The organism is Allobosea sp. RAF48, from assembly GCF_052114025.1.
Taxonomy (GTDB): Bacteria; Pseudomonadota; Alphaproteobacteria; order Rhizobiales; family Beijerinckiaceae; genus Allobosea.
In genome coordinates, this window is the sequence record NZ_JBFRDZ010000006.1 from 1 (window position 1) to 113,991 (window position 113,991).

A 113,991-nucleotide genomic window follows, 5' to 3' on the forward strand; every position below is an offset into this window, starting at 1 on the left:
ATCCGCGATGAGTTGGCCGGCCGACCCTACGAGCTCGTTTCTGTCGCCGGCGGCTGGCAGCACCGGACGAAGAAGGGATTCGCGGTCGCGATCCGGACGGCGACCGGGCTTGGCGAGCGCTGCGACAAGGCCTTGTCGCAGTCCGAGAGTTTGGTGCTGTTGTGTATCGGCTATTTCCAGCCGATCACCCGCGCCGAGCTTGGCCAGGTTTTTGGTAAGGAGGTCAGCCGCGACACGATCGGCCATTTGCGCAAGCTCGGCTTCATCGCCGCAGGACCGCGCAGCCCGCAGCCCGGCGCGCCCTATACCTATGTGACGACGCCAGCGTTCCTGTCGCAGTTCGGTTTCGAGACCCTGCGCGATCTGCCGGATTTCGAGAGGCTCGAGGATGCCGGACTGCTTAGCAAGGATAGGTTGCTTGCTGGCGGGATTCCGCTCGCCGCCATCGGTGAGAAGGACGATCCGCAGTCCCCGGATGAGCCCGACGGCGATGCGTAGCCTTCGAGCCGTTTCTACAGGGCTTGCAGTTGCTCGGCTGAGGTCCGACCGGAGCGCTTGTCTTGAGCAGGCTCGTAGGAAACCTTCTGACCGTCGCGCAGCTCGCGCAAACCAGCCCGTTCCACGGCGCTGATATGGACGAAGACATCCTGGCCGCCATCGTCAGGCTGGATGAAGCCAAAACCCTTCGTCGCGTTGAACCACTTCACGGTACCGATCGCCATAGTCGCGTCTCCTGAAAACAGCGCATCATTTCCCCCGGCTGTCGAGTTGGCAACCTGCAGCGTGGAAGGGCGCTTCGTCGAGCTCTTGTCAGCAGCCACCAACGGGCAAAGCTGGCCCAATCCCGACGCTACAATCGTCCGCTTTCGGGGAGAAATGCTTAGAGCCGCATCTCGGAAGCGGAGCGTGATGCGAGAAAGGTGTCGATGCTGGCGCGGGTCCCTGATCGCCAGATGCGCTGCAGCGCTTGAGAGAACGCCTCCCGGAAGCGCGGATCATCCGCCAGATGTCCATAGATGTCCCGCATCTGCAGCCAAGTCTCCGGCGCGGATCGGGCCTGTTGCGCCTGCGCGGTAAGCCGCGACCAACTCGGATCGTTCGGCGCGATCGGCTGCCCGCTTTCCGTCTCGCCGTAGCAGTACCGGCACCAGAGCGCACTCACGAGCGCGAGCCCGTCGACTGGCAGCCCGGCCTGCAAGGCATCCCGCAGAGTCGGCAGGATGAATTTCGGCTGGCGGTTCGAGCCGTCGAGGCAGAGCCGGCGAATGGTGTCGCCGATCTTCGGATTGGCGAAGCGCCGCTCGATCGTGCGCTTGTAGTCTGCCAGATCGGTATCAGGCACCGGCGGGACGACAGGGATGACCTCGTCGTCGAGCAGGGCCGAGAGGAAGCGAGCGATCTGAGTGTCCTGCATCGCCTCATGGACGAAGTGGATGTCGAGAAGACCGGCGGGGTAGGCGATCGCCGCGTGGCCGCCATTGAGGATGCGGATCTTCATCAGCTCGAACGGCGCGACATCGGCGACGAACTGCACACCGACCTCTTCGAGGCGCGGGCGGCCGGCAGGGAAATGATCCTCCAGCACCCATTGCCGGAAACCCTCGCAGAAGACCGGGCGGCTGTCCGCGATGCAGAAATCGTCGCGCAGCGCCTGGCGCTCGCGCTCGGATGTCGCCGGCGTGATGCGATCGACCATGCCGTTGGGAAAGGCGACGCACTCGCGAATCCAGCGCGCGTCCGCGGAGGTGATCAGGTCCACGAGCCCCGCAACCGCATCCGCCGTGACATGGCCGTTGCCCGGCAGGTTGTCGCAGGACATCACCGTGAAGGGTCGCAGGCCGGCTGCGCGCCGCCTGAGAAGCCCGGCGGCGATCAGGCCGAAGGCGGTCTTCGGAGATGCCAGGCGATCGGCGGCATCGGCCACGATATCGGGATGGCCGGGATCGAAGGCCTGCGTTGCCGGATCGATGTAATAGCCGCCTTCGGTGACGGTCAGCGAGACGATCCGCGTGCGGGGATCGGCGAGCCGTTCGAGGATCGCGGCCCCATTGCCCGGAGCGACGAAATCGATCATCGCGCCGGTGACGCGAGCCTGCGATCTCTCTGCCTCCTGCGTCACGACCGTCGTCAGGAAATCCTGCGCGGCGAGATCCTGGCCCATTTCGGCGTCGCTCTCGCGCACGCCGGTGCCGATGATCGCCCAGTCATGATCGCGCCCGCGCTCGAATAATTCGTCGAGATAAGCGGCCTGATGCGCGCGGTGGAAATTGCCGACGCCGATATGGACGATGCCGGGGCTCAGTTCTTCCGCGCGATAACTGGGAACGCTGACCGCCGGGCCGAGCTGTCCGAGCGTCGCGCGGGAGAGGCGCACTGCCATGGCTCAGGCCTGCCTAGCCTTGCGCAGCATCAAGGCGAGGTCCGGGCGGTCGCTGGTGATCTGCGCGATCGGCTGGCTGAGCCAGAAATCGAGATCGCGTACCGTATTGGGCACCCAGGCGCCGAGCTTGTCGCGCCCGACGATGCCGACGGCGCGGTCGACGCAGAGCCGCAGCAGCGACTGTTCGACGGCGATGATGCAGCCGAGATCGACGAAGCGTTGCAAGGTCCGATCGACGCCCCCGAAGGCCTCGCAGGAGCGACGGTCGACCGAGGCGAGCCGGCGCATATGCGGCGCCTTCGCCCGGATTTCCTCGATGACCTCCGGGACGAAGCAGGTCAGCACGACGCGCGAGGCCATCTTGCGCGCTTCGACCAGCGCGATGACCTTGTCGAGCAGGCCGGGATAGGGATTGCCGAAGGCATCCATCTTCATCTCGATTTCGAGCTCGATCCCGGTCGGGCCGAAGACGTCGAGCACCTCCGGCAAGGTCGGGATCGTCTCTCCCAGCGTGTCGTCGAGCGTGACCTTGGCGAGCGCCGCGCGCGACAGATGCGCGACCGGCCCCTTGTGATCGGTGGTGCGTTCCAGCAGCGGATCGTGAATCACCATGATCTCGCCGTCGCTGGAGAGATGCACGTCGAGCTCCACGGCGTCGACGCCGAGGGCGCAGACGTTGCGGAAGCCGCTCAGGCTGTTCTCCGCCCAGATGTTGCGCGCGCCGCGATGACCGATGATCCGCATGTCGATGAGCCTTGCTTGCCGGGTGAGCGGTTATTTGCCGCTATCCACCAGCCCCTTCACGAACCAGCGCTGGAGGATGAGGATGACGATGGTCGGCGGCAGCATTGTCAGGAAGGCCGCGTTCATCAGGAGATGCCAGGTCGGCAGCGAGTCGCTCTGCGGCATCAGCTTCTTCAGGCCGATCACGGCATTGGCCATGGCCGGCTCGGTCGTGAGCAGGAGCGGCCAGAGATACTGGTTCCAGCCCATCAGGAAGAGAATGATCGCCAGCGCCACGATGTTCGAGCGCGAGAGCGGCAGCAGGATCAGGCGGAAGAACTGCCAGGGCGTGGCGCCGTCGATGCGCGCGGCCTCGCAGAGCTCGTCAGGGATGGTGAGGAAGAACTGGCGGAACAGGAAGGTCGCGGTCGCCGAGGCGATCAGCGGCAGGATCAGGCCGGAATAGGTGTTGACCAGGTTCCAGTCGAGATCGACCAGCGCCTGGATGCCGAGCCAGGAACCGAGGATGTTGAGCGGCAGCGCGACATTCGCGGCGGATTCATAGGTCGGCACGATGCGCACCTCGATCGGCAGCATCAGCGACATGAAGATCAGCCAGAAGGCCGTCATCCGGAAGGGGAAGCGGAAATAGGTGACGGCGAAGGCCGCGATCACCGAGACCGCGAGCTTCCCGATGGTGATGCCGGTTGCGATAATGAAGGAGTTGAGCAGGAGCCGGCCGAAATTGGCGCTGCTGAGCACCGTCTGCGTATTCGCGAAGAACTGGCTGCCGGGCAGCCAGGACATCGGCACACGCATGATCTCCTGCTGCGTCAGCGATCCGGTGACGAAGACGAAATAGATCGGCAGGCAGACGAGTGCCGCGCCCACCAGCAGGATGAGGTGACAGAGAGCGTCGATGACGGGGGTGCGCTCGTTCATCGCGGGCCTAGACGCTGTAGTTCACGCGGCGCTCCACGAAGCGGAACTGCGCAAAGGTCAGGAGCAGCGCGAGTGCCATCAGCACGACGGATTGCACGGCCGAGGAGCCGAGATCGAGTGTGACGAAGCCGTCCTGATAGACCTTGTAGACGAGGATCGAGGTGGCGCCGGCCGGGCCGCCGCGCGTGGTCGCGTCGACGATGGCGAAGGTCTCGAACAGCCCGTAGACGAAGTTGATGACGATCAGGAAGAACAGCGTCGGCGCGATCATCGGCAGCGAGATGCGCAGGAAGCGCTGGATCGGCCCCGCGCCATCGAGATAGGCGGATTCGAGGATCGACTGGGGCACCGACATCAGGGCCGCGACGAGGAAGATGTAGTTGTAGCAGATGTGCTTCCACGAGGCGGCCATCACGACCAGCGCGAGCGCATGCCAGGAATTGCGGTTAGGGTCCCAGTCCAGCCCCATCCCCTGCAGCATATGGGCGACGGGGCCGACGCGGGGATTGAACAGGAAGGCGAGCATGATGCCGGCGATCGCGGGCGCGATGGCATAGGGCAGCAGCAGCACGGTGCGATAGGCACCGCGGCCGCGCAGGATGTGGTTCGAGGCGAAGGCCAGCAGCAGCGCCAGCGACAGGGTCAGCACGTTCTGCGCGATCGTGAAGATCAGCGTGACCTGCGCCGAGGACCAGTAGACGTTGCTGCGAAAGAGCCGTTCGAAATTCTGGAAGCCGACCCATTGGGTCGTGGCGCCGAACGGGTCGGTCAACTGGAAAGCCTGGATCAGCGCCCTGATCGAGGGGATGAAGAAGAACAGCAGCAGGATGAAGAGCTGCGGTGCGAGCAGCCAGAAGGGCAGACGCCATTCCTTGAAATGCGCGCGCTTGAGCCCGCTTTCCGCCTGACCATCCTCGGCACCCTTCAGGAAAAGGCGCCGCAGCGGCGAGCGGAGGCGTGGACCGCCTCCACCAGCCGCCGCGGGAAGGCCAGCCGACTTATTTCTTGCCAGCATTGAGCTGCTCGTAGCGACGCAGCGCCTCGTTGCCGCGCGACACGGCATCGTCGAGCGCCTGCTGCACCGGCTTCTTGCCGAGGAAGGCGGCCGAGACCTCTTCCATGATCGCGACATTGATCTGGTTGCTGTTGCCGATGCGGAAGCCGAGCGAATTGTCGCTGGGCGTGCCGCGCATCAGCTGGAGCACCGCGATCTCGCGGGTCGGGTTCTTCTCGTAATAGCCCTGCGCCTTGGCGGCATCATAGGCGGCGGTCGTGACCGGGACATAGCCCGTCGCCTGGTGCCACCAGACCTGGGTGTCGGTCTTGGCGAGGAAGTCGTAGAAGGCGGCGACGGCCTTGTACTTCTCCGGCGTATGGCCCTTCAGGGTCCAGAGCGCGGCGCCGCCGATGACGCTATTGCGCGGCGTGACGCCCTGCTCATAGGGGATTTCCCTCGCGCTCCAGTCGAACTTGGCGGCCGCAACGACGGCGGCGTGCGAAGCGGTGGAGGCGATGATCGTCGAGCACTCGCCGGAGGTGAAGAGCTGGATCGGGATGATGCCCTGGCCGGCGAGCTGCATCACGCCCGACGAGACGAGGCGCTTCATCCGCTCGACCTGGCCGACGAGCTTGCCCTTGTTGAAGACGAAATTGGTGTCGAGCCCGTCCATGCCGTTGCGCTTGGTCGCATACGGGATGTCGTTCACGGCGCTGTAGTTCTCGAGGAAGCTCCACTCGTAGTCGCCGGGGAGCACCATCGCGCATTTCGAGACGCCCTTGGCCTTGATCGCGTCGAGCTGCGGCTCCAGCTCCTGCCAGGTCGCGCCGGGCTTGTCGAAGCCGGCGGCTTTGAAATGGTCGCGGTTGTAGAACAGGATCGGCGTCGAGGAGTTGAAGGGCATCGCCTGCAGCTTGCCGTTGATGGCGAAGTAGCTGACCACCGGAGCGATGAATTTCGAGGTGTCGAGCGGCATGCCCTGCTCGGCCATCAATTCGTTCGTCGGAACGATGGCGCCGGAATTGACCATGGTCAGGAAGGAGCGCTCGTTCGACTGCACGATCTCGGGCTGGCGCTTGGCGCGATAGGCCGCGATCGTGCCGTTCAGGACCTCGTCATAGGTGCCCTTGGCGATCGATTTGACGACGTAGTCCTTCTGCGAGTCGTTGAACTTTTTCACGACCTCGTCGACGCGCTCGCCGAGCGCGCCGCTCATCGCGTGCCAGAGTTCGATTTCGGTTGCCGCCTGCACGGCGGATATCCCCGTCAGCAGCAGGGCGCCTGCGCCCGCCAAAGCACCATAGAAAGGTCGCATGTCAAAGCCTCCCTCATTCGTCTTCTGCGAGCATATGCTCTTTGTTGAAGCATATGCTCGCACACTGGCCTGTTATGTCAACCGTTGGTGACGGGCGGATGACAGCCGCGTGCAATCGCTCGCGCGCGGGGCGGATGAATGAGGTGATGGGTGGGGGTCAGTCCGCGAGCAGGGCGCGGGCGGTGTCCTCGTCGGTGACGAGGCCGTTGATGATCTTGCCGGTCAGGGCGGCGCGCAGCGGCAGGGCCTTGGCCGGGCCCTGGCCGATGCAGATGCGCAGGCGGCTGCTGCCCGGTTCCGGCGGGACGCTGGTGACGCGCAGGTTGGTGCCGCGGTCGAGGAAGCGGCCTTCCGCGTCGAAGACCCAGCCGGTGACTTCGCCGACGGCGCCGTGGCGGACCATGTCGAGCAATTCGCTGCGATTCATGAACCCGTCGCGATAGAGCACGGCGTCCTCGCCGATCTGGCTGATGCCCATGACCCAGAGATCGGCCTCGCCGGCGATGGCGCGGATGCGGCGGATCGACTCGATCTCGACCAGCTGGGCGCGCTCCTCGGGGCTCGACACATAAAGTGGCAGCGGCATCGGGAAATGCTGTGCCTTGGTGATCTCGGCGAGCTTGACCAGCGTGTCGAACGGGCTGGCCGATCCGTCCGGCGAGATCGTTCCGACCAGCGAAACCAGCCGGTGCAGCGGGCAGGACATCGAGGGCACGCGCTCAATGCTGGCGCGCATCGAGCGGCCGGTGCCGAGCGCCATGACCAGGGATTTGCGCGAGCGCAGCCAGCGTTCGATCAGCACGCCGCCCAGCGCGGCGATGCCAGCTGCGCCCGTTTCCGGCGAGCCGTCGGAGGGGGCAACATCGCAATGCAGCAGCTCGAAGCGGTCGCGCAGTCTGGCCGCGAGGTCCATGCAGGTGCTGATCGGATGGTTCATCCGGAAGCTGATCAGGCCCTCGCTGCGGCAGAGCGAGACGAGGCGTTGCGCTGCCGGGCGCGAGATGTTCAGGATCTGCGCGATGTCGTCCTGCGTGCGCCCGGCGATGTAGTAGAGCCAGCCGGCGCGGGCGGCGTCTTCGAGGCGGGTGCTGTCGTTGTCGGCCATCGCGGTCTCAGTGGGGTGCCGGTGCGAGGGCAAGCTCCCGCCAGGATTCGAAGAGGCGGTCGGCTCCGGCTGCCAGCAAGGCCTGGCGCTGGTCGAGCACGGCGAAATGGCTGCCGGCGGCGAGGCCATAGGCCGTCATGCCCGCCGCCTTCGCCGCGGTCACGCCGCTGACGCTGTCCTCGATCACCAGGCAGCGCTCGGGCGCGACGCCGCGCTCGCTTGCCGCCAGCAGGAAGAGGTCGGGCGCGGGCTTGCCGCGCTTCACGCGCGTCGTGCTGAAGATCCGTCCGGCGAACAGGTCCCAGAGTTCGGTCTTGCGCAGGCAAAGCTCGATGCGCTCCTCGTCGCTGGACGAAGCCACGCAATAGTCACTGCTCAGGCCTTCGACGGCATCGCGGACGCCATCGACCGGCTGGAGGTCGCGTCTGAACGCCGCGAAGAGCTGCGCCCTCCAGTCCTGCGTGAAATCAGCCGAGGCCGGGCGCCCGGTCATTCTCTCGTAATCCTCGATGACTGCGCTGGCCGGCCGGCCGAGATAGCGGCGCATGACCGCCTCGAGATCATAGCTCTCGTCGAAAGGCGAGAGAAGATCGACCAGGGTCCGGCAGCTGATGGTTTCGCTGTCGACGAGCACGCCGTCGCAATCGAGGATGACGAGGTCGAAGGGCGGGTGCGGTGAGGGCATCGGACAACAGTTGATTTGAACGGATGCTCACATGAAGAGCATTCGCCCGACAATCTGTCAAACTTCATCTCGGTCAGCGCAGCGTGCGACAGACCTCCGCGGCACGACGCCAGAGGGCGTGGCGCTCGGCATAGGCCGCTACCCTGTCGGGGTGCGGCGTGAAGATATCGGCCTCGCCGGATGGCGGCGTGCAGACCGCCTCCGGACTTTCGTCGGTGCAAGCGAGACGCGCGAGACGCGCCGCCCCGAAAGCCGCGCCGGCTTCGGTTTGCCGGTAGCGCCTCAGCGGTAGGTTCAAGACGTCGGCAAGGATCGCTAGCCACCTATCCGAACGTGCCCCGCCACCGATGGCCATGGCCTCGCTGATCGACGATGCCTCGGCTTCAAGCGCTTCCTTGCCATCCCGAAATGCGAAGGCGACGCCCTCCAGAACGGCCTGGGTCATGGCTTTGCGATCGGTCTCGTGGCCGAGGCCGGCAAAGAGGCCGCGTATCTGCGGATCGTTGTGAGGGGTGCGTTCACCCGACAGATAGGGCGTGAACAGCACCGGTGACGGTTGCTCGACCTGCGCACGAAGCTCGCTCAGCAACACGGCTTCGGACTGTCCGCAGACCGCGGCCCACCAGTTCAGGCTCGCGGCAGCCGAGAGATGGACCGACATCTGGTGCCAGCGATCGGGCAGGGCATGGCAGAAGGCATGGACGGCGCTGCCGGCGCGCGGTTCGAAGCCGGCGGTGGTGCGCCAGAGCACGCCGGATGTGCCGAGCGACAGGAAGCAGCTATCCGGCGCGACGGCGCCCAGCCCGACCGCTCCTGCGGCATTGTCGCCTGCGCCGCCGGCAAAGAGAGGCGGGGCGTCGAAGCCGAGTTCGTGGCTGAGTTCGGGGCGCATGCGGCCGGCAGGTTGCGAGCCCTCGACGAGGGCGGGCATGTGGCTGCGATCGAGCCCGGTCGCAGCCAGCATCCGGTCAGACCAGACGCGACGGCCGGTATCGAGCCAAAGCGTGCCGGAGGCGTCGGACATCTCCTCGATCGCCTCGCCGGTCAATGCCAGCCTCAGATAGGCCTTCGGCAGCAACACCTTGCGGGTGCGCCGGAAGATGTCCTGTTCGTGCCGGCGAACCCAGAGCAGCTTGGGCGCCGTGAAGCCGGGCATGGCGATGTTGCCGGTGATCGCACGGGAATCCGGCTCGCTCGCTTCGATCCCGGCGCATTCGGCGGCGGCGCGGCCGTCGTTCCAGAGCATGCACGGGCGTAGCGGTTGATCGCATTCGTCCAGCAGAACCGCGCCATGCATCTGCCCGGAGAGGCCGATGCCAGCGCAACGGCGAAAAGCCTCGGGGGCTGCGCTCTTGAGGCCGTGCAAGACATCCAGCGTCGCGGCGATCCAGTCGGCGGGGGCCTGCTCGGACCAGAGCGGGAAGGGGCGGGCGATGGCCAGCTCTCGCGCCACTGAGCCGAGCACATGCTGCCGGTCATCGACAAGCACGGCCTTGACCGACGACGTCCCGAGATCGATGCCGATATAGGTCACATCAGGGCCTGTGGCGCGGGTTCAGCGGAGTCGGGCTTCAGCGATGGTCCGCTGGCAAGTCGCCCGGATAGATCATGCTCTTGACCATACCGTCTTCATTCGACGCATGACGGCGGAAGGCGGCCGGCCCTTCTGCAAGAGGGAAACGATGGCTGACCACGGCCTCGACATCGACCTTGCCGAGCGCCACCAGTTCGATCGCGCGCGGATAGACATGGCCCATCCGGCGCGAGAACTTGATGTTGAGCCCGCGCCTACGGGCTTCCGCGGCCGGGATCACATAGCTGTCGCCGTCAGGGATGCCGACAAGCACGACGCGGCCGCCGATGCGGGCGGCGCGAATGGCGTCGCGGAAACCTTCGGGGGCGTTGGTCGCCTCGATGACGAGGGGCATTCCTTCGCCCTTCGTCCATTCGGCGATGTCGGCGACGCTGGCGCCGGCCTTGTTCGCGCCGAGCTTCAGCGCCAGCTCGCGGCGATGCGGCTGCGGATCGCAGGCCAGGATCTCGCCGACGCCGGCCGTGCGCAGCACCTGCAGGATCAGCAGGCCGATCGGGCCGCAGCCGATCAGCGCCACGCGTTCGAGCAGGCGCGGCTTGGCGAGATCAACGGCATGGATCGCGACGCCGAGAGGTTCGAGCATCACCGCCTCGCTCGGCGAGAAGGTCTCGGGCACCGGCACGATCTGCGATTTCGGCACCCAGATCCGCTCCGTCATCGCCCCGTCATGCGGGGGAGCCCCGATGAAGACGACGTCGGGACAGAGATTGGGATGGCCATTTCGGCAATGCTCGCAACGGCCGCAGGCCTGGTTGGGATCGACGGCGACGAGGGCGCCGCGCGTCAAGCCGAGCTCCGGCAGGTCCTCGGTCAGCCAGCCGCTGAACTCGTGGCCGGGCACGAAGGGCGTCGCGATCACCGCCGAGCCGATGCCGCCATCCTTGTAATAATGCAGGTCGCTGCCACAGAGGCCGACGGCGGCGACATCGAGCAGGGTTTCCCCCGCCGCTCCCTCGCGAAGGTTGAACGGGGCGACGCGGGCATCGCCTGCGGCGTGGAGGAAGATGGCATTGGACATGGAAGTCTGCGCTCGTTTCGCGGAAGGCCTTCGACAAATGTATTTTCTGATTTACATTGGTTTGCGTCAAGCGCGAAACCGCCGCGGCTCTGCGCGTTGTGGGGTGGCCTGAAAGCGATGTAAGCCAGCTTCGAAGACCATGCCGACCGCCTCGCAGGCGGAGCCCATCGCATCAGGATACCGCCATGCCGGAGGAACCGCAGACGCAAGTTCGAGCCGCCTGGCTCTATTACATGGAAGGTTTGACCCAGGCGGAGATTGCGGACCGGCTGAAGATGACCCGCCTGCGCGTCAACCGGCTTCTGGTCGAGGCTCGCAGCAGCGGGCTCGTCAACATCACCATCAATTCCCGGCTGGAGAGCTGCGTCCGGCTGGAGCGCGCGCTGATGGCGCAGTTCGGCCTGAAAGACGCGATCGTCGTGCCCAGCCCCGCCGATCCCGATCAGATCGCAGCGCAGATCGGCAAGGCGGCCGGCGAGTTCGTCTCGCGGGTCATCGAGGAGAACCCCACCGGCGTCTTTGGTGTCGGCTGGGGCGGGACGCTGCGAGAAACCATTCGCCATATCCGCCCCGGGCAGTATCGCGACCTCGCGGTCACCTCGATGATGGGCGGGCTGACCTATGGCATCGAGATCAACACATTCGAGATCGCCAGCCATTTCGCCCGGCTCTGGCAGGCGCAATGCCATTACCTGGCGGCGCCCATCTATGCCGGGGCGCCGCAATCGCGCGACACCATTCTGGCGCAGGACGTGTTCGAGGCAGCCTTCGCCCGGATCAGGGCGACCGATGTCGCGATCCTCAGCGCCGGCGACCTGAGCGAGCGCTCGCTGCTGGTGCGTTATGGCTTGCCGGGCGATGTCCGTGTCGCCGAGCTCACGGAAGCAGGCGCGGTTGGCGATATGCTCGGCCAGTTCATCGACCGCCACGGGCAGGCCATCGCGCATCCGATCAATCGCCGCGCCATCGCGCTCCCGCTCGACGCCCTGCGCCGGATCCCGACCGTGATCCTCGCCTCCGGCGGGATGAACAAGGCGGAGGTCATCGCGGCCACCTTGCGCGGGAAGCTCGCCTCGGTGCTGATCACGGACGAGGATGCGGCGGCGGCCGTGCTGGAGAGCCCGGCGCCGGCCTGACGGGCCGCCGCGTCAGGCGCTGCGGATCGCCTGTAACAGCTCGTCGTGGATCAGGCCGTTCGTCACGACCTTCTCCAGGTCCTCGTCGAGCGAATCCCGGCCGTCGACCGTCGTCACCTTGCCACCGGCTGCCCTTACCAGCGGCATTGCTGCTGCATGCGAGACGATATCGGCCTTGAGGCCGATGAAGGCGTCGAGCCGCCCCGCCGCGACCAGCGACATTTCCAGCCCGCCGGAGACGATGACCCGCACGCCGCGGCACAGGCCGGCGAGACGGCGGATAACATCGCTCGTCCGGTTCGCGTCCTCGGTGCTGTAATGCGAGGTCAGGCAGATCGAGACGACGGCGTCGCTGAGGCGTGTCGTGGCCGAGACGCGCGCCGGTCGGCCATCGACGGTCGCGATACCGCCTTCGGCGAAGCGAGCGGAAAGCCCGAGGAGCGGGGCATGGGTGAGGCCGAGCACGGTGCGGCCCTGCTCTTGATAGGCCAGCGTGACGGAGAACCAGGGCAGGCCAGAGGCGTAGTTCACCGTGCCGTCGAGCGGGTCGATGATCCAGCACGGCGCCTGCTCTGAGCCGGAGAAGCCGGCCTCTTCCGAGAGGATCGCGGCTTCCGGTGTCAGCACGCGCAGGCCGTCGATCACGAGGCGCTCGGAGGCGAGGTCGGCCGCCGTGACCACGTCGTTCAGCTCCTTGCGGGTGACGCCRAGCTCGGCGCCCTGCATCTGCACGAGCACGTCGCCAGCGCGGCGGGCGAGGGCATCGGCCTGGTCGAGCAGGGCGAGAAGGCGTGGTTCGGTCATCGAGCAGGCACCATTTGCGGCTTTCCGGGATAGGCGGGATCGAGCACGAAATCCCGGCGCGGTCCATAGTCGCCGATCGGCTGGAGATGGCTGATCATGCCGAGGCCGGGCTTCCAGACATGGAGCGCGAGCGCCGGCGGCTCCATCACGAAGCGGTTCTCGGTGCCGGGCCTGAGATCGAGGGCGACCTGATGAGCCGTTCCCGGCACGACATAGCCGATGGTGCCGGCGAAGCGCAGCTGGATAGGCCGGTGGTAATGGCCGCAGAGCACACGCTCGATCTCGGGATGGCGAGCGATCAGTTTGGCAAAGCCCGGCGAGACCTTGCAGGGCATGATGTCCATGCCGTCCACGCCGACAGGGAAGGGCGGATGGTGCATGAAGACAAGGGTGGGCTTGCCCTGTCCTTGTGCGAGCTGCTCAGCCAGCCAGGCCTCGCGCGCGGCGCAGATCTCGCCGCCATCCTCGCCCGCGACGACGGTATCGAGCCCGATCAGCCGGACCGGGAAATCGTCGACGACGTAGTGCAGGAAGCCGGTTTGCGGCAGGTAAGGATGGGCCGGGCCTAGTTCCGCTGCGAAGGTGTCGCGGCGGTCGTGATTGCCGGGAATGACATAGACCGGCATCGGCAGGCGCTGCAGCGCCGCGCGAACGATGCCGTATTCCTCCGGAAGGCCGCAATCAGAGAGATCCCCCGTAACCAGAACGCAGTCCGGCCGCGGTTCCAGCTTCAGGATCTCGTCGACGGCCCGCTCGATCGCCGGATTGGTCTCGACGATGCCATAGGCTGGGTTGCCGTGCGGGCGGGCATGGAAGTCGCTGAGCTGGGCGATGATCATTGGGAACGTGTCCGGCAATCGGGAACAGGAGAGCCGCCCGGCCGGGTGAGGACCGGGCGGCATTGAGCGGGCGACGAAGCGCCGCCGCTTACTTCATCAGGGCTTCGGTCTCGGAGACGATGCGCTCGATGCCGGCCTTGGGCTGGATCTCGCCGCGCATCACGCCGGAGACGACCTCGCGCTGCTGGCGCCAGATGCGCACCGAGTTGCCGCCCGGGTAGCCTTCCCACGGCGCGGCGCGGGAGACCTGGCCGTTGATCGTGCGGAAATTGGCGTTCTCCTTGTAGAACGGGCCGAGGAAGGCATCTTCGCCGGCGCGCAGATTGGTCGGCATGTAGCCGGCGGTCTCGACGACGATCTTCTGGGCTTCCGGGCCGGTCACGAACTTGATGAACTCCCAGGCGGCCTTCTGCTTGGCGGTGTCCTTGGCGGTAATCAGCGCGGCGTTGCCGCCGGTCGGCAGCTTGCCCTTGGCCTTGTCGTCAACCGGGAAGAGGGCAGTCTTCAGTGTGAAGCGGTCGCCGATCAGGTCGGTGACCTGGCGCAGGCGGGCCGGGGTGTCGAAGAAGATGCCGATCTTGCCGGCGATGAACTGCTGGCGCGACTGATCCCAGTCGATCAGCGGCATGCCGCCTTCAGTGACGAGGCTGCGCAGCGTCGCGAGCGTCTTTTCGCCAACCTCGCCGCCGAAGGCGACCTTCTTGCCATCGGGAGCGAGCATGGAATGGCCGCCTTGCAGGATCATGCCGCGCCAGAGCCAGTCGTCCGGCCAGTCATGGATGTTGTAGGCCACGCCGGCGGTGTCGCCGCTGCGGATCTTCTTGGCGAGCGCGACCGTGTCGGCCCAGTTATCGGGCATCTTGTCGGGGTCGCCGCCGGCCTTTTTCACCAGTTCGGCATTGAAATACATCAGCGGCGTCGAGGCGTTGAAGGCGAGGCCCGCCTGCTTGCCGGCGACCTGGCCGAGCGAGAGCAGAGCATCGGAGTAATTGGCCTTGCGCCAGGCTTCCGGCTCGGCCTTCAGCAGCGGACCGAGATCGACGACCTGCTTGCGCTTGTCGAGGGTCTCGACGAGTTCGGTGAGCAGGTGGAAGCCGGAATAATAGACATCCGGCAGCTGGTTGGTCACCGAAGACCGCAGCATCGCCTGATGGCCTTCGTCATAGCTCGCGGCCGGCGCCCGGAAATTGATCTTGATATCCGGGTGCTTCTTCATGAATTCCGCGGCGATCGGCTCGTGGAACTTGGCGAAGGCCGGGAAGGCGTAGAGCACGTCGAGCGTGACCTGGGCCTTCGCCGCCGTCGAGGCGAGAAGGGTCAATGCCGCCGCGGCAAGGGCTTTGCCGAGAGGTTTCATGCGTGATCTCCTTGGCATGGACAGCGGAGGGCTGCCGGGTTTCAGTTGCTTCAGGCCTGAACTTTGGGCGGGGGTGCGGCAGTGCTGCCGGCTACTTCACCCCGGTCATGGTGATGCCGTCGATGAAGCGGCGCCTCGCGACGAGGAAGGCGATGACGAGCGGTGCGGTCAGGATCGTCGCGGCGGCGGTCAGCGCGCCGTAATTCGATCCGGTTTCGGCATCGGCGAAGAACATCATTCCGAGCGGCGGTGGCGCGAGCTTGGCGTCGGAGATGACGATCAGCGGCCAGTAAAGATCGTTCCAATGCGCTACCGCCGAGAACACCGAGAAGGCGGCGATGGCCGGCCAGGCGCTCGGCGTGACGATGCGCCAGACGATCTCGAACTCGCTCATGCCGTCGAGCCGGGCGGCGTTGATGATGTCGTCGGGAAAGCTGCGGAAGAACTGGCGGAACAGGAAGATGGCGAAGACCGAGAGGAAAAACGGCACCATCATCGAGAAATAGGTGTTGAGCAGCCCAAGCTGGGCGAGCGCGATATAGAGCGGCATCGCCGGCACCTGCACCGGGATGCACAGCCCGAGCAGGACCAGCACGAAGAGCGCGTTGCGGCCGGGAAAATCGAGCTTCGCCAGCGCATAAGCGCAGGGGATGGCGACGAGAAGCTGCACGATCAGGATTCCCCCACAGAGGATGACGCCGTTCAGCGCGAAGCGCAGCAGGGGAGCCTTCTCCATCGCGAAGCCGTAGTTCTCGAGGCCGTAGAACCGCTTCGGCCAGAGCGAGATCTCGGCGTTGAAGATCTCGGCCGGCGGCTTGATCGAGGTCACCAGCATCCAGATGAACGGCGCCAGCATGAAGATGGCGCCGGCGATCAGCACGCCATGAACCAGAGCCATGGTCACGAAACGGCGCAGCACCGAATGAGTGGGCGTGACCGGAGCGGCAGGGAGCGCGAGATCGGCCATCAGTAGTGCACCTTCTTGTCGAGGGCGAAGGTCTGCACGGCCGAGAAGACGAGGATGAAGGCGAGGAAGATGAAGGTCAGCGCTGCGGCATAGCCGGTGTGGAAGTACTGAAAGCCTTCGAGATAGATGTTGTGGAGCAGCACCTCGGTCGACCCGACCGGGCCGCCGCGCGTCATCACCGCCACCGTGTCGAAGATCTTGAAGGCGGTGATCATCGTGGTGACCAGGACGAACATCGTCGTCGGCCCGAGCAGCGGCCAGGTGATGGTCAGGAAACGGTCGATGCCGCTGGAACAGCCGTCGATATCGGCGGCCTCGTAGAGATCGCGCGGGATCGCGGTCAGCCCGGCCAGGAACAGGATCATGTTGAAGCCGATCAGCTGCCAGATGCCGATCACGGCGAGCGTCGCCAGCGCGGTCGAGGGCTCGCTGAGGAAGGCGATTGGCGCGAAACCGAGCCATTTCAGCAGGCCGTTGACCGGGCCGAGCGAGGGATGGAGCAGGAATTGCCAAACCGTCGCCATGGCGATCAGCGTCGAGGTCACCGGCAGGAAATAGACGACCTCGTAGAAGGAGCGGGTGCGCTTGCGCCGATGCACCAGCACGGCGATCAGCAAGGCGCCGAACACACCGCCGGGCACGACGATGGCGACATAGAGCAGCGTGTTGACGAGCGAGCGCCGGATGATCGGATCGGCCAGCGCCTTCTGGAAATTCGCGAGGCCGACCCAGTCCATGTCGGTGCCGCCGAACTCGTAGTTCGTCAGGCTGAGCCATAGCAGGACGGCGAGCGGCAGCAGGATCGTCAGCAGGAGCAGGATGAAGGCGGGCAGCGCGAAGCCGAGTCCGGTGACGCGCTCGATCCAGAGCCTGCGGCGCGCGGCGGAGGCAAAGCCGGCGGGCGAGGCGAGGGCGAGCGTCATGCGCCGGCCCTCAGCGGCACGACGGAACCGGTCGCAGCACCGGGGCTGCGTGGCTCGATGCGCTCGCCATCGGCGGCGAAAACATGGGCTGCGGCCTCGTCGAAGCAGAGCGTGACCTCGGCAGCCTCGTTGACACCGGCGGCTACGGTCGGCGTCGCGCGCATCGTCACGCCGGCCGCGTCGCGCCCGGCGAGATCGAAATGCAGGATGTACTCGGAGCCGAGATTCTCTTTCCGCCGCAGGCGGGCCGAGAACCAGGCCCGGCCCTGGCCGCCGGGCTCGCCCGAGACGAGGGTGAGCGCCTCGGAACGGATGCCGAGCGTCACCGCCTGTCCCGCGGCGAGCGGAACCGCGAGCGCCAGCGGCCGGCCGAAGAGTTCGAGGCGCCCACCCTGCGCGACCGTCGCCGGCAGCAGGTTGATCGTGGGGCTACCGATGAATTGCGCGACCTTGAGCGACGCCGGCTTCTCGTAGAGCTGGGAGGGCGTGCCCAGCTGCAGCACGGAGCCTGAATCCATCATCGCGACGCGGTCGGACATCGTCATCGCCTCGACCTGGTCGTGCGTGACATAGATGAAGGTCGCGCCGAGGCGCTTGTGCAGCTCGGCCAGCTCCGTGCGCATATGGACGCGCAGCTTGGCGTCGAGATTCGAGAGCGGCTCGTCCATCAGGAAGACGTCGGGGTTGCGCACCATCGCGCGACCGAGCGCGACGCGCTGGCGCTGCCCGCCGGAAAGCTGGGCCGGTTTGCGGGCGAGCAGATGGTCGAGCTGGAGCTGTGTCGCCACTGCCGCGACATCGGCCTCGATGCCGCGCATCACGGTCCTGCGCTGGGCTGAGATCTGCCGCAGTAGCGGCAGGCGCTGCCAGAGCTTGAGCCGCGACATCGTCAGGGGCAGGGCGATGTTCGCGCCGACGCTCATATGCGGATAGAGCGCATAGGACTGGAAGACCATGGCGACGCGGCGCTCATGCGGGCGCAGATGGTCGACGCCATTGCCGCCGATCGCGACGCTGCCGCCGTCCTGATGCTCCAGTCCGGCGATGATCCGGATCAGCGTCGATTTCCCGCAGCCGGACGGGCCGACCAGCGTCAGGAACTCGCCATCGGCGATATCGAGATCGACGCCGCCCAGGACCTTCGTCGGTCCGAACGATTTGGCGATCGAGGAGAGTGTGACCTTGGCCATGGCTTCGCCTTTCTGCGGCCCTGCGGGCTCATCGTTGGGCGTGTTTCGGCCCGGCGCCCGCTGGCGGCCGGGAGGCGTTTCAGGCAGCGCGCGGCGGGTAGACCTCGTGGATCACGTCGTCGATCCAGAGCGTCTTCAGCGCGGATATTTCGTGGATCTCGGCGGAGAAGTCCCGTCCGTCGAAGACATAGGAGACGGCACCGAGCGTCGTCGTACCGGCCATGCCCGGCTGCAATTCGGGACCCACGACGAAGCCGGATGAGGGCCCCCAGATGTAGCGCGTGCTGGCGATCGTGAAGTCATGCGCGCGGTGCAGGTGGCCGCTGGCGACGAAGGCGACCTCGTGGCGACTGATGAGATCGAGCAGATGCGCGCGTGGCCGCGGCGGAACACTCCAGTAGCCCATGTCGCCCTCGTCGGGCGCCTGGACGAAAAGCGGGCGGTGCAGGAACCAGCCGAGCCGGCGTCCTTGCGCCCCTGCGATCTGACGGTCGAGCCAGTCGAGTTGGCGCTTTTCCTCGGCCTCGTCGCTGCCGAACAGCATCGAGTTGAGGCCGATCAGTCGCCAGTCTTCGAGATCGCGGACCCAGAAGTCTTCGCCGAGATGCTGGCGCCAGCGCCCGAGGCGGGCGTCGTTCACCGGCTGATGCGGATGATAGGCCTCGCCGACGTCGTGATTACCGGGGATGCTGAGCACCGGCACGCCCAGCGTATCGAGCAGGGCGCGGCAATGACGCATGTCCTCGTCGATATCCGCGCCATCGACCGTGACGTCGCCGGTATGGATGACGAGGTCCGGCGCCTGTGCGGCGAGCCAGTCCGTCAGCGGAGCCCAATTATCGGCGAAATGCCGCTTGGTCGGACTCAGATGCGTGTCGGAAATCTGCACGATACGCTGCATGTTCCCTCCGGAATTCGCCACTTCATCGGGCGACCGTCTCATCCCGGTGCGAGCGCCGGGCAGCGGCTTTGCCTTGGATCATACAAATGAATGTTTGATGACACAATTGTATTTTAAAGGTTCATTCACCTCGCTGCGGCCGAAGACCGTTGCCGGCTAGAGATCCGTGCTCTGCGGCAGGATCACGAGGTCGCGGATCGTGACGTTGCGCGGGCGGGTCAGCATGAAATGCACGGCCTCAGCCACCTCTTCGGCCTCGATCAGGCCGCCGCGGGCGCGTTCGGCATCGAGCTTTTCCTTTGGCCAGTCGGCGATCAGCGCTGTCACCACCGGGCCGGGCAGGACGGCGCCGACACGCAGGCCGTGCGGAATGACCTGGCGGCGCAGCGTGTGGACGAAGGCCTGCACCGCATGTTTCGAGGCGGTGTAGATCGGCTCCCAGACCACCGGGACGACGCCGGCGACCGAGCTGGTCACGAGGATGTCGCCGGTCTTGCGGGCGATCATATGCGGCAGCACGGCGTGGATACTGCGGAAGACGGCGTTGACGTTGAGATTGAGCATGCGGTCCCAGGCATCTGGATCACCTTCGCTGACCGGCCCCCCGACATAGGCGCCGGCATTGGCATGGAAGATGTCGAGCGGCCCGGCCTTGTCGAGAATCTCAGGCAGCATGCCGGCGACGGAAGCGGGATCGGTCAGGTCGACGACGAGCGGAATGGCATGGGGGCCGAGAGGCGCGCAGACCTTCGCGAGGGCCTTACTGTCACGGTCGATGAGGACGACGCGCAATCCGGCGGCAAGCAGCCGTTTCGCGCAGGCGAGGCCGATTCCCGAGGCCGCTCCGGTGATCGCGGCGGTCTTTCCGGTCAGGTCCTGGGTCACGTTGAGGTCTCCGGTCGAGCTTGATGACGCACGGGCCGCATGAGGTCGCGGGCCGTATGGGCCGCCGTCTGCAATGTTTCGAAAGCGGCGAGGCGGCCTGCGTGCAGGTCGGCGATGTCGCCTGCTGCCGGTGTGAAGATGGCGGCGCCCGACGCCATCCCGGTCATGGCCTCGCCAAGGCCGGGAAATGCCTTCGCGGCTGTAGCCGCGAGCATGGCGGAGCCCAGCAGGACGGGGTCGACATCATCCGGCGCCAACAGCGGCAGCCCGGCGCAATCCGCTAGCAATTGCCGGATCAGGGGCTGGCGTCCCGCGCCGCCGCTCAGCACGATCGCCTCGATCATCGCGCCCTTGGCCCGGCTGGCCTCGATGATCTGGCGCAGGCCATAGCCGATGCCGGTGAGGCCGGCGACATAGAGCGCGACGAGATTGTCGAGGTCGCGCTCCATGCCGAGCCCAACGATCACGGCCCGTGCCTGCGGATCGGCATGGGGCGAGCGATTGCCGAGGAAGTCGGGCACGACGATGATCTCGGCGGCGAGGCGGGCTGCCTCCGAAGGCGAGGCGGCATGCCGAGCCGCCTGTGCCGCGAGCCAGTCCGGTAGCGAAAGGCCCTCGGCTTCGGCAAGGCGCTGCGCCTCCGGCGCCGCGGGATGAAAGCCGATGAGCTGCTCGATTGCGGCGCCGGCGCCGGATTGTCCGCCTTCGCTGAGCCAGAGGCCCGGCGCCATCGCCGAGAAATAGGGTCCCCAGATGCCGGGGATGAAGATCGGCTCTGCGCTGCTCGCCATGGTGCAGGCCGAGGTGCCGAAGACATAGGCCATGCGGGTCAGCGCCGTGCCGTGTGGCGAGCGCACGCCGACCGAGCCGACCCCGCCGGCATGGGCGTCGATCAGCCCGGCGGCGACGGCGGTGCCGGTGTTCAGGCCGAGTTCGTTGGCGGCCTGTTCGGTCAACCCTTGTGCGAGAGCGCTGCCGCCCGGAACGATCTCGGTGCCGATCCGTGAGAAGCCGTCATCGGCGAGATCGCCGAGGCCGATCTGCCGGAAATAGCTCGCATCCCAGCGCCCTTCATGAGCGAGATAGGTCCATTTGCAGGTGACCGTGCAGATCGAGCGCGCCAGCGAGCCGGTCGCGCGCCATGTCAGGAAATCCGGCAGGTCGAAGAATTGCCAGGCGGCGTCGTAGGTCGTCGGAAGATTCTCGCGCAGCCAGAGCAGCTTGGGCGTTTCCATCTCCGGCGAGATCGTGCCGCCGACATAGGCGAGGACCGGATGGCGCGTCGCGTTGATGCGTTCGGCCTGCTCGATGGCGCGGTGATCCATCCAAACGATGACATCGCGGTTCGCGTCGCCATGCGGGCCAACCGGGAGGGGCTTCCCGCCCGGCCCGAGCACGACCAGCGAACAGGTCGCGTCGAAGCCGATGCCGGTGATGTCGTCCGGCGCGAGCCCGGCTTCCGCCATCGCTTCGCGCACACTGGCGCAGACTGCCTGCCAGATATCCGCGCTTGACTGCTCGGCGATATCGGGCCCGTCACGATAGAGCGCGATGTCGCGCTTCGCTGTCGCGAGCATGCGCCCTTGCTCGTCGAAGATGCCGGCCCGGGCGCTGCCGGTGCCGACATCGATGCCGATGAAATGCCCGGGCATATCAGGCGGCGGCGCGGTTCGGCGGCCCGGCGCGCGTGCCGTCGGGATTGCGCAGATAGACGCCACGCTCAAGCTGCTGGCGGCGCAGTTCTCCGACATCGATATCGGCCGGCGGGCGGTTGCCGCGCACGGAGATCTTGGCGGCGCGGCCGGCAGCTTCTCCCATCGCCATGCAGGTTGCCATGACGCGGATCGCGCCCATCGCTTCGTGCGTCGCTGAGATGCTGCGGCCGGCCACCAGCAGGTTGCCGATCTTCTGCGGCACCAGCGAGCGATAGGGGATGTCGTAACAGTCGCCGCACCAGATCAGGGTGCAGCCATCGTCCGACGGGCGGTGGATGTCGATCGGATAGCTCGCGACCGCGATCGCGTCGTCGAAATGCGTGCAGGCGAGCACGTCCTCCTGCGTCATCACATATTGGCCGCGGATGCGGCGCGTCTCGCGGATGCCGAGGAAGGGGGCGGTCTTGGTGAAATAGGCCTTCTCGAAACCCGGCACATAGCCGATGAGATAGGCGACGATGTCGTCGATCTGGGCGCGGCCCTCGATCTCGCCCTTGGTCAGGCTGCGGGCGTCCGTGCCATCCGTGCCCTTGACGCGGGTCATGTTGATCCAGACCTCGCCCTTCTTCAGCCCTGTGATGATGATCGTGCGCTCGTTCGGGATCTGCAGATTGCGCTCGGCCTTGGCCTTCGCCATCAATTCGCGCATGCCGACGACGATGAATTGGTGGTTCTGGCCGAAATACTCGGCCGGGATGAAATCGGTGAGATAGGTTCGCGCGGCCGGCGGGGCATTGGCGATGGAAAGTCTCAAGGCATCGGTATCGACACCGGCGAGGCAGAACATCAGCGTCGGCGGCTGCATGCCGCCCTCGGCATTGCCCTTCTCGGTCGGCACGCCGGCGCTGTAGGCGACGTCGGCATCGCCGCTGCAATCGATCACGACCTTGGCGAGGATGGCGGTGCGGCCGCTCTTGCTCTCGGTGATAACGCCGCGGATCGTGTCGTTCTCGACCAGGGCGCCGGCGAAGAAGGTGTAGAACAGCACGTCGACGCCGGCCTCCGTCAGCATCTCCAGCGCCACCGTCTTCACCGCCTCGGGCTCGACCAGCGTAATGCCCATATGGAGCGGGCAGGGCCGGTGCTCGCTCGCGCCCTGGCGTTCCCGGCGTAGCCGCTCGATGAATTTCTGCGGCAGGCCGTCGATGATCTGGTTGCCCTTCTGGCCGAGGAAACCGAGCACCGGCAGGCCGATCGTCATGTTGCCGCCGACGAAGCTGCGGCTCTCGATCAGCCCGACCTGCAGGCCGTCCTCGGCTGCCGCGAGCGCAGCGGTGAGGCCCGATGGGCCGCCGCCGACGACGAGCACGTCATATTCGGCGGAGACGGGGATGGGGCGGGCCGGCTCTTCGATGAAGCGGGTCGCGGCGGTCGACATGGCTAGGTTCCTTCAGGGTGCAACGAATGAAGCGAGCGCCTGCGGGGCGGAAGCCCCGCAGGTCGAAAGGGTGATCAGGCCGGCATCATCGGCTTGACGCGCTCGATGATCGCGGAGACGGCATCCTTGACCGGCTTGCGGCCGAGCACGGCGAGTTGGACCTCCTCGAGGAAGGTCGCCTGGGCGCGGGCGGCTTCCGGGAAGGGCGGGAAGGCGCCGCGCGCCGTCGCCAGAACCTTGGCCTCGACGGCAGCCAGCGCATTGCCGGCCTTCAGCTTCTCGTCGGCATAGGTCGAGACGCGCACCGGGCCGTTGCCGTTCAGCGCCATGCCCAAGGTCACGCGCTTGCTGGAGACCTCTTTGATGAAGCTCCAGGCCAGAGCCTTGTCCTTCGCGTTCTTCGGGATCGACATCGCCCAGGCCTCGACGACCGAGGCCATCGGCATCTTGCCCTGGATCGCCTTTGAGCCGGGGAAGGGGACCGCCTTGATCTTGCCGGGAAACTTGCTCTGCTCGGCATTGTTGAGCTGCGCGCCCCGCGCGAAGGGCAGCACGGTGAAGGCGGCGCGGCCCTGCTGCAGCCAGGTGACCTGGTCGTCATTCTTGGTCGTGGCGTAGCTGCGCGGCAGGCTGCCGCTTTCGAACATAGCGCGCAGAGCGCCCAGCCCCTGCTCCAGCGCCTCGCGGTTCGGCACCAGCTTGAGATCGGGGCTGATGAAATCGCCGCCATAGGCGCGGGCGAACATCACGGGAAAGACGGCGAGATCGCTGGCCAGCACCATGCCGGTGACCGGCGTGCCGGCCTTGGAGGTGAAGGTCGTCTTCTTCGCCTGCTCGATCAGCTCTTCCAGAGTCGTCGGCGGGGCGGAGATGCCGGCCTCCTCCAACAGCGCTTCGTTGTAGAACAGGCCTTGCGTCGCATGGCGGACCGGGATGCCGATCAGCTTGCCGTCGACCGTCATGCCCTGCACGAGGCCTGACGCGATGTCGCCGAAATCCTCGATCGCGTCCTTGTCCTGATAGGGGCCGAGCGGTTCGAACAGCGCGGCGATCTGCGATGTCGGCCGGTTGTCGATGAGATAGCCGACACCGTACTCGGTCTCCTTCAGGCTGGCCTCGCGGAAGAGCCGATCCTGCAGCGGGTTCGAGTCGAAGGTGGTGAAGGCGCTCTCGGCATCGTTGGCCTTGCGCCAGGCGGCCATCAGGTCGCCGTCGCCGCTTCCGAGCACGGTCTGGTGGACCTTGTGGCTGAGCACGTTCAGCGTCTTGCCCGCGGCGAGCGCTGGTCCGACCGCGAGCGCGGCGGCTGCGCCTGTGGCTCCGGCGACGAAAGCGCGGCGGGTGAGCTTGGTTTCCGGCTTATTCGACATGGCTTCCTCCCTCTTTCTAGTTGGCTACCCCTTCGTCGAACCGGCGGTGAGGCCGGCCACGAGGTAGCGGTTCATGAAGACGACGAAGATGAGGACGGGCACGAGCTGCACCGTCGCGGCGGCGAAGAGGATCCCCCAGTCGACGCCGTCGATGGAGCCGATCATCTCGGAGATCACGAGCGGGGCGGTCTTGGCCTTGGTCGCGGTGAAGATGAAGGCGAAGAGAAACTCGTTCCACGAGAACACGATCACGAAGACCGCGACGGCGAGCACGCCGGGCATCGCCAGCGGCGCGATGACCTTCCGCAGGATGGTCATGCGGCTGGCGCCGTCCATCGCGGCGGCCTCGTCCAGCTCGCGCGGGATTTGGTCCATGAAGGTGCGCATCAGCACCGTGCCCAGCGAGACGAAGAATGTCGCGTAGAGCAGGATCAGCACGAGATGGGTGTCGCTGAGCCCGAGCCAGTTGACGATCGGGAAGAGCGGCAGCGTCACCACGATCGGCGGGATCAGCCGGACGATGATGAGCCCGAGCAGGCTCGCGCCGAGCCAGCGCCCGGAATTGCGCGAATAGACATAGCCGGCACAGGCGCTGGCGACGATGGCGAGCAGCGTCGCGCCGACCGTGATCAGCAGGCTGTTGAGCAGCCCTTCGAAGAATACGCCCCACGAGCGCCAGAGCTCGGCATAGTGCTTGAACGTCGGGGTGAACAGCCATTTCGGCGGCACCGCGAAGATGTCCTGGCCGGGCTTCAGCGAGGACATCGCGATGAACAGGATCGGGAACAGCGACCAGAACAGGATCGCGGCGACGGCGAGTGCCTTTCCGGCGCCAATGAGAAGTCGCTCAGTGCGCATGGGCGACGCCTCCGCGCTTGAGCAGGAAGACATAGGCGCCGGCGAGCAGCAGCGAGGCCAGCACCATGATCCAGGCGGTTGCTGCGGCCGGGCCGAAGGCGTTGAAGCTGAAGGCCTCCTGATAGAGATAGATCGCCACGACCTCGGTCGAGCGGGCCGGGCCGCCCTTGGTCAGAAGCCAGGCCTCCGAGAACAGGCGAAAAGCGAAGATGTAGCGGAAGAGCAGGGCGATCAGCATCGCCGGGGCTAGCAGCGGCAGTGTGACCTGTCGGAACGCCTGCCAGCGCGATGCGCCGTCGATCCGTGAGGCTTCGTAGAGCTCAGCTGGAATGGCGAGGCGTGCCGCGTAGACGATCACGAAGGTAAAGGGCAGGTGCAGCCAGATCGTCAAAAGGCCGATCAGGACCATCGCGTGCGAGGGCTCGAAGGACCAGTCGAGTGAGGGCAGGCCGAGTGCGTGCAGGGCGAGCGTGATCGGCCCGGCATCGGGATCGAACAGGAAGCGCCACATCACCACGGCGGTGACCTCGCTGACCGCATAGGGCGCGAGCACGGCGACGAGCAGGAAACGGCGGAAGGGCAGGCCGCTGGCAAAGAGCAGGGCCATGCCAAGGCCGACGGCGAGTTCCAGATGGACGGCGACGACGACGAGGACGACGGTGTTCCAGAGCGCGCTGTGGAAGGCGGGATCGGTGAGGACACGCCAGTAGTTCTGCAGGCCGACGAAGCGCGGCGCCTGGCCGAAGCTCGACGTGTTCAGGCTCAGCCAGACGACATAGAGCGACGGCAGTACGATCACGCTCAGGATGAGCAGATGCACCGGCGCAAGCAGCGGCAATAGTCGTGCCGTTCGTTGAAGCTGCACGCGTTTCCTCCAAGAATTCTTTGCTCCAGGCTCTATCGGCCCGGTGGCTCGGACGCAGGGCGCCCGTCGTCGGTCTTCGTCAGTGCACCGCCTTGGCGGTGCCGCTCGGCCTCTCCGGATTTGGAAGCGGATCGGGATCGCGGCTGCCGCCGCGTTCAGCGGTGGCGGCCAGATCCCTCACGGAATCGCGGGCCTGCAGGCTGGTCTGCAGCACGGAATGCGTCGGCGGCGCCATGTCGCCGGCCATGCGGGCGCGCAAGCGGTTCCAGGCGGCTTCCGCGATTTCGGCAATCGGCTGACGGATCGCGGTGACACCAGTCTTGCGGGCGCTCATCCAGGGATAATCGTCGAAGCCGACGACCGAGACCGGGTCAGGAATGTCCATGCGCATTCGGGCCAGCGCCGAAAGCGTACTCAGCGTCGTGACGTTGGTGAGCGCGATCACCGCGCTCGGCTGCGGGTGGCGTTCGAGCCAGTGCAGAAAGGCTGCGGCGCCGCGATCGGCATTGGAGCCGAGTTCGATCACGGTCGGCTCGCGGCCGAGTGTGCTGCGGATCAATTCGCAGGCGCCGCGGACGCGCTCGCGGATCGGCGAGATGGCGAGGCTGGAGGCCGCGACGAGGATGTCGCGATGACCCTTGGCGAGGAGGTGCCGGGCAGCGATCTCGCCGGCCTCGCGGTTGTCGATCGCGACGGTATCGACGAGCGAGCCCTCGGGCGGCACGCGGTCGGCGAACACGATCGGCAACCGCCCGATCTTGTTGCGCAAGGCGTCCGGAACCGCATCGGAACAGGGCACGGCGATCAGCCCGGACGGGCGCCAGGCCAGCAAGGTGCGCAGCCGCGACTGCTCCAGCCCGAGATCGTCGCGGGAACTGGCGACGAGGATATCGTAGCCGTCCTTCTGCGCGAGCACTTCGAGCTGCGAGACCAGGGAGGTGAAGAAGACGTCGTCGAGATCGGGCACGAGGACGCCGACGACGCGGGCCTGGCCCGAGCGCAGTTGCGATGCGGCGCGGTCGACCTGATAGGCCAGCTCGTCGGCGGCCTTGAGCACGCGCGCGCGCAAGTCGGCATTCACCGGCTTGTTGCCGCTGAAGACGTTCGAGACGGTCGCGATCGAGACGCCTGCGCGGGCGGCGACATCCCGGATCGTGACGCGGCCATTGTCCATCGGAAAGCCTGTTAAACGTTTTACAGAAAAACGTTTAACAGGGGTGAGCGCGCAAGACAAGCGCGCTTCGAGTCAATGTCGCTATGGCGGCGGCTAGAGCCCGTTACTGGCCCTAAGCGGCCCCTTGAGACGTCCGCCTCGGAGCAGATCAACTTTCGATCCCGTCTGCTGGCCGAGGCCGGTCAAGGGTATCGCTCAATCCCTTGCCGGATCGATCGGCGCGATCCGCCCAATACCGCGCTCCAGCACAGCGCCAGCCTCCAACAGAAGCTGATCGCCGAAGCGTGGAGCGAGCAGTTGCACGCCCATGGGCTTGCCCGGCACGGTGCCGACCGGCACGGATAGTCCAGGCAAACCGATCGTCGGCGTGCCCATATAGGGCGCGGTGACGGCGTAGAACCAGTCGGTGTCCATCTTGCCGGAGACGTCGAGATCGTCCTCCATCGGCTTCACCCAGCTCACGGCGGTGAGGACCAGCGGCCAGTCCTCCATGAAGAGCTGCCATTTGCGGGCGAGCCGGGCGCGCTGCGCCAGCCCCTCCAGCAGGCCGTCGCGCGTATCGACGACCGGCACGCCTTCGAGCTGGATCTCCAGCATCCTCTTCATCTTCCAGTCGCCATGGGCTTCCATGAGCTGACCGAGCCCCCCGCGCATCTCGTTGCCCAGGATGAGGCGCCAATGCTCCACCAGCTCGCGGAAGGAAGGCGCCTCGACCTCGGCCACCTCGTAACCTGCATCGGCCAGAATGGCGGCCGCCTGGCGGATGGCGGCCGTCACCTCGGGATCGACCGGGCTCTCCTGCGTCTCCGCGACGACTGCGACCTTGCGGGGCCTGTGGGTGAGCGGGCCGAAGATGTCGCCGGCCGGGATCTGCCAGATGTCGTTGGGGTCGCGCCGGCTGAGCACCTGCATGGCCAGCCGGATATCCTCGATCGAGCGGGCGAGCGCGCCCTGCACCGCCATCAACTGCGAGACGATCTTGCGCTCGGGCATGGACAGGCTGGTGCCGGGAATGAGCCCCGCCGTCGGTCGCAGACCGTAGACGCCGCAGCAATAGGCGGGATGCCGGACGGAGCCGCCGATATCGTTGCCATGGGCGATCGCGCCGATGCCGGCGGCCGCAGCGGCCCCGGCGCCGCCCGACGACCCGCCGCAGGTCACCGCACGGTCATGTGGGTTGAGCGTCGCGCCATGCAGGTCGTTGCTGGTGAAGGCGCGCATCGAATAGCACGGCGTGTTGGTGCGGCCGATGATCGGCGTGGCGCCGGCCCGCAGCGCGGAAACCGTGGAGGAATCCTGTTCCGCCTTGTGGTCCTTGTTGGCGACGACGCCGTTGGTCGTGGCGCGGCCCTTGTAATCGACATTGACCTTGATCGTGACGGGCACGCCATGGAGCGGGCCGGCCGGACCATCGCGACGCAGCGCCTCGTCGGCGGCCCGTGCTTCGGCAAGCGCAGCCTCCGGCAAGGCGTCGACGACGGCATTGATCGCGGGGTTAGCCTGTTCGAGCCGCGCCAGGGCGCTCTGCGTCGCCTCGACCGAGCTGATCCGCCCCGCCGAAATCGCCGCCGCCAGCTCGGCGGCCGTCCATTGCCAAAGTTCGCTGCTCACGGTCTCTCACCTTGTCGCTCGTATCCGACGAATCTCTGTGGGCCTCTCGCGAGGATCACGCCAGCGCCTCCTGCGCGGCGCGGGCGGCGAAGAAGGCCCGTCCCGGCACGGCTTCGAGGAGCCGCTTCGTATAGTCGCTATGCGGGTGCTCGAAGAGCTCCTCCGTCGGGCGGTCCTCCTCGACCTGGCCCTGCCGCATCACCAGGACCCGGTCGGCGATCTCGCGGGCGACGCGCAGGTCGTGGGTGATGAAGACCATCGCCAGCTTCATCTCGGCCTTCAGCCCGTTCAACAGGTCGAGGACCTGCGCCTGGATCGAGACATCGAGCGCCGAGACCGCCTCGTCGGCGATCAGGATCTCGGGCTGGAGGGCGAGCGCCCGTGCGATGCAGATGCGCTGGCGCTGCCCGCCGGAGAACTCATGCGGGAAGCGGTCCAATGCCTTGCGGCTGAGGCCCACGCGGTCCAGCCACTCTCCGGCCAGCCGCTCTGCCTCGGTACGGCTGGCGCCGAAGGCCATGGGACCGCGACAGATGCTCTCGCCGATCTTGAGGCGGGGATCGAGCGAGGAATAGGGGTCCTGGAAGATGATCTGGGCCTTGCGCCGGAAATTTCGCAGCGCGGCGCCGTTCATGGCGCGGACGGAGGTCCCGTGCCAGAGGATCTCGCCGGAATCCGCCTCGATCAGCCTGAGCAGGATGCGCGCCAGGGTGGATTTGCCGGAGCCGCTTTCGCCCACGACCGCAAGCGTGTCTCCCGCCGCCAGGCGGCAATTGACGTCGCGTGCCGCGACCACCTCGCGCGGTTTCGCGAACAGCCCCTGCCGTGTGACGAAGCGCTTCTGGAGATCGCGGATCTCGAGGATGGGCGGTGCCGGTTCGGCCGCCTTGCGGAAGGCCCCGCGGCCGGGGACCGCGTCGCGCAGCATCCGCGTATAGTCCTGCGTCGGATTGAGCAGCACGGCATCGGCGCTGCCGGCCTCGACGATCTTGCCGTGCTGGAGCACGACGACCTTGTCGGCGATATCCGCGACGACGCCGATATCATGGGTGATGAACAGCACGCCCATGTCGTGGGTCTTCTGCAGATCCTTGATCAGGTCGAGGATCTGGCGCTGCGTCGTGACGTCGAGCGCAGTGGTGGGTTCGTCCGCGATCAGGAGCTTCGGGTTGTTGGAGAGCGCCATGGCGATCATCACGCGCTGGCGCTGCCCGCCCGAGAGCTGGAAGGGATAGGCCTTCATCAGGCGCGGCGGATCGGGCAGGCCCACCTGAGCAAACAGCTCCTCGACCTTGGCGGTCACCGCTGCCTCCGCGAGGGAGGGTCGGTGGGTGCGGATGGCTTCGGCGACCTGCTCGCCGACGCGCTTCAGCGGGTTGAGCGCCGTCAGCGGCTCCTGGAAGATCATCGCGATGCGGTCGCCACGCACCGCGCGCTTCTGCGTAGGCGGCAACCCGGCGAGGTCGCTGCCCTCGAACATCAGCGCGCCGCCGTCGATCCCGATGCCCGGCGGCAGCAGGCCCAGGATGGCATGGGCGATCATCGACTTGCCGGAGCCGGATTCGCCGACCAGGCAGACGATCTCGTTTCCGGATATGTCGAAGGAGACGTTCGAGACCGCATGGGTGCGATCGCCTCCGGCCGGCAGGGCGATGGAGAGGTTCTCGACCGAGAGCAGCGTCATGAGCGCGCGATCCGCGGGTTGAGGGCGTCGTTCAGGGCTTCTCCGATCAGGTTGATGGCGACGGCGGTCAGCAGGATCGCCAGGCCCGGAAACAGGCTTGCCCACCACGCCTGGCGGATGACGGTGCGGCCGGCGCCGATCATGTAGCCCCAGGACATGTAGTTGGGGTCGCCCAGCCCCATGAAGCTCAATGCCGCCTCGATCAGGATCGCCGACGCCACCGCCATTGAGCCGGTGACGATGATCGGCGAGATGGCGTTGGGGATGATGTGGCGAAGCAGCACGGAAACGGCGCTCTGGCCCTGGCAACGCGCCGCCTGGACGAACTCGCGCGCCGCGATGCTCTTCACCTGGATGCGGGTGAGGCGGGCCAGCGGCGGCCAGCTCACCAGCCCGATGGCAAGGATGATGGTGCCGATCGACGGGGTGAGAATGGCGACCAGCAGGATCGCCAGCACGAAATTGGGGATGGTCTGGAAGATCTCGATGAAGCGCACGATCAGATGGTCGACGGTCTCGCCGGCGACGCCGGCGATGGCGCCGAGCGTTACGCCGAGCAGCAATGCGGCGAGCGTCGAGACGATGCCGATCATCAGCGAGACGCGGGCGCCGTGCATGATGCCCGCCGCGATGTCGCGCCCCATCGTATCCGTACCAAGCACGGCGCCGTCGGTTCCCGGCGGGCGCAGCGGCGCGCCCGCCATGTCCCATGGCGATGCCGGATAGACGAGCGGCGCTAGCGCCGCTGCCAGAATGACGATGGCGAGAATAGCCAGCCCGAGCAGGCCGGCGGGATGGCGCAGAAAGGTCTTGAGGCTGTCGTTCATCGTCTCATCTGACTGCGAGGCGGGGGTCGACCAGCCGATGGATCAGGTCGGTCAGCAGGTTCACGAAGATCACCAGCACTGACATCACCAGGAACAGGCCGAGCAGGACCGGGTAGTCGCGGCTGGTGACGGCGTCGAAGGTCAGCCGCCCGAGCCCGGGCCAGGAGAACACGGTCTCCACCACCACGGCGCCGCCGATCATGGCGCCGACCTGGATACCGGCGAAGGTGATGACCGGCAGCGAGGCGTTGCGCAGCATGTGGCCGCGTAGGACCGCGCCTTCCTTCAGCCTCTTGGCGCGGGCGGTCTTGATATAGTCCTCGGCGGCGACCTCGATGACGGAGGCGCGCATCAGCCGGGCATAGATCGCCATGTAGATGGCGCCGAGCGTAATGGCCGGCAGCAGCAGATGCTTCGCCACGTCGAGCGCATTGCCCACCCGGCTCAGCTCCCCCGCGCGCATGTCGACATAGCCGAAGGCCGGCAGCCATTCGAGCTGGATCGAGAACAGCAGCACCAGCATCAACCCGAGCCAGAACACCGGCGTGGCGTAGAGCACGAGCGCCAGCAGCGAGATGGCGAGGTCGGACCATTTGCCGTGCCGGATGCCGGCGAGCGCGCCGAGGATGACGCCGCCGCCGAGCGAGAGCAGGAAGGCAGAAAGCGTCAGCAGCAGCGTCGGCCCCAGCCTTTCGCCGATAAGCTCCTGCACCGGCCGCCGCAGGCGATACGAATAGCCTAGATCCAGCGACGCCACTTTGCCGAGATAGGCGCCGAGCTGGGCGATGTAGGGCTTGTCCAACCCGTATTCGGCCCGCACCTGGCGCAGGAAGACTTCGTCGGTGGCGCCCGACTGGCCGGCGATCACGGCCGCCGGATCACCCGGCGCCGCCCGCACGAGAACGAAGTTGATCGTCGCGATGACGAAGATCGTGACGATGATCCCGGCCAGTCGGGAGAGGACGCTGCGCAAGCTCATCTCAAGCCCAGCGCGCCCGCCCGAAGGTTCCGTTCACGCCGATCGCGCTGTCGATCAGGTTCTGCAGCCGCGCGTCATGGATGGTCGGGAACTGCTGTTCGGTCATCCACAGCACCGGCAGATCGTCGGCCAGGATCTTCTGCACCTTGCTGTAGAGCTCGGCACGCTCCTTATCCGAGGTCAGCACCGCGGCGCGGTCGAACAGGTCGTCGATCTCCTTGTTCGAGTAACCCTGGGTGTTGGTGAACATCACGCCCTTGCGGATGTTCGAGCTGATATAGCTGCGGGCGACGCCCAGCGCGGGATCGCCGTTCTGGTAGAGCATGTTCGAGGTGGTCTCGTAGTCCCAGTTCGAGACCTTCTCGGCGAAGCCGCCCGCATCGGTGGTGTCGAGCGTGACCTCGATCCCGCCTGCCTTCATCGCCTGACGGAAGTACTCGCCAAGCCTTGTCCAGAACTCGCCGAAGGGCACGACGAGGAAGCGGATGCGGGCGCGCACGCCGTTGGCATCCGGCTTGAGGCCCATCTCGTCGAGCAGCTTCGTCGCCGCCGCCACATCGGTCTTGTAGCTCGTGACGTTGGGATCATAGAACTTCGTGGTCGAGGCGATGGGCCCCGTGGCGGGGCGGCCGAGCCCGAAATTGATCCGCTGCACGATGAAGTTCGGATCGAGCAGATGGCGCACCGCCTTGCGGAAGCGCAGGTCGTCGAAGGGCTTGCGGCGCAGGTTCAGTTCGTACCAGAGCACGGGGCTGAAGAATTCATAGCCCTTGGTGGTGAGCTTCAACTGCGGCATCGCGGCGAGGCGCGGCACGTCGAAGGGCTCGATATCGGCGAATTGCGAGAGCTGGGCCTGGCCGCTTTCCATGGCGACGGAGCGGGAGGCGCCGTCCGGGATCACGCGGTAGAAGATCTCCGTCAGGACGGGCTCGCCCTTGCGATAGTAATCCGGGTTGGCGACCAGGTGGATATGGCTGCCGCGGCGCCACTCCTTGAGCTTGAAGGGGCCGGTGCCGATCGGCGTGTCGTTGGCGGGGTTCTTGCGGTAGTCCGTGCCCTCGTAGATGTGCTTCGGCGCGATCGGGGCCGAGTTGGTCTCGAAGGCGAGCAGGAAGGGGCCGAAAGGTGCCTTCAACTTGAACACGACCGTATGGTCGTCGGGCGCGGTGATGCTCTCGCAACGCTCGAAGACGCCGCGCGCACGGGGGTGTACCTCCTTCAGCATGACGTTGCAGGAGAACACCACGTCCGCGGAGGTGAAGGGCTTGCCGTCATGCCATTTGGCGTTCTTTGCCAGATGGAAGGTGTATGTCAGGCCGTCCTCGGAGATCTCCCAGCGCTCGGCCAGTTGCGGGCGCGGCTTCAGTTCGAAATCGTAGTCGAGCAGGCTCTCATAGATCTTGCCGCCGATCGTCCCGACCGGGATCTGCTGGTTGAGCGGTAGGGTCAGCACCGGCGGCTCGGGATTGATGATCGCGGTCAGCCCGCCGGACTTGCCCTGGGCGTAGGCGACGCCGTCCCGGAACAGGCCCGAGCTGGACAGGCCGAGACCCGCGCCAGCGCCGAGCAGCATCTTGTTGAACTCGCGTCGCTTCATGGTGTGCCTTCCCCGTTTTTGACGTCGCCGGCAGCTTGCGGGCTTTCGGAATGGCTTAGCGAGGGGGCGGCGATTTGGAAGGCGCGTGTCGGGTTCGCGGCGGCCTCTGTCGGGTTCCCGCTCGACAAAGTGCCTGACCGCTTCCAGCGGCGGACTAGGATGCGCACCGCAAGCAAGGAGGCCGAAGCCGGTCCATGGATGCCGCCGTCCGGGATTTCATCGAGAGCGCCACGTTGCTCTTCATCGCGTCGCGCAGCCCGGAAGGCGCTCTCGACGTCTCGCCGCGAGGCGGGCAGCCTTCCGTGCTTTGGCCGGACGGTGAGGGCCGCCTGCTCCTGCCCGACTACATGGGCAATCGCCGCCTCGACACGATCGCCAATCTGCTCGGCAATCCGGACGTCGTCGTCGCCCTGCTCAGTCGAGGCTCCAGCCGCTTCCTGAAGATCCAGGCGCATGCGGAGGTTTCCACGAGGCCCGAAGATATCGCCCGCTTTCCCGCCGACCAGAACCGGCCGATGACCGTGATCGCGCTGACGCCGCACGCGATGGATTTCGTCGAGAGCCGGGCCTTCGACCGCTCGGGATTCTGGCTCGATCCCAGCCAGCGCAAGGCGCCGCTGGACATGATGGGCTACTACCATTCCGACAAGGCGATGCACCGCGAATCCGGCCGCGAGTCGATCCAGCGGCCGGGGGTGGAGGAGGCGCGGCTCGCCGCCGCCGGCATGCGCGAGATCTACGGCACGCCGAGCGAAGTGGTGCGGACCAAGGTCTATGATTCGATCGGATCGGGCGGACTCGCCTTCATCGATGAGGCGAGTTTCATCGTGCTCGCCACCGATAGGCCTGATGGCGGCATCGATCTGGATCTCCACGGCGATGGCGCGTTGGCGCTCGACATCACCGCCAACCGTCAACGTTTTCGGCTGCGCATGGCGGCCGAGCGTGCAGGCCTCGGCGGTTCGGGCGAATGCGCGTTGCTGGCGGCCGTTCCGGGGCGCTGCGAGGCACTGAGGATGAACGGCCCGTTCCGCTCCGGCGATGGCGAGGCGGGCGCGCGACTGGCGGTCGACATCGCACCTGACGAGATCTTCTTCCACTGCTCTGCGGCGTTGACGCGGTCTCAGATCTGGGCCGAGCCGAAAGTGGCGCCCTGGACAGGCCTGCGTCGCTTCGCGATCACATCGCTGCGGCAGGAGAATCCCCAGATCCGGTCCTTCGTGCTGGAGCCGCTCGACGCGGCCGCGATCGGCGATATCCGGGCCGGGCAATATGTCACTGTCGCTTCGCCGAAGGATGAAAACCAGCCCCAGCGGCGCAGGAACTACTCGGTCTCGGGCCGACCGGGCCACAGGGCGATCCGGATTTCCGTGCGCAAGGTCAGCGAGGACGGGCTGTCGGGCCTGCTGCATGGCCTTGCCGAGGGCGACGAGGTCCATGTCGGCGTACCCTCGGGGCGCTTCGTGCTCGATGGGGCATCGCTGCGGCCCGTCGTTCTCGTCAGTGCCGGCGTCGGCATCACGCCGCTGCTGCCGATGCTGGCGACGCTCGCGACGGACTGCATCGACTGCGACATCTGGTTTGTCCATGCGGCCCGCGACGCAAGCCATGCCCTGTTCGTCGACGAGGTACGGGATCTGGCGGAGCGTTCGGGCGGGCGGGTGCGGTTGTTCTACGCCTACTCGCAGGCCGGTGAGGGCGAGCCTTGCGACCATCGCGGACGTCTGGATGCCGGGGTGCTCGATCGGCTCGTTCCGGCTGCCGAGGCGGATTTCTACATCTGCGGGCCCGACACGTTCATGAGCGGTTTGCGCGACGGACTGATCGCGCGCGGCGCGGATCCCGAGCGCGTACGCTTCGAAGCCTTCGGCCCGACCGGCGAAGGCCTGGCAGAGAAGCTGGCCGGCCGGGCCGAGCGCAGGATCACCTTCGCGAAGTCGGGCAAGGAGTTGGTCTGGCGGCCTGCATGCGGCTCCCTGCTCGATCTCGCGCTCAGCCATCAGATCAAGGTCGATTACTCCTGCCGCGTCGGGGACTGCCAGTCCTGCGTGCAGAAGCTCGTCAGCGGTTCGGCGGACTATCCGGCAGGCGAGGCGCCGGTGCTTGCGGAAGGGCAGGTTCTGCTCTGCCAGGCCGTGCCGGACAGCGACATGGTGATCGCCTGCTGAGCGAAGCGCGCGCGTCTAATGCCCGCGATGCGTGCCCGCCGGGTTGGTGCCGACGACGCGCCGGAAGGTCGCAGCGAAAGCGCTGGGGCTGTCATAGCCCAYGGACCAGGCGACCTGCTTGACCGGACACCCCTGCCTGAGCTTCGGGATGGCGGCGGCGATGCGGCAGGTCTGTCTCCAGTCGTTGAAGCTCATGCCGGTTTCGTCGCGGAACAGTCGCTCCAGCGTGCGCGCGCTGGCGCCTGCGATCTTGCCCCATTCCTCCAATGTTCGTCGATCGGCCGGCTGGTCCAGCAGCGCCTCGCAGATCAGCTTTGCGCGGCGGTCTCGCGGCGAAGACAGGCGGGGCGAGGCGATCTCGCCGTGACGCTCCGCGCGCGCGATCTCGTCGAGCGCGAGCGCGGCGAGATGCGGGTAAAGCGCCGGATCGCGATGACCGGCATGGATGTCGAAAAGGCGCTGCAGCAGATCCTGCAGAAACGGGGATGCGCTGACGACTGCCGCCTTGCCATCCAGCCTGGCCGCGAGATCGGGCCGGACGTAGAGCGAACGAAAGATGGTGTTCTCCGGCGGGCCGGCGACGCTGTGGACGACGCCGCCGGGCAGCCAGGCCGCGCGTCCTGGGGGAACCGTCCAGCGGCAATCTCCGGCTATGACGTCCAGGGCGGATGTCGTCGCGCAGACCAGTTGCGCGCGGGCGTGGCTGTGCAGCTTGCCCTGCGCGCTCGCCGGGTAATGGGCCTCATGCGCAACGACCGGGTCCTGCGAGCCGTGCCAATCGTCGAAGCTGCACGGCCGCGCACGGCCGATGGTGCAAGACGCGGAGACCTGCCGGATTTGCGCGCTCGTCGACAGCATCCTTTTCGTCTCCTCTCCGGAAGCATCACATGACGGTGCCGGCACGCTGGTCAGCGCGCCGGGCGCTTACGGGGTTGCCGCCCTCAACTCGGCCAGGATGATCTCCGCGCGGTCGAGGCGGACATGCCCGCCGGTCTTGAGCCGGGCGACGACCGCCTCGATCTCGTCGCCGATGGCGCCGGCTGCCGCCGCGACGTTACGGGCATGCAGCGACATGTGGCCTTTCTGGATGCCCTCGGCGGCCAGTGCGCGCAGGGCGCCGACATTCTGCGCCAGTCCGACCGCGACGATGACCTGCGCCAGTTCTTGCGCCGAGGTGACGCCGAGCAGCTTGACGCCGGCCCGAGCCGCCGGATGGGTCTTGGTCGCGCCGCCGATGAGACCCACCGCCATGGGCACTTCGAGCGTGCCGACGAGGTGGCCGTCCGCATTGACCTCGTAATGGGAGAGCGAGCTGTAGCGGCCGCTGGCGGCAGCATGGCAATGCGCGCCCGCCTCGACCGCGCGGGTGTCGTTGCCCGTCGCCAGCACCACGGCGGTGATGCCGTTCATGATGCCCTTGTTGTGGGTCGCGGCGCGATAGGGGTCGGCGGCGGCGAAGCGATAGGCGTCGACGATGCCGGCGACGACATCGGCGCCGCCGAGGGCGTCGCGGTCGAAGACGGCGCGTACCCGCGCAAGGCGCCGGTCGGCCTTGTTCGTGAGGATGCGCAGCCGCACGCGTCCGCCCGCGATCTCCGCGATGCGCGGTGCCAGCGCCTCGGCCATGGTGTTGACGGCGTTAGCGCCCATCGCGTCGCGCACGTCGACCTGGAGATGCAGGACCACATAGGTCGCGCCGTCGGCCTCGACGATGCGAACCTCGATGCCGCGCGCGCCGCCGCCGAGCTTGACCAGCAGCGGGTCCTGCTCATTGGCCAAGGCGAGAATTTCGGCCTCCGCCTCATAGAGGCGCATGCGGGCGCCGCGCGGGTCGGGGACGCCGACGACCTGCACCTGCGAGACCATGATCGGCAGGTCGGTCGAGACGTGGAAGCCGCCATGCAGGCGTGCGACCGAGGCCATGTTGCTGGCCGCGGCGACGACCGAGGGCTCCTCCGTCGCCATGGGGATCAGGTAGTCGCGCCCGCCGATGGTGAAGTTCGCGGCGATGCCGACCGGGATGGACAGCGTTCCCACCACGTTCTCGATCATGCGGTCCGCGGTCGCGAGCATGTCCGGATCGGAGGGGACGAGGCAGGCGAGGTCAGCCTCGGTGAGGCCGGAGGCGCGCGTCACCTCCGCCAGGCGGTCACGCGGAGACAGCTTGTAGAAGCCGGGGAGGCGGCTGTTGACGGGCATCGGCGCTAGGCTCCGTTCTTGTACGAGTACCAGCGTTTAACGAGCCCCTTTGGCGGGCGACAATGGTTGCGATCCATACCGAGGAGGCCAGCGACGGTATGTCTCCTCCATTGTCTCAGGCGGGCAGGGTTTCGCTGAGCCTGTGCAGGCGCAGCGCCATGTGCAGCTCAAGGCTGCGGCTTGGCTCGGACCAATCGGGGCAGATCCCGCTGATCGCGTCCAGGCGCTGGCGCATGGTGTTGACGTGGATCTCCAGCATGTCGGCTGCCCGTTGCAGGCTGCGGCCGGATTCGAAGAAGGTCAGCAGCGTCGGCACCAGCTGGGCCTTGCGGCGCCTGTCGTGTTCCAGCAATGGGCCGACGGTGTGATGGATGAACTGGCGCGCGGCGTCCTCGCCCTGGCCGTCGAAAAGCAGGCCATAGAGGGACAGCGCCTTTTCGGGGACGATCCGGCCGCTCTGCCCGAGGCTCCGCAGCAGGGCGAGGCTGCGGCGCAGGCGCTGATATTCCGCCGTTGCCGTCGCGATGTCCGAAACCGGCTGGGAGGCGACGATGTTGAAGTCGTGGCGGCCGGCATCCTGGAGGGCGGTGGCGATCCGGCGGGCCAGCTCCGTCCAGTCCTGGGCGGCTGTCGCCACGGCGAGGTCGCCGTTGAAGGCGGCACCGATCGTCTGGCGGCCCGAGACGGTCGCGCGCAGGGCCTGTGGGAGATGGGCGGCGAAACCCTCCTTGCAGGAGATGAGCAGCATCGTCACCGGCCAGGACAGCGTCACGCCAGCAGGCAGGGCCTGCGAGGCCTCCGAACCAAACGGGTCCGATGTGCCCCGCAGCAGCGCGGAGATGATGTCGGCGACGTTGCGATAGGCCGTCTCGGTGACGCGTTCCATCGACAGCAGCACGATCGCCGTGACCAGTGCGGCCCGCTCCAGCGTGCGGATCTCGGGGGAGGACATCGGCCTGGTGCGGATCAGGACGACGGCGCCGAGACGGACGGCGCCGCTCGTGACCGCGGCGACTGTCACGACCCTGGCCGGCGCGACTTCGAACTGCACGGATCGGCCGAGGCGGACGCTCTCGCGGATGGCCGAGGCGATGCCGTTCTCGCGCAGGTCGTCCGGCAGCGTGCCGGCGATGGCGATCTGGCGCTCATCGAGAATCGTCGCCTCGCCACCCAGCAGGGATGCGACGCGCTGGCGCAAGTCGTCGAGCGAGCCGCCGCGGGCGATAAGTTCGGTGAGGCGTTCATGCGCGACGGCGGCGCTTTCGATGTCGTCGGCCTTGGTCCGCAGGGCCACGTTGGCGTCGCGGGCCATGCTCAGGGCGCGCTGCCCCTCTTCGAGCAGGCGGGCGTTCTCGATGGCGAGAGCGGCGAAGGTGCCGAGCGACTGCAGGATCGAAATCTCCTGCGGGTTGTAAGAGCGCTCGTAGCGATCGGCCACGAACAGAACGCCGATGATATGCGTCTCGAGTTCGAGCGGGATGCCGAGTATGGAGACGACGCCCTCGGCATGGATGGCGGAGTCGATGACCGGATCGTGGTGGAACTGCCGATCAGCCCGGTACTGGCTCGATTGGCAGGGTTTGCGCGTGCGGACGACACTGCCGCAGATGCCGACATCGCGTGGCACGACGATCTTTGCGAAAGCTTCGGAGGTCACGCCTTCGGTGGCCCTGACATGCAGGGGGCTGCGGTCATCGGGCGCGGCCGAGAGATAGGCGAGGTCGCTGCCGACAAGCTGGCGCGCGCGGCGGATGATCGCCTGCAGCACCTGGTCGGTGTCGCGCATCGCCGAGAGATCGCGCGCCGTTTCGTTGAGCGCGATGAGCTCGTGCTCGCGCTTGAGCTTGTGCTCGACATTCTCGCGCAACCGGATGGCCAGAGCCATGTCGGCCTCGACCCGGCCGCGCAGGCCCGGCTCGAGGGCGCGCGCTTCAAGGACGAGCTGCTCGAAAGCCGAGGGGTTTGCGCTCTGGTCGAGCAGTGCGAGCATGCGGGCGTAGAAACCGGCGATGGTCTCCGCCTCGGATAGCGGTTGCGTCAGTCCTTCCGCCTCCTGAATCATGCGCGGACTCCTGTTGAACGCGATCGCGCCACGCCCAGCAGTTATCGCAGGCAGCGCGCAGTCGTTATGTCGTAATGATACATAATCTGCGCATCAGATCGTATGAAGTATCCATTTCGCGTTTCCTGGCGCTGAGGCAAGAGTGACGAGAAGCCACGGTGGAACGGCATGACAGCGGATATTCGGATCGTCGAGGTTGGGCCGCGCGACGGCTTGCAGGCCGAGGCCCGGATACTGCCGGCTTCCGTTCGTGCCGAACTGGTCGACCGGCTCGCCGCAGCGGGCCTCGTCTCGATCGAGGTCGGCAGCTTCGTGTCGCCGCGCCATGTGCCGCAGATGGCGGATACGGCGGCCGTCATGGCGGGTGCGCGGCGCCCCGGAGGCGGACGTTTCATCGCGCTCGTGCCGAACCTGCAGGGGCTTGAAGCAGCACTCGCGGCCGGTGCCGATGAAGTCGCCGTCTTTGCGTCGGCGAGCGAGGCCTTCTCCCGGCGGAATATCAACTGCTCGGTCGCGGAGAGTCTGGAGCGCTTCCGGCCGATCTTCGAGCGTCTGGATGGAACGCTTCCGGTGCGTGGCTACGTCTCCTGCGCCTTCGGCTGCCCCTATGAAGGGGCGGTTCCGGTGTCGGCGGTGACGCGGCTCTCGGCCCAGCTGGCGGAGATGGGCTGCTATGAAGTCTCCGTCGCCGACACGATCGGCGTAGCGACCCCGCGCCAGGCCCGCGCCGTCGCCGCCGCTGTCGCGTCCGAGATCGGCGCCGGCCGTGTCGCCCTGCATTTCCACGATACGCGCGGCCAGGCGCTGGCGAACATCTATGCCGGGCTGGAAGCGGGCATCACCAGTTTCGATGCCTCCGTCTCCGGGCTGGGCGGCTGCCCCTTCGCTGCCGGCGCCACGGGCAATGTCGCGACCGAGGATGTCGTCTACATGCTTCACGGCATGGGTCTGTCGACGGGCATCGATCTTGCGGCACTGATCGCTGCCGGCGAATTTGTGTCCCAGCATCTCGGCCGACGCACGGGATCGCGGGTCGCGCGGGCGCAGGCAGCTCAAGCTGCCGCCTGAAAACGGAAAAGGAAACGAGATGGCGGGCGGGGCATCGCGAGGAGACGATTCGGGCATGGCTGCAAGGCCGCTGGCGGGCGTCACCGTGCTGGACATCACGCGTGTCGTTGCCGGCCCATTCTGCGCGATGCTGCTCGCTGATCTCGGTGCGAACGTCATCAAGGTCGAGCATCCCGATGATCCCGACTATGCGCGGGGCTTCCCGCCCTTCGTTGGGTGCGAGGGCGATGGGGTAGAAAGCGCCTTCTTCTCCCAGTTCAATCGCAACAAGCGCGGTATCTCGATCAACCTCAAGACGGCCGAAGGCAAGGCGCTGCTGAAGCAGCTCGTCGGCAAGGCCGATGTTCTGGTCGAGAATTTCCGGCCGGGCACGATGGAGAAGCTCGGCCTGGGCTATGACGAATTGAAGCGCCACAATCCCCGGCTGGTCTACACCGCGATCAGCGGCTTCGGCCGCACCGGCCCGAACTCCTCCCGCCCTGCCTTCGACAATACGGGGCAGGCGGTCGGCGGATTGTGGTCGATGAACGGCTATCCGGACCGCCCGCCCGTGCGCGTCGGCACCATCATCGGCGATCTCGCAGCCTCGCTCTATGCGACGATCGGGACGCTGGCCGCCCTGCGCTCCGCCGAGCGCACCGGTGAAGGGCAGGTCGTCGACGTCTCGCAGCAGGATTCGATCCTGACGCTGACCGAGAACGCCGTCGTGCGCTACACCACCAAGGGCGAGGTCGCCTCGCCGCTGGGCAACGAGCACCCCTTCGTGCGGCCCTATGGCCAGTTCGCCTGCAAGGACGGCTATGTCTTCTTCGGCGGCTACACCGACAAGTTCTGGCGCCTGACCTGCGAGATGTTCGGCGAGCCCGAACGCGCTGACGATCCTGCGATCGACACCATGGAGAAGCGCTTCGATCCCGAGATCGCCGAGCGTGTCGTGCGCCCCCTGCTGGAGGGCTGGTTCAGTGCCTATGGCAAGGCCGAGCTGGAGGCGATGGCTGGAGACAGGGTGCCGCTCAGCGCGATCCGGACCGTTCCGGAGGTCGTCGAAGACCCGCATATCGCGGCCCGCAAGATGATCGTCGAGATACCGGTCGCCGGCGAGAGCGTCCGCATGTTCGGTTCGCCGATCAAGCTCTCCGCGACCGGCGAGATTCCGCTCGGCAAGGCGCCCGCGCCGGGCGAGCATACGCGCTCGCTCCTGGCGGAGCTGCTCGGGCTCGACGACCCCGCGATCCAGCGGCTCGTCGACGGTGGAGCGATCTAGAATGGCCATCGATTTCAGGCGCGACGGCGCGGTCGCGACCATCCGCATCGCCCGTCCCGAAAAGCTGAACGCCCTTTCGCTGGCGATGTATCAGGATCTCGGCAAGGCATTCATCGAAGCCGCCGCGGACGATGCCATCCGCTCCATCGTGCTCGCCGGGGAGGGGGAGCGCGCCTTCTGCGTCGGCGCGGATCTGACTGAATCCATTCCCGCGCTCGCGAGCGATCGGTTCGACATCAGCGAATGGGACCCCGCCCATCTCAAGAATGTGCCGCTCTACAAGCCGATCGTCTGCGCCATTCGCGGCCTGTGCATCGGTGGCGGCTTCGAGATCATGCTGGCGACGGATATCCGCATCGCGGCCGAGGATGCCGTCTTCCAGCTCCCGGAGGCCGTCCACGGCTTCGTGCCGGCGGGTGGAACGCTGGTGCGCCTCATCCGCCAGATCGGGCATGCCCATGCCATGGAGATCCTGCTCACGGCGCAGCGCTTCTCCAGTTCCGAGATGCTGGCGAAGGGCGTGGTCAATCGCGTTCTGCCGGCAGCCGAGGTGGAGCCTGCCGCCAGGGAACTGGCCGAGCGCATGGCTGCGCTCAGCCCGAGCGCGGTCCAGACGATCAAGCAGGCTGCGCTCACGCTGCAGGACCTGCCTTATCGGGAGGCTTTCGCGGCAGAGGCGAAACTCGGCCAGCGCACCTTCATCAGCGAGGATGCGCGACGCGGACTGGCCGCCTTCGCCACGCGCGCCAAGCGCTGAGGCGCTGCCGGCTGTCAGAAAGCCACATATCTGCAGCTCCGGAATGTCGGCGACGGACGTTGAGTGCGGCGCGCGCCCGGCCGGAGAATGACCGCCGGGATCGAACGCGATCAACCAATAAAAATATCCGGAGGAACGATGAAGGGCTTCAACAACCGCACGCTCGGCTTGCTTGCCGCAACCGCGCTGACGGCCGTCTCGACGGCGGCCTCCGCGCAGGCGCCAGCCATCTCGGACGATGTGATCCGCATCGGCGTGATCGAGGACATGTCCGGTGTTTATGCCGATATTACCGGCATCGGCGCGGTGACCGCCGCCCAGATGGCGATCGACGAGGTCGGCGGCAAGGTGCTCGGAAGGTCGGTCGAGCTGGTCTATGCCGACCATCAGAACAAGCCCGACATCGCCGCCTCGATCGCACGCAAATGGTTCGACGAGGGCAAGGTGGATGCGATCCTCGACGTCGCCTCCTCGTCTCCGGCGCTGGCGGTGATCGAGATCGCCAAGGACAAGGGCAAGATCATCACCCTGTCCTCGCCAGGCTCGACCCGCATCACCAACGAGAATTGCGGCCCCTATGTCGTGCACTGGGCCTATGACACCTACGCCATCGCGCAGAGCACGGGCCAGGCGCTGGCCAAGCAGGGCTTCGACACCTGGTATTTCGTCACCGCCGATTACGCCTTCGGCCATGGCCTGCAGGAGCAGGCGACCCGCATCGTCACCGAGAACAAGGGCAGGGTCCTGGGCAGCGTCAAGGTCCCGGTCGGGACCACCGATTTCGCCTCGCCGCTGCTGACCGCTCAATCCTCGCGCGCCAAGGTCGTCGCTCTCGCGAATGCCGGCAGCGATACCATCAACTCCATCAAGCAGGCGGCGCAGTTCGGGCTGACGCAGTCCGGCCAGAAGCTGGCGACGTTGGGCGGCTTCATCCATGATGTGCATGGCCTCGGCCTCCAGGAGGCCCAGGGGCTGACGATCACCGAAGCGTCCTATTGGGGCACCAACGACGAGACGCGCGCCTGGTCGAAGAAGTTCTTCGACAAGGTCAAGTCGATGCCGAACATGCTGCAGACCGGCACCTACTCCTCTGTCGTGCATTACCTGAAGGCGGTCGAGGTGGCCAAGACCGACGAGACGGCGGCGGTGATGAAGGCGATGCGCGAGATGCCGGTCAACGACCTCTTCTACAAGAACGGCAAGATCCGGCCGGATGGCCGCATGGTCCACGACATGAACCTCTACGAGGTCAAGAAGCCTTCGGAGTCGAAGGCGCCATGGGACTACTACAAGCTGCTCGCGACAATTCCTGGCGAGCAAGCCTTCCAGCCGCTCGCGGCCTCGACCTGCTCATTGGTGAAGCGGTAGCCGGGCGCCCGGCCGCGCCTCAAGGCCACGTGGCAAGATCGAGCGCAGGTGTTCGCGGTCAAGCTTTCGCGGCTAGCGGAGGCTGCGCCCGCCGACCGGTCCGACCCAGGCCGATACGGGATCGGCAGAAAGCGCTCGTGCAGCTCCCGCAGCGTCGCCTCTGCGTCGATGTCGCCGAAAAGCTCCGGATGAAGCCAGCTTGCGATGCGCTGCAGTGCCACGAACTGGTAGGGCTGTTGTAGAACTGGTGCCAGATCGCAAAGACGCGGCGCTCGGCGACGGCTTTGCCATGCGCGAAGGCCGGGCGCTTCGCCAGCGCCTCAAGCCTGCTGCGTGCTGCCGACAGGTCGGCTCCCGGACCGAGACCGACCCAGCCGCCGCCGGGAGCCAGCATGTCCCAGTTTCCGCCCGTCGCGATGACGACGTCCGGTTCCCGGGTGATGATCGTCTCGGGGTTAATCGTGCCGAACGTTCCCGGAAGGAGTTCGGATCCGAGATTACGACCGCCGGCCATCTCGACCATCAGGCCGAAATTTTCGTTCCCGAAAGTCACGCAGCAGGCGTCCGAAAATCCCGGGATGCGATCCAGCATGACGAGCGGCCGCTTGAGGTCCGGGTGCCCTGCTATCGGGCCGGTCACACGTGCGATCTGATCCTTGCGGAAGGCGATCAACGCGTCCGCGACCAGCTCGTTTCCGAACAGGCGCCCCAGCGAGCGTAAGGACGGCTCCGTGTTGCGAAGCGGTGCGTGACGGAAATCGACATAGACGGTACAAGCCGGGTTCTTGGCTAGGCGGTGCGCAGCCACCGATCCCGACGAGCCGGCGCCGCAGACGATGAAGGCCAGGCACGATCCTACGTCGTTGTGGCTTCACCGACGTATCTCGAAGCGAACGGCAGACCACAGGCGCCGCTCGATCTGCTCAATCACACCTGCATCCGCATCCGGCTTCCCAATGGCGGCATCTACAAATGGCACTTCGAGAAAGATGGGCAGCCGGTTCAAATCGACGTCAAGGGGCCTATCACCCTCGACGAGGCAAGCCTGTCGCGGACAGCCGTCCTGCGCGGGATCGGTTTGGGTCTGTTCATGGAATCGGACGTCCGTGAGGACATCGCGGCCGGCCGCCTGATCCGCGTCCTTGAGGACTGGATGAAGCCGGTGGCACCGCTGTGCCTCTACTACCCTGGACGGAAGAACCCGTCCGCCGCGTTCAAGGCATTTATCAACCTCGCCCGCGAGTTCACCTCGGCTTTGTATGCCGATCGGAGGTGACGCACCTGCCGGATCGCGTCGCGATGAAAGTCCGCTTGTGGGCAAGTGCCGAGAGTCTGCTCATGGCGCAAACAACGGGTTGCGTGGCGCGAATGTTTGACCAAGCTCCGCCCACTTCTGCTACGAGTGCGGAATGCCGCCGATGTCTCGTCAAAATAGGAGCATATCGTGACCGAGCGTTTCGAACGGCACCGCCAACCCTGGACATCAGAGGAGCTCCAGAAGCTCAAGCTACTTGCTGGGAAGGGCATGGCGCTCAAAGCAATCTCAAAAGCCATGACGCGCAGCGAGGAATCCATCAAAGACCGCGCGAAACTCGATGGGATCAAGATCGCGAAGCTGCGTTAGGCCAGGCTCGAGGCACGACCTCAGCGTTCATAGCTATCGTTTTCTGCCAACGGCACGATGGCTGCTGTTGGACATGTGCAGTGACGGTGATGCCCAGCTCTGAAGCCGCCCCAAGTCCGAAACATCTGAAACAATCTGGCCGCAATCCAACAGCACGTGGGCCCTCATCCTTCTCCCCTTGCAGATCCGCGCGATTGGCCTGCTGCCGGTTTCGCGGACACCGAGCATTTCGGATGAACTCTTCGAAGAGCCTAACGCCGAGCTAGCCCAGTACGAACGCGAGGGCGATAGTTCGTGACTTCACGTCGATATACGGGCTCCGTTGGCCGAAGTGTGTGAGTAAGCACCGAAGTCTGACCCCTCAGAAACCTCCCTTAACTCACTGACTTAAATGACATATCTTCATTTCGCGAGGGGTCACGATCGGCGCCGATCGTGACCGTCACACTGAAGCCGCGCCACATCTGGGCGATCAGGACACGGCTGCAGCACAAACATTGCGTGCGAGACTTGGCGATGTTCAATCTCGCAATCGACAACAAGCTACGTGGCTGCGATCTCGTCCGGCTTCGTGTGGCCGACGTCGTGCTCGCCGGAACCATTAGGCTGAGCACCTGCTCGGCGCCGCCGGTCGTATCGACAGCGCCGCGAAACCGATCCTCGAAGTCAACTCGCGGCATGCGAGGGTCTGGCTCTGACCGGAGTGGAAGATGGGACATTGCGTGGTGAGGTCGCCCATCTTCTCCTCGACGCCGCCCGCGTCCTGGACGGTGGGCGCCCGGCTGATGCGAGCGCCTTTGCCGACAGGCTGAGCCGCCTCGTGACAAGACGCGTGGGTAAAGGCTGATCGGCCTGGGCGAGCGGAATAATTTCCCGCGGAGCGGTCAGAGCAGAGTGATTTTCCCGTTCGCCAATTCGTAATGGGCACCGACCACCTTGACCTTTCCGCTCCTCACGAAATCCGCGAGGATCGGCTTGGCCGTTTCGAGGCGCCGCACGCCCCGACGGATATTCTCTGCAACCGCCGCAGCGAGCACATCGTCCGGCTTGTCGGCCTTGGCTGCTTTGACGGCGGGCCTGATTTCGCGAACCATCTCCTGGAGGTGGCCCGGCAGGCTCGCCCCGTCCCGCGCGACCTTGATCGCGGCATCGATGGCCCCGCAGCGCGAATGGCCAAGGACCATGACGAGCGGTGTGTTGAGGAACTTCACCGCATATTCGAGGCTCGCCAGCCCGTCGTCATTGACGAAATTGCCGGCGAGGCGAACCACGAACAGATCGCCGGGTCCCTGATCAAAGGCGAGCTCTGGTGCAACGCGCGAATCCGCGCAACTTAGAATCGCAGCGATCGGGTGCTGGACCGTGACCCGCGCGGCCCGGCCGGCCGAATAATCCAGATTGCCCGACGTATTGGCCGCGTAGCGCGCATTGCCATCCATCAGCCGCTTCAGCGCCTCGTCCGGCGTGATCGCATTCTGTGGCGCAGCCTGGGCGAAGGCCCGCGGGGAGAGCGCAGCGGTGGCGCTGAAGGCTGCCATGCCGGCAAAAAGGCCGCGGCGGGACATTCCGGATATGGGCCGGGCGCATAGGTCACACATAGCTTAAGCCTCCCAGATCAGCCTGCGCTGCGAGCGATCCGAGCTGCTAATGCGACGCTTTATCAACCTTGTCGCCGCACTCACCCTCACAGCAGGCACCGCATTACTGCTACAGGCAATGGAGGCTGCGAAGTCCAAACTTTGCAGGGATTCCCCATGAGCGATGTGCTTGAGTCCGAGCCGGTTGCGACAGTCCTCCACTCTTCCGTTCAAGGCTTTGCCGAGCGGAAAACCTGTACCTTTGCCGCAACCTTGATGCGGTCGCCAGATTTTGCCCATGCGCTCGAAACCTACTGCGGCGCCATGGTCCAGCCGCCAGAAGTGGCCTGGCCGACCGATAAGGTGTTCGCACAGAAGCTGCGTTACCTCGTGGCCTTCGTATTGATTGGGAATGATGCGCGCTGGCGCCACAGCCGCGGAGAGGCGCCAACACTCGCGGCCCTGCAGCGCGCCGCGCCGGCGAGCGCCAGGCAGATCGCCGGCTTCATCAGCGCATTGCGCCATGGCGGCTATGTGATCGCCACCCGGGGTAGCGGCGATCGGCGGGCGCTGCATTTGCGCCCCTCGATGGGGCTGCTCCAGGAGATCGCCCGTTCGCCGCTCGCCTTTCTCGAGGCCTCGGAACGGCTGGCGCCACCGTCGCGCCCGCTCGCCGATCGCTTGCGTGCCGAGGCCGACCCTCTCTCCGACTGGCTTGGCCGCTCGCACGACCGGTTCCATGCCGAAGATATCCTCTTCGCCCCCTTCCCGGGCATCGTCCGATTCACGGAGCATGATTGCGGCTATCCGGTGCTGTCAGCGGCATTCGCAGCTCATTATGCGGCGTTGCTCGGCAGGACACCACCAATCCGGCTATCCTATGGCGCGCTGGCCGAGCGCTTTCGTGTCTCGCGCCAGCATATCGGAAATATCTTCGTCGAGGCTGAGCGGCACGGCTGCTTCACGGTCAGCCATGGTGGTCGGGACATCTCCATCTCGCCCGCCTTCGCGCGAGAATTCGAGACCTGGGCGGCAGGTCAGATGGCGCATTATCGCCTGCTCGCCGAGGAGCAGGTTTTGTGATTCCACGACATGAAGAGTGCGCGGCTCGCAAAGCCGGCTCGCCTCGCTTAACGTCCGCTTATTGGCGGTTGCCGAAGGTCCGGAGTTGGCGCAACTTTCACGTAGGCAGGGACAGCCCCTCCAGGCCCTGCTTGATCTGCATCGAGCTGCTCTCCAGTTCCCCTGGATGAATCGGCTCGGATCGGCCGCCGAGATGATGTGCGAGGAAAGCCTCGGCCACGGCGTAGAAGGCGGTCTTGTTCTCGGGCCGCAGGAAGCCATGGCCTTCATCAGGGTAGAGAAGATAGCCGACGGGGATGCCCTTCGCCTTGAGCGCCGCGACCATTTGATCGGATTCAGCCTGCTTCACCCGTGGGTCGTTGGCGCCGTGCCCGATGAGCAGCGGCTTGGAGATCCTGTCGGCCTGGAAGAGCGGCGAGCGCTCATGAGCGAGCCGTAGTCCCCTCCTCCGTGTCGAGGTCACCGATCGCCTGATGGTATCGGACGCGAATGGCTTCCCAATAGGGCGGCACGGTGCGCAGTAGCGTTTCGAGGTTGGAGGGACCGACGATATCGATTCCGCAGGCATAGGTGTCGGGATTGCGGGTCAGGCCGACGAGGGTCGCATAACCTTCTCGCAGCGAGCGGAAATTCAAGCTGTGCTGGAGGACGGCCAGAAGATCGCTCCGTTGGCCAAGCGCTTCGATGTCAACCGGCAGACGATCATGAGGATCCGTGACGTGACGACCACCTAGGCCATCGGCGTTCTGACTTGTTATGGGGGTTCCCTGGCTATATATTCCCTTCCAAGGGAGTAATTATCATGCCCAACGAGTTTTCTGCTCGCGAAGTGGCCGAACTGGCCAATGTTCCGATCCGCGCCGTGGACAAGGCCATTGAGGAAAATGTGCTTGCCGGTATCCGTGCTGGTGCCCGCGGCCGCCGTCGAATGCTGCCGCTTCATGCCGTACCATATGCAGCGATCGTCGCGCGGTTGCCATTGACGCTCTCACTCGAGACCAAGCGCTATCTCGCGCGCGCACTGGGTAATCGTTCGTCGGCGCGAATGACAACGGAGCCGCTGGAGATCGCCCCTGCCGTCACCGTCGATGTGTCTGCATTGGTCGGCTCTGACCTAGCCGAGCGCGCCGAGCGCTACGGTAAGGCGCGGGAGGATTTCGTCGAAATCAACCCCGACATCATGGGCGGAACGCCCGTTCTGCGTGGGACACGGATCACCGTTTACTCGGTGCTCGGACGTCTTGAGGGCGGAGACAGTGTTGACGACGTACTCGAAGATAACCCGGATCTGACGCGGGAAGCGGTAGAAACCGCCGCGCTCTATGCCCGCACGCATCCTATCGTCGGCAGACCAGGTGGCCGTCCGTGGGCGAAAGCCGCGTGAGGCTATTCATCGACGAGTGCTTGTCGCCGCAGCTAGCTCGCCGGCTCAATGAAGACGGTGCACATAATGCAATCCATCCGCGCGACATGGGCCGACTGGGCGAGCCGGACCATGTCGTGCTCGCGCGTTGCCTGGACGAAGATAGAGCGATTGTAACGGAGAATGCGGTCGACTTTCGCAAGCTGGTCGCGCGCCAGGATCTACATCCCGGATTGGTTATCCTACCAAGCGTCAACCGCGATCAGTCGTTCCGCTTCTTGGTTGAAGGAATTGCCCATCTAGCTTCGCTAGGCGAGCCATCGGACGTGATCGTCAATCACGTTCTGGAAATCGGAAAGGATGGAGGCTTAACGCTTTCTCCGCTGCCCTGACGAGCTTCCCGCGCGCGATAATCTGCGACCTCGGGTTTGAGGCCCGCAGGGTTGCACTTGTCACGGCAAAGGAACATAAAGGGAACATGACTTTCGGCATTTGGGGCGCCCAGGGAGTTGCATGATGCCAGACACCCAGATTGAAGGCGGCCAGCAGCTGCCACCGAAACCCGGCCTGGGACAGATGTCCGTGAACTGCTCAACGTGGTCCATTTTCGACGAGGGCGACGCTTTCGGTCGCCAGTGGATAATTCGCCAACTCGCCCCTACCTGGCCTGCATAATCGCCTTGGTTTCGGGGCTGGAGCTTGAGCATCCGGCTCAGAAAGCGTGCTCCCGCTCATACTCTTCCATGGCGTTGATGAGCTCCACCAATTCCTTCTCTTCCGGGCTGTCTTCGATCGCGCCCGTGAGATCCTGGACCTTATCCCAAGCTAGCTCGAAGTCTTGAGCATCGGCAATTTCCATGACGACCCCGTTAGGTCTCACGACGATCGAAGAATCCCAATCTTACCTGAAATCCCGCGTCTTGACCCTAATCTCATCGATATGCCCGTAAGGATCGACGAGATTCCTCCCCTTTGGCATTGCACGCCGATCTGCCGTCGGCGATCCATGATGGAATTCGTCGCCGCGTCCGTGGGGAAGCGGGAAGCTGGCATCGCGTGATCCAACGCTGGCCAACTCGGCCGAGAGATCATGCAGCTGATGGGCGACGATATGGATAGGCACGCACACGTCCCGCCTCGCTATTGCACCACATTCAACTGGCGATGCCCGCAGGCTGTGAACGGGACGCACGGGAATTCTACCGGAAACGTTCTCGGCCTCAGCGAGGTCGACAAGCCCGAAGAACAGCGCTCACGTGGCGGAATGTGGTTTGAGAGCGGAAGCATCCAGCCTCATCTCGGCGAGGAGACGCCGTTTGCCCCTGCAAAGCAAGCCCGGACGTTCAGAACGTGCAATGGGTCCGCTTCAATCCCGCGGCCTCGAATTTGGCTCTGTATGGATCTGCCGGGCATCAAACGACCCTATGTCGACGATCCGTTCGGGAATCGGATCGAAGTCCTCGAACTGGTGAAGCTCAACGACCTCTCGCGCCGAAAAGGCAGCCGGGAATCCCTCATTTTCCTCAATCTGAGCGCATATCGCCTCGGAAGACGGCCTCGATGTTGTTCCCATCGGGGTCATGGACGAAAGCGGCATAGTACCCTGGAGGATATCCGCCCGAGCGGATGCCTGGTACTCCGTTGTCGGTGCCTCCGGCGGCCACGGCCGCGCGATGGAAGGCGTCCGCCTGCTCGCGGCTGCTCGCCCGGAATGCCGTATGCTGTCGCACCCCGCTCGGATGGAACGTATCGATCCAGAACACCGGGTAGTCGATGCCGAACGCGACACCAGCGAGATCCACGTCGTTTCGATCCGCGGGCTTCATGGTGCCCGAGATGCAGGAGACGACATGCGCTCCGAGAGGCTTCAGGGCCATCTCGTAGAAGTGCGCGGAGCGGGCGATGTCCGATACGCCGATGCCCGTGTGATCGACCAGCCAGTCGGACGCATTGGTCATGGTTGGATTCCTTCTATGCCGTGCTCGCGCAACTCCCGCGTCCGGCGCGTCGCCGTCAGTTCAGGAAAGGCCACAACTCGCTCACGCACATAATCGAGTAGCGCGTGATCTTATTCGGCCGGCCAACCTGGCGCGGCCCATAGGCCGGCAGCTCCAGGCCCCGCTCGATATTTTTGCGGATCGCCTTGCGATAACGCCCCGTGCGACGCGTGATCGCCGTCGCGGACGGCCTTTGGCGGTGAAGATCCGGGATCATCATCCGTTCTCCAACCTAAGCCGGACCACCGCCGCCGCCCCCTTGGCGGGCATCATCGGCGACGGGTGGAACGCCTGAAGCAGCGGGTGGACCCGGCTGCTTCAGGCAAGGACGCTAGGCAGGGAATTTTCGGCGCCCACCGTCAGGGAGAACTCAACGCCTACTGACAAACACGCCCGGCTCACGGTCAAAAACGCAGTCCGACCCGGCGCGCTGAGGAACTCAGATAACCGCTGCTTGCAGCACCCAGTCCAACCCGGATCGACCTCACTTACCATAATTCTCATCAGAAAACGGCGATGAGGTGGGGGTCTGGATTTTGATGAAGCCGACCCCGCCGTGCGAATGGCAGCTATTGCAGGCCATTGTCAGCGCGGAATAAGCGCGCACGAATTTGCCGCTATCCTTGGCAGCGGCGGCCTGGCGCAGGGCGGTCACATGCTCAGCTGCAGCGTTGACCTCGTCGACCGGAATATTGACGTACAGAACTGCGGCTCGTCTCAGACTCTCGCTAATGCGATCAAGTTGATAGTTAACTAGATCCCAGTTCTTGGAGTTGCCCGCATACCAGAGCTTGATATGACGCAACTGAGTTACGCTCATGATGTCGCCCAGACTGACCAGATTCGAGATTTCTTGCTCTCCTTTCGGTGGCAGTGCAGCGAAAGGAACATCGTCACTCAATGCCATCGCCGTTGAGACGAGAATGAGTGCTGCGCTCAAGGCAGTTGCCCTCATGAGTCCCTCCGTCGGCAAGCTGATCGGACCCGCGTGTAAGCGAACCGTCAGGGCTCCCATTCGAAGTCACGATCAAATCACGAGAACCAGCCAAGGTGTTTGATCCAGCGCAAAATAACATTCGCGGTTCGGCGAGCCGCAACCCCATGCTCAAAAGGGTCAGAACCTTCGCCTTCAGCGCCTGGGTCTACCGCCAACGGAACGCCGTCTGCGCCTACGACCTATGCGGCCTGAGCTGTGACAAGTGAGCGGAAGACGCAGCTGCCGATCGTGCCGCGACAATGCCGCAATATCGGAAAGCAGGTGCATCACGATCTAAAATCGCTAAACTGCGCAAATTGCGTCGCGGGCTAATGGCGACGGACTATGCCTACCGTGAGAGCCTATGATCTCCTGCCGACGCCGCGCCCTGCGCGAGACGACATCCTTCACCGCCCAATCCGTGCCCGCAACCGGCGTCATCGCCGCGGGGCTGTTGCATAAATGATGCCTTCGAGGAGCCGTGACGTCGCCGCCAATACGCTATCGCGTTTGCGGGGTGCGCTGGTGGACAAAACGATGGTGAGCGGTCTGGCACTCGCCGTCGCTGCCACGGCTGTGATGGCCTCCGGCACGGCGCATGCGGCGGACTGGCTGGGCGCCACCGGGGATTTCAACCTCGGTTCGAACTGGGCTGGCGGAGCGGTGCCGACAACGGCGACCTTCACGAACAGCCCCACGGCGGAGCGAAATGTCACCGCGTCCGGCGGTTCGCTCACGCTGCTCGAATACAACAACAACGCGCTCGCCTACACGTTGTCGACTGCCCCCAGCTCGGCTCTGGCTATCACCAACATCACCAATAATTCGACCTTCGAGCAGACACTGTTTGCTGGAGCGGCGGGCGGGTTCATTATCTCTGGCACGGTTACCGGCCCGATGGCGCTTATTGCGGGACCAGCCTCCGGCGTGATGCAATTCGGTGCCGGGAGTTCGGCGGCGGGCTCGCGATTTATCGGCCAGGGCGGATTACTGAATTTAATTATGGGCGCCGGTGATACGCTGTCGATCGGTTCGATCGAAGGCACCGGCATCATAAGAGCCCTTGGGGCGGGACAAACTCTGTCGGTTGGCGGACTGAATTCAAGCACCACCTATGCTGGTACAATTCAGGATATGGTCGCCCTCACCAAGGTCGGTACCGGCGGCCTGACCCTGTCCGGAGCGAACATCTATTCGGGTTTGACGACGGTTTCGGCCGGCACCCTCACGGTCTCCAACGCCAGTGGCCTCGGTGCGGTTTCCAGCGGCACGACGGTCGCCTCGGGTGCGACGCTCGCCTTGACGGGCGGTATCAACGTCGGCGCCGAAGCTCTGACGCTTTCGGGGACTGGCGTGTCAGGGGGCGGCGCTCTCACCAGTTTGAATTCCGGCGTGAACACCTTCCAGGGCGCGATCACTCTGGCGGCAGCCAGTAGTATCAATGTTAATAACACGAGCTCGCTGTATCTTTCGGGCGGCATCACTGGATCCAACACGGATCTGACGCTTGGCGGCTCCAGCAACAACGGCGGCACCATCAGTGGGGTGATTGCCACGGGCTCCGGCTCAATCACGAAGTCCGGCAGCCAATGGACCCTGGCAGGCGCCAATACCTATTCCGGCCTCACCATCGTAAATTCGGGCCCCCTGTTTGTGACAAACAGTCTCGGTCTCGGCTCGACAGCGAACGGAACGGTGGTGGCATCGGGCGCGTCCCTTGTACTCGGCGGCAGCGTCAACATTGTCGGGGAGGCGCTCACGCTCTCGGGCAGCGGCACAGGTGGTTTCGGCGCCCTGCAAGCGGGCGGCGGCACGAGCACCTATGGCGGAGACATCACTCTCGCCGCGGACAGCCAGATCAACGCCGGCCTTTTGACCTTTCCAAGTACCTTGACCGTCACCGGCGGCATTACCGGCTCTGGCCAAAATCTGACCCTAGCCGGCCCCGGGACAGGGACCGTATCCGGGGTGATCGCCACGGGGACAGGCGGGCTGACGAAGATAAACACAGGCACCTGGACGCTCACGGGCGCCAACACCTATACTGGCGCAACCACCATCAACGGCGGCACGCTGATCGTGAACGGCTCGCTGGCTTCGTCCAGCGTGAGCGTCGGCAGCGGCACGACGCTTGCCGGCTCGGGTTCGATCGCGGGAGCGGTGACGGTCGCCTCCGGCGGAACGCTGTCGGCCGGTAACAGCCCGGGCACGCTCACGGTAGGATCGCTGGCGATCAATGCCGGCTCGAACACCGTGTTCGAACTCGGCACCCCTGGAGTCGCGGGCGGCGCGACCAACGACCACATCATCATCAACGGCAGCGGGGCGACCGGAAACCTGACGCTCGGCGGCACGCTCGCGGCCAATGTCGCTTCGGCCGGCTATTATCGCCTGTTCGACGTCACCGGCGGCGGCACGATCAGCGGCAGCTTCTCGTCGCTTGCACTGTCCGCGCCCAGCGTCGCAGGCGCGACCGGGACGGTCTACAGCATGCCTGCCGGCCTGCCGCCGCAGGTCAATCTTGCCGTGCTCGGGGCCGGCCAGATCCTGCAGTTCTGGGACGGCGCTGACCAGACCGGGAACGGTGCCGTCGATGGCGGCACGGGCACCTGGAATGGCGGCAACACCAACTGGGCGGTGGCGCCGGGCGAGGCGGGCTTCAATGCCCCGTGGCTGAGCTCTGTCGGCGTGTTCCAGGGCATAGCCGGCACGGTGACGGTGTCCGGCACGCAAAACTTCGACACGCTGCAGTTCACCAGCGACGGCTTTCTGCTGACCGGAGGCGCTCTCGGCCTCGGCGTCGCCGGGGGCGGCATTATCAACACGGCAGCCGGCGTCGCCGCTTCAATCGGCTCGGCCATCATCGATGGCGTCGGGACCAGCCTGACCAAGGTCGGCGCCGGCACGCTGGCGCTGTCCGGCGCCAATAGCTATTCCGGCGGCACGCTGCTCAACGCAGGCACCCTCGCCGTCGGATCGGCGAGCGCGCTCGGCACAGGCACGCTGCAGATGGCGAGTGGGACGACGCTTCGTGCCAACGCCCCTTCTCTCACGCTGGCCAACGCTGTGGCGTTGTCGAGCGGCACCGCCTTCGTCGATACCGGTTCGTTGGATTTTGGCCTGGCCGGCGTCATCAGCGGCGGGGGCACGCTCTCCAAGACGGGCGCCGGGGTCCTGACGCTGTCGGGGATCAACACCTACTCAGGCGCCACCTGGATCCAGCAAGGCACGCTACGGATGGGCGGGTTGGGCGTCCTGCCGAACCAGACGGCGGTTCAGATTTCGGCCGGGGCGGTCTTCGATCTCAACGGCATCGCCCAGACGGTCGGCTCGCTGTCCGGCTCGGGCGACGTGCTCCTGGGCGGCACGACGCTGAATGCCGGAGTTAACAACAGCAGCACGACCTTCTCCGGCACGATCTCGGGCGCGGGCTCGCTGCTCAAGACCGGTACCGGCACGCTGACGCTGAACGGAACGAACACCTACACGAGCGTGACCCAGGTGTTTGGTGGCAGGCTCGTCGTCGACGGCTCGGTCGCGACGCCGGTGATCGTACATGCGGGTGCGACGCTGGCTGGCTCCGGCTCGGTCGGCGCGACCACGATCGGCGGCACGCTTTCGCCGGGCAATTCACCGGGGACGCTGACCGTCAACGGCAGCCTCGTGATGGGCGTCGCATCGACCTATATCGCCGAGGTCCAAGGCACTGTCGCGGACCGGGTCAACGTCACCGGCACGGCCTCGCTGGCGGGTACGCTGCGGATCGTGCCGCTCGGCGGCGCCTACAGCTTCTCCGCCCCCTACACGCTGCTGTCGGCAGCGGGCGGGCTCGGCGGCACGCGCTTCGGCCCGGTCGACACGACCGGCTCCTTCGGCGACGGTGTCACCACTGCGGTGAGCTACACCGTCAACGACGTGCTGCTGAGGTTGACACCGAAGCCGCTGGCGCCAATCGTGACACCGACGCTCGGCGTCACAGCGCCGCGCAACGCCGCCTCGGTCGCTTCGGCCATCGACAGTGCGGTGGCCAATCGCGTCGACCCGTCCGCCCTATTTGGGATCTACAACCTGCCGGCGGCGGCGATCCCAGCGGCTGTGAACTCGCTCTCGGGCGAGGTCCATACGGCGGCGCCCGCGATGGCGCATGTCGCTTCAGACCAATTCCTGCGCACGATGCTGGACGGCTCGGGTAGCGGCCGGCTCTCAGGAGCGCCCGGCGGCCCTGCCGGCGTGGCCGGCTTCACAGCCGACCTGCCATCGAGGCAGGATGGGTCGGGACGCCCGACCTTCGATCCGGCGCGCTTCGCGCTCTGGGGCGCGACTTTCGGCTCGACCGGACGAACCGACGGCGACCGCGTCGTGGGTTCGGCCAACCGAAACCTCTCCGATGCGCATGTCGCGTTCGGCGCCGACATCCGGTTGGGCTCCAGCACCGTCATCGGCGCCGCAGTCGCGGGTGGCCAGGCGCGAGACTCGCTCTCGGGCGGGCTCGGCAAGGCGGAGGCCGATGTCTTCCAGGCTGGTCTCTATGGCCGCACCACGCTTGGCTCGGTCAACCTCGCCGGCGCGCTCGGCTATGCCCGGCTCGACACCGACACCAGCCGCGCCATCCCGGCGCTGGGCCGCACCGGCGTGGCCGCCTCCTATGCGACGCAGGCCTGGTCCGGTCGAATCGAGGCGAGCCTACCAGTGGCAGGCTGGGGTGGCCTGACGCTCTCCCCGCTCGCCGCCTTCCAGGCGGTGCGGGCGAACAGCCCGGCTGCGGTCGAGCGCGACGCGATGGGCGCGACCGTCGGCATGCTGACGCTGCCGCGGCGCACCGGCATCACCAGCCGCAGCGAGCTCGGCCTGCAGCTCGATGCCAACCTGATCGCGGGCGCATCGCCCGTCACCGGCTTCGTCCGCGCCGCATGGGCGCATTACTACCAGCGCGACGTCGACCTCACCGCCGCGCTCAACGGCCTGCCCGGCGCGAGCTTCGCTGTGAGCGGTGCCAGGCCCGACCGCAATGCGGCGCTGCTCGCGGCAGGAGCCGATATCAAGCTTAGCCAAACCGTCAGCCTCGGCATGCGCGTCGACTCGGAGCTGTCCGGGAACACGCAACGTGTCGGCGGCACTGCGCAGCTCAGGGTGAATTTCTAAGAAACCCGCGACGGCGCCAGCGCCGATCGAGCGGCCGAGACGCGGCCGCGCGATGTTTTCCAGATGATCGCTTCGCCGCGCACGCATCTACGGACTGCCTATCGTAATGAACTATGCCGTCATGCATGAATATGCGATCGATCGCAATTCTGGCCAGTTCAAGGCTCCGTTCAATCAGATCAAGAACGAACCGAACGTCTTCACCTACAAGGATACGGCAATCGTCACGCCAAACAGCGACACGCCCTATTCCTTAGGCCGGCGACTACATGGTCGTCGGGCCCGACTGGAAAGGCGACACCCCGGCGGGCATCAAGCAGGTGTTTCGTTCGAGCACACAGTTTGCCCTAGCGGGCTATCGCACCCAGCTTTTCGGCGCGGATGATCTCGACAACGTCAAGAAGGTGCAGGCTGGCTACAAGGTGCAGATGCTCTCGGCCYATYTGMAGCRGACGCCGCCGSCGGCCGYGCCAACCGTCGATTTCCCCAAGATCGACAAGGAACTCGTGAAGACCAACTTCTTCGAGTATCTCGACTTCGCTTTGCAATTCGCGCCGGCGCAGGAGAACGAGAAGGAGATGCGCGCCAAGCTGGCACGCATCGGCATCGGCCCTGGCAAGACCTTCAACTTCAAGGACCTCTCTCTGGAGCATAAGCTGGAGATCGGCCTTGGCATGAAGGAAGGCCAGCGGAAGGTCGACGAGGCCGTCGCCAGTGTCGGCAAGGCGATCAACGGCTGGCGGCTTAGCGGTCTTCCCGGCGATAGCGCCCACTATAATGGCGACTGGATGAAGCGTGCCGTCGCCGCTCAGGCCGGCATCTATGGGAACGACCCGGAGGAAGCGACCTATCCGTTCACGCGCGTCGACAGCGACGGCCAGGCGCTCGACGGCAGCAAGCACAATTACACGCTGACCTTCCCGGCGGGGCAACTGCCACCGGTGAATTCCTTCTGGTCACTCACGATGTATGACGGCAAGAGCCAACTYCTGATCGAAAACCCGATCAACCGCTACCTTATCAACTCGCCGATGCTGCCGGCGATGAAGACCAACGCGGATGGGTCGCTGACGCTCTACATCCAGGCCAAATCGCCGGGCGCCGACAAGGAAGCGAACTGGCTGCCTGCTCCGAACGGGCCGATCTACCTGGTCATGCGGCTCTACTGGCCGAAGACGGAAGCGCCGTCGATCCTGCCGGCGGGTGAAGGTACATGGCGGCCACCCGGGGTAAAGCGGGTCTCATAGAAGACAAAAACTTCGCACGCCTCTCCATCGCAARCTCGTTGAAGAAACGCGGCCGGTTCTCGTGCTGTCCGCACGTAGCGCGGGCAGATGATGCAGCGAGCGCGCCAAGAGGCTCAGACCCAGCAGTCGACACRATCAGTTTGCCGTTCCAGCKCAAGGGCTCCGGCTTCGACCACTGCGCTGGCGCAGTCCGCCGTCGAAGCGGGCGCCCGGATCTCGCGCCCTMARACCTKCAAAGCGATAGGCGCCTTCACACMGACAYCGTCGGCCTAGCTGTTCAGTCGATCCATCCGGAGATCGAGCGAAAGCGACAGACCTTCKGGATCCCATTTCCGCTCGATTGTCGCGCCGAGCCCACTCAGCGTCGCCTTTTCGAGCTTGCTGCCGAAGCCCGCCTGCGCGGGAGWTCCCGCAATCGTTGGGCCGCCGCGCTCCGTCCAGTGGAGTTTCACCGTCTCGCCTTCGCGCACGAGCTTGACGTTGAGCCGACCTTGCGGTGAGGAGAGAGCGCCATACTTCGCCGCGTTTGTCGCAAGCTCGTGCAGCACCAGGGCAAGGGCCGTCAAAGCAGACCCTCCAACGGAAACCTCTGGCCCAGAAATCTCCAGCGCCTCCCGATTCTCCGCCTCGTAAGGCGATAAGAGTGCACGCACCAGGCTGAGAAGGTCGGTGGAGGCGCGATCGCCTTCGGCGCCGGCCGAGATCGTAAGATCATGAGCGCGAGCCAACGCCGTAAGCCGTTCGCGAAGTTTCTTGGTCAATTCTTCCACGGTAGTGGCCGATCGCGCGCTCAGCGAAATCAGCCCGCCGGTCAGGGCAAAGAGATTCTTGATCCGGTGGTTCATCTCGCGCATCAGGAGGGCTTGCTGCTCCTGCGCCTGGATACGCTCGCTGATATCGCGCGCAATTTTCGACGCGCCGACGATCACGCCATCCTCGCCGCGGATTGGTGAAACGGTCAGTGCCACATGAATGAGCGATCCGTCCTTGCGCCGCCGCAGGGTTTCGAAATGGTCAGTCCGGCGTCCTTCGCGAACCCCGCCGATAATCATATCCTCTTCGTGCAGGCGCTCATCAGGGATCAGCATCGTTATCGGCTGCCCGATCGCTTCCTCCGCGGTGTAGCCGAACAGGCGCTCGGCGCTGGCATTCCAACTCGTGATCGTGCCATCGAGGGATTTGCTCACGATTGCATCGTCGGAATGGGCCACGATAGCAGCGAGCTTCGCATTGGCTTCCTGCGCCACCCTCCGGGCCTCGGATTCCCGACGCGCCTCAGCAAGAAGCGCGGCGTTGTCGATGGCAATGGCAGCGTGAGCGGCGATCGCCTTGACGATCTCCTCTGCCTCTTCGTCGAATTGCCCAGGCTCATCGTGAGCAATGAAAATGCCGCCATGAACGCTGCCCGTTCGCGAGATGACCGGAACCGCGAGGTAGCTCACAACGGGCAAGTGACCGGGAGGCATGCCAAAATGCGGAGCGCTCAATCCGTATCGGGGATCCTTGCGAATATCGTCCGAGCGAACGACGCCGGTGCCATCAAATGTTGGCGCAAACACCGCTGTTTTACGCGGCATCTCGAAATCGGCGAAGGCCGATCTCGGTACCCCCGACAGCGTGTAGAGGCTGTAGATTTCGCCCTTTTCGCCGACTTGATTGTAGAAGAAGGCGCCGAACTTTCCCCCGGACCACTTGGTCGCTGCATCCGTGACGAGGCCGACCAGTTCTGCGAGGTCGAATTCCCCGACAGCGCGGGCAATGCGACTGAACATCCGCATGCGCTCGATCTCGGTGGAACGCGCATCCGCGCCTCGCACTTGCTCCCTGCTCAAGCGTCTTCCCCCGCGCAATCAATCCGAGCGCACCTGAAGATGCCATGTCAAATCGAGCGGCAACACATCATTTGCCAAGTCGTCCTGTCAATGCACCGCTTACAATCTGGAGGAAGCCCCACTGGGTGAATCGCCCATTTCTTCCGATCGAGATAATGACGCCCACCCGTCAATTCTCCCCATTGGCGGAACTGATGCGATCCAGTCCCGTTTCAACGAATTGGGGCTCGGTTCTAGCGTTCGCCGTCGCAACGGCTGTGGTCCAATCGTCGAGGCCGGGATGATCCATGCGAGCCCCCACGTGAGACCGACTATCCTGATCGTCGAAGACGAGCCGCTTCTGCTGATGGATGCGATCGACATGGTGGAGGAGGCGGGGTTCGAAGCCGTGGAGGCATTCAATGCCGACCGGGCAATAGAGATTCTGGCGTCGCGGTCCGACATCCGTATCGTGCTCACCGATATCGAGATGCCGGGCTCTATGGATGGTGTGAAGCTCGCCCAATATGTTCGCGACCGTTGGCCTCCCATCGAGATCATCATAGTCTCTGGTCATCGCACCGTGGCCGCCGAGGACATGCCGGATCGCGGCCTGTTCTTTTCCAAGCCCTATAATCGCCACGCCCTCGCTTCGGCGATGAGAAGATTGGCGTCATAGCAGCGACCGTCGGCCATCGATCGGACCATCGAACCGTCGGCCACCATCTGTTTCGAGCTGCGGCAGCCCTCGTTCCTCAACCTGGCGTGAAGTATATTCCACTCGCAATGGAAGCGTCCCGGACCAGTCGCAGGGAAGGTCCCGCCTGGTTCGGCGGTGAAGCGCTTTCCGGGCCAAGGTTGGGCGTGGAGGTACATGATTCGTGATTCATCCAGCGGCGCACGCATGCGAATCACCGTGGTTGCGAGCCCAGGGAAGAGTCCTCATCCTGCCGCAGCGATCGGCGCTGACCCTCTGAAAAGTGACCGCGCAAGAAACCGCGCGACGAAGCAGCATCGGCGTCGTCCGCTATGACGACGAGATTGCGCAGCACCATCCGGATCGCCTGCCGGGAATCTCTCCTTGCTTCCTCCAGAACCGCATCCACCTCCTCATCGAAACGGCACAAAGGCCCGGTTCAAGCGTGAAGCACTGCTCGCTCGGCGCGTTTCTCGAGCGCGCTCCAACGAGCTCGCCGCTCGCCGGGCCGTGCGCAATTGCTCGAGCGTAGGTTGCCACCATCCTCGGAGGAGGGCGCTCACCGCGGTGGGATGTCGGGCAGGCCAGGTTTTCACAAGTTCGTCGTGCGTCGGGCGACGCCACAATGCCCAGACCAGATCGTCGGGTTGTCCGGAACTCCAAGGGTAATGCCGGGCGGCGGTCTCCGCGGGAACGACCTCGCCGGTAACCTCAAGGACGACGAGCGGTCCTTGATGGGACATGACCACTCCGTCGAGCGGGGGCTGCTCGCTCGCCGGGACAGGATAGCGCCGGCGGCGCCGCTCAGTCATCGCTGCTTTGGCGTCTTCGTACTCGGGCGAGGATTTCGCCGCTTCGCGCCGTTGCCTTCGAACTTCCGGCTCGCTGCGTTCGGCGGCGGCCTCGATCGCCGGCCATCTCCTGCGAAGTTCATCGATCGAGCGGAATGGTACGTGCCAAGCCTTGTCTTCTCCGTTCCACCACGCCCACGGAACCGCGCGCAATTCGTCGACGACGGTTCGTGAATAAGGGGTGCGCACGACGAGCTCATCGGCGACCTCCAGATAAGGGCTGACGATCGGCTCGAACGAAAAGGAATCGCGGCCGCGCTGGTCGGCGAGGCTGAAGGCGCTCGGCAGCTCACGATCGAGCCATCGCGCCGCGCGAAGCATCGCCGTCGTGCCCGGGATCCGCCAAGCAGCCAGGTCGTCGTTCCAGCGCGCTCTCGGAAAAGCGTCCCGAAAGCGTTCGACGGCAGCGGCGTCGAACGGGAAGGAAACGATGGCACCCGACCCTTCTTCATCATCGCGAATTTCAATATCGTTGCGTTCGCGCCTAGCCATCGGCCTACGATCCCACAGTCGCGAGGGACGGCGCCTGTCCCGTCGCCGGTTGAAGCGAGTAGCCGCAGTGGTGCTGCCTACTGCGTGAAGCGGACCGTCGTGCCGGGCCTGACAAGCTGGGCCAGTTCCTCGGCATCCCAATTCGTGAGCCGCACGCAGCCATGCGATGACGCCTTGCTGATCTTCGAAGGCTCCGGCGTACCATGAATGCCGAAGGTCGGCTTCGACAGCTCGATCCAGACCGTACCGACAGGATTGTTGGGACCTCTCGGAAGCACCAGGCGACGCTTGTTCTTGCCCTGCTGGAAATTCTTGACCGGATCGTAGCGATAGGTCGGGTTCTTCACGACCCTCACCACCTGATACTCGCCCTCGGGCGATGGGGTGTCCTCGCTGCCGATGGTGGCCGGATACATCGCGATCACCTTTCCCATCGCATCGAGCGCTCGAACCATGCCGTTGGCCTTGTCGGCCTCGACGGTTCGCGCCTCGTCGGAAGGAGCGGTTCGACCGACCGAGACGACGTGCAGCGTTTCTTCACGCTTCCGATCATGCGTTCGCGGGTTGAGGACCCTGAGAAGGCCCTCGCTCATATGAAAGCGTTCGGCGAACATCTCCTGCGCGTTCCGGTAGCCGAGCCGCTTCATCCGGGCCTGGCGAGCGTAATCGTAAGGGATGCGCCGGACGAACCGGGTTTTGATATCGTCCTTCGTCACGACGTAGTCCGAGACGATGTCCGAGCTGACGTCCCCTTTGAGCGCCTGCCATGTCGGTGCGTCGATGATCTCGCCGGTTCCGAGATTTTCGCGGCGACGGAACTGGTCGATGGCCTTCCGATAGTTGTCGCCGTCCAGTCCGTCGATCTCCCCGGGAGAGACCCCCTGACGCGCTAGCAAGACCTGAGCCTTGACGATCGATGCGTTGGGGCGCGTCACATTGCTTTTCATGCCAGCCGGACGGCCTGCTAGGTTCACCTCGTCGGCGGTGAGGGCTTTTGCGGCTGCCGGAGCCAGCAAGACGCAACCGCACACCAAGGCTGCCAGGAATATCTTCAGCAGCTTGAAAAGAGCTCGCGGCACGGACGTCACCACTGTTCGATCCATGCAGCGGCAACGCGATATTTAATCCCGGAGTTCCATGGTGGCGCGCGCCCAGGGGAGAGGCCACCGCGGGCGAAGGTGGGTCACGCCGAACTCAACCGAAAACCGTCTTGCGCCAGCCAATATGTCGATAGGTCCCGACGTATGGAAAATGAGCAAGTCATACTCGCCCTGGCGGCGCTGACGCAGGGTACCCGCCTGGACGTCTTTCGTTTGCTGGTGAGCGCGGAGCCGGAGGGACTGCCTGCCGGCGAGGTCGCCCGCCGTCTCGCAGTTCCCCACAACACGATGTCGTCGCACCTAAGCATTCTCAGCCGGGCGAGGCTCGTTCGTTCGGAGCGCTTCAGCCGCTCGATCGCCTACCGAGCCGACCTCGACGCGCTTCGATCATCCATCGCCTTCCTCCTCAAGGATTGCTGCGGCGGTCGCCCGGAGATCTGTGCGCCGCTCCTGGCCGAGCTCACGCCCTGCGGCCCCCCGAAGGTCGCGACCGATGCCTGATCGCGTCCACAACGTGCTGTTCCTCTGCACCCACAACTCCGCCCGGTCGATCATGGCCGAGGCCTTGCGGAACCATCTCGGAGAAGGGCGCTTCCGGGCCTTCTCCGCTGGCAGCGAAGGCGGCCCGGGGCCGAAACCGATGGCGCTCACGGTGCTCGAAGCCGAACACATCCCGACCGAGGGTCTGTCGTCGAAGACCTGGGATGTCTTCGCGGAACCGGGTGCCCCCGTCATGGATCTCGTGATCACGGTCTGCGACCAGGCGGCGGGCGAGGCGTGCCCGCATTGGCCGGGGCAGCCGATCGCTCGGGCAGGTCGGGAGGCACTGGCGCGGGATTGGCGTCACGCTCTTCATCAACTGGGCGGTGAAGCCGTTCTCGATGGCGGCGCTCGGCTGGTTCTTCATCGCCTGGCTGTTCCGGCCGTGGCTCCTGGCCGACCAGGTCAACAGCTACATCGCAGGTCTCATTATCCTGGCGGCAGCGCCCTGCACGGCGATGGTCTTCGTCTGGTCGAACCTAACGAGGAGCGAGCCGCACTTCACGCTGAGCCAGGTCGCTCTCAATGACGCGATCATGGTCATTGCCTTTGCGCCGATCGTCGGTCTGCTTCTTGGCTTGTCGGCGATCACCGTGCCGTGGGGAACGCTCGTTCTCTCGGTCGTCCTCTATATCGTCATTCCCGTGATCGTCGCGCAACTCCTCCGCAGCCGCCTCCTGGCGAACGGCGGGCAGGCCGCGCTTGATCGACTGCTCGGTCGCCCGGGACCGGTTTCGCTCGTGGCTTTGCTCGCGCCCCTCGTGCTGCTGTTCGGTTTCCAGGGCGAGCAGATCCTCGCCCAGCCGATGGTGATCGCGCTGCTGGCGGTGCCGATCCTGATCCAGGTCTATCTCAATGCCTGACTGGCCTATCTCCTCAACCGGATCGCTGGCGAGCAGCATTGCGTCGCGGGGCCGTCCGCCCTGATCGGCGCCTCGAACTTCTTCGAGCTTGCCGTTGCCGCCGCGATCAGCCTGTTCGGCTTCAATTCCGGAGCAGCGCTCGCCACGGTTGTCGGCGTTCAGATCGAGGCTCCGGTGATGCTTACTGTGGTCTGGATCGTGAACCGATCGAAGGTTTGGTACGAGCGGGGCGCTGCTTCCTCCCGCGCGCATCCCGCGGAGTAAAAATCGGCGTCGGGGCTATCTACTGCAACATGAGGATGAGGCCCCGCTGGCACGGCTCTCCTGGATCGGAGGGCAAGGCACATCGCCATAAGAGCAGAAGACGCAGCAATCGCCTTCTTTCGGTCTGAGCAGGATTCCGCAGCCTTTGCACTCGTAGAAAAACTGGCAGGCATCGGTCGGCATCGCTTCCGGCGCCTGATGGCCGCATTTGGGGCAGGTGAGGACAGAGATAAGCTGCATCGTGCATTCTAGCGTAGAGTACGTCACGACCGATATCGTAGGCAGGAAGCTGCCACTGGCGCAGAAGGGCAATGCGTCGCCGCGCCGGGCTTATTCGACATATAGCTCGACACCAAGCCCCTCAGACGCGAAACGGATCGCCGATGGGCACCTTCCTGGCGAAGGGAACAAATGCCAATGCTGCGATTGTGAGGACGGCAACCAGTCCCCAGGCCTCGTTGATCGACAGGACCAGAGCTGCCTTCTCGACCAGTGGCTGAAGCAGCGCCTGGGCCTGCGCGTCGAGCGGCCCGGGCGGGCGCATTGCCATGAGTTCCACAGGCACGCCGATGAACTTCGCCGTCTCGACATCACCTCTTTGCAGCCGCTCCATGATCGCCGTGCCGTGCAAAGGCGAGCGGCTGTAGATGACGGTGTCGATCAGGGCGAGACCGATCGCGCCGCCAAGGTTGCGCATCAGGTTGAACAGGCCGCTGGCGTCTGGAACGCGCATCGGGGGAAGCTGCCCCAATGCAAGGCGCGTTGGTGGTAGAAGGCAAAACATGATTGCCAGGCCACGGACGACCTGCGGCCAGAACATCGCGTCATAGTCGGTCTCCGGGGTCTGAAGTGCACTCAGTCCCAAGCCGAGGGCGAAGAGAGCGAAGCCGATGCCGGTCAACAGGCGGACTTCGACACGACGCTCCAGAGCGACGGCAACCGGCGCGATGGCAAGTTGGGCGACGCCGGTCACCAGCATGATCTTGCCGATCTCAAGGGCGTTGTGATCGCGCACGAAGGCCAGGAAGACCGGCATCAAATAGACCGATCCAAACAGCCCGATGCCAAGAACAAAGCTTAGGATGCTGCCGATCATGAAATTCCGGTCGGCAAACCTTCTCAGATCAACGATCGGATTGTCGGCTTGCAACGTCCGCTTGATGAAGCCGAAACCACTCGCCAAGCTTAGTACCATGAGCCCCAGGATCAGGCCCGAAATCCAGCCACGCTGAGGCGCCTCCTTCAGAGCGATCTCGATCGCGGCCAGCGCGATCGCCATCATCACCAGAGACAGGGCATCGAGCTTGCGCGCTTCGGCGAGGCTCGGCTCGTCACCTGGCAGGAGGAAACCAGCAAGTCCTGCTGAGAGGATACCGGGAATGACGTTGATCAAGAACAGCCAATGCCAGGAATAGGTCTGCGTGATCCAACCGCCGACGATCGGCCCGACCGTAGGCGCCAGCAYGGCAAAGACGCCAGCCAACGTCGTCGCGATGGGGTGCTTGCTCGGGGGGAAGAGCAAAAAGACAGCCGAAAAAACCGCGGGAATCAGAGTACCACCTGAAAAGCCCTGGAGGATGCGCCAAGCGATCAGGGCTGGGAACGACTGGCTCGCCGCACAGCCGATGGAAGCGACGGTAAAGATGGCGAGCGCCACGACGAACAGCCAGCGCATCGAGAGAAAGCGCGTCAGGAAACCGGTCAGCGGAATCGCGATGACCTCGGCGATCAGATAGGCGGTCTGGACCCAACTCATCTGGTCGGGCGGAATGTCCAGTGCGCTCTGAATCGTCGGCAGGGACGTCACGACAACCTGCACGTCGAGGATCGCCATGAACATGCCGATGCACATGGCGGCAAAGCCGATCCATGTCGCCACGCTGACGCGCCTTTCGCGCATCACATCAGCCAGGGGCGGCATGGCGAACCTCTTCAAGCGCCGTATTCTCCGCGCGAATGCGGATCATCAGGACGAGGCCGTTGGCGATCGAAAAAACAAGGGCGAACCATGGCAGGCCAAGGCACAGGGGCAAGACAGCGATCTCGCCAATGACGACGATGTAGTTCGGGTGCGACACGAACCGGTAAGGGCCCCGCGCCACGAGCCTTTCGCCGGGTGTTACGATAATGCGAGTCGTCCAACGACGGCCCAGCGTCGCCAGAACCCAAAGGCGCAGCCCTTGAAGCAGGCAGAAGACCGCGAGCCAGCCGAGATGGAGCGCGTATGCCCAACCGAGCCCCCAAAGCCCGATCAGCCACGTCGCGTGCAGCAGGACAATCAGCGGATAGTGCCCAGCAGCCTTCTCCACCGCGCCGTTGGCCAGCAAAGCAGACGTGTTTCTGTTCGCGAGGCAGAGTTCTCCAATCCGTTCGGCAGTCACCAGGGCCAGCAACAGGATGGCCGGCGTCATGCCGCTTGCCTCAGGGACGCGCAACTCACGGTGAAGCCCGGCCCCATTGCCGTTAGCAGGGTGCGCGAGGGCAGGCGTGCCGCGATCGCACGCTGGAGGACGAAGAGGGCCGTCGGAGCTGACATGTTGCCATAGTCGGACAGAACGGAACGTTCGTGGTCGAGCGCTCCTTGCCTGAGTGACAACGCGGTTTCCAGGGCCTCGATCACCTTCTTCCCGCCTGGATGACAGGCAAACAGATCAACGTCGGAAAGCGATAGCCCTTCACGCTCCAAGATCCCTGTGATGGCGGGGTTGAGCCGCTCCTCCACGAAGGGCGGGATCGCCCGGTCGAAGATCACGCCAAAGCCCTCGGGATCGACAGTCCATCCCATGATATCCAGCGTATCGGGCCACATGTGCTGCCCGGTCATCTCGACCGTGGCGATACCATCCGGTCCTGCCTTCAGGATGCAGGCTGCGGCGCCATCGCCGAACAGGGCGGTTGCAACAATGTTGGCCTTCGTCAAAACATCAAGTCGGAAAGCCAGCGAGCAGATCTCGACAGCCACGAGCAGGATTGTTGAACCAGGGCGGGACGCGGCCAATCGAGACGCGATCGAGAAACCCGATACGCCGCCGGCACATCCCAGGCCAAACACCGGCACACGTTCGACGTCGCTTCGGAATCCAAGTCGCTCGGCGACACGGGCATCGAGGCTGGGGGTCGCTATGCCCGTCGATGAGACCGTCACGATCGAATCGATCTCGGACGCCTGAAGCCTGGCGGCGCCCAGCGCCTTCGTCGTTGCCTCCACGAACAGGTCGCAAGCGCCAGCAATATAGGCGGCGCTGCGCTCGGGCCATCCTAATGGCTGCAAATACCACTCAATCGGCCGGACTGCATATCGGCGGCTGATGCCCGAACTTTCGAAAACGCCAGCCAGGCGCTCGAAATCGGGATAGCGATCAGCAAAATTCCTATGGGCGGCGGCTGCAACATCGCGTTGGCTCAATTCCTGGGGCGGGACAGCCGTCGCGATGGAAACGAGCTTGACCGGATGAGCCATAGCCACTTCCTGGCATGGCGCGCGGCACCGTCCGATTCGGACGGACCTGCAACACCATCCCAACTACGCGTCAGTGAGCCCTTAAGTTCCAGGACAGGCTGCGTGATTGCGGCGCGTGCGAAAGGGAGACGCCAAGCCGCGCTTCATGATGCCCCTTCCACGACGGCTCGCCGAGCTTCCAGTCCGCCGCGTCATGCTGGCTGCGGCCTTCTGGCTCGGTCTCGTGCTCACATTCTTCGCCACCCTATTCTCAGCGTCATGGACCGACGTTGCGACGGCTGCCAAGGTCGCGGGAACCTGAGTCTGGCCCTTGCTCCTGGTTACCTGGCTGCTGCTTGGCACCAGATATTCGGGGGTGCAGACCCCAACCGGCTGCTGCGGCGTTCCGCCAAGGCTGCCGACAGAACCGCCGTATTCGCGGCGCAGTTCGCGCTCTCATATGCCTGCCGGCACTTAACCTACCCGCAGACTGGCTGGGGGCGACGCTTCCGCTCTCGGTGACCGCGTTGGTCTTCGCTGCGCTAACCTTCGCTGCGCTCGCCACGGCCACTCAGGTCTGGCGGGCGGAGGACGTCGAGAGCCTGGCTCACAGCCATGAAGACCTGCCTCCCAAACTCCGCACCTGGTCGAAGCCGACGGTCAGCCGCTCGATCGCCTTCCACTCACATTGGCCCGCTTTGCAAAGGCCGCCGCAGGCTGCGGCGATCTTCCGCTCACATCGAGGCGCACTTTGGGTGGAAACGGACCAAACTTCCGGAGCGCCTACATGAGGAGGCAGGCATAATGTTTCCGCAGGCAATGACATAAGATCTTGAAATCATTCAACGGCGACGAGGGACTTCTGCAGGCTAAGTTCCGTAAATTGAGGGATAGTACTTCCGCATAATTGTGCGTACGGACCGCGTCAGAGCAAAAAAAAGAGCCCGGCCAAAGGAGCCAGGCTCTTCTCAGCCGAAAGGGGCGGGAACCTAGAGATCCGGAGGAATTTCAGACCGCCGATAGAACGAAGCCATGACCTGTTTATGCGTCAAAGCCGGTTCGATGCCCCTCGACGCCAATTCTCGTTTCAGGATCGGCATGTGCTTGGAGCGGCCGCGCGCGAGTTCATGGAGTGATGCGAACTGAGCCTTGAACGCTTCGGCGGCTTTTCGAGGGACGGCGACGTAGGGACAGCGGTTTTTGGGACTTATGCGCCTCTCGCTCGATAGCGCCTTACTCTCGACGAGTGCGCTCAGAACCCGATCTGTTGTGCCGAGCATGTCTGCCGCTTGGCCCATCGTAAGATGATCGCTGTCTTCACTGCGTATGAGTCTTTTCACCTCGGTGACATCGACCAACAGAGACGGGAAACCGGTCGTAGCGGTCCATGAACCGACCCAACGGAGCCGGCGGTCCAGGATTAGTCTTACAATCTCCATTGCTGAGCAGCAGGTACGTTTCGCGGCAGCGGCGATCGTCATCTGGGGCCACTCTGGTTCTTTGACCCAAACGACGTTGGTGAATAGCCGCATCTTAAATTCGTCGAGCTCGCGACGGTCGTAGCACTGATCGCCAAGCTCGAGCCGTTCATGGCCTTCCATTGGCTGAATGAAGCCATGATCAACCAGCAGTTTCGTGTGTACGCGACCAGAGTTCAGGTTGGTCTCGACCTGCTTCTGAGTAAGTGCGTTCTGAAGTTTGTCGAGGACCGGCACGGCAGCCTCAGACGAGAACGTTGCCACGTTATCCGTGAGGTGATCGGACCTGGCGGTTAGGATGCCGGATGCGCGAAGCACGCGCCGGAGACGCTTACGGTGAAGCCCGGTTGCGCTGCTTGCCGTGGAGACCGAATGGAGGCGCCGCTCCGTCACGATCTGCTTGCCGAAAAGAAGATCCTCAGGACTTACGGGGGCCGTATCCGCAACGAAGTCAATGATGAGGTTGCGGATGCAGTCGTAATTCGGGTCTTCCCGAAGCGAATACAGCCATTTGAAGAGCCGACCGAACCATGCTTGCGGCCCTGCACTGTGCCCATGCGAACCGACATGCGCCGTCCAGAGATCATGCAGAAGCTCCCTGACGCGCTTGGGCCCGCCAATGGCCAGGTCGAATCCAGCTTCTCCTGCGCTGCGCCAGTCTTCATCGCTCAGTTCTTTCAGCGTGACGTGTCGGCCCCTCTGGATGACCGCGCCGACGACTTCATAGCCGTGTGCAAGCCGAGACCTGCGCTTGTACGCGATGTTGTCGATGACCAGGCGATCCTGGAATGCGAGGTTGAAGCGGGGTGTGAATTCGGTCGACATCACGCAAGCTCCTCGTCATTCGAGGCGGTGACCAGACCGATCCGAGCGGCGTAGCTAATCCGCTCGTCGTTGAGGAGGCGAGCCTTGCCGCTAGCAATCAGGCGGATGACCGCTTGGAAGCCTTCACCCTCGAGTTTGCTGGCTTGGACGATTTGCCCAACGGTGGATTGAGGGGTCTTGGCGAGAAGAGTTGAAACCGCCGCATCATGGACCGGATTGGAGGTTCGACGAGACAGGCGGATCAACTTGGCGTTGTGTACCAGGTCTAGCGAGATGTCCCGGTCGGTGATCAGCTTAACGTAGTCGGCGAACCCGCCTGGAAGCTGCAGGGCCATGGACCTCAGCTTATGATCGAGACCTTCGCGCTGCGCCTTTTCCCACGGCTTCACGGCTACAGCTATCTTGCAGCCGGACAGGAGGGTTAGCAGGAAGTCGAACGTGTATCGCCGCCTCGTTCCTGCGGCGTCGGTCCAGTCTATCGCGGGCGGCTGCTCGACGATGTCCGCAATATCTGGACAGGTCGAGAGGACGAGGGCGACGTCGCGCTCCAAGCCGCTCTCACACATCAGCTCGTAGGGGACGCTGCCTGCAATGATGCTGGGCCGGCAGGCGCCACGGCTTTTCGAGTGAACGTTGCGCGAGGATCGAGATTCGCCTGGCAAATAGACGATCGGCGCCGGCGAGGGGGCAATTTCAACAATTGGGTTCATGAGATCTATTCGTTCGGTAGGCGCGCCACCGCGATCTCAGTATTCGTGCGAAACTGCTTGCACGCGCTCGCGCTCGCAGGTACACACGAATGACCAAGTCGGCAGTCGCCGGGTATGGGAATCGCTCCGAGGTTCTGAAGGCCGCTAGGAGCGAAGGATTTCTACGGGAAAGCACTTCGATTGCCGTCGAAGTGCTTTCTTCGTTCTGGGCGCGGTTTTACATTGCGATGCCCTCCGCTTCAGAACCGGGCACGGCAACGGCCAATCGCTCGGCCTCCGTTCGGGCGGCTCCTTGGAAAATTCGGGCGATGCCCAGAACGCGGCAGATCGCGGCTATTCTGGGATCGGTCGTCACAAGGTCCGGCTTCAGAACGATAAGCCCCGAAAGTGAGCCGGCTGGCGCATTGCCCAACTTAGGAGGAAGCTCGGCAATCAACGCGACGTAGTCTTGGACAGAGGGTGGAGTAGGGGCGGATACCGCAGCGATCGAACGCTCTGATGCTAAATCGATCGCGACGAGCGATCGCAACTCGCAGAACTTGATCTGGACGGCCCAGGGCTCGTCAGCATCTAGCTGACTTGTTCGAAACTCCAAGTTTGACACGCGACCTCCTTTTGGCCGCAAGCGCCGAAACCGCTTGACCTGTTACCTAGGTCGCAAGAGAGTTCGGAGCTCATCGGCGCCAGCCTTTGAGATGGTGAAGTTCGGGGGCTCGATACTTTCCTAGGGTCTCTCGCCAACGAACTTCATTGCAAAAGCGTCGGCTTTCGCCGGCGCTTTTTTGTTGTTTGCGAGCTTGGAAGCTGAATTGCGCGGCTCGCGAAATCAGGATCAGCAAGTAGCGGCCTCCCGTCGAGTCGATTCTTTCGAGCGGTGGACCCTCAAGCTCAGCTTGCCGCGCTACCGCTTTGAGCCGCGGTGCTAGGGGTTCGAAGTCGAGCGGTTGGGTTCGATTCTAGCTGCAACATTCTGAGATTGTTCAAAATTTCCCAGATCAAGGAATCGATCGTAGGTATCTTGACTCTGTTTGAGTGTAATGTTATGCGGTCCCCCGCGGTGCGGCGGAAATTCGCGGGGGTAATTGTGCGCGATTTAAATTCAGCACGCCGGTTTTTTATTTGCGAATATTACAATTCCGATATCAAATTCGCAGTATTATTGCTCGCGCAGGCGATGGCGATACCGGCTATTTCGGGCGTTTAGCCGCTTGCCTCTCGCCGCGCGGTACGCGTTCTGGCGCTCCCCCAACCACGAATTGCTACTGACAGTCTCAGCCAACGCCAGCATCTAACCTGCTGACTGGTCATTGGGGCCGCTTCGCTCCTTCCTGCCTGCATACATCGCCTCAGGGCGGTTGCGCCGCCGAGCGTGACGCGTTCCTCCTGCTACGAAGGTCTTCGGATGCGTCTGCTTGTCATGTCGGACATCCATCTGGAGTTCGGGCCGTTCGCATTCCCCGCCGACCTGCCGGATTCGACGCCGCGGTCTTCGCTGGCGACATCCATCAGCCGGTCACCGCCGCGGTCGAATGGCTCGCGCAAGAGCGCGACACCGGCGCGCTGAAAGGTCGACCGATCGTCTACGTCCCCCGGCAACCACGAATTCTACAATCATGAAATGAAGTCCGAGCTCGCCAAAGGGCAGGCGGCCGCTGACGAAGCAGGGATCCTGCTGCTGAACAGGCGCGCCGTTGTCATCGACGGGGTCCGCTTTGTCGGTGCGATCCTCTGGACCGACTACCGGTTGCTAGGCACTCCGAAGCCATCAATGATCACGGCTGGGGACGAGATGAACGACCACCGCCTGATCCGATATCGAGAGGACAGTGGCCACCATGCCCGGTTCATGCCGTGGCACGCGGCCGCCGAACATCGCAAAGACCGCGATTATCTGAGGCAGGAACTCGAGCGGCAGCACGGCGGGCCCACTGTGGTCGTAACCCACCATGCGCCGCATCCAGGCTCGGTGCAGCCGCGACATCAGGGTGGATCACTGTCTCCGGCATTCGTGTCGAATCTCGGTTGGCTGATCGAGGCCACCAGGCCGGAGTTGTGGATCCATGGGCACGATCACGGCTCTCACGATTACCTAGTCGGGCAAACGCGGGTGTTTGCCAACCAGGCCGGTTACCCGCGCGATGGATTAAGAGAGAACCCGGGTTTCCGGATCGACTGTATCGTCGAGGTCTAGGTTCGGGCAATGATACTGGCCTTGGCCCGGCTAGGCCCGCGCCGCTCGGGGTTGTCTCTCTTACGCTAACGGGCGCCGTCGTCCTTATCCGAGAAAAGGAATTGTCGTGCCAGGTCAACATTTCCCTGTTTCATCTGCTGAATCGGGCGCGGTCGTCACCAAAGCCGCTATTCGGGCAGCGGACCAGCTCAAGATCAGCTCCGAGACGCTTGCCGCGATCATCGGCGTCAGTGAGGTTACAATCTCGCGCATCAGGCGCGGCGGCTCTGCACTTGAGCCTGGCACAAAGCCGTTCGAGCTTGCCGTCCTTTTCGTGCAGTTGTTTCGCTCGCTCGATGCAATTGTCGGCGGTGACGATGAGATCGCCGCAAGCTGGCTTGCCAGCGCGAACATCCCCCTCAATGCCCGGCCGATCGAGAAGCTGCAGACCGTGGCCGGGCTCGTTGATGTCATCGCCTATCTGGACGCACGTCGCGCTCTCAACTGAGCTTGGAGGGATCTTACCGCTGTAAAAAGGGCGGCCGAGGACATTGCCATCAACGGAGCAGTCATCCTCGCCTTCACGTCGGTCAGATCCACGCCCTCACTCAGGCTGAGCGCCGCAAGCGTAACCTGCTTCGCTCGGATCGCCGGTGGCGGCCAGAGCGCGGTGGCCTCACCCAGCTTCAAGCCGGTGATGGAATATCTTTGCGTCCCGAAACAGCGTGTTTTCGTCCTCGGGCTGCATTCGGCTGCCGCCTAACCTCATCCGCATCCGGATCGCGGCCGCAGTGGCCGGTCTTTGAGAGAGGGATGAGTCATGATGCTGGGAAAACGACTTCTGCTGATCGCCTGCCTTGTGGGGAGTGCCGGTCTCGCGCATGCGGAGGGCGACGCGGCAAAGGGAAAGACGTTGTTCTCCCGCTGCTCCGCCTGCCATGCGGCCGGGAGCCAGAACAAGATCGGACCCGGACTCGCCGGCGTCGTCGGTCGCCCGGCGGCGAGCGCTCCCGGTTTTCGTTACTCGAAGGCGATGACGGGCTCCGGCCTGACCTGGACCGAGGAGCAGCTCGACACCTATCTCGGGGGACCTGCGAAGGCGGTTCCCGGGACGACCATGGCGATCGCGGTCCCGAACACACAGGATCGCAGCGATATCATCGCATTCCTGAAGACGCTGCCTGCGCAGTAGGGGCGGGCCGCCCAAAAACACTCGGGCGCGCGCCGGTGAACATCACCGAAGAGAGTTCTCTCCTCCGGCTCAGCTTCCGAATTTCGCCTTCGACAGAGGCAGGCTTCGGATGTGCCGGCCGGTCAGGGCGGCAACCGCGTTGACCACTGCCGGGGGAACGCCGGGCAGTCCAGGCTCCCCGACGCCGCCCATCGGCGCTCCGCTCTCGACGATCTCGACATGAACCTGAGGCATCGCGGCTCGGGACAGGATCGGATAGTCATCGAAATTGTGAGACTGGCGTAGGCCCCCATCATAGACGAGTTCCTCGAACAGCGTGGCGGAGAGCCCTAGCGCTGCCGCCGACTCGACCTGCGACTTCACGATCGCGGGGTTGACGATGCTGCCGGGATCGAATGCGATCCAGAGGTTGTGAACCTTGACCTCGCCCGCTTCGAGCGAGACCTCGGCGATCGTCGCTGTTTCCGAGCCGAAGGGCGAGGCCATGGCTACGCCGCGCGCCCGCTTGCCGCCCTCCGCATCATAGGGGCCGCGCTTCCAACCGCCCGAGATCGCGGCCACCGTCTCCAGCAGCTTCCGATGGCGTGGCTTGTCCTTCAGCAATTCCATGCGGAGCTGGAAGGGGTCCTGTTTCCCGGCATCGGCCATCTCGTCGAAGAAGCCCTCGTAGAAGTAATCGTTCATCGAGTGACCGACCGAACGCCAGAAGGCGATCGTCACGGGATGGGGGAAGCGGACATACTCCATGCTGCGGGACGCGATGGCATAGGGCTTCTCGACGATGCCCTCGACCGCGGAGCTGTCGACCCCGCCCTTCGCGCCGGCGCCGAAATAGCGTCCCAGCGGTCCTTCTCCAACGGTACGGACCTGGATGGCGGTCGGCTTTCCATCGGGGCCAATCGCGGCCCGGAAGCGGCTGAAGCTCAACGGGCGCAGCGCGTCGCGCTTGAACTCCTCCTCGCGGGACCAGAGCAGCTTGACCGGCTTGCCGGTTTCCTTCGCCAATAGGATCGCCTGCTGGAAGGGATTGCCGGGCCCATAGACGAAATGGCGCCCGAAGAACCCGCCGAGCATCGGCGAATGCAGGATCACCTTCTCCGGCGGCAGTCCGGCCGCCTGAGCCGCGACCGACTGGAACAGCTCGGGCATCTGGTTGGGAAGCCAGAGCTCCAGCGAACCATCCGCGTTGAAGCGCGCGATCGACGAGGGCGGTTCGAGCTGGCCATGAGCGAGGTATGGCGCATCGTACTCGGCCTCTACGGTCTTAACGGCCTTGGCGAAGGCTGCCGCAACATCGCCCTCCTTTTCGGCCGAGACGGCCTGGGCGGTGTTGCCTTTGAGCGTGGATAGCAGGCCCGCCGAAGAGTAGTCCGCCGCGACGGCGTCGAAGCCACTCGCAGGCGGCGCGGACCAGGTCACGTCCGCCGCCTCGACCGCCTTGCGAGCCCGGTACCAGCTGTTTGCGGTGACGGCGACCGCGCCGGGCAAGCGGTGCACGCCATGGACTCCCGGCATGGCCTTGAGCGTGTCTTCATTCGCGATCCCGGTCGGGTTCGTGCCGAGATGCGGCGCATGCTGCACGGCCGCGTAGAGCATGCCGTCGACTTTCTGGTCGATCGCGTAGATCGCTTTTCCGGTCGATTTCTCACGAACGTCGAGCCGGGGTACGGGCTTTCGCAGCCAGCGGAAGGTTGCGGGGTCGCGCAGCTTCACCTCGGCGGCGGGGGTGAGCTTCAAGGCCTCCTCGGCGAGTTCGCCATAGGCTACGCGCCGACGGGATGCCGCGTGAACGACATGGCCGTCTTCGGTCGTGAGACTGTCGGGCTTGACCTTCAGGCGCGCCGCGGCTGTCCGAATGAGCATTTCGCGCGCGCTGGCGCCGAGCCGGCGCATCGGCATGTAGCTTGAGCGCGTCGAGAAGCTGCCGCCCGTCATCCGCAATCCGTCGATGACGGCGTAGTCGGGTCCGGGTGGCGCGCATTCCACCTCGAAGCGGGCCGGGTTGACGTCGAGCTCCTCGCCGATCGTCTGCGCCATGCCGGTGTTGATGCCCTGACCGCCTTCGACGAAGGGGCTGAGGATCTTGAAGCTGTTGTCCTTGCCGATGACCAGGAAGGCGGCAACGCGTGTGCCCGGCTTGACCGCCTGAGCGGTCTGGGCGCGCGCTGGGATGGCGGGCAGCAGAGCGCCCAGCACCAGCGAGGCCGCGCCACCGAGAACGCCCCGGCGAGAGAGATTGGCGACGCCTTCGACGGGGATCAGCGCAGTTGCGTTGGTGGACTTGATCGCTGCGAGCATGTTCATGTCGATCCCTCCTCAACCAGCGGCCTGATGGATCGCCGCTGCGATCCGATTGTAGGTCCCGCAACGGCAGAGATTGGTCATGGCGTCCTGGATGTCCGCATCGCTCGGCTTCGGCGTCTGCTTGAGTAGCGCGGTCGCGGCCATGACCTGTCCCGACTGGCAATAGCCGCATTGCGGCACCTGCTGCGCCACCCATGCCTCGACGACCTTATGGCCGACAGGATCCTGCTCGATCGCCTCGATCGTGCGGATTTCCGCGGTGCCGACGCTGTCGAGCGGCATCTGGCAGGACCGGACGGCCTGACCGTCCATTAGTACAGTGCAGGCGCCGCATTGGGCGATGCCGCAGCCGTATTTCGTCCCGGTCAATCCCAACGTATCGCGCAGAACCCAAAGCAAGGGCGTCTCCGCTTCCGCATCGACCTCATATGCAGCCCCGTTGACCTTGATGCTTGTCATGACCGCTTCCCACTGCGCGAATGAAGCATGAACCTTAAAGGGGGCGGGGCCAGCGCGCAGGACGAAGACGAGGCGATTTCGGACAAATCCCTTCGAGAGCCACGAGCGCGTCTGTGGTGCAAAGACAGGCAATCGGGACGTCCCGCGCAGGGATGTTTCGCGCCCACGTCCCGAATTGCCTCGTCTTCGTCCTGCGGTCCTGCTGGGTTTGCCGCTAAGGTCCGCCATGTCCCGACCGGGCCGATGAGATGCGGAGATATTCCTCGCTCGCGGAGGCGCGCGTCTCATTAAGCCACCTAGCCGAACAACCCAAAGCCCAACCCGGATGGACAGATCCATGAGCAAACCCCTCGCCATCCCCGCCTCCTTCTTCGGCATGGTTCTGGGGCTGATCGGGTGGGGCAATAGCTGGCGGGCGGCGCATGAGGTCTGGGGGCTGCCGGCTGCGATCGGCGAGGCCCTGATGCTGGCAGGCGGTTTCGTCTGGGCCGTTCTCCTTGTCCTCTTCGCCGCCAAATGGCTGGCGGCTCGCAGCGAAGCCATCGGGGAGGCGAACCACCCGGTCCAGTGCTGCTTCATCGGGCTGGTCGGAGTTGCGACGATGCTGGTTGCGATTGCCGCCAACCCCTATTCCAGCCCCGTCGCGGTGGCGCTTTTTGCGGCGGGATTGACCTTCACTCTGGTCTTCGCCCTGTGGCGCACCGGCATCCTCTGGCAGGGCACGCGCGATCTGGCCGCGACGACGCCAGTCCTCTATCTGCCGACGGTCGCAGGTTCCTATGTCACCGCGATCGGCCTGACGACATTCGGGCTCGGAGACTGGGGCCGCCTCGCCTTCGGGGCTGGCCTCCTGAGCTGGTTGGCGATCGAATCCGTTCTGCTCCACAGGCTCTACACAGCGCCGGAGATGCCGCCGCCGCTGCGGCCGGTGCTGGGCATCCAGCTGGCTCCGCCTACGGTCGGCGCCGCGGCCTATCTAAGCGTCACGAGCGGCCCGCCTGATATCGTCGTCTACGGCCTGATCGGCTACGGCTTGCTGCAGCTCCTGCTGCTCGCGCGGCTGGCACGGTGGATCTTCGCTGCCGGTGTCACAGCCTCGGTCTGGGCTTTCACCTTCGGGCTCACCGCGCTGGCAACGGCGATGGTCAAACTCGTCGGCCGCGGCGATGCAGGTCCGGTCTCCGTCCTGGCGCCCGTCGTGTTTGCATTCGTCTCGATCGCGATGGGCGCGATCGTTCTGCGGACACTCTGGCTCCTAGTCAGGGGAAGGCTGCTGCCAGCCCCACCGGCTCCGTCGGCCACGCGCTGACCGCCGCGACGTCCTCCTCCAGATCAAACGCCCCGACGACGATGCAAAACTCAGCAGACCACATGATCTTGAGCCCGGTCGCAGAGGAGACGAACCCGGTCGAGCCGACTGGCCTGCTTGTCATCGCTCACCCGCGGCTCGACCGCAGCGTCGTGAACGCCCGCCTGGCGAAAACGGCGGCCGAGCAGCCCAGGATCGAGATCCACGATCTCTACCAAGCCTATCCAGACTATCAGATCGACGTCGCTGCGGAGCAGGAAAGGCTGCTGCGCCACAAGGTGATCGGGATCCAGTTCCCGCTGTTCTGGTATTCGGTGCCGGCTGTCCTCAAAGAGTGGTTCGACCTCGTCTGGCTTCACGGCTTCGCCTATGGCGGCAGCGCGCCGCGCCTTGCCGGCAAGACCTTGTTCTGTGCGGCCTCCACCGGCGGCGATGAGCGGAGCTACCGCGAGGACGGTCGCAACGGTTACAGGGTGGAGGAATTCCTGCGGCCGCTGGAGCGGACAGCGGCGCTCTGCCAGATGCACTGGGCCGCGCCCCATCTGCTCCATGACGCCCCTCGGTTGCGTGGAGAGCAGCTGGAGCAGGCAGCGCAGGGATATAGGCGCTATCTCGACAATCTGATGCGGGAGACCGTCATATGAGCACCGGCGAAATCCTGGTCCGGACCTTCGTCTATCTGCTTGCCGGCGTCATCGCCGTCCCTCTGGCCAAGCGTTTGGGGCTCGGATCCGTTCTCGGCTACATCATCGCAGGCGCCGTGATCGGCCCGGGCCTGCTCTCCTTGACGGGCGATATTGCCGCCGTCAGCCATGTCGCCGAATTCGGCATCGTCATCCTGTTGTTTCTCATCGGCATGGAGGTTCGCCCTGCGCTGCTGTGGCAGATGAAGGGACTAATCTTCGGGCTCGGCATGGCACAGATGCTCGCCGTGTCGGTGGTGATCACGCCCATAGCCATGATGCTGGGGCTCTCCTTCGCGGTCTCGGTGACGCTTTCTCTCATCCTCGCGATGAGTTCGACCGCGCTCGTCATGGCCACACTGGAAGAGAAGGGGCAGCGGTCGGGGACCATCGGCCGTGCCTGCTTCGGTGTGCTGCTGTTTCAGGATCTCTCCATCATCCCGCTGTTCCTCGTCGTTCCGCTGCTGGCGTCGAACGCATCTGCGGCAGCGGAGGGCAATCCGGCCGCCTGGCTGCGCGGCGCCGAGGCCTTGGTGGCAGTAGTCTTCGTCGTCCTCGCAGCCCGGTTCGCCGTCAGGCCTCTGTTCCGATTTATCGCGGCAACGCATTCGCGCGAGGTCTTCACCGCAGCGGCATTGATGCTCGTCGTCGGCGTGGCGGCTCTGATGACCGTCGTCGGTCTGTCGCCGGCTCTGGGTGCCTTCATCGCCGGGGTTGTCCTCAGCGAAACCGAGTTTCGGCAGGAAATCGAGAGCGACATCGATCCGTTTCGCGGCTTGCTGCTGGGGCTGTTCTTCATCACGGTCGGAGCGGGACTCGATCTCCAACTGCTGCGAAGCCAGCCGCTTTCCGTCATCGCGATCGCGGTGGGCCTGATGCTCGCCAAGACGCTCGCGATGTACGCGGCCTCCCGCGCCTTCCGTTTCCGTCCCATCGAGGCGATTTCGCTGGCTGTCCTGCTGGCGCAAGGCGGGGAGTTCATCTTCGTCTTCATCGGCTTCGCCAAGCAGTTTGCGCTGCTGCCCGAGCAGCTGTCGCGCCTGCTGCCTGCCGCCGTTGCCATCTCGATGCTGCTGTCGCCGCTGCTGATGCTCTTGCTGGACCGCATCATCCGTCGCCGGATCGCTCCGTCGCAGCAGGCCGCGCCAGACGTCCAATTCGAGGATCGCGTCGATGTCATCGTCGCCGGGTTCGGCCGTTTCGGGCAGATCGCGGGCCGGTTGCTGCAGGCCAACGGCCTGCGGATCTCGATCATGGACACGAGCCTGACCCAGATCGAAATCCTGCGCCGCTTCGATCAGCGCGTGAATTTCGGGGATGCAACCCGGCTCGACCTTCTTCGCGCCGCGGGAGCGGAAACGGCAAAGATCCTCATCGTCGCCATCGACGAGCGCGAGCAGATCAGCCATCTGGTCGAAACGGCTCGGACGTCGTTTCCGCACCTCGTGATCCTCTCGCGTGCGTGGGATCGGCGCCATGCCTACGAGCTGCTGCGCCTTGGAGCGGATCACGTCGAGAGCGAGACCTATGAATCCAGTCTTTCGATCGGGAAGGAAGCCTTGATCCGTTTCGGTTTTCGCGCTCACCGGGCGCATCGGTCTGCAGCCTTGTTTCGAATGCACGACCGCTCGCTCTTTGGTCGGAGCCGGCCATCGAGTGCAGACGAGAATGGGTTCCTGCAGGCGTCGAAGGCCGCCGCATCGACCCTGGCCCAGCTCCTTGCCGCAGATCTTGAAAATGAGCGCTCGCACCGGGGCCAGGAAGAGGACTGGGGCACGCGCGGGCTCTACGGGGAACTCACCGCCGACACACGGGAAGCCTCGGGCGGCGGTCAGACCTGACGATAGCCGCCCGTGACCCAGGCCGAAACGGCATCCATATAGCCCGCGGCATCATCCTCCCAGACGAAATGGCCGGCATGGAATACCCGGTGGGCGGCATGGGGAAGGTTTCGCGCCAGAAGCTCGCCGTTGGCCGGCGGCACGATGGGGTCGTCCTTGCCGGAGATCACGAGGACGGGCGTCGTCACCGTCGGCAAGAGGGCCTGGAGCCTCGGCAGATCGCGCGGATAGGCCCTGACATAGTCCGCGGCCTCGATCCAGCGCCGCCCCAGTGAGGACAGGCGGAAATCTTCCATAGCCTCGGCCGGTGGGGTCGCACGCGTCAATCGGGTGATCGTGCCGACGACCTGGGCGCCGCCGTCGGGCTCGCCATACGTCCCCGGCTTCGCCTCGATCACGCTCCGCAAGCCCTTGCCGAGCAGGCCCATGTCGACGCTGCCGCTGCCGACCACGAGGCTTTCGAACAGGTCGGGCCGGGTGGCCGCCGCGAACAGCATCGCCGAGGTGCCCACGTCGGGACCGATGGCATGCCACCGTGCGATGCCGAGCTCTGCGGCCAGGCGGATGACGAATTGCCCCATGGCTGCCGGCGACATCAGTTCGGAGCGATGATCCGAGCGCCCGAAGCCCGGGAGATCGACCGCAATGACGGGGCCGAGCTGCATCAGGTCGTCCCAGATCGCGTGAAATGCGTAGATGCTCTGCGGCCAGGGCGCAGTGATGAGGATCGGTAGGCCGAGCCCCGGGCTTCGCAGAATCCGAAGCTTATACCCCTCCACGGGGATGAACCCAGGCTTGAGAGGATCAAAAATGGCTTTGACCATGATGCCGCCTCGCTGATGCACCTTGCGGGATGTAGACGGATATTCGGCGGCTCGATCCGTCAAAGACACGCCGATTTGGGACAATCCGCGCGATCCGTCAGCCTTGTGTCTTGAAGCCTGCGCGCCGCTGGCTATGTCGCCCAATGGTGGCCGACTGGCGTGACGGCTTTCGAGCCCCGCTCTGCCGTGCATGAAATCATGCTATCAAGCGAAACCGGTGAGGTGGAGGTGCGGATGAGACATGTCGGCTTCATCATGGAAGACGGTTTCCAAGTCATGGGCTTGGCTGCCTTGTCTGCATTCGAGTTCGCCAACCTGCAGCTTGGCCGCCACGCCTACTCGGTCTCCGTCATGTCGGAGAGAGGCGGGGGCATCTTATCTACCTTGGGCATGAAGGTTGAAACCGTCCCGCTAGGGGAATTTCCCGACACCCTCATGGTTCTCGGCGAGTTGCGTCCGCGGCCCCTTACGACGGCGTTGCGCGATTACATCGCCGCTGCCGGCCAGCATTCCCGCCGTGTCGCTGGCGTCTGCACAGGCGCATTCGCGCTGGCGGAAGCAGGTCTGCTCGATGGGAAATCAGCCACGACGCACTGGGCCCATGCCAAGACGCTGCAGGAGCGTTACCCCGCCGTGCGGGTCGACGACGACCGCATCTTCATCAAGGACGGCAATGTCTGGACATCGGCAGGAATGAGCTCCGCGCTCGATCTAGCCCTGGCGCTGATCGAGGATGACTATGGCGCGGAGCTGGCCCGGGGAGTCGCGCGCCGGCTCGTCATCTATCATCGGCGGCCCGGTGGCCAGTCGCAGTTCTCGGCCTTGCTTGAACTTGAGCCGCGCTCCGATCGCGTGAAACGAGCGCTCGTCTATGCCAAAGAGAATCTCCGCAACGCCTTGACCGTCGAGGAACTCGCGGATGCGGCGAGCCTGAGCCCACGGCAGTTCACCCGCGTGTTTCGCGAAGAGACCGGGCAATCCCCGGCGAAGGCTGTCGAGCGGCTGCGCCTGGAGGCGGCGAAGGCGATGCTGGAGGATGGCAGGCATCCGATGGATATCGTCGCTCGCGATACCGGCTTTGCCGATCGCGATCGGATGCGCAGGGCTTTCCTGCGCTTCTTCGGGCACCCGCCGCAGACGCTGCGTCGCAATCTACGCCTGGCGGAAGCGCAGGAACAGGCAGGCGACGTGACATCTGGCATGGCCGAGGCTGGCGAGTAGTTCCCCGGCCAGCGAAGCCATCGCACCCAACTCGGTTCGCATAACGCGTCAGGTGCCGCTCCGGCAGCCAAAAGAAGACGCCATGGCGGCGGCCATGTCCGGAATTGCCGCCTTGTTGACTTAGGAGCGGACGACTGTGGGGCCTAGCTTGTCTCGACCGTCAAGGTCGAACGCCGGAGGCAAGCGTGGCCGTCAAATCCGAGATCAATGCGCTGGAAACATCCTTCGGGCGGTTGGCATGGCGTGAAGACGGACCGATCGGCGGTTTGCCGCTGGTCCTCCTTCAGCGCTTCCGCGGCACGATGGACGATTGGGACCCGGCCTTCATCGCGGCGATCTCACAAGACAGGCGGGTGATCCGCTTCGACAGCGTGGGCATAGGGCGCTCCGATGGGAGCGTGCCGGAGACGGTCGCGGGACTCGCCGCCGTCGCGGCCGAATTCATCCAGCGTCTCGGCTGCTCGCAGGTCGATCTGCTCGGCTGGTCGCTGGGTGGCGTGGTCAGCCAGCAATTCGCCCTCGATTTCCCGGCGCTCGTCCGCCGGCTCATCGTGGCGGGGTCGAGCCCGGGGCCGGTCGCCGACGGTCCGCAGCAGCATCCGCGAGTGCCGCAGATCATGACAAAGCCGGAAAACGACGCCGACGATTTCCTGTTCCTGTTCTATCCGGAGAGCGAAAGCGCGGTCGCTGCCGGCCGCAGCTCGCTCGCCCGCATCGCCACGGCGCCAGGTCGGGGGCCGCCGGTCAGCGCTGTGTCGTTCATGGGGCAGGTTAAGGCGGTGTCGAGCTGGCCTGGCGTACTGCACCGCGCCAAGGAGCTGAGGCTGCCGATGCTCGTCGCGAACGGCGCTCACGACGTGATGCTGCCGGCCTATCGTTCCTATGTGCTCTCGCAGCAGGCGCCAGATGCCAAGCTGGTGCTTTATCCGGACGCGGGACACGCCTTCCTGTTTCAGCACATCGACGACTTCGCGGCCGAGATCGATCGCTTTCTCGAAGGCTGAGCCCAGCCCGCAGACCGCGCGGCCGTCAACGTTCGGCGATAGCGAGATTTCGCGACGCAATGTCTCAAATCGACGCTTATGTGTCATTTGAGACATTGCGATTGTTTGCGATTGTCGGTCCATCGGCGGCGGGGAGTGCCCGGTCTGCCTCAACGAGAGATACCAGGTGACGCCATGCAGATGACCGGCAACACGATCTTCATCACCGGGGGGACCTCGGGCATTGGGCGGGGCCTGGCCGAGGCATTCCACAAGCTCGGCAACAAGGTGATCGTGGCGGGGCGCCGCCGGGCGCTGCTCGACGAGGTGACGACGGCCAATCCGGGCATCGATGGGATCGAACTCGACATCGCCGATGCCGCCGATATCGAACGGGTGGCTGGCCGCCTGACGCAGGCCTATCCGACCCTGAACGTGCTGATCAACAACGCCGGCATCATGCCCTTCGACGATGCGGGCGGCACGATCGACGATGCGACGTCGCGCAAGATCATCGACACCAATCTGCTCGGGCCGATCCGGCTGACATCGGCGCTGATTGGGCATCTGAAGGCCCAGCCACGTGCGACGGTGATCCACAACACCTCCATCCTGGCCTATGTGCCGCTGGCGACAACGGCTGTGTATTCGGCCACAAAGGCAGCCCTGCACTCCTATGCGCTGTCGCAGCGCTTCATGCTGCGCGAAACCGGCGTTTCGGTGCAGGAGATCGCGCCACCCTGGGTCGATACCGACCTCATCAAGAAGAGCGGCGACTCTCGCGCCATGCCGCTCGACATCTTCATCGAAAAAACGATGGCCGGTCTCGCCACCGAGGCGGCAGAGGTGATCGTCGACGAGATTAAGGCGCTGCGGGATAACCCAGGCAGCGGTGAGCACGCGCTGGTGCAGGGCTTCAATCTCGAACTGATCGCCAATCCCATTCCGGTCTGATCCGTAGAGGCGCCCCCATGTCGGTCCGGCAGGGGGAGCCTGCGGCGTTTGGAGCGCTCTCGATGATTCATGACAAGCCGCTATCCTCCGCGGCTAAGGCCCCCGCCGCCGTCGAAGCGATGGCGTCGAAGCCGGTTGAGGAAGGCTCTCTTCTGCCCCCGGCCTTTCTCGCGCTCGGCACCTTCGCCATCGGAACCGAAGGGTTCATGATCGCGCCGCTTCTGCCGACCATCGCCGACGACCTCGGGATGAGCCTCTCGGCGACGGCCACGCTGGTCGTCGTCTTCACGCTCGTCCTTGCCGTAAGCTCGCCGATCTCGACCGTCTTGACCGCGAGCTTGCGGCGGCGCGATACGCTGCTTCTCGCCATGGCGATCTTCACCGCCGGGAACCTCATCGCAGCGCACTCCTCGTCCTTCGCGGCGCTGATGCTCGCCCGCATCATGATGGCGGTCGCGTCGGGGCTCTACATTCCGGGAGCGAACTCGCTGGCGGGAGTCATCGTACCTGCGGGCAAGCGCGGACGTGCGCTCGCCATCGTCAGCGGCGGCATGACGATCGCCATCGCGCTCGGCCTGCCTCTCGGCGCCATCGTCGGCCATGCTTTCGGCTGGCGAACCACCTTTCTCGCCGTGGCTGCGATGGGACTCGTCGCGATCGTCGGAATCGGTCTCGGGATTCGCTCCGACGCCGGGTTCGGGATTGCGGTGGCGAGCCTGAAGCAACGGCTCGGGGTGGTCCGGCGCCCTGCGATCCTTCGCCTCCTCGCCGTAAGCCTGTTCTGGGCGATCGGCGCCTTCACGGCCTACCCCTACATCGCTCCCTATCTGAAGGCGGTGCTCGGTTTCGGTGCCACCGGAATCAGCGCGACGGTCTCGATGTGGGGCCTCGCCGCAGCGATCGGCGTCACGGTCGGCGGCACGCTGAACGACCGCTTCGGATCGAACCGGGTGGTGCGGAGCTCTCTCATCGCTCTTTCGATCTCCTTTGCAGCTCTCGCCGTTGCGACGTTGTTGGCGCCGGCAGGGGCCCTCGTAGTCGCGCTCCCTGCCATCGCGGCCTGGGGCTTCAGCGTGTGGTCGCTGTTTCCTGCCCAGATGGCGCGGCTGATCGCGGCCGGGCCAGTCTCGGAGGCATCCGTTGCGCTCGCGCTCAACACCTCGACCACGTATCTCGGCTTCTCCATCGGATCGGCGATCGGTGCCGGTATCATCGGTATCGGCGCGGTCTGGGCCATCGGCGCGATGGCGGCGCTGGCTGAACTGGTGGCGATGATGCTCGATCGACGCGGGGCAGCCCATGCGACGCGGTGACGACGCCTCTGCGCCGGGGGCGCCCGGCTCACTGCCCGGTTCCTCGGCCGAGCTCGCGAACCGCGCGGGGTCGGCTGTGCCCGTCGATCCGCGCACCAGACGCATGCTCGAAGCGCCCGTGCTGCCGCTGCTGGTCCGGATGGCCTGGCCGAACGTGCTCATCATGCTCGCCCAGGCATCGAGCGGGCTGATCGAGACCTGGTTCGTGGCCAAGCTCGGGACGGAGGCGCTGGCGGGCATGGCGCTCGTGTTCCCGACCGTCATGCTGATGACGATGCTCTCGAACGGCGCGATCGGCGGCGGCATTTCCTCGGCCGTGGCGCGTGCGCTCGGCTCCGGACAGCGCGCACGGGCTGACGCTCTCGTCCTGCACGCGATCGTCTTGAACCTCGCCCTCGGCCTCGGCTTCTCGGCCCTGTTCCTCATCTTCGGCCGGCCGATCTATCGTCTGCTCGGCGGCTCCGGCGGCGATCTCGAGGCGGCCTTGACCTATTCGGGCGTCGTCTTCGCCGGCAATGGCCTGATCTGGCTGATGAACGGGCTCGCCAGCGTGATCCGCGGCACGGGCAACATGGCATTCCCGGCCATCGTCAGCTGTGTCGGAGTCGCCCTGCTGATCCCGATCTCGCCCCTACTGATCTTCGGCTTCGGCCCCATTCCGGCTCTCGGCATCGCGGGAGGAGGGGTGGCGCTGCTCACCTTCTACGCCGGCGGAACGCTCGCCATGGCGTGGTACGTCCTCTCGGGGCGCAACCCGGCGCGGTTCCACTGGGTGCGCCTGCATTGGGAGCCGCTCGCCGGCATCCTGAAAGTCGGCGCGCTCTCGGCGCTGCAGTCGCTCCAGACCAACCTCATCGTCGCTGGCGCGACCGCGATCGTCGCCGCCGCGGCCGGGGTGGATGCGGTCGCGGGCTTCGGGACAGGCGTCCGGCTCGAATATCTGCTGGTCCCAGTGATCTTTGGCATCGGCGCGCCGATGGTCGCGCTCGTCGGCACCAATATCGGCGCGGGCCAGCGCGAGCGGGCACTGGAGATCGGGCTGAGCGGAGCGGGCCTGTCCTTCGCGATCACCGAAGTCATCGGTATCGTGGCCGCGCTGTTTCCCGCCGCCTGGCTCGGGCTGTTCAGCGCCGAGCCCGCGATGATCGCGACCGGCAGCGCCTATCTGCGGATCGTCGGCCCCTTCTACGGCTTTTTCGGGCTCGGACTGTCGCTCTACTTTGCCAGCCAGGGCGCGGGAAAGCTGCTCTGGCCGCTGGGCGCCGGCGCGCTTCGCCTCGTCGTCGCACTGCTCGGCGGCTGGCTTGTCTTGCGGCTCACGGGTTCGCTCGAAGCCTTCTTCGCCTCGCTGGCGCTCGCACTCCTGGCCTATGGGCTGGCGATGTTCGCTGCGGTGAAGGCGGGCGTCTGGTTCAAATAGCCCGGATCCGGAGTCGTGCACCGGAGTGGGCGAACCATTGGCGAGCGGATCATGCGCAGGGCCGCGGCATAGAGGCAGCGGCCCTGCTGCGGAATCAGGCCAGCCGGATGTCCGAAAGGTCGATCGAGACGACCAGCGGCTCGGCAAGCGAGGTTCCATCCGGCTGACGCGGGTAGATGCGCCGCTCGGTCGGGAAGCGGAGACCCTGCACCTCGACATAGCTGCCGATATAGTGTGCGCCCGGCGTGTTCCCGGCGATCTCGACATCGTAGTCGTGACGCTTCAGCAAGCCGGCATCGTCGACGTAGAGCGTCTGCACGGTGCTGTGCGTGGCGATGTCGGAGGGAAACGCCACTTCGAGCTTCTGCCAGGTCTCACCCTTCTCCCGCCACTCCCCGACGGATCGGCTGACGACGCCGGGCGCAGCCAGCAGGAACGGCATGTTGAGATAGGTCCACATCGCAATCCCGGCGAAATAGGCCAGTTGAGGCTCTGTCCATGGTGTTTCGAGCGTATGCCCGGCGAAGGAGGCGCGAGGCTCGTCCAGCTCCTCGACGATCTTCCCGGCGGCGTCCCTGATCTCGACGCGGCCCGGCTCGAAGCGGGTCACCTTGCCCTCGGGCCCGAACGGCGAATGAGAAGCCCACTCCCGCCCGAGCCCGACCGTGACGTTCGTCTCGTCTAGCTTGCCGCCATGCCCCTTGAGCGGCCAGAGCACGCCGCCCTGCCGAAGGTGGGCGGTCAAGGTGGTGAAATTCTTCCATCTGTCGAGCCCGCCATGGGCATCGATGATCTTCCGTGCCAGAGCGTCCATGTCGTCATCCTGTCGTTTGCTGTGTAGTTCAGGCGCCGAGAAAGGTCTCGACATGCGAAACGAATGTTTCCGGATACTGGAGCAGCGCGCCGTGGCCTGAATCCGGATAGATAATCAGCGTGGTGCTGCTCATGTTCTTGAACATCTCGTAGGCATTGATCGACGGGAACATCGTGTCGTCGCTGCCATGGACGATGAGCGTCGGCTGTCGGATCGCCCTGAGCGAGGCGTGATCCGGGTCCGGCTCCGCGCACCAGCGGATGATGGCCTGCGCCTGCGGGTTGCTGACGGCCTCGCCCCGGTCCGGATCACGGTCGCTCGTCCGGGCGCCGGCGCGGTCGATGAAGGCGGCGCCGGCGGCCTGGCTGGCTTCGGACGGCGTGAAGAAGAGGGGAAGCCTGACGTCGCGTGCGTTCCGGGCGAAGGCCTCTTCGACCACTTGCAGCAGATGCTCCTCGCCGCCGCGCGGAGCCGTACCGGCGAGGATCATCCGGCGGACATCGACCGCGCCGCGCGTCGCCATCACCTGGGCCAGAAAGCCGCCGAGCGAGAAGCCAAGGAGATCGACCTGCTTCAGGCCGAGCGCTGCGATGAAGGCTTCGGCATCGGTGACCTGCTGCTCGACGCTGTCAGGTGTTTCGCCGGAGGAGGTGCCGACGCCGGCATTGTTAAAGGCGATCACCGGCCGCCGCGCCGCCAGCGCATTGACCACCGCCGGATCCCACGCGTCCATTGTGCCGGTGAAGTGCTGCAGCAGGACGAGCGGAATACCCGCCTCCGGCCCGAGCCGGCGATAGGCGAAGCGCACACCGCCGCTATCGATATAGCGCGTCGGAGTCCGTTCGAGAGTATCAGGCATGGTCGGTTCCTTTCGCTTCGAATGAAGATGAGCCCTTCCGAAAGCGGTGGCGCCTGCGCAGCCGCTCGAAAGTTGTTCGGGTTTGTGTCGGCGGATGGACGCTCAGGGTGCCGGTGTCGGATCGTCGAGGCTGACCATGCCGCGTCCTTCGGCGTGAAGCGCGGCCTTGACCGAATGCCTCGTTCCGACCAGCCGAAGGAAAGCCGCCAGCCGGGGATAGGCGTCGAGCGCTATGCCGTAGAAGCGCGTCCAGCTGGCGATGACGAAGAGATAGGCGTCGGCAGCGGTGAAGGTTTCACCGGTGAGGAACGGGCCAACCATCCCTTGTTCGGCGAAGGCGAGACGTCCCCGGATGCGGGCGAGGACGAGCTCGCGCATCGGCGCGTCGATCTTCCAGTTGAGCGGGATGAAGCTCTTGTGCAGCTCGGCGGCGACGAAACTTTGCCACTCCATGACCCGGTAGCGCGCCATGGTGCCGGGAGCAGGCATGAGATCGCGTCGCTCCGCCCGATCGCAGATGAATTGCGCGATCACCATGTTCTCGGTCAGCCGCTCGCCACCGGGAAGCTCCAGCAGCGGCACCATGCCTCTGGGAGCCACGTCGCGATAATCCGAGCCGTCCGCCCGCTGCTTTGCCGTCACGTTGACGACCTCGAGATCGAAGGGCTCCCCGATCTCGCGCAATAGGATGTGCACCGAGAGCGAGCTCGCACCCGGATGGACATAAAGCTTCATGCAACAGCCCTCCTGGCAGGTGCCTCGGCACGAGTGCCGAGGCACCGCTTCATCAGGCCTTCACGAAGGCGAGCAGATCCGGATTGATCACGTCGGCATGGGTCGTGAGCATGCCGTGCGGATAGCCCTTGTAGAGCTTCAGCGTGCCGTTCTTCAGCAGCTTCACTGCCTTGAGGGCGGCATCCTCGTAGGGCACGACCTGGTCGTCGTCGCCGTGCATCACCAGCGTCGGCACGTTAATGGCCTTCAGGTCCTCGGTCTGGTCGGTCTCGGAGAACGCCTTGATGCCGTCGTAGTGGGCCTTGGCCGAACCCATCATGCCCTGGCGCCACCAGTTCTGGATCGTGCCCGGGATCGGCGTCACGCCCGGCCGGTTGAAGCCGTAGAACGGCCCGGTCGGCACATCGAGGAAGAACTGCGCGCGGTTGGCCGCGAGCGCGGAACGGAAGCCGTCGAACACCGCCATGGGCAGTCCTTCGGGATTCTTTTCGGTCTTCACCATGATCGGCGGGATAGCCGACACGAGAACCGCCTTGGCCACGCGGCCCTGCGGCTGACCGAACTTGGCGACATAGCGCGCGACCTCGCCGCCACCGGTCGAGTGGCCGATATGCACGGCATTGCGCAGATTCAGGTGCTCGGCCACCGCGGAGGCGTCCGCAGCATAATGGTCGATGTCGTGCCCTTCGCTGACTTGCGATGAGCGACCATGACCACGCCGGTCATGCGCCACCACGCGATAGCCGTTGTGAAGGAAGAATAGCATCTGCGCGTCCCAATCGTCCGATGACAGCGGCCAGCCATGGTGGAAGACGATGGGCTGGGCGTTCTTCGGTCCCCAATCCTTGTAGAAGATCTCCACGCCGTCCTTGGTGGTGACGTAAGCGGCGCTCATGGCATGTGTTCCTTTCGATGCTTGGACAGTGGAGAAGGGAGTAGCGAAGGCGGGGGCCGGAAGAATTGCGGCTGCCGCTATACCGACCGCTGCGGTCAGGACCGTGCGGCGGCTCTCGGTGGAACCTGGATAAGACATGACGGTGGCCTCGAAAAACTTGCTCCAAAGAGCAGTAAAGCCAATCCGGATTCACTGACGGACAAAGAAGCCTGAGATCGGGACATATCGACCTCTGCCGCTCGTAGGAGCCGACGATGCGTCGAGAGAGTGCGGGTGCGCCTGACGGGCTTCGCTCCGGAGGCGCTCACGCTGATGGGGGCCATGAACCTCGCGGCGCTCAATATCGCCAACGCCATCGGCGCCTGGGCGGGCAGCGTGACGATTGCGGCCGGCTACGGCCCGCTGTCCGCTGTATGGGCGAGCTTCGGGCCGACGCTCCTGGCCCTTCTGGTCTTCGCGCCCATCTTGCCGAAGGCGCCGCAGTTCGCGCCGGCGTGATTGCGGTCAAGCTCCTCATCTGGTCGGATGGCGTCGCGCGCGAGAAGTGGCATAGGCCCGATACGGAGGTCACCCCATGGCAATCGGCGATGCTCGGCGAGAGCAGATTTTTCCGACACTGTCCGCCCTTCAGATTGCGACGTCGCGTCGCTTCGCCAGCGGCGCACCGCGCCGCTTCGGTCCGCGTGAGGTCGTCTACGAGATCGGCGCCCGCGACGCCCCCTGCTGGCTGATTCTCGATGGCTCGGCTGACGCGATCCGACGCGGCGCGGCCGGCCGGTCGTCGCTGGGCACGACCTACGGTCCCGGCCAGTTCACCGGCGAGACCAATCAGCTCTCGGGCCGTCCATCCCTCATGTCGGTCGTGGCGGGGGATGCTGGTGCGGTCGCGATCCCTTTTGATGCGCCGCATCTCCGCGCGCTCGTCATCGGATCGGCGGATGTCGGTGAAACGATCATGCGCGCCTTCATCCTCCGGCGCGTCATGCTGATCGAGGAGGGGCAGACCGGCGGCGCAGGATCAATCCTGGTCGGACGCCGGGATGATCCGGGCATCGTCCGGTTGTCGGGTTTTCTCACCCGCAACGGCTACCCCCACACCGTCATTGCCGCGTGCGAGCCGGAGGGGCGCGAACTCGTCGAACGGCTCGGCGTCGCCCCCGAAGACCTGCCGCTGATGATCTGCCCGAACGGCACATTGCTCAGAAGCCCGAGCAATGCCGATGCCGCGACCTGTCTCGGCATCACGCCGGATCTCGATCCGAAGACTGTCCATGACGTGGCGGTCATCGGGGCCGGGCCAGCCGGGCTTGCCACTGCCGTCTATGGCGCATCCGAAGGGTTGTCGGTCCTGGTCCTGGACAGCCGCGCCTTCGGCGGCCAGGCGGGCGCGTCCGCCCGGATCGAAAACTATCTCGGCTTTCCGACCGGCATCTCCGGACAAGCCCTCGCGGGCCGGGCGTTCAATCAGGCGGCGAAGTTCGGCGCCGAGCTTGCCATTCCGCTGACCGTCGAATTGCTCCGCTGTCACGGAGCGGATGCGGAAGCCCCGTTCACCCTCGAGCTCAGCAATGGAGGCACCGCGCGGTCGCGCACCATCGTGATCGCCTCCGGAGCGCGTTACAGGCAGCCCGACATTCCCAACATCGAAGCGCTGGAAGGGGCGGGCGTTTCCTACTGGGCATCGCCCGTCGAGGCGCGGTTGTGTGCCGGCGAGGATGTCGTCCTGGTTGGCGGAGGAAACTCGGCGGGCCAGGCGGTTGCCTATCTCGCGCCGCAGGTCAGGCATCTGCACCTGGTGGTGCGCCGCCCCCTCGAGCAGACCATGTCCCGGTACCTGATCGATCGGATCGCGGCCTTGCCCAACGTCGAACTCCATGTGGACAGCGAAATCGTCGATTTGCACGGCGACCGGGCGACTGGCCTGACCGGGACGAGGTTTCGGGACCGCCGGACAGGTGCGATCCGGGAGTGCACATCACACCACCTCTTCCTGTTCATCGGCGCCGATCCCAATACGCACTGGCTCGACGGCTGTGTGGCGCTCGACGCAAAGGGCTTCGTTCTCACGGGGGAGCGCGCCGGCGACGGCGAGCGGCTGCCGCTCGAAACCAGTTGCCCAGGCATCTTCGCCGTCGGAGACGTGCGGGCCGGTTCGACCAAGCGGGTCGCCGCCGCCGTTGGCGAAGGCGCCGCCGTCATCGCCCAGATTCATTCCGTCCTGACACGGAACGTCGGGCCCGCATTGAATGCGGTGCGGCAAGCTTGATGGAGCGTGGCCTCTGCATCGCGTCACGGCCAGCGGAGTTGAGGTGCATGCCCGGTCCCAAGGAGTTTTGAAAGCCTCCGAGTGGCGGGACCGAAACGCGCCAGTAGCGGAACTTAGAGCACGGCCGGATAGCGGACATTCAAGCGACGCCGCGAGCTCTACGCCCATGCCACCCGCGATAGGACCGACTAGCTTGTGGACCACCGAGAGCGGAACGAGCGCCTGCCCGAGGGAAGGGATAAGATCGCGGACAGATGCCGACCATTGGCCCAAGGGGAGAATCGACTTCGTGATCGATTTCAAGGAGATCAAAGACGGAGATGCTTGGGAGGCATTCAGCCGCGACTATCTGGTAGCCATGGGGCTCGTGGTCGACATACCGCCTGGGCGAGGACCTGACGGTGGGCGAGACCTCCTAATCAAAGAACAGCTGAAAGGAGAACTGATCTCTCGCACTTTCACATGGCTAGTCAGCTGTAAGAATTATGCGGGCAGTGGAGCAGCCGTCGGCACCGAGCACGAAACAAACATTGTCGATCGACTCACACAGCATTCCGCCGAGGGGTTCATCGGCTTTTACTCAACGGTCGCCAGCGCCGCGCTCATCACCCGGCTGAAGGAGCTTCGGGAGCAGCGGAGGATCGCAGAGTTCGAAATCTTCGACGCTTCCAGGATCGAGGCCGGTTTCCACAATGTCGGCTTATCCGGCGTACTTGCTCAGCATTTGCCGCTCACTCACACGGTACTCAGGCCGATCCACCCCCTTATCGGCCATTATGTCCCGCTCGAATGCGAAGTATGCAAGCGGGACCTTCTAAAGACCAGTATGACTAGGCCGCGACAAGGAGCAATCCTATTTGCCCAACACGAAGATGTGGTTCGGAGCGTTCATTTTGTCTGCAAAGGCGAGTGCGATCAGCGTACGACGAGGCGCCTTAATCAACAGAAATTGGTTGAAGGGTGGGACGATATTGATGACTATTTTAATCCGTTGATCTTTTTCAGGAGGGTGACAGGATATCTCAATGAGATGCGGAAGAATCCGCAGCGTTACTCTGACGCCGCCCATGAGAAGATGATTGAGCTGTATCTGGCAGCTAGCCAGCGGACACTTCGGCAGATGAGTGAGGAGGACCGCGAACAATATCTCCAGGCTCGCGAAGTTGAAGAATTAGGCGTTTAGCTCGCACCCTATCGGCGACTATGCGCCAACAACGGACATTGGCACCTTGACCGCAAGCGGACGCGCGCTTTGCTTGGTCACGGCCGATCGCAGCTTGCGGCCACGCGATAGAGCCCCGGTGGTCGCCGCTGTGAATGGCGAGCGCTCAGTGAAAATCTTTCACCCAGTATTCCGCTGCTCAGGATGGGAAGGCCTTCCGGAGCTGACGCGCCCATGGGACAACGTTAGAGATTCAGAGCCTCGACCTCTGGGTTGTCCTCAGGGTGATAGGCGATCCCTTTGCTCGATGATGGTGACCTAACTCGGTTCCTGAGCGCCTTCGAAGCCAGGGATTTGCCCGGCGTTGACCCTAGGCCGCCCGCCGAGGTCTTGCCGAGCGAGGATGGCCTGTTTCCTGCCGAGTTCGGCCGCCTCGTAAGCTCTCTACAAATCGCCTCCGTTCTCGGGGACGTCCCTCGACTGGCGGCCGTTGCAGCGCGGCTCATACTCAACGAAATCGAAGCACAGCGATGTGCGCCGTTGTCTGATCACGATGCCTGGTCTCAGGCGATAGCCTGGGCGGTGGAGCAGCCAGCATTCAGCGATCCGGCTGCTCTAGCCTCTTCATCGTTGCGAGATCGCGAAACCATCGTTGGGGCGGCCTGCCTTCGCCTGCGAAAGCGTGGCTTCAGGATTGATGTCGGCGCGTATGGGCCACGAATTGACGGAAACGCCCGTCGAGAGATTGTCAGGAGCGTCGAAGGGTACACCGGTCTTCTGGGGGGCCTCGATACCGCCAATCAGATCCTCCGCGCCATGCGGGACGCCAATAATCTTCACGACGGAATGTGGCTGTTCGGAGAAGTCGGGCTCGGCCTTTATGCTGCCAAGCACCCGATGATCCCGGTCGGCTGGTTGATGTCGCTGGCTCTGCGAAACCTGGAGAAAAAAGGTACCGCCCGTAAGCCCGCGGTTGCCTGGGCTACGCTCATCGAGCTGGCCACGGACTTCGCCGCCGTCCACGATAGCCAGCGATACAGCTCCTTCGAGGATATGGACCTTCATCCGAGTCAGCTTCACCGCACGCTGGCTGCCTCGACGTTATGGCGGGAATTCTTCACCCTGCCGCAAATGCCCGCGCAGGCCATGCGCAAGGTGCTGGATGCCCTGGTCGGCGTGCTGACCGAGGACGACGCACTTCGCCTGGGTTTCGCGCCTTCCGCTCTCGTGAGCGAGATCACGAAGCTTTCCGAGTGGTCGGCAGAAGATCGAGCCACCACGTTTCCCCGCGCTGATGTCGAACGGGCGCTTCCCCTGCTTACTCGGCTGACCAAGGGCGCTGCTGAGCGAGTAAACAGCGGCTACAGCGATCCGCTCGCTGCCGATGGCCGCACTCAAGATAGCGTTCTGCTTTTTGCGTGCGGCCGAGACCAGGCCATGACGCTGCCCCGCTCATTTCTGGCGGAAGCGACGTGCGAGTTTGTTTTCGGCCTTCTCTGGTCAAAGCTGGGCTCCGACGCCGCCGATGTCGTCGGGCAGACGATGGAGCGGGCGATAGAGAGGGCGTGTCGTGGCAAGGCATCCACGGTGCTTAGCAGCCATACATATGAAGTCAGGGGCCAGCGCTTCGAGTGCGATGCCGCAACACGGCATGAGGACCGCATCGCGCTGATCGAAACGAAGGGGAAGATGCTGACGCGGCAATCGCGCTCCGGCGACATGTTCGCTTTCTTTCGCGATTACAACGACAGTTTCCTTCGGATGCTTTCCCAGCTCGTGCGCCACGAGATCAATCTGCGGGCTGGCGACACACCGCTGACTTCACCAGGCGAAGTGGTCGGCGACCTTAGGCCCGTGAAAGTGGCTGTATCGCCGCTGAGCTATGGACCCGTGAGCGACAAGGCGCTGTCGAGCACCGTTATTCGCTCGTTGGTTGGCGCGAAGCTGACGGTGGTGGTGCCGGATCGCGAGAATGAACGGATCATCGCCGACTTCAACAAGCGGACCGCGCAGCTCCTCGATGACATAGCGAAGGTGGCACCTAAGAGGCACGGGCTTGCTCACTTGATCCCGTACCTCATCGACGTGTTCTGGTTGGACCTCGGCCAGCTGCTGTATGTTCTCGACCGGGCCGACACCGTCTGGGATGCGTTGCGGCCGCTCAAGCACATTACCTTCGGCTCTCGTGATTTCTGGACAGAGCTGGCCCATGCCGAACGCGGTGGGCTGACCGCTGGCAAATGGCGGCCGGTTACTTTCATTTCTGGTAACGCAGCGCGGCGAGTACCGCAATGAAGGGTGGTGATTTGAGTTTCGACGATGCCGGCGCAATCGATAAAGTTCGCGCATCGAAAGCTGGCCACGCCTTTCATGAGGCCTGGGCAGCACGATCTGCGCTTGAGCTATTGCTTCCAAAGACGCGGTTGGTGTCGATTACGTTGGAGGGCTTCGACAGCATCGATGAAGCTGATCTGGGGACCGGAGCCGTGGAGATCGCCGATCTCGTGCGGTATTTTGATCATTCAGATGTTGCGCGCGCCTCACGCGTCGAAGTCGTTCAGTTCAAATACTCGATCGCCAGCGCAGCCCTCCCGGCCCGAGCGGCAGATCTTGCGCCAACGCTGATCAAGTTTGCACTAACCGATGCCGAACTTCAGGAACGCCATGGCGCCGAGCATATCGAACGGGTGGTCCGCTATGACTTCGCGACCAACCGGCCGATCCATCCCAATTTGCTCACCGCACTCGCTGGGATCATCGCCGGCGAGCAGGGAGATGGCGATGTCGCCAAGCAACAAGCCCAACTCGCCAAGGCTTTGGAAAAATACCCTCATTCGCCGGCAGACTTGCTGCGGCGCCTCGACTTGTCAGGTAGCCGCGGATCACTCAGTGAGGCTGATCGTACCGTCGGCCAAATCCTGGCTTCGTGGAGCGAGACCAGCGACCCTGAAGCCGAGCTCCGGCTCCTTAAGCTACGCAATCTCGTGCGCACTAAGGCCGGGGCGAACAATGACGGCGATAAGCGGATCAATCGCGTCGCAGTATTGGCCGAGCTCAAGGTTGCCCACGAAGACCAGCTTTACCCCACCGAAGATGCCTTCCCACCGATCGGCACGCTTATTGCGCGACCGATCGTTGATCAGGCAGCAGCAATGGTGCGCGAACACGGGCTCCCGCTGATCATTCATGGCGCGGGTGGCATGGGCAAGACGGTCCTGATGCAAAGCCTAGCTGCGACGCTGGGGCGGCGTGATCAGGTCGTGATCTTTGACGGGTTCGGCGCAGGTCGCTGGCGTGATCCCGCCGACGGTCGGCACCGTTCCGAGAGGACTTTGGTCCATCTTGCCAATCTCCTCGCTGGACATGGCTTATGTGACATCCTGTTACCGATCTCAGAGCCGGTCAGCCTGCTGCGCGCCTTCCGTCAACGGTTGACACAGGCGGTCGCGACAGTACGGCAGGCCTCGGACGAAGCCGACGTTGTGCTGATCCTCGACGCGATCGACCATGCTGCGATGGCCGCTGAAGAAACCCAATCTACTTCGTTCGCGCACGATCTGCTTCGCAGCCTTGCCGTAGAGCCGATCCCAGGCGTGGCGCTCGTCGCCTCCTGTCGGACCGAACGACGTGCGCAGGCGGTTGGTGATACCGAACATCGTGAACTCGAAATACCCACCTTTACCCGGGAGGAAGCACGAAGCTTGATCGTCGCGCGCGATCCTAAGGTGACCGCAGCGGAGATCGCTGCGCTCGAGACGAGGTCGGGGCGCAATCCCCGCTGCCTCGACACTTTGCTAGCCGACGGGCGTCCCTATGATCTGCAGCCGACTCACGAAGAATGCGCGACAACGCCGGCCGACGTGCTCGACCTTCTGCTGCGCAGGCGCATTGATGCCGCGCGGCAGGACGCACGGAAGAAGGGTGCGAGCGATGCGGACATCGACCTTCTCCTGACTGGCCTAGCGCTGTTACCACCACCTGTCCCCGTCGAGGAGCTGGCGGCCGCTTTTGGAATCGTGCTCGCCCAAGTCGAAAGCTTTGCCAGCGACCTTGCTCCCTTGATCGAGCGAACCCCGCACGGCTTGATGTTCCGCGACGAGCCGACCGAAACGCTGATCCGCAAGTTGAGCGCTCACGACCCAACGGGCCGCGAACGGATCGTAGCGGCACTGTTCGCACGGCAAGCCAACTCCAATTATGCCGCCCGCGCTCTCCCAACCCTCTTGACCGCGCTACAGGACGTCAAGCAGCTCATCACGCTCGCCTTCGATACGCGTGTACCGCCGGGCGCGTCCAAGGTCAGCCTGCGCGATATTCGTTTGGCGCGGATCACGGCCGCACTCGATCTTTGCGCCAAAATGCAGCGCCGCGACGATCTTCTTCGGCTGTTGCTCTGCGTAGCAGAAGCACGCGCGATCCTCGAAACCGCTGCCATCGCGAGACCGCATGTCTACGATTATACTAGCTATTGGTCAGATGACCGTGACGCCGATATCTCGGTCGTCCGAGCAGGAATAAATGCTGCGTTGCGCGGTAAGCCGGTGACGCTCTTCGATCTCGCGCCCCACGAATTCATCTCGCTTGTCCCGCCTAGCATTCAGCGCAGGGGTGCTGCCGCATTTGAGAAATATCTCCGCAAGCGGCTGATGGATCCGCATCAATCCCCCGGCAACCCCCTAAATCGTCGGCGCAAACCAAAGCTCGAATACAAGAAGCGCTCCGGATATCAAGAGGCACTTGAGCACCGTATCGCGCCGCTTATCTCCTATGCCCAAGTAATTGCTGAAATGATCCGTCCGCCTGTGGGCCATACGCCGCAGGCAATATTCAAGAGCGCACTCTCCCGCCTAGCGCTGGAGGTAGAGCAAGCCTCGAACTATCCATACCGCGACGGAAAATCCTATCGCGCGCGGACCGGTTTTCACGCTCTGTTTCTGGTGGCCGACGCATTGGGAACTATCGATTCGCCGGCGGCTGCACTGCTTGCGGCCTGGTTGCCAAGCGCACCAGGCATATTCATCCCGCAACTGATCGCTGTGATTGCGCGGCTCGCGCGCCATACCGATTGTCACGAAGCCGCGCTCGCGTTAGCAGCGCATGCGGAACAGCAAATCCTCCTCGATACAGATATCAGCTCGCGGGTCTCCTCCTACGGCATGCTCGCGCGAGCGGTATGGCGCGTCTCACCCGAAGATTCCGCAGTCTACTTCAGGCGCACGCTCGATCTGGCGGACGCTATTGGATCCGACGACTTCGATCGCACGAACCATCTCCTCGATCTCGCCAGCCATTATAGCGGACCCGAACTCGGCGCCGCTGCCGGCCACACGCTCGCTCGGATCCTCGAACTCAACCAGAATGAGGATTCGAAGTTTCCCTGGATCGACTATGCTGCGACAATGGTGCCGGCTGCCGGCCTCGCCACCTTGGCGATGGCGGCGCGGCTCGACGACCGCGACAAAGCAAGGCTCGGCCTGTCGTTGGGGCCAGCTCTGACGGTCCTCTTGCGCCGAGGCAAACTCAGTGGTGATCTTGCGGCCTGCCTCTTTGGCTTGGCCGCACCGATTGAAACTTGGACCTGGCAGACCGCGGACTTCGTCAAAGAAGTGGTCTCAAGGCTTCCAGCAGAGCATGAAGAATGGCTTTTTGGGATAATTTTGGTCGAGATCGATCGCAACGACCAACTGTCGCCACCGCGAAGCTTTATCGCACAGCTTCTGATCCTTGCTGAGGAGCGCTTACCAGCCACATCCGAGGCACGCAGTCGGATCGCAGCGCTAGCGAGACGCCGGGGTGCTGAAGAAGCCCCTTCGCACCGCGAGGCTGTCTCGCGGACCGCCGTTACCTTCGAGATAGATCTCGCCGACCCCGAGGCAATCGACCGGGCGATTCTGCAGGAGGTGATCGATCAATCAGGCCGACGTTGGCCACAGCGCACAATCGTCGACCTAGCGCAGGGCGCGGATACGCCCGCCAAGCGCCTTGCGTTCGTCCGCGCGGTGGTCGGGGCCAATACCGCTCGCTTGACCGATAAGTTATGGGCGCTCGACGATTTCCTCCCTGGCTGGAGCGCTCTTTCGCCCTCCATGACCGAGGCGCTTCCGAGTCTTGCGATAGACCTTGCGCGTAAACATGCCACAGAACTGGTCAGCTCAGCGAGCGAACGCTGGTCGGCCTGGCGAGGCCTTCTCAACGACTTCCATGGCGATCGCCCAAGCTTGGTAGAGGCAGTCGTGGTTACACTCGGTGGCACAGCGTCCGAGATCGGTGGAGATGCCTGGCTACTGCTTGCCGCAAAACTGGCCCCAGATGTCGGCTCCATAGCGCTTGCGGCCGGGCTGGAGCGCTTTCTTGCGCTCACCGGCGCCACCTTGCCTAGGGAAGTTGGCGACGGTCCGTGGCATGCTCAATTCTTCGTTGACGATGATCAGGCTTCTGCGGCTGCCGGGCTGATCTGGGCACGACTTGGTAATCGGACGGCTGCGATGCGCTGGCGGGCCGCCCATGCCGTACTTCGCCTCGCAGCAGTTGGTCGGTTCGACGTCATCGATCGGTTGATCGCGCTTTATGACAGGACGTCCGTCCTTCCGTTCGGCGATGCTAAGCTTCCTGCTTATCCGATGCATGCGCAGCTCTGGCTACTGATCGCGCTGGCCCGAATCGCGGTCGACCGGCCAGACCAGTTAGCGCGGCATCGCGCCCTGTTCGAGAAGGTTGCCCTTGCCGACGATTTTCCTCATCCCGTCATGCGGGCTTTCGCGATCGATTCTTTGCAGGCGATCGCCGTGGTGCTGGAGCCAGAGGATCGCGACTCGATGATCCGGCGATTATCCGGCGTCAATCAGTCGCCGTTCCCACACGCACCAGGCTCGGGAAGGAGCGAAGGCCGCTATGTGCCACGCCCTGCTTCGGCGCCGCGCCCGGACAATGCGTTCCACCTCGATTATGAATTCAACAAATATCAGACCGAGCGCCTTTGCCATGTGTTTGGGTGCGCTGGCTGGGAGGTCGAGGATCGTATCACGCGTTGGGTTCGACGCTGGGATACGGAAGTTGGTGGGATGTTCGACTGCCCGCGCGGCAGCAACACTGATGACGATGGCTGGTCATCGGGATCGGTTCCCGATGTCGATCGCTATGGCGGATATCTCGGCTGGCACGCGTTGATGCTAAGCGCGGGTGAGATGCTGCAGTCGCGAATTGTGACAGGCCGAGACTGGAGTGGCGACGCATGGGCGCATTTTCTGGCAGAGTATCGTCTCTCGCGTCCGGATGGCCGCTGGCTCGCTGAAGCCACCGACCTTTTTCCGCTTGATCTGCCGACTGGCAAAGACCTACCGATGCCCGAGGTTGAGGCATCCGAACAGGAAGACCATGCGTTGCTCCAGCCAATGCTCGGCATCGTCGACGGCGAGTTGGTAGGCTCATGGCTGCCGGTCAGCGGCCGCTGGTCGTTGCCAAACGATACCACAGTCTCGCTCGCTACCGTTGTCGCATCCCCAAGCGATGCACCCGCAGTACTTATGACCCTCTTGACTGACGAGAGGTTCTTCCGCTGGCTGCCTGACGACACGGATGAGATAGCGCGGCATTTCGGGAGTGAGGGGCACACGGTCCGCGAATGGATCGCCACAGTGCAAAATTCGGAACGGCATTTCGACCGGCACGATCCCTATGCCGCGAGAACGTCAATGCAGCGGACGACGCCAAGCGAATGGATTTGTGAACAACTCAGCCTAACCGCCGATGATCCCATTGTCCGTAGCTGGTCGAATGCCGGCGGCGCGGCCTTCCGAGCGGAAGCTTGGGGTGCTGCCGGAGGGTATGGCGAAACCAGTTGGGATGACAGTGGCGAGCGGATTAGGATCGAACGATCTCGCTTGCTTAAACTGCTCGCCGAGAAGAAGTTAGTACTCGTCGGCTCACTCAAGTTGCAGCGCTATCATAAAGAAAAGTCGTCCGCACGAGCTCGGCTAGGCGATACCAGCAACTTCACCCATCGCTCCCTCGTGTTCTCGATCGACGCCGCCGGTCACGTCAAAGCGCCGCGTCGTGCGACGCAAGTTTCTCGGAATGCCGTTGCGGCCCTTGATGATCGCACCGGAAGGGATTTCCGAGAGCGTTTCCTCGCAATCCGCCCAGCTTTGCGACATCGATCCTAGTAAAATCCGTGTCGAGGGGAGCATGGCAAGAAGACCGGGCAACACGCTTGAGAAATGGGAAGTCGCGCTGGTAAAAACGATGCTGGCGCGCAAATTCGTGCCTCAGGATATCCAAGCTTATTTCTCCCGGCCGACTCGCTCGATCAATCACGCACGTATCTCGGAAATCCGTGACGGCGCCAAACACAAGGCTATCAAAGCTGCGCTCGACGATGATTTGGACGCCTTTCTCGATTCCTGGCCGAACGTTGATCCTAATACCGGCTTGCATCTCCAGGGTGACGAACTTCTGATTAAAGCCCGGGAGGCAATGATCGCCGCGGTGCATACCTTCAACAGTGCAGGGCTTTATTTTCGTGCCGAGCTATTCATCATTACCGCCATCATCGCATGGACCTATCTCATGCACGCTTATTACAAGCGTGAGGGCGTGGATTATCGCCACAAGCGTGCTGGCATCGTCGAACGCACGCCCAGCGGGGCGGACAAATACTGGGAGCTAAGCCAGTGCGTAACAACTGGTGCGTGTCCGCTTGAAGCGGGCGTCGTCAACAATCTCAAATTCCTGATCGAGATTCGCAATGAGATAGAGCATCGTTCTACCAGTCGGATCGATGATGCACTAGGCGCAAAACTCCAAGCCTGCTGCATCAACTTCAACGATGCGATAAAACAGTTGTTCGGGCGACAATTCGCGCTGGAGAAGCGCCTGCCGATTGCGCTGCAATTTGTGACGTTCGACGGTGTGCAGCGCAAATCGCTGCTCGGTGCGGACCTTCCGGCCAACATCTCGACGGCCATAGACGATTTTCACAATGCCCTCACGGTCGATGAGCAGAAGGACCCGAAGTTCCGTTTCCGGATCGCCTTTGTCCCGAAGCTTTCTGGCAAGGCCTCCAAGTCAGATCTGGCGGTGGAGTTTGTCAAAGCGGGTTCGCCCGAGGCTGAAGCTGTCGAACGCGTGCTCATCAAGGAAACTGAGCGTCCGAAGTTCCTACCGTCGCAGATCGTCACGAAAGTACGAGAAGCCGGCTTTGGAGCTTTCAACATGTACGATCATTCCAAGCTATCGGCGCAACTTGACGCACGCAATCCCGGTAAGGGGTATGGCGTCCAGGTCGCCAATTCCTGGTACTGGTACGAGGGCTGGCTCGAAAAGGTTCTGGAGAAGATAGCCGAAGGCTGGGTGAGGCCTGCCAAAGCATAGCGAGAGGGAGCGTGACGAAGATTGATGACGCGATCGGCCGCCTACTATGGCAATTGGGGCATTGTTCCCATTGATGACGACGTCCGACCATTTAGCATTTTCAATCCGATTCGAGGCGACAGCGGACGGACGAACCGCAGACATCACTTCATATCGGTCACCTATATGGATGGCTTCGCTGACGAGCGCGGTCGCGTTCAAGTCTATCGATCGGAGACACCCGAGACGCCCCTCTCGATGCAGCCGTCGGCGATAGGGTACGAGAACTATTACTACTCTCAAAAGCTGCCCGACGGCGGACAAGAGAACCACCGATTTGAGGATCTGTGGAATCCCATTGAGACGGTCTGGCCAGAAACCGTCCGCGCTTTGAAGGCGCGTCGCCTCTCGCCGGCCATCTCGTTCAATGTTCAGGGCATGAAAACGATCATGCGCGCCCGCGTTCCCGCCACGCACGATCGAATTGCGCTCATGCTGGAAGCCAAGCTACGCAGTCAGTATAAGACGCTCGACGCGATGGGAGCATTGCCGCGGGAACTCGAACGCTACGCCGGACAGTTCGACACCGTGCCGGTGGGCATCAACCCGCATGAGACCCTTTTGGCGATGCAGGATGAGTTCAAAGCCTTCGGCGACCTATGCTTTCGGCTCGGGTTCGAGGTCCTGCACAACAAGACCGACACGCCATTTCTTACTTCCGATAATCCGGTTTGTACCTACGACCCGCAGCGGTTGCTGCTTGCGCGCACGCCTTATGATCATTCTGGCGAGATTGAGTTGATTTTCCCCGTGACGGCCTGGATGCTGATACGTGGTTCAAACAAGCGCGGGCCGGGCAATGTCATCTCGCGCCATCGAAACGTCACCGACAAGCGAATGGTCCGCCGCTTTAACCGGACGATCGCTCAGTTCGCATACCGGATGACAATTGGCCAGGATCGATCCAGCGACGACATCGTGCGTGCCCACGCGGCGCTCGTGCCAACCATCTCGACCGAGGTACGTCGCCTAGACAATGAAATTCAGATCCTCTGGCGACACGTTTTCGGCCGTCGTCCGACGCTTTCCCAGTACATCGACACACCTGAGAAGGCAGCGCGTCTTGAGGAAAGGATGGCCGCAAAAGCAGCGGAGCAGGACGACAGAAGTTAGATCACCTGCCATTAGCGCACTGTGCGGCCAACGCCGATCGCTACGCTGGATCTTGAGAGCAGCGATCGCTCTGGTGATAGCGAACTGCCTGAAACCGGACGTTGCCAGTGTCCGCAATGGGCCGGTTCCGGCTGAGCGACTGTCGGCCACCTTGGAGAGGCCGAAGTAGGCATTTCGGCCAACGGAGCCCGTATATCGACGTGAAGTCACGAACTATCGCCCTCGCGTTCGTACTGGGCTAGCTCGGCGTTAGGCTCTTCGAAGAGTTCATCCGACATGCTCTCGAGCGTCCCAACGTTCAGTGCATTGTCATGAAGCTGTAGTCGTTCGTCGTCTCGAAGCCCGCCATTCTTGTCGACGCTGAGGAGCGCGCCAGATGGTTGCTTGGTAACATTCCAATGAGGAGCAGCCTCAATGCCCGCGGCCAGCCTCCACGCATGCTTCAGCCTCTCGGCAACTCTGCCTTGACGTTTGCGGCGCTTACGCATGGCGGTCATCGATGCGGTGACCATTTCCCGCGTCGGCGCTGCTGGAACGAGCCGCCACTGGGCGGCATCAAGGTCCTCGAGTAGGAAGCGTGCCAACCGAGCGGTGTCTTCATCGGAAATCTTATGATTGAGCTGCTGAAGGTTGTCGCGGAGGCGGTTTTTCACCATTGCGAGGATGGTGTTGTTCGTCATCGCCCGGCCCTTCATGTCCCTTTGCCGCTCTTGTTTCAGAGTGGCTGACATGCACGAGTCAGTGATGAAGCTTCTCGTCTGGCTTGAGGAACGTCATCAGCGCCGTGAGCACGGTGACGCCAGACGACATCAATCCTGCGGAGACAGCGTAATCCTGGAAGAAGGCGCCCCCCGCTAGCGCGCTCAGCCCTACGGAGGGAATGCCGAAGATATAGTTCCACCTCGTCCAGCGGGTCGCGGCGTTGAAATGAGCCTTGCCGGAGTGGGTGCAATCCTCCTCCATCCGCAGCAGCTCGGCCACGACCTTATCAGATATTGCAACAGACACGGGCACGCTCGCGAGCTTCCTTTAGATATTCGTCGCGAGGCTAGGATGAAACCGGAAGGAGCAATACTCGGCGAGAGCGACATCTGGTAGTTGTCCACCTCAAACTGGGCCGAGGAACTCGGATCCCTAAAGAACACTTGGGATTAATCGCGGAGTTGCCGCTGGTGGAGGAGCTCGCGACGCGATCTAATGGTGTTGCCTGGGAGATTCGCGAATGGCCGGCCATCATCCTGGCGCTGCGTGGCGGCGCGTCGACCTGCAATGCCGTACGCCACGGGACGTGGCTCGGGATTTCCCTGCCAAGTCGGTTGGTGAGCGATCCCAATGACCACGGTCACCAGACATGCTCTGAGAGTATACGCCGCCCTTTCGGGGTTGAAGGTGAACCAGGACGGCGACGTGCTCGACGCCCTCATCCCGTTCCTCGAACCGGTCCTGGCCGCGATGAACGGCACCATCTTCGACGGCGGCCTTCTCTCGCTAGGCGTCCAGAAGATCTATGGGTGGAGGTTCAACAAGGATGTCGCCGAGAGCTTTACAGGCCGCCTGCTTGCGAAAGGTTATCTGAAGCGACAGGCTGGCGCCGTCTTCACGGTCTCGTTCCAGCCCGCGGCTGACGATGACGAGAACCAGATCGAGATTGTTCAGGTCCTGGATCGGATTGTGGACGATTTCGAAAAGTTCCCACCGAAGGTCACTGACCTGTTCCAGTTCTCCCTGGATCGCGAGAGCTTGAAGGACATTCTGATACGCTTCCTGGTTTCCTTCGACGCGTTCACGGAGGAGGCGTTCGCCCTGCATGTCGAGCGCATCCGATTGGGGATGGCGAACCAGGCTGTCCTCGATCGGCTTGAGGAGGGCGGACGGACGCTGAGCCGCGAGGAGCAGTACCTGTGCGCCCGCTTTGTTCACGACTTGGTCAAGAACAAGAGCGAATTCGTTCCTCACCTCGCCAGGTTGGCCTCGATCGGATTGCTCACCGAGGTCGTCGAGGATTTCGTCAAGCCGACCGGGGAGACCAAGAAGTCCGACCTCACGCTGATCCTCGATACCCCGGTTGCGCTCGATCTTTTGGGATTGTCGGGGAAGGAGGCCTGCGAGGACATCGCCAACGTCGTGACCTCGCTGCGCGGCATCGGTTGCAACGTCATCGTCCTTCCGGTCAGCGTGGAGGAGATGTCGAGAAACCTGCAGAGCATGCTCTCCCAGCCGCTCTCCGCCCGCCATGGGCCGACGCACTCGGCCCTGATGAAAAACGAGATCAACGAGGATTTCGTTAGGTCGGTGATCCGGGATCCCGAGCGCGCTCTCCAGCAGGTCGGTGTTACGGTGCGTCCGATCGACCTGACCACGACGCCCTCCCAGACGAAGTTCTTCGACAAGGCGACCTATGACGACTTTTTCGCCGGTATCCGCTGGAAGGTCGATTCCGTCGACGCCCGGGAGCACGATGCAACCTGCGCAGCGCTCACCATGCGGCTGAGGGCGGGGCACAAGAGCGCCGACCCGTTGACCTCCAGGTTCGTCTTCGTCACCACGAACCCGATCTTCGTGGACTACGCCCGCGACTTCTGCCGCAAGAACCGGATGATCAACGATCGGCAAACACCGCCCGTCATCATCAAGCGCGAGCTCGCGATGACGGCCTGGCTTCGGACCGGCCTCGTCAGGGACGATGCTAAGGCCAAGCAGGTCGACATTCCGCGCGGGCATCTCATCGCCTCCTGCGAACGCGTCCTCAGGCCGCGTAAGGAAGTGCTGAAGGCCGTCCACGACAAGCTGAAGGAGTTTGACCCCGAACGCGCCCAGCAGTTCGAGCTGCTGCTCTCCGACCAGCGCAGTGTCGAACGGCTGATGGACGAGACGCTCGGCCTCGAACGCCTAGCGACCACCGCCAATCCCCAGATGCTCCTGGAAGAGATGCGCAACGCGACCGCCAACGAGGTCCGCAGCGAATATGAGAGGAAGGCCCGGGTGGCCGCGCAGCGTCACGGGCAGGAAAAGCGGGAGCTCAAAGAGGCCCGTGAGGCAGATGTCGCCGAGGCGAAACGAGCTTTGGGGCAACGAGACGCTGAGCTGGAAGCGTTGCGCGCGGAGCGCAAGCGACTCCACGGGATCGCCTTGGCGGCCAGACAGGGCGAGATCGACAGAGTTGACACATTGATCTCGGGATCGAACAGGTTCATCGGTCGCCTCGAAACAGGACTGACTTGGTCGACGGTTGTCATCCTTTCGGCCGGAGCTGCTGGATCGGTGGTCGGACTGCCTCAGTCCGCTGCAGTCGCGACCGCCGGCATCTTGGGTCTCACCGGCCTTTACCATACGGTCCGCGAGTTGCAGCAGAAGCCGAAGATCGGGTTCCAAAACCTGCTGGACGGTGTGGCCCGTTTCCGGCTGCGACGGGGTCTGAAGACGCTCGGCCTCGATCGCGCCAAGTTCGAAGACGCGGTCGAGCTCCGGTACGGCAGGATTTCCTGGGTTACGGAAAAACGGGCCGGCCTGCTGCCGACGAATGATCGCAAGTTGGTCGCGGCGGCCCCACCGCGCGATCTGGAAGAGGCGTAGGGGCTCAAACGGGCATTCGCCATTCCGGCGCATCGTGCGCTGGGGGAGTGGAGGGTATCGACCGTGCCGACGCGTGAGCAGGTGTTTTTCGTCGCGGACAGAATAACCCATAGCTCTACGTACAGCGCTACGCGGAATCGTAGCCATCGGGGGCTGGGTCGTGCAGGTCCATGTCCATCGACGGCAGAACGTCGAGGAAGTGGACGTGCATCGCCTGTAGGCGCGCCATGACGGCGCCGAGCAGCGATTTGTTGAGAATCTTGGCCTGCTGGACGCGCTGGTAGTCCAGCATGATCCCCTCGTTGAACCTTGGCGGGAACAGGGTTGTGAAAGGCTCGCCAGCGCCGTCGCGGCCCTTCATCACCACGGGGGCTCTGTACGCGACCTGGCTGGCGTCGCTGTGAGCGAAGATGGTGTTCCGCTTGCTGATGAGGTCGTCGTGCAAGGCGCGGGTGAATGGCGAGAGCTTGATCCCTAGGGCGCCGTAGGAGAGGGAGGGAATGTCTCCCCTCGATTCCGAGAAGGGTCGGCAATAGGAGACGATCAAGGTCGTTTCGTAGCAGAGGAACTTCCTCACGGCCGCGAGGGGATATCGTCCATCGTGGTCCACCTCCTCCTCGATGAAGGCGATCGCGCTTCCGGCGTGCGACAGGTCCCTGACGCTCAGCACCAGGCGCTTGAATAGGCCCCGGTCCTTCAGCAGATTTTCGGGCATCCGATCCAATCGAGGTTGGTCGAATGCACGGACACCCCCGCTTCCTGAGCGGTCGTCGATGCGTTCGTAGTAGAACCACTCGTCGGGAAAGCCGTACTGCTGCTTGAGGAGTGCCTCATAGGCTTGCGTCGCCTCATTCCCATCCGACATTTGCATCACACCTCGGGAAAATGGTCGATCCGATCGTAGCGGAGCGCTCGGCAAGAGCGAAGCGAGCTCCCATCCTCGGGACCATCGTCATCGGATTGCGGTGCTCAGCGACGGGTGGATCGGCCGACGCCGAGAGGCGCCGCTGCCTCTTGTCACCATTGCTAGGATGGTGTTGTTCGTCATCACTCAGTCCTTCATGTCCCTTTGTCGTCAACTCGGCCTGCAGCCCGGTCAAGTATTGTTCGTCGGGGATGCCATGCAGGCGGATGTCATCGGGCCAAGCACAATCGGCGCATTCTCCATGCCCATTTCTGAGTTCGAGCGGTCATTTGCAAGCGGCTCGTCGTTCTATGCGCCTCATCCCGTGACCCAACTTTTTCAGCGGCTCTCCGCGGCGAAAGCCGCCTGACGGGACAGCCGCTTCTATCCCGACGCTCAACCGATCGGAGGCAAAATGCGCCTGCTTGTCATTAGCGATATTCATCTCGAATTTGGCCGGTTCGAATTTCCAGACCCCATGCCGGACTTTGATGTCGCAATTTTCGCCGGCGATATTGGACAGCCCATTTCTGCGGCCGTTCGGTGGCTGGCAGAGCAGCGAGCAGGGCCCCTTCGTGGCGCACGCGCGCTCTATGTCCCTGGCAATCACGAGTACTACCAGTCCGAGATGAAGCGCAGTTTGGTCGAGGGCAGGGCGGTCGCCGCGGAGTTCGGGATTGATCTTCTCTCGCGCAACGCTGTCGCCATCGGCGGGGTGCGATTTATTGGATGCGTTCTATGGACTGATTATCGGGTCCACGGCACCCCGAAGCCATCGATGGTCTATGCTGGGCAGACCCTCAATGATCATCGGCTGATCCGGTACCAGGAGGCTGACGGTCATTTTAGCCGATTCATGCCGTGGCATGCAGCGGCTGAGCACAGGCTAGATTTGGCCTTTCTCAAGCAGGAATTGGCTATCAAGTTCGCTGGGCCAACGGTGGTGATCACGCATCACGCGCCTCACCCTAAATCAATTCAATTGCGACATGCCGGAAGCCCGCTGACCCCGGCTTTTGTCTCTGATCTTGGCAATTTGATTGAGGATTTCCACCCCGAGGCCTGGATTCACGGTCATGACCACGGATCGCACGACTACATGGTCGGACGGACCCGAATTTTTGCCAATCAAGCGGGCTATCCAAATCTGCATGGTGACCGTGAGAACCGTACCTTCGATCCGCGGTGCGTGATCGAAGTTTAAGTTCACGACAGGAACGCTAAAGCACTTGAAAATGGCTGCGGCATTCCGGGCGGGTGTCGCTTCGCCGACGTGGCCAAATTGGCACTCGTCCCAAGACGACCGTGCTCACTCTCAAGAAACCAGTTTGATAAAATTATAGTCAACGACCTTCGTGTTGCAGAAGTCTGTGCCGTGAATATATCGCAATTTCAGCGCTGAGAATAATTTGACTTGAAATGCTCGCAAGCGTAGCGGATAGGCCTCGAATTGAAGCGGATGCTGCGACTCGCAGCGATAGGAGCTCTTTGTGTCTGAAGTAAACGCCGAAATCATTGATCTGGTTGCCCACATCGTATCAGCTTACGTGTCGAACAACAGCGTTCCGGCTGCGGACCTTCCCGCTCTGATCGCCACCACGCATTCCGCGATCGTGGGCTTGAGCAATGAACCGGTTGCGCCCGCGCCTGCTGAGAAGCAAGCTCCGGCAGTGTCAGTCAAGAAGTCGATCACGGCTGATTTCCTGATCTGCCTGGAGGACGGAAAGAAGTTCAAATCGCTCAAGCGCCACCTTCGGACCGCCTACGACATGACGCCGGAGGAGTACCGTGCGAAATGGGGTCTGCCGAACGACTATCCGATGGTCGCGCCGGCGTACGCGGAAGCCCGTTCGAAACTGGCGAAGTCGATGGGCCTTGGTCAGCAGCGTCGGAAGCGCTGACCGGGTCATCCTCCAAGCAATGCACAAGTGGCCCGGTCGCATTTTTAACGGCCGGGCTCAACTTCTTCCCTTCGCGCCTCTGGAATTTCCAAACTGAGCGTTGGTAACTCGGAGCCGCCTATGACGGACGAGAGCAGCCTGGAATCCCTGCGCAATTCCCGCCGTCACGCCTGGAGCAAGCTTAATAATCAGCAGGTCGGAGCGTACGCGGAATACTACTTCAAGATGGAATTCACGATGGCCGGATTCCAGGTGTATTCCACCGAGGTGGATGATCGCGGCATCGACTTCGTTGCGCGCCATGAGATGGGACCGTTTCGCGAGATACAGGTTAAATCGGTCCGTCTCGATCCGCAGAAGCCGACCTCATATGTTTTCATGCAGAAAACCAAATTCGCCCTCCGCGCTGAATTGCTGCTCGCCCTGGCATTATTCTACGAAGGTCGGGAACCTGAATTGTTCCTGGTGCCATCAGAACGATGGCTTAGCCCCGATAAGGTCTTTTCCGACCGACCTTATGGCGGCGCTCTAAAGAGCAAGCCTGAGTGGGGCCTTTCGATCACTCGCAAAACTTTGCCCATCCTCAGCGAGTTTGCGTTCGATCGCACGATAGGCGCGCTGACATCGGGCGCCAGCGAGGCGACTCCTGCCAGCTCAGAGGTCGCTGCAGGAGAATAGGCCTCCGGCCGGACGGGCCTTAAAAGGCAATCCGATCCGATATCCGATGAATGCCATCACGGCGATGGTTCCGACCGCCCAATAGAGCGGCTGCCCCGGGAGCGCTATTCCGTAGAAATCGACGTAGCTCCCGATCGTCTTCCCCTCGCGGATCACGATGGGAACTTGCTCCGGTGGTGGGAAGCCTCCGACTATAGGTGAGCCGTCGAGCGTCGGCACGATATTC

The 113,991-nt window shown here is 64.1% G+C and carries 99 protein-coding genes and 6 pseudogenes (1 of these 105 only partly in view); 43 read left to right on the forward strand and 62 right to left on the reverse strand.

Translation table 11 applies throughout. The features are described from left to right. Positions 1–498 (forward strand): SMC-Scp complex subunit ScpB (gene scpB / locus AB4Z10_RS12685; protein WP_441470752.1); only part of this gene is annotated, 498 nt, incomplete at its 5' end. 14 nt (positions 499–512) lie between these two features. Here scpB and AB4Z10_RS12690 read toward each other — a convergent pair. The 10 genes from AB4Z10_RS12690 to AB4Z10_RS12735 all read right to left on the reverse strand — a co-directional run bounded on the left by AB4Z10_RS12690 (position 513) and on the right by AB4Z10_RS12735 (position 10,759). Further along, complete coding sequence (locus tag AB4Z10_RS12690; protein ID WP_441470753.1) at positions 513–722, reverse strand: cold-shock protein; 210 nt, start codon at positions 720–722, stop codon at positions 513–515. A gap of 158 nt (positions 723–880) precedes the next feature. After that, positions 881–2,380 carry a mannitol dehydrogenase family protein gene (locus AB4Z10_RS12695; RefSeq protein WP_441470754.1) on the reverse strand — a complete coding sequence of 500 codons (1,500 nt, stop codon included), beginning with the start codon at positions 2,378–2,380 and terminating at the stop codon, positions 881–883. Positions 2,381–2,383: 3 nt separating this feature from the next. After that, positions 2,384–3,124, reverse strand: a complete 741-nt coding sequence (locus AB4Z10_RS12700; RefSeq protein WP_441470755.1) for a glycerophosphodiester phosphodiesterase family protein — start codon at positions 3,122–3,124, stop codon at positions 2,384–2,386. Between the two features lie 30 nt (positions 3,125–3,154). Continuing rightward, positions 3,155–4,045: a sn-glycerol-3-phosphate ABC transporter permease UgpE gene (gene ugpE, locus AB4Z10_RS12705; protein ID WP_441470756.1), complete on the reverse strand. Its 891-nt coding sequence runs from the start codon at positions 4,043–4,045 to the stop codon at positions 3,155–3,157. A gap of 7 nt (positions 4,046–4,052) precedes the next feature. Further along, positions 4,053–5,060 carry an ABC transporter permease subunit gene (locus AB4Z10_RS12710; protein ID WP_441470757.1) on the reverse strand — a complete coding sequence of 336 codons (1,008 nt, stop codon included), beginning with the start codon at positions 5,058–5,060 and terminating at the stop codon, positions 4,053–4,055. Beyond that, entirely contained in the window at positions 5,044–6,357 is a 1,314-nt protein-coding gene (locus AB4Z10_RS12715; RefSeq protein ID WP_377845256.1) for an extracellular solute-binding protein, read from the reverse strand. Before AB4Z10_RS12715 ends, AB4Z10_RS12710 begins: the two co-directional genes overlap by 17 nt. A gap of 157 nt (positions 6,358–6,514) precedes the next feature. After that, entirely contained in the window at positions 6,515–7,462 is a 948-nt protein-coding gene (locus tag AB4Z10_RS12720) for a sugar-binding transcriptional regulator (protein ID WP_441470758.1), read from the reverse strand. Between the two features lie 7 nt (positions 7,463–7,469). Beyond that, positions 7,470–8,147 (reverse strand): HAD family hydrolase, encoded by a 678-nt coding sequence (locus AB4Z10_RS12725; protein ID WP_441470759.1) that lies wholly within the window; start codon positions 8,145–8,147, stop codon positions 7,470–7,472. A gap of 73 nt (positions 8,148–8,220) precedes the next feature. Continuing rightward, complete coding sequence (xylB, locus tag AB4Z10_RS12730) at positions 8,221–9,681, reverse strand: xylulokinase (RefSeq protein WP_441470760.1); 1,461 nt, start codon at positions 9,679–9,681, stop codon at positions 8,221–8,223. Between the two features lie 37 nt (positions 9,682–9,718). After that, positions 9,719–10,759, reverse strand: coding sequence for a zinc-dependent alcohol dehydrogenase (locus tag AB4Z10_RS12735; protein ID WP_441470761.1), 1,041 nt, complete (start codon positions 10,757–10,759; stop codon positions 9,719–9,721). 185 nt (positions 10,760–10,944) lie between these two features. Between AB4Z10_RS12735 and AB4Z10_RS12740 the strand changes: the two genes are divergently transcribed. After that, positions 10,945–11,895: a sugar-binding transcriptional regulator gene (locus tag AB4Z10_RS12740; protein WP_441470762.1), complete on the forward strand. Its 951-nt coding sequence runs from the start codon at positions 10,945–10,947 to the stop codon at positions 11,893–11,895. Between the two features lie 12 nt (positions 11,896–11,907). On the opposite strand, the gene AB4Z10_RS12745 is transcribed toward AB4Z10_RS12740, so the two are convergent. The 19 genes from AB4Z10_RS12745 to AB4Z10_RS12835 all read right to left on the reverse strand — a co-directional run bounded on the left by AB4Z10_RS12745 (position 11,908) and on the right by AB4Z10_RS12835 (position 33,819). Further along, the gene (locus AB4Z10_RS12745; protein WP_441470763.1) at positions 11,908–12,699 is read right to left on the reverse strand and encodes an inositol monophosphatase family protein; all 792 of its coding nucleotides are present in this window, start codon (positions 12,697–12,699) and stop codon (positions 11,908–11,910) included. Then, complete coding sequence (locus tag AB4Z10_RS12750) at positions 12,696–13,538, reverse strand: phosphodiesterase (protein WP_441470764.1); 843 nt, start codon at positions 13,536–13,538, stop codon at positions 12,696–12,698. The genes AB4Z10_RS12745 and AB4Z10_RS12750 overlap by 4 nt, the downstream gene beginning before the upstream one ends. An 88-nt stretch (positions 13,539–13,626) precedes the next feature. After that, positions 13,627–14,895, reverse strand: a complete 1,269-nt coding sequence (locus AB4Z10_RS12755; protein WP_441470765.1) for an ABC transporter substrate-binding protein — start codon at positions 14,893–14,895, stop codon at positions 13,627–13,629. A gap of 91 nt (positions 14,896–14,986) precedes the next feature. After that, entirely contained in the window at positions 14,987–15,793 is an 807-nt protein-coding gene (locus AB4Z10_RS12760) for a carbohydrate ABC transporter permease (protein ID WP_441471079.1), read from the reverse strand. Positions 15,794–15,861: 68 nt separating this feature from the next. After that, complete coding sequence (locus AB4Z10_RS12765; RefSeq protein ID WP_441470766.1) at positions 15,862–16,785, reverse strand: carbohydrate ABC transporter permease; 924 nt, start codon at positions 16,783–16,785, stop codon at positions 15,862–15,864. Continuing rightward, on the reverse strand, positions 16,782–17,975 hold the full coding sequence (locus tag AB4Z10_RS12770; RefSeq protein WP_441470767.1) for an ABC transporter ATP-binding protein: 1,194 nt from the start codon (positions 17,973–17,975) through the stop codon (positions 16,782–16,784). The genes AB4Z10_RS12765 and AB4Z10_RS12770 overlap by 4 nt, the downstream gene beginning before the upstream one ends. Before the next feature lie 79 nt (positions 17,976–18,054). Then, on the reverse strand, positions 18,055–18,876 hold the full coding sequence (locus AB4Z10_RS12775) for a metallophosphoesterase family protein (protein WP_441470768.1): 822 nt from the start codon (positions 18,874–18,876) through the stop codon (positions 18,055–18,057). Positions 18,877–19,032: 156 nt separating this feature from the next. Continuing rightward, a complete protein-coding gene (locus tag AB4Z10_RS12780; protein ID WP_441470769.1) occupies positions 19,033–19,761 on the reverse strand; it encodes an SDR family oxidoreductase in 729 nt (242 codons plus the stop codon). After that, entirely contained in the window at positions 19,758–21,413 is a 1,656-nt protein-coding gene (locus AB4Z10_RS12785) for an FGGY-family carbohydrate kinase (RefSeq protein ID WP_441470770.1), read from the reverse strand. Before AB4Z10_RS12785 ends, AB4Z10_RS12780 begins: the two co-directional genes overlap by 4 nt. Position 21,414: 1 nt before the next feature. Further along, entirely contained in the window at positions 21,415–22,854 is a 1,440-nt protein-coding gene (locus AB4Z10_RS12790) for an FAD-dependent oxidoreductase (RefSeq protein ID WP_441470771.1), read from the reverse strand. Between the two features lie 74 nt (positions 22,855–22,928). Continuing rightward, positions 22,929–24,224, reverse strand: coding sequence for an ABC transporter substrate-binding protein (locus AB4Z10_RS12795; protein WP_441470772.1), 1,296 nt, complete (start codon positions 24,222–24,224; stop codon positions 22,929–22,931). 24 nt (positions 24,225–24,248) lie between these two features. Continuing rightward, positions 24,249–25,082 carry a carbohydrate ABC transporter permease gene (locus tag AB4Z10_RS12800; RefSeq protein WP_441470773.1) on the reverse strand — a complete coding sequence of 278 codons (834 nt, stop codon included), beginning with the start codon at positions 25,080–25,082 and terminating at the stop codon, positions 24,249–24,251. Further along, positions 25,072–25,947 carry a carbohydrate ABC transporter permease gene (locus AB4Z10_RS12805; protein WP_441470774.1) on the reverse strand — a complete coding sequence of 292 codons (876 nt, stop codon included), beginning with the start codon at positions 25,945–25,947 and terminating at the stop codon, positions 25,072–25,074. Before AB4Z10_RS12805 ends, AB4Z10_RS12800 begins: the two co-directional genes overlap by 11 nt. Positions 25,948–26,026: 79 nt before the next feature. Continuing rightward, positions 26,027–27,121 (reverse strand): LacI family DNA-binding transcriptional regulator, encoded by a 1,095-nt coding sequence (locus tag AB4Z10_RS12810; protein ID WP_441470775.1) that lies wholly within the window; start codon positions 27,119–27,121, stop codon positions 26,027–26,029. A gap of 195 nt (positions 27,122–27,316) precedes the next feature. Beyond that, positions 27,317–28,732 carry an amidase gene (locus tag AB4Z10_RS12815; protein WP_441470776.1) on the reverse strand — a complete coding sequence of 472 codons (1,416 nt, stop codon included), beginning with the start codon at positions 28,730–28,732 and terminating at the stop codon, positions 27,317–27,319. Between the two features lie 55 nt (positions 28,733–28,787). Then, positions 28,788–30,416: an ABC transporter ATP-binding protein gene (locus tag AB4Z10_RS12820; RefSeq protein WP_441470777.1), complete on the reverse strand. Its 1,629-nt coding sequence runs from the start codon at positions 30,414–30,416 to the stop codon at positions 28,788–28,790. Next, positions 30,413–31,243 carry an ABC transporter permease gene (locus AB4Z10_RS12825; protein WP_441470778.1) on the reverse strand — a complete coding sequence of 277 codons (831 nt, stop codon included), beginning with the start codon at positions 31,241–31,243 and terminating at the stop codon, positions 30,413–30,415. Before AB4Z10_RS12825 ends, AB4Z10_RS12820 begins: the two co-directional genes overlap by 4 nt. Before the next feature lie 4 nt (positions 31,244–31,247). Next, positions 31,248–32,222: an ABC transporter permease gene (locus AB4Z10_RS12830; protein ID WP_441470779.1), complete on the reverse strand. Its 975-nt coding sequence runs from the start codon at positions 32,220–32,222 to the stop codon at positions 31,248–31,250. Position 32,223: 1 nt separating this feature from the next. After that, entirely contained in the window at positions 32,224–33,819 is a 1,596-nt protein-coding gene (locus tag AB4Z10_RS12835) for an ABC transporter substrate-binding protein (protein ID WP_441470780.1), read from the reverse strand. A 194-nt stretch (positions 33,820–34,013) separates the two neighbouring features. Here AB4Z10_RS12835 and AB4Z10_RS12840 point away from each other — a divergent pair, with 194 nt between their 5' ends. Then, positions 34,014–35,987 (forward strand): pyridoxamine 5'-phosphate oxidase family protein, encoded by a 1,974-nt coding sequence (locus tag AB4Z10_RS12840; protein ID WP_441470781.1) that lies wholly within the window; start codon positions 34,014–34,016, stop codon positions 35,985–35,987. Positions 35,988–36,002: 15 nt separating this feature from the next. On the opposite strand, the gene AB4Z10_RS12845 is transcribed toward AB4Z10_RS12840, so the two are convergent. The 3 genes from AB4Z10_RS12845 to AB4Z10_RS12855 form a co-directional block, all read right to left on the reverse strand. Further along, on the reverse strand, positions 36,003–36,845 hold the full coding sequence (locus AB4Z10_RS12845; RefSeq protein ID WP_441470782.1) for an AraC family transcriptional regulator: 843 nt from the start codon (positions 36,843–36,845) through the stop codon (positions 36,003–36,005). A gap of 66 nt (positions 36,846–36,911) precedes the next feature. Further along, positions 36,912–38,186 (reverse strand): hydroxymethylglutaryl-CoA reductase, degradative, encoded by a 1,275-nt coding sequence (locus AB4Z10_RS12850; protein WP_441470783.1) that lies wholly within the window; start codon positions 38,184–38,186, stop codon positions 36,912–36,914. 115 nt (positions 38,187–38,301) lie between these two features. Beyond that, the gene (locus AB4Z10_RS12855; RefSeq protein WP_441470784.1) at positions 38,302–40,248 is read right to left on the reverse strand and encodes a helix-turn-helix domain-containing protein; all 1,947 of its coding nucleotides are present in this window, start codon (positions 40,246–40,248) and stop codon (positions 38,302–38,304) included. 168 nt (positions 40,249–40,416) lie between these two features. On the opposite strand from AB4Z10_RS12855, the gene AB4Z10_RS12860 reads away from it, so the two are divergent. From AB4Z10_RS12860 to AB4Z10_RS12875, 4 genes are all read left to right on the forward strand, one after another. After that, positions 40,417–41,316, forward strand: a complete 900-nt coding sequence (locus AB4Z10_RS12860; protein ID WP_441470785.1) for a hydroxymethylglutaryl-CoA lyase — start codon at positions 40,417–40,419, stop codon at positions 41,314–41,316. 55 nt (positions 41,317–41,371) lie between these two features. After that, on the forward strand, positions 41,372–42,580 hold the full coding sequence (locus AB4Z10_RS12865; protein WP_441470786.1) for a CaiB/BaiF CoA transferase family protein: 1,209 nt from the start codon (positions 41,372–41,374) through the stop codon (positions 42,578–42,580). A 1-nt stretch (position 42,581) separates the two neighbouring features. Continuing rightward, positions 42,582–43,337 carry an enoyl-CoA hydratase/isomerase family protein gene (locus tag AB4Z10_RS12870; RefSeq protein ID WP_441470787.1) on the forward strand — a complete coding sequence of 252 codons (756 nt, stop codon included), beginning with the start codon at positions 42,582–42,584 and terminating at the stop codon, positions 43,335–43,337. A 138-nt stretch (positions 43,338–43,475) separates the two neighbouring features. Next, positions 43,476–44,705 (forward strand): ABC transporter substrate-binding protein, encoded by a 1,230-nt coding sequence (locus AB4Z10_RS12875; protein ID WP_441470788.1) that lies wholly within the window; start codon positions 43,476–43,478, stop codon positions 44,703–44,705. A 58-nt stretch (positions 44,706–44,763) separates the two neighbouring features. On the opposite strand, the gene AB4Z10_RS12880 is transcribed toward AB4Z10_RS12875, so the two are convergent. Beyond that, positions 44,764–45,513: an ABC transporter substrate-binding protein gene (locus AB4Z10_RS12880; RefSeq protein ID WP_441470789.1), complete on the reverse strand. Its 750-nt coding sequence runs from the start codon at positions 45,511–45,513 to the stop codon at positions 44,764–44,766. A 54-nt stretch (positions 45,514–45,567) separates the two neighbouring features. Here AB4Z10_RS12880 and AB4Z10_RS12885 point away from each other — a divergent pair. The 3 genes and pseudogenes from AB4Z10_RS12885 to AB4Z10_RS12895 all read left to right on the forward strand — a co-directional run. Further along, a pseudogene (locus tag AB4Z10_RS12885) lies at positions 45,568–45,981 on the forward strand (LysR substrate-binding domain-containing protein); the annotation flags it as partial. A gap of 168 nt (positions 45,982–46,149) precedes the next feature. Then, positions 46,150–46,329 carry a hypothetical protein gene (locus AB4Z10_RS12890; RefSeq protein ID WP_133565138.1) on the forward strand — a complete coding sequence of 60 codons (180 nt, stop codon included), beginning with the start codon at positions 46,150–46,152 and terminating at the stop codon, positions 46,327–46,329. Positions 46,330–46,725: 396 nt separating this feature from the next. Further along, positions 46,726–46,938, forward strand: a pseudogene (locus tag AB4Z10_RS12895) (hypothetical protein); the annotation flags it as partial. Between the two features lie 275 nt (positions 46,939–47,213). Here AB4Z10_RS12895 and AB4Z10_RS12900 read toward each other — a convergent pair. Then, positions 47,214–47,927, reverse strand: a complete 714-nt coding sequence (locus AB4Z10_RS12900) for a carbonic anhydrase (protein WP_441470790.1) — start codon at positions 47,925–47,927, stop codon at positions 47,214–47,216. 255 nt (positions 47,928–48,182) lie between these two features. Between AB4Z10_RS12900 and AB4Z10_RS12905 the strand changes: the two genes are divergently transcribed. After that, a complete protein-coding gene (locus AB4Z10_RS12905; RefSeq protein ID WP_441470791.1) occupies positions 48,183–48,989 on the forward strand; it encodes a MarR family transcriptional regulator in 807 nt (268 codons plus the stop codon). 97 nt (positions 48,990–49,086) lie between these two features. On the opposite strand, the gene AB4Z10_RS12910 is transcribed toward AB4Z10_RS12905, so the two are convergent. Beyond that, the gene (locus tag AB4Z10_RS12910) at positions 49,087–49,452 is read right to left on the reverse strand and encodes an alpha/beta hydrolase family protein (protein ID WP_441470792.1); all 366 of its coding nucleotides are present in this window, start codon (positions 49,450–49,452) and stop codon (positions 49,087–49,089) included. Further along, positions 49,412–49,624, reverse strand: a complete 213-nt coding sequence (locus AB4Z10_RS12915) for an alpha/beta hydrolase family protein (RefSeq protein ID WP_441470793.1) — start codon at positions 49,622–49,624, stop codon at positions 49,412–49,414. The genes AB4Z10_RS12910 and AB4Z10_RS12915 overlap by 41 nt, the downstream gene beginning before the upstream one ends. Before the next feature lie 167 nt (positions 49,625–49,791). Here AB4Z10_RS12915 and AB4Z10_RS12920 point away from each other — a divergent pair, with 167 nt between their 5' ends. Together AB4Z10_RS12920 and AB4Z10_RS12925 are read left to right on the forward strand one after the other, a co-directional pair. Continuing rightward, positions 49,792–50,373, forward strand: a complete 582-nt coding sequence (locus AB4Z10_RS12920; RefSeq protein WP_441470794.1) for a DUF433 domain-containing protein — start codon at positions 49,792–49,794, stop codon at positions 50,371–50,373. Continuing rightward, entirely contained in the window at positions 50,355–50,744 is a 390-nt protein-coding gene (locus AB4Z10_RS12925) for a DUF5615 family PIN-like protein (RefSeq protein ID WP_441470795.1), read from the forward strand. Before AB4Z10_RS12920 ends, AB4Z10_RS12925 begins: the two co-directional genes overlap by 19 nt. Positions 50,745–51,064: 320 nt before the next feature. Here the strand turns inward: AB4Z10_RS12925 and AB4Z10_RS12930 are convergent, their stop codons facing one another. The 4 genes and pseudogenes from AB4Z10_RS12930 to AB4Z10_RS12945 form a co-directional block, all read right to left on the reverse strand. Next, the gene (locus AB4Z10_RS12930; RefSeq protein ID WP_441470796.1) at positions 51,065–51,211 is read right to left on the reverse strand and encodes a hypothetical protein; all 147 of its coding nucleotides are present in this window, start codon (positions 51,209–51,211) and stop codon (positions 51,065–51,067) included. 664 nt (positions 51,212–51,875) lie between these two features. After that, entirely contained in the window at positions 51,876–52,310 is a 435-nt protein-coding gene (locus AB4Z10_RS12935; RefSeq protein ID WP_441470797.1) for a VOC family protein, read from the reverse strand. A gap of 8 nt (positions 52,311–52,318) precedes the next feature. Beyond that, positions 52,319–52,569: pseudogene (locus AB4Z10_RS12940) on the reverse strand (IS21 family transposase); the annotation flags it as partial. Between the two features lie 264 nt (positions 52,570–52,833). Further along, positions 52,834–53,304 (reverse strand): hypothetical protein, encoded by a 471-nt coding sequence (locus tag AB4Z10_RS12945; protein WP_441470798.1) that lies wholly within the window; start codon positions 53,302–53,304, stop codon positions 52,834–52,836. Between the two features lie 558 nt (positions 53,305–53,862). Here AB4Z10_RS12945 and AB4Z10_RS12950 point away from each other — a divergent pair. Further along, the gene (locus AB4Z10_RS12950) at positions 53,863–58,467 is read left to right on the forward strand and encodes an autotransporter-associated beta strand repeat-containing protein (protein WP_441470799.1); all 4,605 of its coding nucleotides are present in this window, start codon (positions 53,863–53,865) and stop codon (positions 58,465–58,467) included. Between the two features lie 85 nt (positions 58,468–58,552). Then, positions 58,553–59,714, forward strand: a pseudogene (locus AB4Z10_RS12955) (DUF1254 domain-containing protein). 269 nt (positions 59,715–59,983) lie between these two features. Here AB4Z10_RS12955 and AB4Z10_RS12960 read toward each other — a convergent pair. Beyond that, positions 59,984–61,546 (reverse strand): PAS domain S-box protein, encoded by a 1,563-nt coding sequence (locus AB4Z10_RS12960; RefSeq protein ID WP_441470800.1) that lies wholly within the window; start codon positions 61,544–61,546, stop codon positions 59,984–59,986. 280 nt (positions 61,547–61,826) lie between these two features. On the opposite strand from AB4Z10_RS12960, the gene AB4Z10_RS12965 reads away from it, so the two are divergent. Beyond that, positions 61,827–62,204, forward strand: coding sequence for a response regulator (locus AB4Z10_RS12965; RefSeq protein ID WP_441470801.1), 378 nt, complete (start codon positions 61,827–61,829; stop codon positions 62,202–62,204). Between the two features lie 232 nt (positions 62,205–62,436). Here AB4Z10_RS12965 and AB4Z10_RS12970 read toward each other — a convergent pair whose 3' ends face one another. The 3 genes from AB4Z10_RS12970 to AB4Z10_RS12980 form a co-directional block, all read right to left on the reverse strand. Further along, the gene (locus AB4Z10_RS12970; protein ID WP_441470802.1) at positions 62,437–62,631 is read right to left on the reverse strand and encodes a hypothetical protein; all 195 of its coding nucleotides are present in this window, start codon (positions 62,629–62,631) and stop codon (positions 62,437–62,439) included. Positions 62,632–62,635: 4 nt separating this feature from the next. Beyond that, entirely contained in the window at positions 62,636–63,565 is a 930-nt protein-coding gene (locus AB4Z10_RS12975; RefSeq protein ID WP_441470803.1) for a hypothetical protein, read from the reverse strand. A gap of 77 nt (positions 63,566–63,642) precedes the next feature. Continuing rightward, positions 63,643–64,500, reverse strand: coding sequence for a L,D-transpeptidase (locus AB4Z10_RS12980; protein ID WP_441470804.1), 858 nt, complete (start codon positions 64,498–64,500; stop codon positions 63,643–63,645). A 309-nt stretch (positions 64,501–64,809) separates the two neighbouring features. Between AB4Z10_RS12980 and AB4Z10_RS12985 the strand changes: the two genes are divergently transcribed. The 3 genes and pseudogenes from AB4Z10_RS12985 to AB4Z10_RS12995 all read left to right on the forward strand — a co-directional run. Then, entirely contained in the window at positions 64,810–65,166 is a 357-nt protein-coding gene (locus AB4Z10_RS12985) for an ArsR/SmtB family transcription factor (protein ID WP_441470805.1), read from the forward strand. Then, a pseudogene (locus tag AB4Z10_RS12990) lies at positions 65,159–65,470 on the forward strand (arsenate reductase ArsC); the annotation flags it as partial. The gene AB4Z10_RS12985 and the pseudogene AB4Z10_RS12990, both read left to right, overlap by 8 nt. Continuing rightward, a pseudogene (locus tag AB4Z10_RS12995) lies at positions 65,469–66,332 on the forward strand (arsenic resistance protein); the annotation flags it as partial. The pseudogenes AB4Z10_RS12990 and AB4Z10_RS12995, both read left to right, overlap by 2 nt. 15 nt (positions 66,333–66,347) lie before the next feature. On the opposite strand, the gene AB4Z10_RS13000 reads toward AB4Z10_RS12995, so the two are convergent. From AB4Z10_RS13000 to AB4Z10_RS13015, 4 genes are all read right to left on the reverse strand, one after another. Further along, positions 66,348–66,572 carry a GDCCVxC domain-containing (seleno)protein gene (locus tag AB4Z10_RS13000; RefSeq protein ID WP_441470806.1) on the reverse strand — a complete coding sequence of 75 codons (225 nt, stop codon included), beginning with the start codon at positions 66,570–66,572 and terminating at the stop codon, positions 66,348–66,350. Between the two features lie 121 nt (positions 66,573–66,693). After that, positions 66,694–68,253 carry a DHA2 family efflux MFS transporter permease subunit gene (locus AB4Z10_RS13005; protein WP_441471080.1) on the reverse strand — a complete coding sequence of 520 codons (1,560 nt, stop codon included), beginning with the start codon at positions 68,251–68,253 and terminating at the stop codon, positions 66,694–66,696. Beyond that, on the reverse strand, positions 68,237–68,743 hold the full coding sequence (locus AB4Z10_RS13010; RefSeq protein ID WP_441470807.1) for an isoprenylcysteine carboxyl methyltransferase family protein: 507 nt from the start codon (positions 68,741–68,743) through the stop codon (positions 68,237–68,239). The genes AB4Z10_RS13005 and AB4Z10_RS13010 overlap by 17 nt, the downstream gene beginning before the upstream one ends. Continuing rightward, positions 68,740–69,792 (reverse strand): type III polyketide synthase, encoded by a 1,053-nt coding sequence (locus AB4Z10_RS13015; RefSeq protein ID WP_441470808.1) that lies wholly within the window; start codon positions 69,790–69,792, stop codon positions 68,740–68,742. Before AB4Z10_RS13015 ends, AB4Z10_RS13010 begins: the two co-directional genes overlap by 4 nt. A gap of 106 nt (positions 69,793–69,898) precedes the next feature. Between AB4Z10_RS13015 and AB4Z10_RS13020 the strand changes: the two genes are divergently transcribed. Then, entirely contained in the window at positions 69,899–70,093 is a 195-nt protein-coding gene (locus AB4Z10_RS13020; protein ID WP_441470809.1) for a hypothetical protein, read from the forward strand. Positions 70,094–70,760: 667 nt separating this feature from the next. Here AB4Z10_RS13020 and AB4Z10_RS13025 read toward each other — a convergent pair. Both AB4Z10_RS13025 and AB4Z10_RS13030 read right to left on the reverse strand, forming a co-directional pair. Next, entirely contained in the window at positions 70,761–72,074 is a 1,314-nt protein-coding gene (locus AB4Z10_RS13025) for a hypothetical protein (protein WP_441470810.1), read from the reverse strand. Next, on the reverse strand, positions 72,074–72,784 hold the full coding sequence (locus AB4Z10_RS13030; RefSeq protein WP_441470811.1) for a TnsA endonuclease N-terminal domain-containing protein: 711 nt from the start codon (positions 72,782–72,784) through the stop codon (positions 72,074–72,076). Before AB4Z10_RS13030 ends, AB4Z10_RS13025 begins: the two co-directional genes overlap by 1 nt. Positions 72,785–74,402: 1,618 nt before the next feature. Between AB4Z10_RS13030 and AB4Z10_RS13035 the strand changes: the two genes are divergently transcribed. From AB4Z10_RS13035 to AB4Z10_RS13045, 3 genes are all read left to right on the forward strand, one after another. Continuing rightward, positions 74,403–74,975 carry a metallophosphoesterase family protein gene (locus AB4Z10_RS13035; RefSeq protein WP_441470812.1) on the forward strand — a complete coding sequence of 191 codons (573 nt, stop codon included), beginning with the start codon at positions 74,403–74,405 and terminating at the stop codon, positions 74,973–74,975. Between the two features lie 106 nt (positions 74,976–75,081). After that, positions 75,082–75,462: an MbcA/ParS/Xre antitoxin family protein gene (locus AB4Z10_RS13040; protein WP_441470813.1), complete on the forward strand. Its 381-nt coding sequence runs from the start codon at positions 75,082–75,084 to the stop codon at positions 75,460–75,462. 312 nt (positions 75,463–75,774) lie between these two features. Next, positions 75,775–76,146, forward strand: coding sequence for a c-type cytochrome (locus tag AB4Z10_RS13045; protein WP_441470814.1), 372 nt, complete (start codon positions 75,775–75,777; stop codon positions 76,144–76,146). A 69-nt stretch (positions 76,147–76,215) separates the two neighbouring features. Here AB4Z10_RS13045 and AB4Z10_RS13050 read toward each other — a convergent pair whose 3' ends face one another. Both AB4Z10_RS13050 and AB4Z10_RS13055 read right to left on the reverse strand, forming a co-directional pair. After that, a complete protein-coding gene (locus tag AB4Z10_RS13050) occupies positions 76,216–78,450 on the reverse strand; it encodes a xanthine dehydrogenase family protein molybdopterin-binding subunit (RefSeq protein WP_441470815.1) in 2,235 nt (744 codons plus the stop codon). A 12-nt stretch (positions 78,451–78,462) separates the two neighbouring features. Then, positions 78,463–78,909 (reverse strand): (2Fe-2S)-binding protein, encoded by a 447-nt coding sequence (locus tag AB4Z10_RS13055; protein ID WP_441470816.1) that lies wholly within the window; start codon positions 78,907–78,909, stop codon positions 78,463–78,465. 337 nt (positions 78,910–79,246) lie between these two features. Between AB4Z10_RS13055 and tehA the strand changes: the two genes are divergently transcribed. The 3 genes from tehA to AB4Z10_RS13070 all read left to right on the forward strand — a co-directional run bounded on the left by tehA (position 79,247) and on the right by AB4Z10_RS13070 (position 82,742). Continuing rightward, positions 79,247–80,218, forward strand: a complete 972-nt coding sequence (gene tehA, locus AB4Z10_RS13060) for a dicarboxylate transporter/tellurite-resistance protein TehA (protein WP_441470817.1) — start codon at positions 79,247–79,249, stop codon at positions 80,216–80,218. A gap of 62 nt (positions 80,219–80,280) precedes the next feature. After that, positions 80,281–80,862 carry an NAD(P)H-dependent oxidoreductase gene (locus AB4Z10_RS13065; protein ID WP_441470818.1) on the forward strand — a complete coding sequence of 194 codons (582 nt, stop codon included), beginning with the start codon at positions 80,281–80,283 and terminating at the stop codon, positions 80,860–80,862. Continuing rightward, complete coding sequence (locus AB4Z10_RS13070; RefSeq protein ID WP_441470819.1) at positions 80,859–82,742, forward strand: cation:proton antiporter domain-containing protein; 1,884 nt, start codon at positions 80,859–80,861, stop codon at positions 82,740–82,742. Before AB4Z10_RS13065 ends, AB4Z10_RS13070 begins: the two co-directional genes overlap by 4 nt. Here the strand turns inward: AB4Z10_RS13070 and AB4Z10_RS13075 are convergent. Next, on the reverse strand, positions 82,733–83,521 hold the full coding sequence (locus AB4Z10_RS13075) for an alpha/beta fold hydrolase (protein WP_441470820.1): 789 nt from the start codon (positions 83,519–83,521) through the stop codon (positions 82,733–82,735). The genes AB4Z10_RS13070 and AB4Z10_RS13075 overlap by 10 nt on opposite strands. Before the next feature lie 279 nt (positions 83,522–83,800). Here AB4Z10_RS13075 and AB4Z10_RS13080 point away from each other — a divergent pair, with 279 nt between their 5' ends. The 5 genes from AB4Z10_RS13080 to AB4Z10_RS13100 all read left to right on the forward strand — a co-directional run bounded on the left by AB4Z10_RS13080 (position 83,801) and on the right by AB4Z10_RS13100 (position 89,457). Then, complete coding sequence (locus AB4Z10_RS13080) at positions 83,801–84,787, forward strand: GlxA family transcriptional regulator (protein WP_441471081.1); 987 nt, start codon at positions 83,801–83,803, stop codon at positions 84,785–84,787. A gap of 185 nt (positions 84,788–84,972) precedes the next feature. Then, positions 84,973–85,791 (forward strand): alpha/beta fold hydrolase, encoded by an 819-nt coding sequence (locus AB4Z10_RS13085; protein ID WP_441470821.1) that lies wholly within the window; start codon positions 84,973–84,975, stop codon positions 85,789–85,791. A 174-nt stretch (positions 85,792–85,965) separates the two neighbouring features. After that, a complete protein-coding gene (locus tag AB4Z10_RS13090) occupies positions 85,966–86,724 on the forward strand; it encodes an SDR family oxidoreductase (protein ID WP_441470822.1) in 759 nt (252 codons plus the stop codon). Between the two features lie 62 nt (positions 86,725–86,786). Next, positions 86,787–88,037, forward strand: coding sequence for an MFS transporter (locus AB4Z10_RS13095; RefSeq protein ID WP_441470823.1), 1,251 nt, complete (start codon positions 86,787–86,789; stop codon positions 88,035–88,037). Beyond that, a complete protein-coding gene (locus AB4Z10_RS13100; protein WP_441470824.1) occupies positions 88,024–89,457 on the forward strand; it encodes an MATE family efflux transporter in 1,434 nt (477 codons plus the stop codon). The genes AB4Z10_RS13095 and AB4Z10_RS13100 overlap by 14 nt, the downstream gene beginning before the upstream one ends. A gap of 94 nt (positions 89,458–89,551) precedes the next feature. Here the strand turns inward: AB4Z10_RS13100 and AB4Z10_RS13105 are convergent, their stop codons facing one another. The 4 genes from AB4Z10_RS13105 to AB4Z10_RS13120 form a co-directional block, all read right to left on the reverse strand. Continuing rightward, positions 89,552–90,271: a hypothetical protein gene (locus AB4Z10_RS13105; protein WP_441470825.1), complete on the reverse strand. Its 720-nt coding sequence runs from the start codon at positions 90,269–90,271 to the stop codon at positions 89,552–89,554. 28 nt (positions 90,272–90,299) lie between these two features. Then, positions 90,300–91,130, reverse strand: coding sequence for an alpha/beta fold hydrolase (locus tag AB4Z10_RS13110; RefSeq protein WP_441470826.1), 831 nt, complete (start codon positions 91,128–91,130; stop codon positions 90,300–90,302). A 102-nt stretch (positions 91,131–91,232) separates the two neighbouring features. Beyond that, a complete protein-coding gene (locus tag AB4Z10_RS13115) occupies positions 91,233–91,865 on the reverse strand; it encodes a glutathione S-transferase C-terminal domain-containing protein (RefSeq protein WP_441470827.1) in 633 nt (210 codons plus the stop codon). 52 nt (positions 91,866–91,917) lie between these two features. Next, the gene (locus AB4Z10_RS13120; protein ID WP_441470828.1) at positions 91,918–92,760 is read right to left on the reverse strand and encodes an alpha/beta fold hydrolase; all 843 of its coding nucleotides are present in this window, start codon (positions 92,758–92,760) and stop codon (positions 91,918–91,920) included. 273 nt (positions 92,761–93,033) lie between these two features. Between AB4Z10_RS13120 and AB4Z10_RS13125 the strand changes: the two genes are divergently transcribed. The 7 genes from AB4Z10_RS13125 (at position 93,034) to AB4Z10_RS13155 (ending at position 106,709) form a co-directional block, all read left to right on the forward strand. Then, positions 93,034–93,258, forward strand: coding sequence for a hypothetical protein (locus AB4Z10_RS13125; RefSeq protein WP_441470829.1), 225 nt, complete (start codon positions 93,034–93,036; stop codon positions 93,256–93,258). A gap of 76 nt (positions 93,259–93,334) precedes the next feature. Then, entirely contained in the window at positions 93,335–95,026 is a 1,692-nt protein-coding gene (locus AB4Z10_RS13130; RefSeq protein WP_441470830.1) for an FAD-dependent oxidoreductase, read from the forward strand. 289 nt (positions 95,027–95,315) lie between these two features. Further along, entirely contained in the window at positions 95,316–96,209 is an 894-nt protein-coding gene (locus AB4Z10_RS13135) for a hypothetical protein (RefSeq protein WP_441470831.1), read from the forward strand. Positions 96,210–96,488: 279 nt separating this feature from the next. After that, positions 96,489–98,483, forward strand: a complete 1,995-nt coding sequence (locus AB4Z10_RS13140; RefSeq protein ID WP_441470832.1) for a hypothetical protein — start codon at positions 96,489–96,491, stop codon at positions 98,481–98,483. Then, a complete protein-coding gene (locus AB4Z10_RS13145; RefSeq protein ID WP_441470833.1) occupies positions 98,480–104,350 on the forward strand; it encodes an NACHT domain-containing protein in 5,871 nt (1,956 codons plus the stop codon). The genes AB4Z10_RS13140 and AB4Z10_RS13145 overlap by 4 nt, the downstream gene beginning before the upstream one ends. Beyond that, positions 104,280–105,557, forward strand: coding sequence for a DUF3644 domain-containing protein (locus AB4Z10_RS13150; protein WP_441470834.1), 1,278 nt, complete (start codon positions 104,280–104,282; stop codon positions 105,555–105,557). The genes AB4Z10_RS13145 and AB4Z10_RS13150 overlap by 71 nt, the downstream gene beginning before the upstream one ends. Positions 105,558–105,581: 24 nt before the next feature. Continuing rightward, positions 105,582–106,709, forward strand: coding sequence for a DUF4238 domain-containing protein (locus AB4Z10_RS13155; protein ID WP_441470835.1), 1,128 nt, complete (start codon positions 105,582–105,584; stop codon positions 106,707–106,709). Between the two features lie 206 nt (positions 106,710–106,915). Here AB4Z10_RS13155 and AB4Z10_RS13160 read toward each other — a convergent pair whose 3' ends face one another. From AB4Z10_RS13160 to AB4Z10_RS13170, 3 genes are all read right to left on the reverse strand, one after another. Beyond that, a complete protein-coding gene (locus AB4Z10_RS13160) occupies positions 106,916–107,389 on the reverse strand; it encodes a hypothetical protein (protein WP_441470836.1) in 474 nt (157 codons plus the stop codon). 58 nt (positions 107,390–107,447) lie between these two features. Further along, positions 107,448–107,690, reverse strand: coding sequence for an SLATT domain-containing protein (locus tag AB4Z10_RS13165; protein ID WP_441470837.1), 243 nt, complete (start codon positions 107,688–107,690; stop codon positions 107,448–107,450). A 507-nt stretch (positions 107,691–108,197) separates the two neighbouring features. Further along, positions 108,198–108,629, reverse strand: a complete 432-nt coding sequence (locus tag AB4Z10_RS13170) for a hypothetical protein (protein WP_441470838.1) — start codon at positions 108,627–108,629, stop codon at positions 108,198–108,200. 204 nt (positions 108,630–108,833) lie between these two features. Between AB4Z10_RS13170 and AB4Z10_RS13175 the strand changes: the two genes are divergently transcribed. Beyond that, positions 108,834–110,282 carry an AAA family ATPase gene (locus AB4Z10_RS13175; RefSeq protein ID WP_441470839.1) on the forward strand — a complete coding sequence of 483 codons (1,449 nt, stop codon included), beginning with the start codon at positions 108,834–108,836 and terminating at the stop codon, positions 110,280–110,282. 127 nt (positions 110,283–110,409) lie between these two features. Here the strand turns inward: AB4Z10_RS13175 and AB4Z10_RS13180 are convergent, their stop codons facing one another. Then, a complete protein-coding gene (locus AB4Z10_RS13180; RefSeq protein ID WP_441470840.1) occupies positions 110,410–111,153 on the reverse strand; it encodes a hypothetical protein in 744 nt (247 codons plus the stop codon). A 166-nt stretch (positions 111,154–111,319) separates the two neighbouring features. Here AB4Z10_RS13180 and AB4Z10_RS13185 point away from each other — a divergent pair, with 166 nt between their 5' ends. From AB4Z10_RS13185 to AB4Z10_RS13200, 4 genes are all read left to right on the forward strand, one after another. Continuing rightward, entirely contained in the window at positions 111,320–111,556 is a 237-nt protein-coding gene (locus tag AB4Z10_RS13185) for a hypothetical protein (RefSeq protein ID WP_441470841.1), read from the forward strand. Positions 111,557–111,601: 45 nt separating this feature from the next. Then, the gene (locus tag AB4Z10_RS13190) at positions 111,602–112,390 is read left to right on the forward strand and encodes a metallophosphoesterase (RefSeq protein WP_441470842.1); all 789 of its coding nucleotides are present in this window, start codon (positions 111,602–111,604) and stop codon (positions 112,388–112,390) included. Between the two features lie 286 nt (positions 112,391–112,676). Beyond that, positions 112,677–113,087, forward strand: a complete 411-nt coding sequence (locus tag AB4Z10_RS13195) for a Ros/MucR family transcriptional regulator (RefSeq protein WP_441470843.1) — start codon at positions 112,677–112,679, stop codon at positions 113,085–113,087. 120 nt (positions 113,088–113,207) lie between these two features. After that, complete coding sequence (locus tag AB4Z10_RS13200) at positions 113,208–113,765, forward strand: hypothetical protein (RefSeq protein ID WP_441470844.1); 558 nt, start codon at positions 113,208–113,210, stop codon at positions 113,763–113,765. Here the strand turns inward: AB4Z10_RS13200 and AB4Z10_RS13205 are convergent. Then, positions 113,742–113,991, reverse strand: the 3' portion of a protein-coding gene (locus tag AB4Z10_RS13205; RefSeq protein ID WP_441470845.1) for a hypothetical protein. Its footprint extends 89 nt past the window's final position; only the last 250 of its 339 coding nucleotides appear in the window; its start codon lies off the right edge, out of view; its stop codon occupies positions 113,742–113,744. The genes AB4Z10_RS13200 and AB4Z10_RS13205 overlap by 24 nt on opposite strands.

Excerpts from the sequence above, each read along its gene's own strand:
- AB4Z10_RS12690 (WP_441470753.1), bottom strand. The coding sequence starts at position 722 with ATGGCGATCGGTACCGTGAAGTGGTTCAACGCGACGAAGGGTTTTGGC.
- AB4Z10_RS12695 (WP_441470754.1), bottom strand. The coding sequence starts at position 2,380 with ATGGCAGTGCGCCTCTCCCGCGCGACGCTCGGACAGCTCGGCCCGGCG.
- AB4Z10_RS12700 (WP_441470755.1), bottom strand. The coding sequence starts at position 3,124 with ATGCGGATCATCGGTCATCGCGGCGCGCGCAACATCTGGGCGGAGAAC.
- ugpE (WP_441470756.1), bottom strand. The coding sequence starts at position 4,045 with ATGAACGAGCGCACCCCCGTCATCGACGCTCTCTGTCACCTCATCCTG.
- AB4Z10_RS12710 (WP_441470757.1), bottom strand. The coding sequence starts at position 5,060 with ATGCTGGCAAGAAATAAGTCGGCTGGCCTTCCCGCGGCGGCTGGTGGA.
- AB4Z10_RS12715 (WP_377845256.1), bottom strand. The coding sequence starts at position 6,357 with ATGCGACCTTTCTATGGTGCTTTGGCGGGCGCAGGCGCCCTGCTGCTG.
- AB4Z10_RS12720 (WP_441470758.1), bottom strand. The coding sequence starts at position 7,462 with ATGGCCGACAACGACAGCACCCGCCTCGAAGACGCCGCCCGCGCCGGC.
- AB4Z10_RS12725 (WP_441470759.1), bottom strand. The coding sequence starts at position 8,147 with ATGCCCTCACCGCACCCGCCCTTCGACCTCGTCATCCTCGATTGCGAC.
- AB4Z10_RS12735 (WP_441470761.1), bottom strand. The coding sequence starts at position 10,759 with ATGTCCAATGCCATCTTCCTCCACGCCGCAGGCGATGCCCGCGTCGCC.
- AB4Z10_RS12740 (WP_441470762.1), top strand. The coding sequence starts at position 10,945 with ATGCCGGAGGAACCGCAGACGCAAGTTCGAGCCGCCTGGCTCTATTAC.
- AB4Z10_RS12750 (WP_441470764.1), bottom strand. The coding sequence starts at position 13,538 with ATGATCATCGCCCAGCTCAGCGACTTCCATGCCCGCCCGCACGGCAAC.
- AB4Z10_RS12755 (WP_441470765.1), bottom strand. The coding sequence starts at position 14,895 with ATGAAACCTCTCGGCAAAGCCCTTGCCGCGGCGGCATTGACCCTTCTC.
- AB4Z10_RS12760 (WP_441471079.1), bottom strand. The coding sequence starts at position 15,793 with ATGGCTCTGGTTCATGGCGTGCTGATCGCCGGCGCCATCTTCATGCTG.
- AB4Z10_RS12765 (WP_441470766.1), bottom strand. The coding sequence starts at position 16,785 with ATGACGCTCGCCCTCGCCTCGCCCGCCGGCTTTGCCTCCGCCGCGCGC.
- AB4Z10_RS12770 (WP_441470767.1), bottom strand. The coding sequence starts at position 17,975 with ATGGCCAAGGTCACACTCTCCTCGATCGCCAAATCGTTCGGACCGACG.
- AB4Z10_RS12775 (WP_441470768.1), bottom strand. The coding sequence starts at position 18,876 with ATGCAGCGTATCGTGCAGATTTCCGACACGCATCTGAGTCCGACCAAG.
- AB4Z10_RS12785 (WP_441470770.1), bottom strand. The coding sequence starts at position 21,413 with ATGCCCGGGCATTTCATCGGCATCGATGTCGGCACCGGCAGCGCCCGG.
- AB4Z10_RS12790 (WP_441470771.1), bottom strand. The coding sequence starts at position 22,854 with ATGTCGACCGCCGCGACCCGCTTCATCGAAGAGCCGGCCCGCCCCATC.
- AB4Z10_RS12795 (WP_441470772.1), bottom strand. The coding sequence starts at position 24,224 with ATGTCGAATAAGCCGGAAACCAAGCTCACCCGCCGCGCTTTCGTCGCC.
- AB4Z10_RS12800 (WP_441470773.1), bottom strand. The coding sequence starts at position 25,082 with ATGCGCACTGAGCGACTTCTCATTGGCGCCGGAAAGGCACTCGCCGTC.
- AB4Z10_RS12810 (WP_441470775.1), bottom strand. The coding sequence starts at position 27,121 with ATGGACAATGGCCGCGTCACGATCCGGGATGTCGCCGCCCGCGCAGGC.
- AB4Z10_RS12820 (WP_441470777.1), bottom strand. The coding sequence starts at position 30,416 with ATGACGCTGCTCTCGGTCGAGAACCTCTCCATCGCCCTGCCGGCCGGA.
- AB4Z10_RS12825 (WP_441470778.1), bottom strand. The coding sequence starts at position 31,243 with ATGAACGACAGCCTCAAGACCTTTCTGCGCCATCCCGCCGGCCTGCTC.
- AB4Z10_RS12830 (WP_441470779.1), bottom strand. The coding sequence starts at position 32,222 with ATGAGCTTGCGCAGCGTCCTCTCCCGACTGGCCGGGATCATCGTCACG.
- AB4Z10_RS12835 (WP_441470780.1), bottom strand. The coding sequence starts at position 33,819 with ATGAAGCGACGCGAGTTCAACAAGATGCTGCTCGGCGCTGGCGCGGGT.
- AB4Z10_RS12840 (WP_441470781.1), top strand. The coding sequence starts at position 34,014 with ATGGATGCCGCCGTCCGGGATTTCATCGAGAGCGCCACGTTGCTCTTC.
- AB4Z10_RS12850 (WP_441470783.1), bottom strand. The coding sequence starts at position 38,186 with ATGCCCGTCAACAGCCGCCTCCCCGGCTTCTACAAGCTGTCTCCGCGT.
- AB4Z10_RS12855 (WP_441470784.1), bottom strand. The coding sequence starts at position 40,248 with ATGATTCAGGAGGCGGAAGGACTGACGCAACCGCTATCCGAGGCGGAG.
- AB4Z10_RS12860 (WP_441470785.1), top strand. The coding sequence starts at position 40,417 with ATGACAGCGGATATTCGGATCGTCGAGGTTGGGCCGCGCGACGGCTTG.
- AB4Z10_RS12865 (WP_441470786.1), top strand. The coding sequence starts at position 41,372 with ATGGCTGCAAGGCCGCTGGCGGGCGTCACCGTGCTGGACATCACGCGT.
- AB4Z10_RS12870 (WP_441470787.1), top strand. The coding sequence starts at position 42,582 with ATGGCCATCGATTTCAGGCGCGACGGCGCGGTCGCGACCATCCGCATC.
- AB4Z10_RS12875 (WP_441470788.1), top strand. The coding sequence starts at position 43,476 with ATGAAGGGCTTCAACAACCGCACGCTCGGCTTGCTTGCCGCAACCGCG.
- AB4Z10_RS12900 (WP_441470790.1), bottom strand. The coding sequence starts at position 47,927 with ATGTGTGACCTATGCGCCCGGCCCATATCCGGAATGTCCCGCCGCGGC.
- AB4Z10_RS12905 (WP_441470791.1), top strand. The coding sequence starts at position 48,183 with ATGCGGTCGCCAGATTTTGCCCATGCGCTCGAAACCTACTGCGGCGCC.
- AB4Z10_RS12920 (WP_441470794.1), top strand. The coding sequence starts at position 49,792 with ATGCCCAACGAGTTTTCTGCTCGCGAAGTGGCCGAACTGGCCAATGTT.
- AB4Z10_RS12930 (WP_441470796.1), bottom strand. The coding sequence starts at position 51,211 with ATGGAAATTGCCGATGCTCAAGACTTCGAGCTAGCTTGGGATAAGGTC.
- AB4Z10_RS12935 (WP_441470797.1), bottom strand. The coding sequence starts at position 52,310 with ATGACCAATGCGTCCGACTGGCTGGTCGATCACACGGGCATCGGCGTA.
- AB4Z10_RS12945 (WP_441470798.1), bottom strand. The coding sequence starts at position 53,304 with ATGAGGGCAACTGCCTTGAGCGCAGCACTCATTCTCGTCTCAACGGCG.
- AB4Z10_RS12950 (WP_441470799.1), top strand. The coding sequence starts at position 53,863 with ATGGTGAGCGGTCTGGCACTCGCCGTCGCTGCCACGGCTGTGATGGCC.
- AB4Z10_RS12965 (WP_441470801.1), top strand. The coding sequence starts at position 61,827 with ATGATCCATGCGAGCCCCCACGTGAGACCGACTATCCTGATCGTCGAA.
- AB4Z10_RS12975 (WP_441470803.1), bottom strand. The coding sequence starts at position 63,565 with ATGGCTAGGCGCGAACGCAACGATATTGAAATTCGCGATGATGAAGAA.
- AB4Z10_RS12985 (WP_441470805.1), top strand. The coding sequence starts at position 64,810 with ATGGAAAATGAGCAAGTCATACTCGCCCTGGCGGCGCTGACGCAGGGT.
- AB4Z10_RS13000 (WP_441470806.1), bottom strand. The coding sequence starts at position 66,572 with ATGCAGCTTATCTCTGTCCTCACCTGCCCCAAATGCGGCCATCAGGCG.
- AB4Z10_RS13010 (WP_441470807.1), bottom strand. The coding sequence starts at position 68,743 with ATGACGCCGGCCATCCTGTTGCTGGCCCTGGTGACTGCCGAACGGATT.
- AB4Z10_RS13015 (WP_441470808.1), bottom strand. The coding sequence starts at position 69,792 with ATGGCTCATCCGGTCAAGCTCGTTTCCATCGCGACGGCTGTCCCGCCC.
- AB4Z10_RS13025 (WP_441470810.1), bottom strand. The coding sequence starts at position 72,074 with ATGTCGACCGAATTCACACCCCGCTTCAACCTCGCATTCCAGGATCGC.
- AB4Z10_RS13030 (WP_441470811.1), bottom strand. The coding sequence starts at position 72,784 with ATGAACCCAATTGTTGAAATTGCCCCCTCGCCGGCGCCGATCGTCTAT.
- AB4Z10_RS13035 (WP_441470812.1), top strand. The coding sequence starts at position 74,403 with ATGAAGTCCGAGCTCGCCAAAGGGCAGGCGGCCGCTGACGAAGCAGGG.
- AB4Z10_RS13045 (WP_441470814.1), top strand. The coding sequence starts at position 75,775 with ATGATGCTGGGAAAACGACTTCTGCTGATCGCCTGCCTTGTGGGGAGT.
- AB4Z10_RS13050 (WP_441470815.1), bottom strand. The coding sequence starts at position 78,450 with ATGAACATGCTCGCAGCGATCAAGTCCACCAACGCAACTGCGCTGATC.
- AB4Z10_RS13055 (WP_441470816.1), bottom strand. The coding sequence starts at position 78,909 with ATGACAAGCATCAAGGTCAACGGGGCTGCATATGAGGTCGATGCGGAA.
- tehA (WP_441470817.1), top strand. The coding sequence starts at position 79,247 with ATGAGCAAACCCCTCGCCATCCCCGCCTCCTTCTTCGGCATGGTTCTG.
- AB4Z10_RS13065 (WP_441470818.1), top strand. The coding sequence starts at position 80,281 with ATGATCTTGAGCCCGGTCGCAGAGGAGACGAACCCGGTCGAGCCGACT.
- AB4Z10_RS13070 (WP_441470819.1), top strand. The coding sequence starts at position 80,859 with ATGAGCACCGGCGAAATCCTGGTCCGGACCTTCGTCTATCTGCTTGCC.
- AB4Z10_RS13080 (WP_441471081.1), top strand. The coding sequence starts at position 83,801 with ATGAGACATGTCGGCTTCATCATGGAAGACGGTTTCCAAGTCATGGGC.
- AB4Z10_RS13090 (WP_441470822.1), top strand. The coding sequence starts at position 85,966 with ATGCAGATGACCGGCAACACGATCTTCATCACCGGGGGGACCTCGGGC.
- AB4Z10_RS13095 (WP_441470823.1), top strand. The coding sequence starts at position 86,787 with ATGATTCATGACAAGCCGCTATCCTCCGCGGCTAAGGCCCCCGCCGCC.
- AB4Z10_RS13100 (WP_441470824.1), top strand. The coding sequence starts at position 88,024 with ATGCGACGCGGTGACGACGCCTCTGCGCCGGGGGCGCCCGGCTCACTG.
- AB4Z10_RS13105 (WP_441470825.1), bottom strand. The coding sequence starts at position 90,271 with ATGGACGCTCTGGCACGGAAGATCATCGATGCCCATGGCGGGCTCGAC.
- AB4Z10_RS13110 (WP_441470826.1), bottom strand. The coding sequence starts at position 91,130 with ATGCCTGATACTCTCGAACGGACTCCGACGCGCTATATCGATAGCGGC.
- AB4Z10_RS13115 (WP_441470827.1), bottom strand. The coding sequence starts at position 91,865 with ATGAAGCTTTATGTCCATCCGGGTGCGAGCTCGCTCTCGGTGCACATC.
- AB4Z10_RS13120 (WP_441470828.1), bottom strand. The coding sequence starts at position 92,760 with ATGAGCGCCGCTTACGTCACCACCAAGGACGGCGTGGAGATCTTCTAC.
- AB4Z10_RS13130 (WP_441470830.1), top strand. The coding sequence starts at position 93,335 with ATGGCAATCGGCGATGCTCGGCGAGAGCAGATTTTTCCGACACTGTCC.
- AB4Z10_RS13145 (WP_441470833.1), top strand. The coding sequence starts at position 98,480 with ATGAAGGGTGGTGATTTGAGTTTCGACGATGCCGGCGCAATCGATAAA.
- AB4Z10_RS13150 (WP_441470834.1), top strand. The coding sequence starts at position 104,280 with ATGATCGCACCGGAAGGGATTTCCGAGAGCGTTTCCTCGCAATCCGCC.
- AB4Z10_RS13155 (WP_441470835.1), top strand. The coding sequence starts at position 105,582 with ATGACGCGATCGGCCGCCTACTATGGCAATTGGGGCATTGTTCCCATT.
- AB4Z10_RS13160 (WP_441470836.1), bottom strand. The coding sequence starts at position 107,389 with ATGACGAACAACACCATCCTCGCAATGGTGAAAAACCGCCTCCGCGAC.
- AB4Z10_RS13180 (WP_441470840.1), bottom strand. The coding sequence starts at position 111,153 with ATGCAAATGTCGGATGGGAATGAGGCGACGCAAGCCTATGAGGCACTC.
- AB4Z10_RS13190 (WP_441470842.1), top strand. The coding sequence starts at position 111,602 with ATGCGCCTGCTTGTCATTAGCGATATTCATCTCGAATTTGGCCGGTTC.
- AB4Z10_RS13200 (WP_441470844.1), top strand. The coding sequence starts at position 113,208 with ATGACGGACGAGAGCAGCCTGGAATCCCTGCGCAATTCCCGCCGTCAC.